This is a genomic window from Methylosarcina fibrata AML-C10 (assembly GCF_000372865.1).
Taxonomy (GTDB): domain Bacteria; phylum Pseudomonadota; class Gammaproteobacteria; order Methylococcales; family Methylomonadaceae; genus Methylosarcina; species Methylosarcina fibrata.
Window position 1 is genome coordinate 1125210 of sequence record NZ_KB889965.1, and the last position, 115343, is coordinate 1240552.

110 protein-coding genes and 2 tRNA genes (2 of these 112 cut by a window edge) are annotated in these 115343 nt (G+C 53.5%); 38 read left to right on the forward strand and 74 right to left on the reverse strand.

Features of this window, described 5'->3' with window-relative positions; genetic code table 11:
* The 4 genes from A3OW_RS0105440 to A3OW_RS27645 form a co-directional block, all read right to left on the reverse strand.
* Positions 1-2689, reverse strand: partial view of a DEAD/DEAH box helicase gene (locus tag A3OW_RS0105440; protein ID WP_020562416.1) — the 5' portion only. 2606 nt of this gene lie to the left of the window's left edge; 2689 of the gene's 5295 nt are visible here — the first part of the coding sequence; the start codon lies at positions 2687-2689; the stop codon falls past the left edge of the window.
* Positions 2690-3363: 674 nt separating this feature from the next.
* A tRNA-Arg gene (locus tag A3OW_RS0105450) sits at positions 3364-3440 on the reverse strand.
* Positions 3441-3475: 35 nt separating this feature from the next.
* A complete protein-coding gene (rep, locus tag A3OW_RS0105455; RefSeq protein ID WP_020562418.1) occupies positions 3476-5479 on the reverse strand; it encodes a DNA helicase Rep in 2004 nt (667 codons plus the stop codon).
* Complete coding sequence (locus A3OW_RS27645; RefSeq protein WP_232422335.1) at positions 5476-5862, reverse strand: hypothetical protein; 387 nt, start codon at positions 5860-5862, stop codon at positions 5476-5478. The genes rep and A3OW_RS27645 overlap by 4 nt, the downstream gene beginning before the upstream one ends.
* A gap of 132 nt (positions 5863-5994) precedes the next feature.
* On the opposite strand from A3OW_RS27645, the gene A3OW_RS0105460 reads away from it, so the two are divergent.
* Entirely contained in the window at positions 5995-6243 is a 249-nt protein-coding gene (locus A3OW_RS0105460; protein ID WP_020562419.1) for a ComEA family DNA-binding protein, read from the forward strand.
* Between the two features lie 222 nt (positions 6244-6465).
* Here A3OW_RS0105460 and A3OW_RS0105465 read toward each other — a convergent pair whose 3' ends face one another.
* Positions 6466-7275, reverse strand: a complete 810-nt coding sequence (locus tag A3OW_RS0105465; protein WP_020562420.1) for a thermonuclease family protein — start codon at positions 7273-7275, stop codon at positions 6466-6468.
* A 95-nt stretch (positions 7276-7370) separates the two neighbouring features.
* Here A3OW_RS0105465 and A3OW_RS0105470 point away from each other — a divergent pair, with 95 nt between their 5' ends.
* A complete protein-coding gene (locus tag A3OW_RS0105470; RefSeq protein ID WP_020562421.1) occupies positions 7371-7799 on the forward strand; it encodes a gamma-glutamylcyclotransferase family protein in 429 nt (142 codons plus the stop codon).
* 73 nt (positions 7800-7872) lie between these two features.
* Positions 7873-8322 (forward strand): D-aminoacyl-tRNA deacylase, encoded by a 450-nt coding sequence (dtd, locus tag A3OW_RS0105475; protein WP_020562422.1) that lies wholly within the window; start codon positions 7873-7875, stop codon positions 8320-8322.
* A 27-nt stretch (positions 8323-8349) separates the two neighbouring features.
* Here the strand turns inward: dtd and A3OW_RS28205 are convergent, their stop codons facing one another.
* A complete protein-coding gene (locus A3OW_RS28205; RefSeq protein ID WP_020562423.1) occupies positions 8350-8493 on the reverse strand; it encodes a hypothetical protein in 144 nt (47 codons plus the stop codon).
* A gap of 106 nt (positions 8494-8599) precedes the next feature.
* Here A3OW_RS28205 and rraA point away from each other — a divergent pair, with 106 nt between their 5' ends.
* From rraA to A3OW_RS0105495, 3 genes are read left to right on the forward strand one after another with little or no spacing between them, the layout of a single operon-like run.
* On the forward strand, positions 8600-9085 hold the full coding sequence (gene rraA, locus A3OW_RS0105485) for a ribonuclease E activity regulator RraA (protein ID WP_020562424.1): 486 nt from the start codon (positions 8600-8602) through the stop codon (positions 9083-9085).
* A gap of 36 nt (positions 9086-9121) precedes the next feature.
* A complete protein-coding gene (ispH, locus tag A3OW_RS0105490; RefSeq protein WP_020562425.1) occupies positions 9122-10072 on the forward strand; it encodes a 4-hydroxy-3-methylbut-2-enyl diphosphate reductase in 951 nt (316 codons plus the stop codon).
* Between the two features lie 3 nt (positions 10073-10075).
* Complete coding sequence (locus A3OW_RS0105495; protein WP_020562426.1) at positions 10076-10471, forward strand: RNA-binding S4 domain-containing protein; 396 nt, start codon at positions 10076-10078, stop codon at positions 10469-10471.
* 1 nt (position 10472) lies between these two features.
* Here A3OW_RS0105495 and A3OW_RS0105500 read toward each other — a convergent pair whose 3' ends face one another.
* The 7 genes from A3OW_RS0105500 to A3OW_RS0105530 all read right to left on the reverse strand — a co-directional run bounded on the left by A3OW_RS0105500 (position 10473) and on the right by A3OW_RS0105530 (position 14309).
* Positions 10473-10805, reverse strand: a complete 333-nt coding sequence (locus tag A3OW_RS0105500; RefSeq protein WP_020562427.1) for a TusE/DsrC/DsvC family sulfur relay protein — start codon at positions 10803-10805, stop codon at positions 10473-10475.
* The gene (gene tusB / locus A3OW_RS0105505; RefSeq protein WP_020562428.1) at positions 10796-11086 is read right to left on the reverse strand and encodes a sulfurtransferase complex subunit TusB; all 291 of its coding nucleotides are present in this window, start codon (positions 11084-11086) and stop codon (positions 10796-10798) included. The genes A3OW_RS0105500 and tusB overlap by 10 nt, the downstream gene beginning before the upstream one ends.
* Complete coding sequence (gene sugE, locus A3OW_RS0105510; RefSeq protein ID WP_020562429.1) at positions 11086-11406, reverse strand: quaternary ammonium compound efflux SMR transporter SugE; 321 nt, start codon at positions 11404-11406, stop codon at positions 11086-11088. The genes tusB and sugE overlap by 1 nt, the downstream gene beginning before the upstream one ends.
* Before the next feature lie 183 nt (positions 11407-11589).
* Positions 11590-12684 (reverse strand): YVTN family beta-propeller repeat protein, encoded by a 1095-nt coding sequence (locus A3OW_RS24175; protein WP_020562430.1) that lies wholly within the window; start codon positions 12682-12684, stop codon positions 11590-11592.
* Between the two features lie 300 nt (positions 12685-12984).
* Positions 12985-13359 carry a hypothetical protein gene (locus tag A3OW_RS0105520; RefSeq protein WP_020562431.1) on the reverse strand — a complete coding sequence of 125 codons (375 nt, stop codon included), beginning with the start codon at positions 13357-13359 and terminating at the stop codon, positions 12985-12987.
* Positions 13360-13445: 86 nt separating this feature from the next.
* Positions 13446-13721, reverse strand: coding sequence for a hypothetical protein (locus tag A3OW_RS0105525; RefSeq protein WP_020562432.1), 276 nt, complete (start codon positions 13719-13721; stop codon positions 13446-13448).
* A 207-nt stretch (positions 13722-13928) separates the two neighbouring features.
* Positions 13929-14309: a cupin domain-containing protein gene (locus tag A3OW_RS0105530; protein ID WP_020562433.1), complete on the reverse strand. Its 381-nt coding sequence runs from the start codon at positions 14307-14309 to the stop codon at positions 13929-13931.
* 75 nt (positions 14310-14384) lie between these two features.
* Here A3OW_RS0105530 and A3OW_RS25880 point away from each other — a divergent pair, with 75 nt between their 5' ends.
* Complete coding sequence (locus A3OW_RS25880) at positions 14385-14558, forward strand: type II toxin-antitoxin system VapB family antitoxin (protein ID WP_232422336.1); 174 nt, start codon at positions 14385-14387, stop codon at positions 14556-14558.
* Between the two features lie 51 nt (positions 14559-14609).
* On the opposite strand, the gene rsxB is transcribed toward A3OW_RS25880, so the two are convergent.
* The gene (gene rsxB / locus A3OW_RS0105540) at positions 14610-15176 is read right to left on the reverse strand and encodes an electron transport complex subunit RsxB (protein WP_269746793.1); all 567 of its coding nucleotides are present in this window, start codon (positions 15174-15176) and stop codon (positions 14610-14612) included.
* 205 nt (positions 15177-15381) lie between these two features.
* Here rsxB and A3OW_RS0105545 point away from each other — a divergent pair, with 205 nt between their 5' ends.
* Positions 15382-16737, forward strand: a complete 1356-nt coding sequence (locus A3OW_RS0105545; RefSeq protein ID WP_020562435.1) for a sigma-54 interaction domain-containing protein — start codon at positions 15382-15384, stop codon at positions 16735-16737.
* 171 nt (positions 16738-16908) lie between these two features.
* Here the strand turns inward: A3OW_RS0105545 and A3OW_RS0105550 are convergent, their stop codons facing one another.
* Genes A3OW_RS0105550 through miaB form a run of 4 tightly spaced genes read right to left on the reverse strand, consistent with a single transcriptional unit; the run spans position 16909 to position 20564 of the window.
* The gene (locus A3OW_RS0105550) at positions 16909-17751 is read right to left on the reverse strand and encodes an HlyC/CorC family transporter (protein ID WP_026223353.1); all 843 of its coding nucleotides are present in this window, start codon (positions 17749-17751) and stop codon (positions 16909-16911) included.
* Positions 17751-18251 carry an rRNA maturation RNase YbeY gene (gene ybeY / locus A3OW_RS0105555; RefSeq protein ID WP_020562437.1) on the reverse strand — a complete coding sequence of 167 codons (501 nt, stop codon included), beginning with the start codon at positions 18249-18251 and terminating at the stop codon, positions 17751-17753. The genes A3OW_RS0105550 and ybeY overlap by 1 nt, the downstream gene beginning before the upstream one ends.
* Positions 18220-19197 carry a PhoH family protein gene (locus A3OW_RS0105560; RefSeq protein ID WP_020562438.1) on the reverse strand — a complete coding sequence of 326 codons (978 nt, stop codon included), beginning with the start codon at positions 19195-19197 and terminating at the stop codon, positions 18220-18222. Before A3OW_RS0105560 ends, ybeY begins: the two co-directional genes overlap by 32 nt.
* Positions 19198-19208: 11 nt before the next feature.
* On the reverse strand, positions 19209-20564 hold the full coding sequence (gene miaB / locus A3OW_RS24185) for a tRNA (N6-isopentenyl adenosine(37)-C2)-methylthiotransferase MiaB (protein WP_033412168.1): 1356 nt from the start codon (positions 20562-20564) through the stop codon (positions 19209-19211).
* A gap of 411 nt (positions 20565-20975) precedes the next feature.
* On the opposite strand from miaB, the gene A3OW_RS0105570 reads away from it, so the two are divergent.
* From A3OW_RS0105570 to A3OW_RS0105595, 6 genes are all read left to right on the forward strand, one after another.
* Positions 20976-23756: an Hsp70 family protein gene (locus tag A3OW_RS0105570; RefSeq protein WP_026223354.1), complete on the forward strand. Its 2781-nt coding sequence runs from the start codon at positions 20976-20978 to the stop codon at positions 23754-23756.
* A gap of 13 nt (positions 23757-23769) precedes the next feature.
* Positions 23770-24123 carry a hypothetical protein gene (locus A3OW_RS0105575; RefSeq protein ID WP_020562441.1) on the forward strand — a complete coding sequence of 118 codons (354 nt, stop codon included), beginning with the start codon at positions 23770-23772 and terminating at the stop codon, positions 24121-24123.
* 9 nt (positions 24124-24132) lie between these two features.
* Positions 24133-25707 carry an MBOAT family O-acyltransferase gene (locus A3OW_RS0105580; RefSeq protein ID WP_020562442.1) on the forward strand — a complete coding sequence of 525 codons (1575 nt, stop codon included), beginning with the start codon at positions 24133-24135 and terminating at the stop codon, positions 25705-25707.
* A gap of 2 nt (positions 25708-25709) precedes the next feature.
* The gene (locus tag A3OW_RS0105585; protein ID WP_020562443.1) at positions 25710-26954 is read left to right on the forward strand and encodes a hypothetical protein; all 1245 of its coding nucleotides are present in this window, start codon (positions 25710-25712) and stop codon (positions 26952-26954) included.
* A gap of 166 nt (positions 26955-27120) precedes the next feature.
* The gene (locus A3OW_RS0105590; RefSeq protein WP_020562444.1) at positions 27121-27654 is read left to right on the forward strand and encodes a copper resistance protein NlpE; all 534 of its coding nucleotides are present in this window, start codon (positions 27121-27123) and stop codon (positions 27652-27654) included.
* 5 nt (positions 27655-27659) lie between these two features.
* Positions 27660-27935, forward strand: coding sequence for a YceK/YidQ family lipoprotein (locus A3OW_RS0105595; protein WP_020562445.1), 276 nt, complete (start codon positions 27660-27662; stop codon positions 27933-27935).
* Positions 27936-27978: 43 nt separating this feature from the next.
* On the opposite strand, the gene A3OW_RS0105600 is transcribed toward A3OW_RS0105595, so the two are convergent.
* From A3OW_RS0105600 to A3OW_RS0105660, 12 genes are all read right to left on the reverse strand, one after another.
* Positions 27979-28509, reverse strand: a complete 531-nt coding sequence (locus A3OW_RS0105600) for a YkgJ family cysteine cluster protein (protein ID WP_020562446.1) — start codon at positions 28507-28509, stop codon at positions 27979-27981.
* Positions 28510-28586: 77 nt separating this feature from the next.
* Positions 28587-29450 carry a choice-of-anchor tandem repeat GloVer-containing protein gene (locus tag A3OW_RS0105605; RefSeq protein WP_332309821.1) on the reverse strand — a complete coding sequence of 288 codons (864 nt, stop codon included), beginning with the start codon at positions 29448-29450 and terminating at the stop codon, positions 28587-28589.
* Positions 29451-30564, reverse strand: a protein-coding gene (locus A3OW_RS26925; protein WP_085984322.1) for an IS630 family transposase whose coding sequence is annotated in 2 segments (ribosomal slippage) — positions 29451-30138 and positions 30137-30564 — 1116 coding nt in all. Because the reading frame shifts where the segments join, the coding sequence is not laid out codon by codon here. It lies immediately after the preceding gene.
* Positions 30565-30634: 70 nt separating this feature from the next.
* Positions 30635-32314 (reverse strand): choice-of-anchor tandem repeat GloVer-containing protein, encoded by a 1680-nt coding sequence (locus tag A3OW_RS0105620; RefSeq protein ID WP_020562448.1) that lies wholly within the window; start codon positions 32312-32314, stop codon positions 30635-30637.
* A 149-nt stretch (positions 32315-32463) separates the two neighbouring features.
* Positions 32464-32709: a hypothetical protein gene (locus A3OW_RS0105625; protein WP_157385798.1), complete on the reverse strand. Its 246-nt coding sequence runs from the start codon at positions 32707-32709 to the stop codon at positions 32464-32466.
* Positions 32710-32855: 146 nt separating this feature from the next.
* Positions 32856-32999, reverse strand: coding sequence for a hypothetical protein (locus tag A3OW_RS27650; protein WP_020562450.1), 144 nt, complete (start codon positions 32997-32999; stop codon positions 32856-32858).
* A gap of 421 nt (positions 33000-33420) precedes the next feature.
* Entirely contained in the window at positions 33421-34050 is a 630-nt protein-coding gene (locus A3OW_RS0105635) for a hypothetical protein (protein WP_020562451.1), read from the reverse strand.
* A 78-nt stretch (positions 34051-34128) separates the two neighbouring features.
* Positions 34129-34770 carry a hypothetical protein gene (locus tag A3OW_RS0105640; RefSeq protein ID WP_020562452.1) on the reverse strand — a complete coding sequence of 214 codons (642 nt, stop codon included), beginning with the start codon at positions 34768-34770 and terminating at the stop codon, positions 34129-34131.
* 42 nt (positions 34771-34812) lie between these two features.
* On the reverse strand, positions 34813-35496 hold the full coding sequence (locus tag A3OW_RS26270; protein ID WP_020562453.1) for a hypothetical protein: 684 nt from the start codon (positions 35494-35496) through the stop codon (positions 34813-34815).
* A 301-nt stretch (positions 35497-35797) separates the two neighbouring features.
* Positions 35798-36796, reverse strand: coding sequence for an AfsR/SARP family transcriptional regulator (locus A3OW_RS0105650; RefSeq protein ID WP_020562454.1), 999 nt, complete (start codon positions 36794-36796; stop codon positions 35798-35800).
* A gap of 78 nt (positions 36797-36874) precedes the next feature.
* Positions 36875-38989 carry a P-loop domain-containing protein gene (locus A3OW_RS0105655; RefSeq protein WP_020562455.1) on the reverse strand — a complete coding sequence of 705 codons (2115 nt, stop codon included), beginning with the start codon at positions 38987-38989 and terminating at the stop codon, positions 36875-36877.
* Positions 38990-39026: 37 nt separating this feature from the next.
* On the reverse strand, positions 39027-40925 hold the full coding sequence (locus A3OW_RS0105660; RefSeq protein WP_020562456.1) for a TonB-dependent receptor plug domain-containing protein: 1899 nt from the start codon (positions 40923-40925) through the stop codon (positions 39027-39029).
* A gap of 436 nt (positions 40926-41361) precedes the next feature.
* Here A3OW_RS0105660 and A3OW_RS0105665 point away from each other — a divergent pair, with 436 nt between their 5' ends.
* Positions 41362-41976 (forward strand): DUF502 domain-containing protein, encoded by a 615-nt coding sequence (locus tag A3OW_RS0105665; RefSeq protein WP_020562457.1) that lies wholly within the window; start codon positions 41362-41364, stop codon positions 41974-41976.
* Positions 41977-42073: 97 nt separating this feature from the next.
* On the opposite strand, the gene A3OW_RS0105670 is transcribed toward A3OW_RS0105665, so the two are convergent.
* The 16 genes from A3OW_RS0105670 to A3OW_RS0105745 form a co-directional block, all read right to left on the reverse strand.
* Positions 42074-42553: a type IV pilin protein gene (locus A3OW_RS0105670; RefSeq protein WP_026223356.1), complete on the reverse strand. Its 480-nt coding sequence runs from the start codon at positions 42551-42553 to the stop codon at positions 42074-42076.
* Positions 42554-42569: 16 nt separating this feature from the next.
* Entirely contained in the window at positions 42570-46169 is a 3600-nt protein-coding gene (locus A3OW_RS26275; RefSeq protein WP_020562459.1) for a pilus assembly protein, read from the reverse strand.
* A gap of 137 nt (positions 46170-46306) precedes the next feature.
* Complete coding sequence (locus tag A3OW_RS0105680) at positions 46307-46843, reverse strand: pilus assembly PilX family protein (RefSeq protein ID WP_020562460.1); 537 nt, start codon at positions 46841-46843, stop codon at positions 46307-46309.
* Positions 46844-46857: 14 nt separating this feature from the next.
* Positions 46858-47949: a PilW family protein gene (locus tag A3OW_RS0105685; RefSeq protein WP_020562461.1), complete on the reverse strand. Its 1092-nt coding sequence runs from the start codon at positions 47947-47949 to the stop codon at positions 46858-46860.
* Positions 47946-48404 carry a type IV pilus modification protein PilV gene (pilV, locus tag A3OW_RS0105690; RefSeq protein ID WP_033412178.1) on the reverse strand — a complete coding sequence of 153 codons (459 nt, stop codon included), beginning with the start codon at positions 48402-48404 and terminating at the stop codon, positions 47946-47948. The genes A3OW_RS0105685 and pilV overlap by 4 nt, the downstream gene beginning before the upstream one ends.
* Before the next feature lie 23 nt (positions 48405-48427).
* Positions 48428-49003, reverse strand: coding sequence for a GspH/FimT family pseudopilin (locus A3OW_RS0105695; RefSeq protein WP_020562463.1), 576 nt, complete (start codon positions 49001-49003; stop codon positions 48428-48430).
* A gap of 591 nt (positions 49004-49594) precedes the next feature.
* The gene (locus tag A3OW_RS0105700) at positions 49595-50059 is read right to left on the reverse strand and encodes a DUF411 domain-containing protein (RefSeq protein WP_026223358.1); all 465 of its coding nucleotides are present in this window, start codon (positions 50057-50059) and stop codon (positions 49595-49597) included.
* A gap of 201 nt (positions 50060-50260) precedes the next feature.
* Positions 50261-51328 (reverse strand): uroporphyrinogen decarboxylase, encoded by a 1068-nt coding sequence (gene hemE, locus A3OW_RS0105705; RefSeq protein WP_020562465.1) that lies wholly within the window; start codon positions 51326-51328, stop codon positions 50261-50263.
* An 81-nt stretch (positions 51329-51409) separates the two neighbouring features.
* Positions 51410-52942 carry an SPOR domain-containing protein gene (locus A3OW_RS0105710; RefSeq protein WP_020562466.1) on the reverse strand — a complete coding sequence of 511 codons (1533 nt, stop codon included), beginning with the start codon at positions 52940-52942 and terminating at the stop codon, positions 51410-51412.
* Positions 52929-54011 (reverse strand): 3-dehydroquinate synthase, encoded by a 1083-nt coding sequence (aroB, locus tag A3OW_RS0105715; protein WP_020562467.1) that lies wholly within the window; start codon positions 54009-54011, stop codon positions 52929-52931. The genes A3OW_RS0105710 and aroB overlap by 14 nt, the downstream gene beginning before the upstream one ends.
* 4 nt (positions 54012-54015) lie before the next feature.
* The gene (gene aroK, locus A3OW_RS0105720) at positions 54016-54540 is read right to left on the reverse strand and encodes a shikimate kinase AroK (protein ID WP_020562468.1); all 525 of its coding nucleotides are present in this window, start codon (positions 54538-54540) and stop codon (positions 54016-54018) included.
* 73 nt (positions 54541-54613) lie between these two features.
* Positions 54614-56941 (reverse strand): type IV pilus secretin family protein, encoded by a 2328-nt coding sequence (gene pilQ, locus A3OW_RS0105725; RefSeq protein ID WP_020562469.1) that lies wholly within the window; start codon positions 56939-56941, stop codon positions 54614-54616.
* Positions 56942-56955: 14 nt separating this feature from the next.
* Positions 56956-57516 (reverse strand): pilus assembly protein PilP, encoded by a 561-nt coding sequence (locus A3OW_RS0105730; protein WP_020562470.1) that lies wholly within the window; start codon positions 57514-57516, stop codon positions 56956-56958.
* The gene (locus A3OW_RS0105735; RefSeq protein WP_020562471.1) at positions 57516-58160 is read right to left on the reverse strand and encodes a type IV pilus inner membrane component PilO; all 645 of its coding nucleotides are present in this window, start codon (positions 58158-58160) and stop codon (positions 57516-57518) included. The genes A3OW_RS0105730 and A3OW_RS0105735 overlap by 1 nt, the downstream gene beginning before the upstream one ends.
* Positions 58157-58720, reverse strand: a complete 564-nt coding sequence (locus A3OW_RS0105740) for a PilN domain-containing protein (RefSeq protein ID WP_020562472.1) — start codon at positions 58718-58720, stop codon at positions 58157-58159. Before A3OW_RS0105740 ends, A3OW_RS0105735 begins: the two co-directional genes overlap by 4 nt.
* Positions 58720-59781, reverse strand: coding sequence for a pilus assembly protein PilM (locus A3OW_RS0105745; protein WP_020562473.1), 1062 nt, complete (start codon positions 59779-59781; stop codon positions 58720-58722). The genes A3OW_RS0105740 and A3OW_RS0105745 overlap by 1 nt, the downstream gene beginning before the upstream one ends.
* Positions 59782-60045: 264 nt before the next feature.
* Between A3OW_RS0105745 and A3OW_RS0105755 the strand changes: the two genes are divergently transcribed.
* On the forward strand, positions 60046-62412 hold the full coding sequence (locus A3OW_RS0105755) for a penicillin-binding protein 1A (protein ID WP_020562475.1): 2367 nt from the start codon (positions 60046-60048) through the stop codon (positions 62410-62412).
* Between the two features lie 259 nt (positions 62413-62671).
* Here the strand turns inward: A3OW_RS0105755 and rpmE are convergent, their stop codons facing one another.
* The 3 genes from rpmE to nhaD all read right to left on the reverse strand — a co-directional run bounded on the left by rpmE (position 62672) and on the right by nhaD (position 65702).
* Positions 62672-62872 carry a 50S ribosomal protein L31 gene (rpmE, locus tag A3OW_RS26930; protein WP_083918150.1) on the reverse strand — a complete coding sequence of 67 codons (201 nt, stop codon included), beginning with the start codon at positions 62870-62872 and terminating at the stop codon, positions 62672-62674.
* 116 nt (positions 62873-62988) lie between these two features.
* Positions 62989-64341 carry an AmpG family muropeptide MFS transporter gene (locus tag A3OW_RS0105760; RefSeq protein ID WP_033411582.1) on the reverse strand — a complete coding sequence of 451 codons (1353 nt, stop codon included), beginning with the start codon at positions 64339-64341 and terminating at the stop codon, positions 62989-62991.
* Positions 64342-64394: 53 nt separating this feature from the next.
* Entirely contained in the window at positions 64395-65702 is a 1308-nt protein-coding gene (nhaD, locus tag A3OW_RS0105765; protein ID WP_020562477.1) for a sodium:proton antiporter NhaD, read from the reverse strand.
* Between the two features lie 208 nt (positions 65703-65910).
* On the opposite strand from nhaD, the gene A3OW_RS0105770 reads away from it, so the two are divergent.
* Positions 65911-67563: a nitrite/sulfite reductase gene (locus tag A3OW_RS0105770; RefSeq protein ID WP_020562478.1), complete on the forward strand. Its 1653-nt coding sequence runs from the start codon at positions 65911-65913 to the stop codon at positions 67561-67563.
* Entirely contained in the window at positions 67550-68002 is a 453-nt protein-coding gene (locus A3OW_RS0105775; protein ID WP_020562479.1) for a DUF934 domain-containing protein, read from the forward strand. The genes A3OW_RS0105770 and A3OW_RS0105775 overlap by 14 nt, the downstream gene beginning before the upstream one ends.
* A gap of 198 nt (positions 68003-68200) precedes the next feature.
* On the opposite strand, the gene A3OW_RS0105780 is transcribed toward A3OW_RS0105775, so the two are convergent.
* The 3 genes from A3OW_RS0105780 to A3OW_RS0105790 are packed head-to-tail and all read right to left on the reverse strand — an operon-like array spanning position 68201 to position 71151.
* The gene (locus A3OW_RS0105780) at positions 68201-69523 is read right to left on the reverse strand and encodes a S41 family peptidase (protein ID WP_026223360.1); all 1323 of its coding nucleotides are present in this window, start codon (positions 69521-69523) and stop codon (positions 68201-68203) included.
* Positions 69524-69575: 52 nt separating this feature from the next.
* Positions 69576-70811, reverse strand: a complete 1236-nt coding sequence (locus tag A3OW_RS0105785; protein ID WP_020562481.1) for a murein hydrolase activator EnvC family protein — start codon at positions 70809-70811, stop codon at positions 69576-69578.
* Between the two features lie 7 nt (positions 70812-70818).
* The gene (locus tag A3OW_RS0105790; RefSeq protein WP_020562482.1) at positions 70819-71151 is read right to left on the reverse strand and encodes a hypothetical protein; all 333 of its coding nucleotides are present in this window, start codon (positions 71149-71151) and stop codon (positions 70819-70821) included.
* A 271-nt stretch (positions 71152-71422) separates the two neighbouring features.
* Here A3OW_RS0105790 and A3OW_RS0105795 point away from each other — a divergent pair, with 271 nt between their 5' ends.
* From A3OW_RS0105795 to A3OW_RS0105810, 4 genes are all read left to right on the forward strand, one after another.
* The gene (locus A3OW_RS0105795) at positions 71423-71737 is read left to right on the forward strand and encodes an ArsR/SmtB family transcription factor (RefSeq protein WP_020562483.1); all 315 of its coding nucleotides are present in this window, start codon (positions 71423-71425) and stop codon (positions 71735-71737) included.
* Between the two features lie 39 nt (positions 71738-71776).
* On the forward strand, positions 71777-72226 hold the full coding sequence (locus A3OW_RS0105800) for a rhodanese-like domain-containing protein (RefSeq protein WP_020562484.1): 450 nt from the start codon (positions 71777-71779) through the stop codon (positions 72224-72226).
* Between the two features lie 257 nt (positions 72227-72483).
* Complete coding sequence (secB, locus tag A3OW_RS0105805) at positions 72484-72960, forward strand: protein-export chaperone SecB (RefSeq protein ID WP_020562485.1); 477 nt, start codon at positions 72484-72486, stop codon at positions 72958-72960.
* A 6-nt stretch (positions 72961-72966) separates the two neighbouring features.
* Positions 72967-73977: an NAD(P)H-dependent glycerol-3-phosphate dehydrogenase gene (locus tag A3OW_RS0105810; RefSeq protein ID WP_020562486.1), complete on the forward strand. Its 1011-nt coding sequence runs from the start codon at positions 72967-72969 to the stop codon at positions 73975-73977.
* Between the two features lie 166 nt (positions 73978-74143).
* Here A3OW_RS0105810 and A3OW_RS0105815 read toward each other — a convergent pair whose 3' ends face one another.
* The 3 genes from A3OW_RS0105815 to proC form a co-directional block, all read right to left on the reverse strand.
* Positions 74144-75157 (reverse strand): L,D-transpeptidase family protein, encoded by a 1014-nt coding sequence (locus A3OW_RS0105815; RefSeq protein ID WP_020562487.1) that lies wholly within the window; start codon positions 75155-75157, stop codon positions 74144-74146.
* Between the two features lie 487 nt (positions 75158-75644).
* On the reverse strand, positions 75645-76220 hold the full coding sequence (locus A3OW_RS0105820; protein WP_020562488.1) for a YggT family protein: 576 nt from the start codon (positions 76218-76220) through the stop codon (positions 75645-75647).
* A complete protein-coding gene (gene proC, locus A3OW_RS0105825; protein ID WP_020562489.1) occupies positions 76220-77047 on the reverse strand; it encodes a pyrroline-5-carboxylate reductase in 828 nt (275 codons plus the stop codon). Before proC ends, A3OW_RS0105820 begins: the two co-directional genes overlap by 1 nt.
* A gap of 115 nt (positions 77048-77162) precedes the next feature.
* On the opposite strand from proC, the gene A3OW_RS0105830 reads away from it, so the two are divergent.
* Both A3OW_RS0105830 and A3OW_RS0105835 read left to right on the forward strand, forming a co-directional pair.
* On the forward strand, positions 77163-78155 hold the full coding sequence (locus tag A3OW_RS0105830) for an SPL family radical SAM protein (protein WP_020562490.1): 993 nt from the start codon (positions 77163-77165) through the stop codon (positions 78153-78155).
* Entirely contained in the window at positions 78143-78865 is a 723-nt protein-coding gene (locus tag A3OW_RS0105835; protein ID WP_020562491.1) for an SDR family oxidoreductase, read from the forward strand. Before A3OW_RS0105830 ends, A3OW_RS0105835 begins: the two co-directional genes overlap by 13 nt.
* A gap of 91 nt (positions 78866-78956) precedes the next feature.
* On the opposite strand, the gene A3OW_RS0105840 is transcribed toward A3OW_RS0105835, so the two are convergent.
* From A3OW_RS0105840 to A3OW_RS0105920, 17 genes are all read right to left on the reverse strand, one after another.
* Entirely contained in the window at positions 78957-80393 is a 1437-nt protein-coding gene (locus A3OW_RS0105840; RefSeq protein ID WP_020562492.1) for an MFS transporter, read from the reverse strand.
* Positions 80394-80450: 57 nt separating this feature from the next.
* The gene (locus tag A3OW_RS0105845; RefSeq protein WP_020562493.1) at positions 80451-81203 is read right to left on the reverse strand and encodes an HAD family hydrolase; all 753 of its coding nucleotides are present in this window, start codon (positions 81201-81203) and stop codon (positions 80451-80453) included.
* Positions 81204-81280: 77 nt separating this feature from the next.
* Positions 81281-83176, reverse strand: coding sequence for a transketolase C-terminal domain-containing protein (locus A3OW_RS0105850; RefSeq protein ID WP_020562494.1), 1896 nt, complete (start codon positions 83174-83176; stop codon positions 81281-81283).
* 387 nt (positions 83177-83563) lie between these two features.
* A complete protein-coding gene (gene tpx, locus A3OW_RS0105855; RefSeq protein WP_020562495.1) occupies positions 83564-84061 on the reverse strand; it encodes a thiol peroxidase in 498 nt (165 codons plus the stop codon).
* Between the two features lie 143 nt (positions 84062-84204).
* Positions 84205-85593, reverse strand: a complete 1389-nt coding sequence (der, locus tag A3OW_RS0105860) for a ribosome biogenesis GTPase Der (RefSeq protein ID WP_020562496.1) — start codon at positions 85591-85593, stop codon at positions 84205-84207.
* A 147-nt stretch (positions 85594-85740) separates the two neighbouring features.
* On the reverse strand, positions 85741-86925 hold the full coding sequence (bamB, locus tag A3OW_RS0105865) for an outer membrane protein assembly factor BamB (RefSeq protein ID WP_020562497.1): 1185 nt from the start codon (positions 86923-86925) through the stop codon (positions 85741-85743).
* Complete coding sequence (locus A3OW_RS0105870; RefSeq protein WP_020562498.1) at positions 86925-87572, reverse strand: YfgM family protein; 648 nt, start codon at positions 87570-87572, stop codon at positions 86925-86927. The genes bamB and A3OW_RS0105870 overlap by 1 nt, the downstream gene beginning before the upstream one ends.
* Before the next feature lie 28 nt (positions 87573-87600).
* Complete coding sequence (gene hisS / locus A3OW_RS0105875; RefSeq protein ID WP_033411589.1) at positions 87601-88896, reverse strand: histidine--tRNA ligase; 1296 nt, start codon at positions 88894-88896, stop codon at positions 87601-87603.
* A gap of 15 nt (positions 88897-88911) precedes the next feature.
* Positions 88912-89670 carry a type IV pilus biogenesis/stability protein PilW gene (gene pilW / locus A3OW_RS0105880; RefSeq protein ID WP_232422337.1) on the reverse strand — a complete coding sequence of 253 codons (759 nt, stop codon included), beginning with the start codon at positions 89668-89670 and terminating at the stop codon, positions 88912-88914.
* A complete protein-coding gene (locus A3OW_RS0105885) occupies positions 89660-90772 on the reverse strand; it encodes a bifunctional tRNA (adenosine(37)-C2)-methyltransferase TrmG/ribosomal RNA large subunit methyltransferase RlmN (RefSeq protein WP_020562501.1) in 1113 nt (370 codons plus the stop codon). The genes pilW and A3OW_RS0105885 overlap by 11 nt, the downstream gene beginning before the upstream one ends.
* Entirely contained in the window at positions 90747-91178 is a 432-nt protein-coding gene (ndk, locus tag A3OW_RS0105890; RefSeq protein WP_020562502.1) for a nucleoside-diphosphate kinase, read from the reverse strand. The genes A3OW_RS0105885 and ndk overlap by 26 nt, the downstream gene beginning before the upstream one ends.
* Before the next feature lie 104 nt (positions 91179-91282).
* Positions 91283-92218: a protein translocase subunit SecF gene (gene secF / locus A3OW_RS0105895; protein ID WP_020562503.1), complete on the reverse strand. Its 936-nt coding sequence runs from the start codon at positions 92216-92218 to the stop codon at positions 91283-91285.
* 13 nt (positions 92219-92231) lie between these two features.
* Complete coding sequence (gene secD, locus A3OW_RS0105900; RefSeq protein ID WP_020562504.1) at positions 92232-94082, reverse strand: protein translocase subunit SecD; 1851 nt, start codon at positions 94080-94082, stop codon at positions 92232-92234.
* A gap of 83 nt (positions 94083-94165) precedes the next feature.
* Complete coding sequence (gene yajC, locus A3OW_RS0105905) at positions 94166-94516, reverse strand: preprotein translocase subunit YajC (protein ID WP_020562505.1); 351 nt, start codon at positions 94514-94516, stop codon at positions 94166-94168.
* A 38-nt stretch (positions 94517-94554) separates the two neighbouring features.
* Positions 94555-95670, reverse strand: a complete 1116-nt coding sequence (gene tgt, locus A3OW_RS0105910) for a tRNA guanosine(34) transglycosylase Tgt (protein WP_020562506.1) — start codon at positions 95668-95670, stop codon at positions 94555-94557.
* A 292-nt stretch (positions 95671-95962) separates the two neighbouring features.
* Complete coding sequence (locus tag A3OW_RS0105915; RefSeq protein ID WP_020562507.1) at positions 95963-96865, reverse strand: cation diffusion facilitator family transporter; 903 nt, start codon at positions 96863-96865, stop codon at positions 95963-95965.
* 190 nt (positions 96866-97055) lie between these two features.
* Positions 97056-99023: a SpoIIE family protein phosphatase gene (locus tag A3OW_RS0105920; protein ID WP_020562508.1), complete on the reverse strand. Its 1968-nt coding sequence runs from the start codon at positions 99021-99023 to the stop codon at positions 97056-97058.
* An 810-nt stretch (positions 99024-99833) separates the two neighbouring features.
* Here A3OW_RS0105920 and A3OW_RS0105930 point away from each other — a divergent pair.
* The 5 genes from A3OW_RS0105930 (at position 99834) to argB (ending at position 105076) form a co-directional block, all read left to right on the forward strand.
* Positions 99834-100265 carry a YeeE/YedE family protein gene (locus A3OW_RS0105930; protein WP_026223363.1) on the forward strand — a complete coding sequence of 144 codons (432 nt, stop codon included), beginning with the start codon at positions 99834-99836 and terminating at the stop codon, positions 100263-100265.
* Entirely contained in the window at positions 100265-100684 is a 420-nt protein-coding gene (locus tag A3OW_RS0105935) for a DUF6691 family protein (RefSeq protein ID WP_020562511.1), read from the forward strand. The genes A3OW_RS0105930 and A3OW_RS0105935 overlap by 1 nt, the downstream gene beginning before the upstream one ends.
* Positions 100685-100990: 306 nt before the next feature.
* The gene (gene dut / locus A3OW_RS0105945) at positions 100991-101449 is read left to right on the forward strand and encodes a dUTP diphosphatase (RefSeq protein WP_020562513.1); all 459 of its coding nucleotides are present in this window, start codon (positions 100991-100993) and stop codon (positions 101447-101449) included.
* A gap of 237 nt (positions 101450-101686) precedes the next feature.
* Positions 101687-104167 carry a phosphomannomutase/phosphoglucomutase gene (locus A3OW_RS28815; protein WP_026223365.1) on the forward strand — a complete coding sequence of 827 codons (2481 nt, stop codon included), beginning with the start codon at positions 101687-101689 and terminating at the stop codon, positions 104165-104167.
* 15 nt (positions 104168-104182) lie between these two features.
* Positions 104183-105076, forward strand: a complete 894-nt coding sequence (argB, locus tag A3OW_RS0105955; RefSeq protein WP_020562515.1) for an acetylglutamate kinase — start codon at positions 104183-104185, stop codon at positions 105074-105076.
* On the opposite strand, the gene A3OW_RS0105960 is transcribed toward argB, so the two are convergent.
* The gene (locus A3OW_RS0105960) at positions 105059-106090 is read right to left on the reverse strand and encodes a DUF4124 domain-containing protein (RefSeq protein ID WP_020562516.1); all 1032 of its coding nucleotides are present in this window, start codon (positions 106088-106090) and stop codon (positions 105059-105061) included. The genes argB and A3OW_RS0105960 overlap by 18 nt on opposite strands.
* Positions 106091-106587: 497 nt before the next feature.
* Positions 106588-108846 carry a ribonuclease R gene (gene rnr, locus A3OW_RS0105970; RefSeq protein ID WP_020562518.1) on the reverse strand — a complete coding sequence of 753 codons (2259 nt, stop codon included), beginning with the start codon at positions 108844-108846 and terminating at the stop codon, positions 106588-106590.
* A 339-nt stretch (positions 108847-109185) separates the two neighbouring features.
* Between rnr and A3OW_RS0105975 the strand changes: the two genes are divergently transcribed.
* From A3OW_RS0105975 to A3OW_RS0106015, 9 genes are all read left to right on the forward strand, one after another.
* A tRNA-Leu gene (locus tag A3OW_RS0105975) sits at positions 109186-109272 on the forward strand.
* 177 nt (positions 109273-109449) lie between these two features.
* On the forward strand, positions 109450-110703 hold the full coding sequence (locus tag A3OW_RS0105980; RefSeq protein ID WP_020562519.1) for a tyrosine-type recombinase/integrase: 1254 nt from the start codon (positions 109450-109452) through the stop codon (positions 110701-110703).
* 108 nt (positions 110704-110811) lie between these two features.
* Positions 110812-111318, forward strand: coding sequence for a hypothetical protein (locus A3OW_RS0105985; RefSeq protein WP_020562520.1), 507 nt, complete (start codon positions 110812-110814; stop codon positions 111316-111318).
* A 111-nt stretch (positions 111319-111429) separates the two neighbouring features.
* Complete coding sequence (locus A3OW_RS0105990; RefSeq protein ID WP_020562521.1) at positions 111430-111657, forward strand: helix-turn-helix transcriptional regulator; 228 nt, start codon at positions 111430-111432, stop codon at positions 111655-111657.
* Between the two features lie 4 nt (positions 111658-111661).
* Positions 111662-112630 carry a toprim domain-containing protein gene (locus A3OW_RS24200; protein WP_020562522.1) on the forward strand — a complete coding sequence of 323 codons (969 nt, stop codon included), beginning with the start codon at positions 111662-111664 and terminating at the stop codon, positions 112628-112630.
* Complete coding sequence (locus tag A3OW_RS26280; RefSeq protein WP_020562523.1) at positions 112627-114123, forward strand: hypothetical protein; 1497 nt, start codon at positions 112627-112629, stop codon at positions 114121-114123. Before A3OW_RS24200 ends, A3OW_RS26280 begins: the two co-directional genes overlap by 4 nt.
* Positions 114120-114599, forward strand: a complete 480-nt coding sequence (locus tag A3OW_RS24210) for a hypothetical protein (RefSeq protein ID WP_020562524.1) — start codon at positions 114120-114122, stop codon at positions 114597-114599. The genes A3OW_RS26280 and A3OW_RS24210 overlap by 4 nt, the downstream gene beginning before the upstream one ends.
* Complete coding sequence (locus A3OW_RS0106010; protein WP_020562525.1) at positions 114592-114987, forward strand: single-stranded DNA-binding protein; 396 nt, start codon at positions 114592-114594, stop codon at positions 114985-114987. Before A3OW_RS24210 ends, A3OW_RS0106010 begins: the two co-directional genes overlap by 8 nt.
* Before the next feature lie 60 nt (positions 114988-115047).
* Positions 115048-115343: the 5' portion of a DUF5681 domain-containing protein gene (locus tag A3OW_RS0106015; RefSeq protein WP_020562526.1), read on the forward strand. 115 nt of this gene lie beyond the right edge of the window; only the first 296 of its 411 coding nucleotides appear in the window; its start codon is at positions 115048-115050; the stop codon falls past the right edge of the window.

Below are 115343 nucleotides of genomic sequence, written 5' to 3' on the forward strand. Positions count from 1 at the left end.
CGTAGTTAGCAGCCGCGTGTAACAAGAGCTCAAGCACATTGACGAACTCCTGCTCTTTCCACGCGGATATAAGATTTGCGAATGGCGAGCTTTTCCAGAATTCGGCACGCTTGATCTGTTTGGCAATACGGGAGCGTGGACCGGCACTGATCAAATCGGTACGCGGTTTGCCTTTGTATTCGGGGCGTTTGCCGAGAATCAGGTATTTTGAGGTGGCCAGCGACTCCTCTGGCGCAAATGCCCAGCGTTCGTTAAGGTATTGATGGGCTGTCGTTTTGGCCTTGTCTTGCTCGACGGCATTCAAATAACGGCTTTCGAGGCAGAGTGCACGGCGCATTTCATCGAACACCAACTGGCAGAAATCCGCTCGCGTGGCTGGATCCAGATTTCGCAATACGGTTCCCGGTTCGCCGAAAACGGAATCGTCGGCGCAAAACTCTTCTAAGCCACGATATTGAATTGTCAGAAGATTGAGCTGATCGAGATTCGGATTGTTGAAACGCCATCCGCGCCGCAAATCTCTAAACAAGCGATAACCCAAGATGAAACGCAGCGTGCGTTGGGCTTCTTGCCGAGCCAGTCCCATTAATTTAGGGGTTCGGAGATATTCTGCCAGGGTCACGGCATTGATCCGATCGAAGCCGAGAGCCTTGAAAACTTCATCGGCTAAATGCTCTTCAGTGAGTAAGCCAGCATTGTTCTGTAAGGCGGCGATCAGGCCGGCCCTGAGCGTCAGTAGAAATACAAAGTCATTGAAGTGTCCGGACTGCAGAGCCGCATCCTGACGATTATCGGTAAACCCAAGTAGTTTCCGCGGGTCTGGCACGCCTTCCGGAATCTCTATTTCTGAGAACAACTGACGTAGAGCGCTGAGCGTCAACATCGTAGTGGCCGATGAGCGGCCTTCTCCTGATAGACTGGCCAGACGGTTAATGTCTTTACCATGCGCCTCATGGACAAAACCACAGCTCAGGCAAAAGCGAAATTTGCCCGGGATAAACCAATAATGTTTGCCCCGGCCTTCATACCCTTGTGGGTCGACCCGGGTCGCAATAGGCACAGTTTTTTTATAGGCACTTTTTATTTTGGGCTCTGCTTTCGTGAAATCGAGCCAGATTTCCGGCAGATCCTCCAGGCCGCCCTGATACTGCAGATCAGGGTGTGATGGGCACAAAAAACCGAATTTTACGTCCTCACCGTCATCGGCGCTGATGTCGTCGATCTCCCGAGGTCTATAGCAGACGCTGCCTTGCTCCTCCCGCCAGACAGGATGATATTCCTGGCCGCAATCTCGACAGAAATGGGTTGGGTACAAGAGCACTGATTCGGTTTGCCGGCCCGGTGCGAAACGTTGAGCATCGAGGGTGATTTGTCTTTGTCCTTGAGCTTCTAAAGTGGCGTGAACTTTTCCTGGTCCGCTGATGAATTGATGGAGTTTGAATGCAAAAGGTGAGCGACCTTGCGGGATCGTAACTTCATGTTGAACAGCGATCAGGAATTTCTGCAATCCGGCTTTGGCGACAGTTTCTGAACAGTCGGCATCTTGGGCTAATCGCGCTGATGCTTCCGTCAAACTGAGCGGCTTGGCTCGGTGGGGTTCGCCTTCAGCCGGCAATTCGATACCCAAATTCAACTCGACCCAGATAGCGAGCGGATCCTGACGAAACGCTTCAAAAGTTGGCCACTTGAAGCTCTCCTGGTGAAGACATGCGGAGAGTTGCGCGCGAATGGATGCAACGTCTTTGGACGGATCGGTGACGCGTTCCAGGGTTTCCCGAATGATGTCATTCGCGGAAATAGGGGTTCCAAATAATTTACTGGAGACTTCGGCTACCGTTTTCATTTGATCGTTAACGCTGCCCGTACTGGACATCGTTGCGGAGGTGCCGATGCAAATCATCTGCTCGGCATGTAATCGCTCGCGCAATCGACGGACCAGTAAAGCAACGTCGGCGCCCTGGCGACCTCGATAAGTGTGCAGTTCGTCGAGAATCAGAAAATTCAGTCCTTTGCAGTGTTCGACAACGCGACGGTCAGTATCCTCGTAGCGTGTCAGGATCAACTCCAACATCATGAAGTTGGTCAACAGAATATCCGGTGGGTTGTCGGCGATGGCTTCTCGTTCCGCAGTCGATTCCTGGCCGGTGTAGCGAGCAACGGTAAACGGCCGCTTATCCGCCTCAAATCCGTACAGAAACTTGTTGAGTTCTTCCAATTGACTGTTCGCCAGCGCGTTCATCGGGTAAATCACGATAGCTCGCGTTCTTGCGGTGCTTTCAATCTGTTTCGATTTAAGAATCCGGTCGATGATCGGTATAAAAAAAGTCAACGATTTACCCGATCCTGTCCCCGTGGTAACCACATAACTTTGATTGGATTGCGCCTTAGCTATGGCTTCAATTTGGTGGGTATAAAGATGCAGCGGCTGGGGATTATTTTCCAATTTGTTGACTTGGAAAATTTCAGCGCATTTTTTATAAAGGATACCCTGTTCGACCAGTTGTTGTACAGTCGCCTTACGTTGGTAATTAGCATTAATCTGAATGAGCGGCTCAGGCCAGTAGCGACCAGCATCGTACTGACGCCCTACCTCTTGGGCGATGTCAGGGGCTGAAATGCTGGTAAAGCTTCGAGAGAAAGCGCTGTAATCGGCGATAAGCTCATCGCGAAATTCGAAGACATTTTTCATTTAGTTATTCTTGTAGATTTAGTTTTCAGCCTAAGAAGTTGCATCAGGTATTATAAGCTATTAGCGTGCGGAGTTATGGGCATATTCACAAAAAAGGGATGGCGTCGATATAAAGGTCCGTAATGGACTATTGGTAGTCCATCTCAGAAGTGAAGTGTCCAGCAAGTTGAGAACTTTTGATTAATTTGCGTCGCGAAACGTTGAATTTTGACTGATCTATGCAGCAATCAAACCGGTATTTTATGTACCGACGGCGTCTCTTTTGATGGCGCCCGCAAGATTCAGGATTGCTCCGGGAGATTACCGGACGAAGAGCGAAGACGCGATCGTGGCACTGGTTATATGATCGGTTGTTTGGAAGCGGCTCTCTGGTGTTTCTACACTATGAATGATTTTAAAAACGTTTTTCTGAAAGCCGCGATTCCAGCGACGATGCCGTAACAACGGCCGTTCTATGTGGCCAAATGGCAGGCCCTTTTTTATAGGCTCTCTGCCATTTCTCACTGTTGGATCGAACTAATAATAGGTACAGTATGAGATGATTCAGGGGCTTGCGGACAGGGTCTATCAACAACAAATATGCGGTATTTGTTGAATAGGACCCGTGATCATTCTAATTTGCTAGGTAATCAAGTTTTGAGTAAAAAATAATCCGTTATTTTCATTAATTTGAATGGCGCGCCCGAGAGGATTCGAACCTCTGACCTCAGCCTCCGGAGGGCTGCGCTCTATCCAGCTGAGCTACGGGCGCTTTGAACAAAGCATTATAACCAAAACTTAAAACAATTACGACAACATTGTTTTTAAATGTGCGAGGCTGGCTCGTCCGCGCTCTTTGAGCGTTTCCGGATCGAGCTGTTTTTTGTTGGCCCATTCCAGGTCGCTCTCGGGCAGTTCGCTCAAAAACCGGCTGGGTTCGCATTCCTCGATTTCGCCGTAGCGCTTGCGATGGGTGCAATAGCTGAAGGTCAGGCTGCGCTGGGCGCGAGTGATGCCGACATAAGCCAGGCGGCGTTCCTCTTCGAGGTTGCCGGTTTCCAGACTGTTTTGATGCGGCAGGATGTTTTCTTCCATGCCGATCAGGAACACATGCGGAAATTCGAGCCCTTTGGCCGCGTGCAAGGTCATCAGACTGACCTGGTCGCCGGCCTGTTCTTCCTGGTTCCGTTCCAGGATGTCCATGAGCATGATTTTGGCGACGATGTCGGCGAGCGACAGTTGACTGCCCTCTTCCCGGTCTACGATGCGCTTCAGCCAGTCGATCAGCTCGAACACGTTTTTCATCTTCCGCTCGGCCGCTTCCCGGCTGTTGCTGTTTTCCTGGAGCCATTGCCTGTAGCCGATCTGATCGATCATTTGTTCGAGCACGGCAAAAGTGTCGCCGCGTTCCAGACGGTCGGCCGTGTCGACGACCCAATCGCGGAATTTTTCCAGGCGCAGCGCGGCTTTATCGGCGAGTTTCTGTTTTAGGCCCAGCTCCGAACAGGCGGCGAACAGGCTGATGTGCCTTTCGTTGGCGTAAGCGCCGAGTTTTTCCAGCGTGGTCGGGCCGATCTCGCGCCGGGGCGTATTGACGATGCGCAAGAATGCGGCGTCGTCGTCCGGATTCACCAGCAGGCGCAAATAGCCCAGAATGTCCTTGATTTCGGTGTAGGCGAAAAACGACGTGCTGCCGCTGATGAAATAAGGCACGTTGTTTTCCCTGAGGCAGCGCTCGAACAGCCGTGATTGATGGTTGCCCCGGTAAAGAATCGCGTAATCGCGGTAATCGGCGCCGGTTTTGAATTTGTGATGGATGATTTCCGAGACGATCTGCTGGGCTTCGATCATTTCATCCTTGTGGCTGAGCACCCGCAGCGGGTCACCGTAGCCGAGCGTGCTCCACAGCCGTTTTTCGAACACATGCGGATTGTTCGCGATGAGCTGATTGGCGACTTTCAGTATCCGGCCGGTCGAACGGTAATTCTGTTCCAGTTTGATGACTTGCAGCCGAGGGTAGTCTTTCTGCAATTGCGCCAGATTTTCCGGCTGGGCGCCCCGCCAGGCGTAGATCGACTGGTCGTCGTCGCCGACCACGGTAAAGCGGCCCAGCCGGCCCGCCAGCAGCCGCACCATCTGGTATTGGGTCAGGTTGGTATCCTGATATTCGTCCACCAGGAGATAGCGGATTTTATTCTGCCACTTTTCCAGGATGGGCGCGTGCTGTTGAAACATCAACACCGGAATCAGGATCAGGTCGTCGAAATCGACGGCATTGTAGGCTTTCAGGCTGCGCGTGTAATCGGCATAAAGCTGCGCGATCGGATGGTGCTCCTGAGCGGCGTGAGCAGCCGCCTGTTCCGGAGTGACAAAAGCATTTTTCCACTGACCGATTTGCCAGGCGTAATGGTCGGCCTGACCGACGTCGAGCTTTGCGGTGCTGTGGCTGATCAGGTTGCGCAATAGGGTGAGCTTGTCCTGCTCGTCGAACAGGGTGAGCCCCGTCTTATAGCCGAGCGTTTTGGCTTCGGCGCGAAGAATGTCCAGACCCAGGGCATGAAAAGTGGAGACGCGTAGGCCCCGGCTTTGTTGATCGTCCAGGAGCCTGGCCACCCGGCTTTTCATTTCCCGCGCGGCTTTGTTGGTAAAGGTGACGGCCGCGATATGGCGGGCCGGCAGGCCTTGTCTGACCAGGTACGCGATTTTTTCGGTTATCACCCGGGTTTTACCGCTGCCGGCGCCGGCCAGAACCAATAAAGGATGATCGATGGCTTTAACGGCCGCCTGTTGTTCGGGGTTCAGTTTGGTCATTTATCGGGTAATCGAGGAGGCAAATTTTTCCGTTCTGGATGAGTTTGCCGAAAAACGGAAAGCGTCGGACCGGATTGTTGCCGGAATGGCCGATAGTCCTTATCGGTTTCAGAGCTGTTTCTTTTATCTTCCCATGCCGTTTTAATATAGAGAGAGTCCAAGCCGGTGTCAAACGATAACGCCCATCCTTGTTCGCTAAAGATCGCCCGGAATCCAAATAAAATCAGACGGTTAATAGCAATAAACCAATGATTTCCACCCGCCGGTTCGTATCGTTTAACGCTTTTTGTCGACGCCTGACGCCCACTTCTGTTTGCCTTATCTGTCGGCATTGGATTCGGGCCGCTGCTTGTCATTGTCCTGTCTGGTGTGATCTGCGTCACATTTTCAAGTCAACTCATTGGCAATTCCAGAATAGACAACTAGAATCTTTTCCGAGTGGCAAAGGTTATTCTGGTTGGCGGTAACCAGGCTATTCTTACCTTAAATTAACTTGTGTTATAAGGAGACTATATATGAAAAAGTTAGGGATTCTGTTATCTCTGTGCGTATTCAATGCCGTTGCCGCGCCCGTCAACATCAATAACGCCGATGCCAAAACCATCTCGGACTCGCTCTCGGGGATCGGTTTGAAAAAGGCCGAAGCCATCGTTAAATACCGAACCGAAAAAGGCGCTTTCAACCGCGTCGAGGATTTGGCCAATGTGACCGGAATCGGTGAAAAAACCGTTGAAAAGAATAAAAAAGACATCCTGCTGAAATAAAACCCAAGCAGTTTATCGATCATAACAATCCCAATCGGATCCTATTCAAAAGAATCCCTTTAAAAACAAGCGTCACGACTCGGGATTAACTTCATGCCGACTCTCCGGGCGGAAGTTAATCCCTTTTTTTTGAAGATCCTCTTCGGCTTTTCACACGTTTTTCCATCGGCTTAAACAAGAACAATGGCCAGTTGTTTCGGGGAAAATCCTGTTTTGACTTTATTACAGCCGTTTGATGGCGCTCGGGTGTCTGATCAGCATGGAATAGCCTTTTTTGTATTTATTGAGCCAGCCGCGCACTTCAAGCATCTGGCCGGGATAACTTCCGAAGTCGGTAAACAAAGACAGCCATTTGCGCTCAATCCGGGCTTCAAACCGGTCGGTAAACTTCAGGTAAACAAATTTCCGGCTGCCGCGAACGTCGGTGACCCGGCCTTGCACCCGGGTCCATCCGGGATGGCCTCCCTCCGGCAACCGGTCGGCCGGAAAAGCGGCATATTGTTGCTCCCGCCAGATGCCGATCTTCGCTTTTTCGGCCTTTTGTTGGGCCTGGAGCAGACGGTCGGCATAGAGCAGATTGGGCGGATAAATGCTGACCGCCGCAAGGCCGGCTGCCACCAGGAGCTGATTGACATGCTCGTTCCGTTCGGTAAACACATGGGCGAGCATTCGGCCGTATTTGTCCTGTTGTTCAACATCGGTCTCGATGCGGATTCTGGCGCCCTGCAATTTGTTCGTCAACCACAGTTTGGCTTCCATGCCTCCGGCATCGGCCAGTTGGTTCCTATGCTGGACTTCCGGCGTGTTGATGCCCAGCAACCTGATTTTACGACCGTCTTCGAGCACCAGGGTATCTCCGTCGTAAACCGTCCTTACCCGGTAAAAGCTGTAGCCCGGCTTGATGTCGAGCCGTTCGGCGTCCGCATGACGGCGATCCGAATAATGCTTGCCGCCGTTGCCGTCGCGCCACTGATAAACATCTCCATTAACCAGGGCGGGCAAACACAGCAATAAAACCCATAAAAACTTCATAAATCTCCTGCAGGATTACAGCGTCAATCCGATCCCCCTTCTATTTCCATAGAATGTTCCGATATTCGGAAAAGAGCCGGATTATGTTAAGATAATTGTTCGGTGAACTGATCCTTGGCGAAAAACTCGCAGTGAGCGGCGATTATTTATTTGTTTACGGAACCCTCAGAAGCGACGCCGGTAACGACATGTCGCAGCTCCTGGCCGGAAATGCCGACTTTGTCGATTATGCGGTCTTTCAGGGCCGGCTGTATCGGGTCGATTATTACCCTGGCGCCGTCCCTTCCGACGATCCCGAAGACCGGATTCCCGGCGAAATCTATCGGCTTCAGGATACCGTGTGCCTTTGGCCCTGCCTGGACAGCTATGAAGGATGCGGGCCGGAATTCCCGGAGCCGAACGAATACCTCAGGCAACGCCGGAAAGTGCGGCTCGGCAACGGAAAGTCAATCAGCGCATGGATCTATCTTTACAATCGCCCGATCGACGGCCTCGAGCTGATCGAATGCGCGGATCGTTCTTGAGCAACGCGGAATTATATCGTCATCGTCCTTTATTTGAAATGCGCCATTCCAAGCTTAACGATAATTCATTGTCATGATCACCGTCATCCAGCGGGTCAACACGGCCAGCGTCACGGTGGACCGTCAAATCATAGGCCGCATAGATCGGGGCATCATGGCGCTGGTGGCTGTTGAAAAGGAAGATGCACCCAGGCAGGCCGACCGTTTGCTCGAACGCATCCTTACCTATCGAATTTTTCCCGACGGCGACGGCCGCATGAATTTGAGTTTGCAGAACATCGGCGGCGGTTTGTTGCTGGTGCCGCAATTCACCCTGGCAGCCGATACGGACAAGGGCTCCCGCCCCAGTTTTACCTCGGCCGCCCCCCCGGAACACGGACGGGAATTATTCGCTTATCTGCAGCAACGGGCAACAAGCATTTATCCCGATGTGCAATTCGGCCGATTCGGCGCCGACATGCAGGTCGCCCTGGTTAACGACGGACCGGTGACTTTTACTTTAAGAACGCATGCCTCTATTTAATTGGTTGCCGGTCCCTCTCGCCGGCCGTTACCAGTCGCTGCCGTCTTCCTTATCCTGATAAGGCTGGGCTTTGATATGCTCGGGAGGCTTCGGGATTTTCGCCGTTCTTAACAGGACGAGGGCCATCCCCAGAACAAACGTCAACGCTAAAATAAACAATACAAGCCACATTTCGGTTCTCCCCGCTGTCAGGAAAGTGAGTTCAATTTGCCAAAGCCGGACATTAGACTATACCTTATTCTCGCTTGTCTCTTTTATTCAATCGGAGCCTTTTGTAATGACTTTCACCACTTCCGGCTTATGTGATGCCCATTCCGATTCGAAAAACTTTCAGATTGCCGAGCCTCTTTTCAGGCAGTACGGCGCTCGTACGAGTTTTTTCGGACAAATCACGACGCTCAAAGTGTTCGAAGACAATTTCATGATCCGTTCGATTCTGGAAGAAAAAGTAAAAGACAGAGTGCTGGTGATCGACGGCGGCGGTTCTCACCGATGTGCCCTCGTCGATATCAAACTGGCAACGCTTGCGGTTGACAACGGCTGGAACGGCCTCATTTTATACGGCTGCATTCGGGATTCCGAGCGGCTGGCGCAACTGCCCATCGGCATCCGGGCGCTGCACGCACACCCCTTGCAATGCCACAGCAAGAACGTCGGCGACCGCGATCAATCCGTTACTTTTGCCGGAGTCAATTTCAAAAAAGATCATTTTTTATATGCCGATGCGGACGGAATCATCGTATCCGGGACGATGTTGAGTTAAACTATCCCTATATTTCCCAACTAAAGAAGTCAAGATATGCAAATCGTACTCGCTAACCCTCGCGGATTCTGTGCCGGCGTTGACCGGGCCATAGAAATTGTGGACCAGGCGCTCGAAACGTTCGGCGCGCCTATTTATGTTCGTCACGAAGTCGTGCACAACCGCACGGTCGTCGATAACCTGAAAAAAAAGGGTGCCATTTTCATTGAACAGTTGACCGACGTGCCGGTCGGGTCTTATCTGATCTTCAGCGCGCACGGCGTGTCCAAGCAGGTGCAAAAAGAAGCCGAAGAGCGCCAATTGACGGTTTTCGACGCAACTTGCCCTTTAGTGACCAAAGTGCATTTACAGGTGGCCAAGCACGCCAAATCGGACCGCGAAGTCATTCTGATCGGCCACGCCGGCCACCCCGAAGTGGAAGGCACCATGGGCCAGTATGAAAAATGCACCGAGAACGGCGGCATCTATCTGGTCGAAACTCCGGAAGACGTCGCCAATCTGAAAGTGAACAATCCGGACAATCTGGCCTATGTGACCCAGACCACCTTGTCCATGACCGACACCAAGATCATGGTGGACGCCTTGAAAGCCCGTTTTTCCGCCATTCAGGAGCAAAAAAAGGACGACATCTGCTATGCGACCCAAAACCGCCAGGACGCCGTCCAGGAACTGGCGAAACAGGCCGATGCCATCCTGGTGGTCGGATCGCCCAACAGCTCCAACTCCAACCGGCTCCGGGAAATTGCCGAACAACTGGGCAAGCCCGCGTATCTGATCGACACCGCCGCCGACATGCAGCGCAGTTGGTTTGACGGCATCGATGTGGTCGGCGTGACGGCCGGAGCGTCCGCACCCGAGGTCCTGGTTCAGGAAGTGATCGCCCAGTTAAAGGAGTGGGGCGGAGAATCGACGACTGAACTGAAAGGCATCGAGGAAAGAGTCGTGTTCTCTTTACCCAAAGGATTGAAAAAACATCTCGAACATTGATTCGTGGCCGACCCCGGTTCCATCCGTCTGGACAAATGGCTGTGGGCTGCACGTTTCTATAAAACGCGCAAGCTGGCCGGCGACGCCATTGCCGGAGGCAAGGTTCACGTCAACGAGCAACGGGTAAAACCCAGTAAGGAAATCAAACCGGGAACTCATCTCTCGATAACCAAGGACAGCCTAAGCTGGGAAATCACGGTGCTTGCGCTTACAGGTCAACGCCGGCCCGCCAGCGAGGCCGCCCTTCTTTACGAAGAGGAAGAAGAAAGCCGCGTCAAACGCCAGCAACAGATCATCGAGCAGCGCGAGTTGCGCGAATTGTTCCCCTATCATGGCCCCGACCACAAGCCCAACAAAAGGGAAAGACGGCTGATTCACCGCTTTAAAAAGCAGGAATAAGCTACAAACAGGTCGGCGGCTTGGGCAGGCCGGCGATCTTGCAGGCGTACTTCAAAGGGCCTTCCGGAAACAGTTTATGTAGATAACGGCTGTTTCCTTTCTCTTCCCCCAACGTTTTCGCGATCGCCTTGGCGAATACCCGGGCATTCGGCAAATGCCTGAATTGTCGGTAATAGTCGCGAATGAAGCGGATGATTTCCCAGTGTTCGGGCCCAAGCTCGACGTGATTTAATTCGGCAAGCCGCTCAGCCACCTTTTCGTTCCAGTCGGCTGCATTGACCAGAAATCCTTGATCGGTGGTGGCCAAAGTCACATCGTCTACAATCAGGACCATGTCTGAATCAAAGAATGTTCAACCGTCAAAGCCACTAACTTCGGGTAATCGATGACTTCGATGCCCTTGATCAATTCGTCCGCGGTGATGCCGCGAATCGCCAAGTCATCGGTCAGTGCATAAAAACGGTGATTCGACAACAAGAGCGTCAGCCTGTTCGTCAGGCTGCCGTTTTGCAGGATTCTCAGTACGGCATTGTCGAGAAAAACCACGCCGTCGCCCGTATCGATCCGCTCCAGAATGGGCGTATCCCCCGAAAACTGAAAAACCAGATGCAGCATCAATGGATCTCGGTCAGTTTGAGACCGATAATTCCGAGAATGATCAGCGAAATGGACATGAGCCGGCAGACGTCGGCCGATTCTTTAAACAGAAAAATACCCACCACGGCCACCCCGACCGCGCCCATGCCGGTCCAGACTGCGTAAGCGGTTCCCAGAGGCAACGTCTTGATTGCCAACGTCAGCAAATAGAAACTGCAAAGACCCGAAACGGCCGTCGCCACGCTCGGCCACAGCCTGGTAAAGCCTTCGTTGTATTTCAAGCTTACCGCGAACACGATTTCTGCAAGACCTGCGGAAAATAGTAAAAACCAGGCCAAAAGGCACCTCTCTATCTATTGTGAAAAATGGGGTCATTTTACAATAAAGAGATGATGAGAAAGGCGGAAAATATTAAAGTAATGGAAGCCCTCCCTGGCAAACTGTCGTATTCCTTAACCTTACTGAAGCCGGATCGAACGACGGTAACGCCGAGTCCAATCCGCTACCCGCCATCGTCAGAGCTATGGCACAACGGCGCTGATGTCGGCCGCCAATACGACCCATGGGTTTAAGTTGGTGACCACCGTATCGACTACTTTCAATGTAGCGGTATCGATCACCGACACGGTTCCGGCCGGCGGGTTGGTGACGTACAGATTCTTTCCGTCGGGACTCAGTTCCACCCAATAAGGGCCTTTGTTGGTGGCTATCTTGGCCTTGACTTTCCGGGTAGCGGTATCGATCGCTACCGCGGCGTTGGCGTTGGCGACGGCCGTATAAGCGGTCTTACCGTCGGCAGAAACCGTGATGGCCCAAGGCGTGGGGCCTACCGATATAACGGCCTCTTCCAGTTTCGACGTCGTATTGACCACCGATACGGTGCCTTCCGTGGTATTGGTCACATAGACATATTTATTATCCGGACTCGGTACCGCGTATGACGGATTCGTGCCGACGGTGGCCGTCCAGGCTACCGTCTTGCTGGCAGTATCGATCGCCGATAAGGTACCGGAGCCGTAATTCGCCACATACACACGGGTACCGTCCGGCGAGGCATTGATATTGCGAGGCGCTTGTCCGACGGTTATGGTTTTGACGACCCGATCGGTACTGATGTCGATGACCGATACCGAACCGGCTCCGGTATTGCCGACGTACAGATTGTTGCCGGTAATCACCATGAACCGCGGCTGGCTTTTCACGGTAATGGTCTTGGTAACTTTAAAACTGGAGGTGTCGATGACCGAAACGGTTCCGGAGTCCTTGTTATCCACGTAAAGCTTGTTCTGGCTGGGGTGATGGGCCATGAACTCCGGTTTCTTGCCTACCGTTACCGTCGCTTTGACGGTATTGGTAACCGAATCGATCACCGACACGGTTCCGGAATCCTGATTGGACACAAAGACATTTTTTTTATCCGGAGAAATCACGGCACGCACCGACGTATTTCCGGTAGACGGTTGTGCCAGTATGTCTCCCGTTGCGTCGTCGACGACGGTCAATTTACTGGGCGCCTTGTTGTTGACGATATAGGCCCGATAAGTGGCCGCGTTGACGGAACAGACGCCGCCCACGGTCAGAATAAAACACAGCATTTTGATGGCTGAACGATTCATCGAATTCTCCTAACAGAAGTTGAATAATAGACAGATTGCACTGCAAAATTCGGGATACTTCATACAATCCTTCCCGAGGCAAAGGACGGTATGAAGATCGAATTTCATGGTGCAGAGATTCCAGCAGGATACAACATCTTCTATTCGCCCATATCCGGACGAATCGGGTAGAAACGGCATTATATTTCAATTTAACTTAACTAACGATTAAAATTAGCTTTCTTGCCTTTCATTTTTTCCGGAACAGTTCGTCATTGCCGCCGTCGGTCAAAAAAATCCAGCTTGATCGACACCTTTGGCTCACTTTCCAGAGAGGATTTTTTGAGCCCGGGCGAAGCAATCCATGTTTCCCTCGCCGTCGCCACCCCGTCGATCAACTACGGATTTCATGATTTTGGCTTCTGCCGTTAAAGAGCGCTGCGAAACTAAAAAAAAGCCGGGCTGCTGCAAACTGTCATTCAACGTCAGATACCGATAACGAAACGTGTCTTCTGCCAGAGCGAGCAGGCCCATGACCCACAATCCGAGTATAAGAGGAAGAGCCCAAATGAATCGTTTGGGCTGCCGGTCAACGCAGGAACTCAATTGCCGGACGTTCCCGATTTCGTTTTTTGGTTCCATTTCCTTATTGTTTATTACCCGTGACAAATGGCTTTTCTTGAATTCGGTTTTCATGGCGTTGCCTATTTTTTAAAAATGTCGAGTGCACGGCTCTCCCCCGCATTGTGTTTTTGCCTGCCGAGAACATCCGCAAAGTCGATTCAAGCATTTGAGTTGCCGCCTCGGGCAGGATTCTGCCCGAGCTTTCCGGTCAAAGCTTTCAATAAATCCTCGTTGTTCCGAAAAGGCTCACAGTGGCCTTCGGTATCTTCAATTATTCCGACCAGCGTGGCCGGCTCGCCGTCTTTTCCGGGAGACCGCCGGTAAATTCGCACGATGTAATACTCGGTTGTCGTTTCACTGCCGCTTGGATCGATCAAGGGTTTACCCTCGTTGTATTGTTGACGATGAATCTCGGCCACGAAAGTAAAATACACGAAGTCGACTTACAGATAGGTTACAGATTGGAAGATTTTTTCCTGATGGCGGCCGAACAGACCGAAGCCAAGGTAGGGTACGAGACTGTGAAATTATTCCGGAAATTCTCTCAAAAACTTTCAAGTATTCTTCAAATATTGAGCCTTAAAGCATGTCATCGGCCGGCGGCAAACTCTTCGGGCCGACTTGAATCTATGGAAGGTAGGTTAGACGTCCTTGTCCTCAACGGTACGGTTGGGAAAAGACACTTCCAGAACGACGCATCCCTGATCAGTCCGGAACGGGCCATGCAGTTCTCCGGGAGGACGGCTCGCATAGTCGCCGGCCTTAAGCCACCGGCCAAACGCGTGATCGTACAAACGGCCGCTGACGATGAATACCTCCTCCGGGTAGGCATGAGCCTTGCCGCCGAAAGGCGACGTATCGGCGCCCGGCAGGAACCGGGTCAGTCTTGTGTATTCGCCGGTAACGGGGTCAATGCTCAAGGTCAATTCTTCGGCCAGGCCTTCCAAACCCTTTACGGGCGTCCAACGATCCCGGTTTTCCGGGGTCAGGGCGTTCCAGTAGGTTGTCGTCGATTTCGTCATGCTTTGTTCCGGAATGCAAAGGTGAGTATGCCTGACGTGAAATTTGAATTTATTATATACAGGAACTTGCTCTTCATGAGGACCAACATCGTTATTGACGACGAACTTATGGAAGACGCCCTCAAGGTTACCGGTCTCAAGACCAAGCGCGAAGCTGTCGAGCTTGCGCTTAAGACTTTGATCAATCTTAAAAAAACAGGAAAATATAAAAACATACAAAGGCAAGCTCAAATGGGAGGGTGGTCTTGAAGCCTGGGCAAGTCCGATTACGCTGCGCTAACCGGACCTACAACACCGGTTTTACATTCTTTTCACCTTCAACGCCAACGCCTCTTTCTGCCTTTTGGCGCGTTCGAGCTTTTCCAGCCTTGCTTGTTCCTTGCGCCGATTCCGCATTTCGTAACGTTGTCTGGCCAACTGCGATCGCGCCGATTTCAAGAGCGATCGAGGTTCTTCGGTCAGTTCCTGCATGACGATGCAGTCGACCGGGCACGGCGCGACGCACAGTTCGCAACCGGTGCATTCCGAGACGATGACGGTATGCATCAGCTTGGGCGCGCCGACGATGGCGTCGACCGGACAGGCGTTAAGACATTTGACGCAACCGATGCAGTCCTCTTCGATAATGAAGGCGACGCTTTTCGGCTGGTGGCGTCCGAATTTTTCGTTCAGCGGTTTCGACGGGACGCCCAGCAAATCGGCGAGCGCCCGAATTCCCTCCTCGCCTCCGGGCGGGCACTGATTGATGTCCGCCGCTCTCGAGGCGATGGCTTCGGCGTAAGGCAGGCAGCCTTTGAAGCCGCATTTTCCGCATTGAGTCTGCGGCAGTAAAGCGTTTATCTGGTCGATCATCTTCAAGTCTGGAATACGGGAATGACCGCCGCCTAAGCGGTAAATGGGTCGTTCGGAATCGCGATTTTACAAGAAACCCGTCAAGTTAACCATAGAAGTCATGGGCAGACGATGCCCGTCCGGTTTTGTCCGATCAATCGTTTATCGTTGAAAAGTTGTGCCGATCGACTGTTTCAGGTATTGTCTTAATGAAACAAAACCCAGTTTCAGCGAAATCATTATGAGACATTCCCCGCAGGCAGAATCCCATTCCGACCTTCTTTCCGTCTGGCTGGCGCGGCTCGATCACGCCGAGGTGATCGCCAAAATGATCGGCCTGTTCGATGAGGCTTTTTTTTATATCGTCGACAGAAACCAGCAGGTGCTTTCCTGGAGCCGGGGCATGGAAGCCGTAACAGGCCTCCGGCGCGACGAACTGCTCGGCAAGCCTTGTTCGCCCGAGTTGGCGATTGCCGACCGCGAAGACGAATCCAATCAGCCGCTTCAGTTTTCCCAGGCCGAAGGCAATCCGATGGAGTTTATTAAAACGGCTCGGCCGTTACATCATCGCTCGGGCAGTTTTGCGGGCGGTATGGGCTTGTTGCTGCCGCGTCTCGAAGCGAAGCCGGATTCCCCGCTTGCGTCCGCGGTAACGGAACCGGGCCAGTCCTTTCAAGGCATCATCAGCCGCTCGCCGGCGATGCAGGATGTGTTTCAAATCATAAGCAATGCGGCCGAAACCGAAGCGACCGTGCTGGTCAGGGGAGAAAGCGGCTCGGGCAAGGAACTGGTGGCGAGAGCTATCCACAACCTGAGCGCCCGGAGGCACGCTCCTTTTCTGGCGATCAACTGCGCCGCTCTGTCCAGCAATCTGCTGGAAAGCGAACTGTTCGGGCATGTGCGCGGTGCGTTTACCGGTGCCGTCAAGGATCATAAAGGTCTGTTCCAGCGCGCTCACGGCGGCACGCTGTTTCTGGACGAAGTGGCCGAACTTCCGCTCGAATTGCAGGCGAAGCTGCTCAGAGTGTTGCAGGAAAGAAACTACATTCCGGTCGGCGGCGACAAACTGATCGACGTCGACGTTCGCATCGTCGCCGCGACCCATCGTTCGTTGCGCGAAGAAGTAAAAAACAGCCATTTCCGCGAAGACCTGATGTACCGCCTGAGGGTCGTGCCCATTTTCATTCCTCCGCTTCGGGAGCGCCGGGAAGACATCGGCTTGTTGATCTGGCATTTCATCCGGCAGCATAACGCCCAGAATCTGAGGCAAATCGACAAGATCGAGCCCCAGGCCATGCGCGTTTTGTTCGATTACTCGTGGCCCGGCAACATCAGGGAACTGCACAATGTCGTCGAATACGCCTTTGCGGTGGGCCGCGGCACCACGCTGCGCCTAACCGAGCTCCCGCCCGAATTCAGGGAGCCCAAACCCGGCGCTCCCGTTTCCACGATTCGGCAGGCGCTGACGGCGGAACAGGAAAAAGAAGCCATCCGCGAAGCGCTCGAACGTTCGCACGGCTCGATCACGGCGGCGGCCAATCTGCTGGGCATGAGCCGGGCGACGTTCTGGCGAAAGCGGAAATTGTACGAAGTGTAGGAATCTTGTCCGCAAGATTCCTAAGGATCGATGCCTTGTGCACGATTTGCCGGGTCTCCGCAAAGTTTCAATCCGGCCGGGCTTTCAGCGAATGATCCCGCTCCTGCGCAAACGATGGCAGTCTGTGTGAACCGAAAAGGCTCCAGCCGGTTCCGGCAAGAGCCGGTGGGGCTAATCGAGCAGTTTGAGCTTGATCAGATGAACGCGCCGGTTATCGGCCCGGATCACTTCGAATCTCATGTTATCGACGGTGAGGCTTTCGCCTTTTTTCGGCATGTGCTCGAGCTGATTGACAATGAAACCGCCGACGGTGTCGTATTCGTCCGTTGCCAGATGGGTTGCGAAATACTCGTCGAACTCTTCGATCGGCGTCAGCGCCTTGATCACGTATTCGTTCTCATTGCGCTGATAGATATAGGATTCGTCTTCCTGATCGTCGTGCTCGTCCTCGATCTCGCCGACGATCTGTTCCAGAACGTCCTCGATCGTCACCAGTCCGGCCGCCTGACCGTATTCGTCGACGACGATGGCCATGTGGTTGCCTTTGGTCCTGAGTTCCTTGAGCAGCACGTTCAAACGCTTGCTTTCCGGAACGACGTTGGCGGGACGCATGATTTCATGCACTTTGATTTTTTTATTGGTGACGGCGTGAGCGAACAGATCCTTGAGCAACAGGATGCCGACGACCTTGCTGCGATCGTCTTCGATCACGGGGTAGCGCGAATGGCCGAATTCGGTAACCAGCGGAAACAGCGCTTCGATTTCGGCGTCTTTCGGCACCACGACCATTTGCACTCGGGGAATCATGATGTCCCTGACGCGCATCTGCGATACCTGCAATGCGCCTTCAATAATCGAAAGGGCATCGGTGTCCAATAAATAATTTTCTTTCGCTTCCCGGATAATTTCGAGAAGATCGTCCAGGTCTTGCGGCTCCCCGGTCAAAAGCTGGGAGATTCTATCCACCCATCTTTTCTGCGGGGAGCGCCTACTGGGGGGGTGCTCGTCGTTCATTAATTGATTACCTCAATATAAGGATTACTGATATGCAGTGTCTCCAGGATTGCAATTTCCTTACTTTCCATTCGCTCGGCTTCCGCTTCGTCGATGTGGTCGTAGCCCATTAAATGCAACACGCCGTGGATGACGATATGGGCCCAGTGATGCTCCAGCGCCTTGTTTTGTTCGAAAGCTTCCTTTTCAACAACCGGCGCGCAGACGACCAGGTCGCCCAGATAAATCCGCCCGTCATCGTTTAAATCGTTCATACCCTCCGGCCAGTCGAACGGAAAGCTCAAAATATTGGTCGGTCCCTGCTTATGGCGATATTGCTGGTTGAGTTCCGCGCTTTCGGGCAGATCGACGATGCGGACAACGCAATGATGGCCTTGTCCGCATCCTGCCAGCGCCGCATCGACCCAGGCCTTGATTTGCTTGCGGTCGGGCTGCCCTGCCGATTTATAAACCCGCTGGAGGTCTATTTTATTCCTGGGTCGGCTTGTTTTTTTGCTCATAGTCCTCGTAAGCGGAAACGATGCGTTGCACCAGAGGGTGCCTGACCACATCGCGCACGCCGAAAAAGGTGAAACTGATGCCCTCGACATTCTTCAACACATCGAGCACGTGCTTCAAACCGGACATTTTTTCCGACGGCAAGTCGATTTGAGTCAAATCGCCGGTGACTACGGCGGTCGAACCGAAGCCGACCCGGGTCAGAAACATTTTGATTTGCTCGGTCGTCGTATTCTGGGCTTCATCGAGAATGATGAAGGCGTCGTTCAGGGTTCTGCCGCGCATGAAAGCCAGCGGGGCGACTTCGATAACGCCCCGGTCGATCATTTTTTCAACCCGCTCGAACCCCAGCATTTCGTACAGGGCATCGTACAAGGGCCGCAAATAAGGGTCGACTTTTTGCGCGAGATCGCCGGGCAAAAAGCCCAGTTTTTCTCCGGCTTCGACCGCGGGACGCACCAGAATGATCTTGCTGACTTTTTCATTCTGCAAGGCTTCGATCGCGCAGGCGACGGCCAGATAAGTCTTGCCGGTGCCGGCAGGCCCTATGCCGAAATTGACGTCGTGCGTGACGATTTTTTTCATGTAGTCCTGCTGATTGCGTCCCCTGCCCCGAATCAGGCCGCGCTTGGTTTTGACCGCCACGCTCGGCTGATCGGCCGCATCGGACGCGGACAGGATCGCGTCGATGGAAGAATCCTGCATCGCCAGATGAATAGCTTCCGAAGTCAACTGTTCCCTTTCGGTGCTTTCGAATAATTTTTTCATAAGCGCGCAGGCCGCTTTGACGGAGCTGTCGACGCCCGTTACTTTGAACTGGTTGCCGCGATTTGAAATCTCGACCTGGAGGCGCGCTTCTATTTGCCGCAAGTGCGTGTCGAGTTGTCCGCAAAAATTGGAGAGTCTGCCGTTATCGGCGGGGAGTAAAGAAATTTCCTGGGAAATCATGATGAAACAAATCAGACGGTGGCAACGATTTTATTGATACTGGAATCCATAATGCGACCTCTCAAGGAATTAGGTAAAGCTTCTGTAATCAGGACATCGACAAACTGGCCGGCCAAACGAGGATGAGCGATGAAATTCACGACGCGATTGTTTTCCGTTCTTCCCTGCATCTGCAAAGGATTCTTTTTGGAAGGCCCTTCCACGAGGACGGTTTGAACGGTGTCGATCATGCTTTTGGAAATGTTGGCCGCCATTTCATTGATACGGTTTTGAAAGCGTTCCAGCCGGTGCTTTTTAATTTCGACAGGCACGTCATCGGATAATTCAGCGGCCGGAGTGCCGGGGCGCGGGCTGTAAATGAAACTGAACGACAAATCGAAACCGATCTCCTCGACCAGAGCCAGAGTGTCTTCGAAATCCTGTTCCGTTTCGCCCGGAAAACCGATGATGAAATCGGAGGAAAGGCAGATGCCGGGCCGCACTTCGCGCAGCTTGCGTATCGTTTCGATGTAGTCGGCGCGAGTATGGCCGCGCTTCATCAACTTTAAAATCCGGTCGCTGCCGCTTTGCACCGGCAGATGCAGATGGTTGACCAACTGCGGTAAGACGGCGAAGGCTTCGATCAGATCGTCGGTAAATTCGACCGGATGGGAAGTGGTGAAACGGATGCGGTCGATGCCCTCTACGGCCGCCGCGTGATGCAGCAGCATGGCAAAATCGGTGAGCTCGCCATCTTCCGTTTCGCCCCGGTAAGCGTTGACGTTTTGTCCCAACAGATTGACTTCCCTGACGCCTTGTCCGGCCAAGGCTTCGATTTCGGCAATGACGTCGTTGAGCGGGCGGCTGATCTCTTCGCCGCGGGTATAGGGAACGACGCAGAAGGAGCAATATTTACTGCAGCCTTCCATCACCGAGACGAAAGCCTTCGGACCTTCGGCCCTGGGCTCCGGCAGCGAGTCGAATTTTTCTATTTCGGGAAAGGAGATATCGACGACCGGCTGCTGTTTGCTGCGGGCCTGATCCAGCAACTGCGGCAACCGGTGCAATGTTTGCGGACCGAAAACGATATCCACAAAGGGAGCCCGCTTCTGCAGGGCGGCGCCTTCCTGGCTGGCCACGCAGCCGCCGACCCCGATGATCACGTGCGGCCTCTTCTCCTTGATGGAGCGCCATTTGCCCAACGCGGAAAATACTTTTTCCTGCGCTTTTTCGCGAATCGAACAGGTATTCAGTAACAAAACATCGGCTTGTTTCGGGTCGTCGATCAACTCAAAACCGTGCGATGCGTTCAGTACGTCCCGCATTTTATCGGAATCGTATTCGTTCATCTGGCAGCCGTTGGTCTGTATGTAAAGTTTTGGTGTCATATTATTTAAAATCGCCTTGAAATCATTTATATAAAATCGATGACTCATACTCGATAAAAACGAGTGAGCGATTTTTGCCGGTCTCCTTTGTGGTAAAACAAATGCTTGGGATAAATAAACAGTAATGTTTATAGGCTATTATAACCTGAATCGCAGCTTAACAAAAAATTAAGTCGCCAATTTTCCTTCGCTGCTATCCACGACAGAAAATCCTCCCGCCGCTGGCCGGAACGAATCGGCCGTTCCATTCAACGCCTGTACGAGGCATGCCGGATGGTCGCTATTGCCTTAATGCCGGCCAGATAATAAGATTGTCCATTCCATCTGCGCTATCCGTAGCGGCGTTCAAACTTGTGAAAGCAGCTCCTCGCAGATCCCGTATTTATTCCTAATTTATTGAAGAAAATCATCGTGCACTCTTCCTCACCTCGCTATGTGGTCGGCATCGACCTGGGTACGACGCATACCGCCGTCGCTTATGCCCGTATCGACCCGCCTCAGGCCGAAATACATCTGTTTCAGATCGAGCAACTGGTGGCTCCGGGTCAGGTAGCCGCCAGGGCGCTGTTGCCGTCGGTGCGTTATCATGCGGCCGAGGGAGAGTTGTCGGATGCGGATGTCGCGTTTGCTGCGGCCGGCGGCGCCGTCATCGGCGAAGCCGCCCGTGTGTTGGGGGCCAAAAGCAAAGGGCGGCTGGTCGCCAGCGCCAAAAGCTGGCTTTCGCATCCTTCGGTCGATCATGCGGCCGACATTTTACCGTGGGGCGGCGGAGACGACGTGAGCAAGATTTCGCCCGTCGACGCCAGCGCCAGCTATCTGGCGCACGTCCGGACCGTATGGAGCTACCGCTTTCCGGAAGCGCCGCTGCCGGATCAGGACATCGTGATCACCGTTCCGGCCTCATTCGATGAAGCGGCCCGGTCGCTGACCCTGGAAGCCGCCCGGCTTGCGGGATTACCTCGGGTCCGCCTGCTGGAAGAACCGCAGGCCGTCTGTTACGACTGGCTCAGACGGAACGCCGGCCACATCAGGGAACGTCTGGCCGACGTTCATCTGTTGCTGGTGTGCGACGTGGGCGGCGGCACCACCGATTTGACCCTGATTAAAGTCGAGCACAGCGAAGCCGAACCCAAACTGACCCGTATCGGCGTCGGCGATCATTTGATGCTGGGCGGCGACAACCTCGATCTGGCCTTGGCCCACCTGGCCGAAAGCCGCTTGTGCCCGGAAGGGCAGCGCTTGTCCGCCGCCGAATTGTCGCAACTGATCGAGCAATGCCGGATGGCCAAGGAAAAACTTCTGGCCGAGGACGCGCCGGAACAAGTCACCGTCACCCTGCTCGGCGGCGGTTCCCGGCTGATCGGCGGCTCGAGGTCGGTTCCTCTCGGACGCGAGGAAGTCAAAAAAATCGCGCTGGACGGTTTTTTTCCTCTCTCGGGACTCGATGAGCTGCCCGACAAAAAACGCAGCGGCGTCGTCGAATTCGGCTTGCCGTATGCCGCAGAACCTGCGGTCAGCAAGCACGTCGCTGCGTTCCTGAAACAGCACCGGGCGGCGGCCCAGGACGCCTTGTCAGGGAACGGAACCGTACCCGACGGGCTGTTGTTGAACGGCGGCGTTTTTCGAAGCCGGCCGATCAGCCGGCGCGTGCAGGATCTTTTCACTCATTGGCGAACCCAGCCGCCGGTACTGCTGGAAAACGATCATCCGGAACTGGCCGTGGCTTTCGGCGCGGTCGGCTATGCGTTGGCCCGACGCGAGAAAAAACTCAAGATCGGCGGCGGCTCCGCGCGCTCTTTTTTTCTGCTGATCGATACCGGAACCGTCAAGACGCCAGCATCCGCCGCCCTGCCCGAAAAACAAGGCGTCTGCATTTTGCCGAAAGGCAGCGAGGAAGGAGAAGAAGTCATTCTCAAAGACCGCCGCTTCGCCTTGCGCCTCGGCATGCCGGTGCGGTTCCATCTGGTTTCCTTGTCGGGAGACGCCCCGTTCAAAGCCGGCGACGTCGCAGAAATTACCGATGAGTTCCACTCCCTGCCGCCTCTGGCCGTGGCCTTGGGAGGCGGCGATGACCGGGCACAAGCCGAAGTCGTCGTGCAATTATCGGTCACCCTGACTGAAATCGGCACGCTGAAAATACAATGCGTTGCCGTCGAAGACAGCCGCCAACGCTGGGACGTGGAATTCCAGGTCAGGAAAAAAGGCCTGCCCGGGCTGGAATCCGGCGCCGCTTTGCCCGCGCAGTTTCATAAAGCCGTGGAATTGATCCATTCGGTTTTCGGTTCCAAATCCAGGCAAATCGACCCGAAAGCGGTCAAGAGCCTGCGTGCCGATCTCGAAAAGGCACTGGGCAGCCCGCGGCAGGAATGGCCTACGCCGCTGCTGCGGGAGCTGTTTGCGGCCGTGCTGGAAGGCGCCAAATATCAAAGACGTTCCGAGCACCATGAAAGAGTCTGGTTAAGCCTGGCAGGATTCTGTCTGCGTCCGGGTTTCGGCTATCCTCTGGACGACTGGCGCGTGGAACAATTGTGGAAAAACTATCCCCAAGGCATCCAGTACGTCAATGAAATCCAGAACTGGAGCGAATGGTGGACGTTTTGGCGGCGTGTCGCCGGAGGGCTTGATGCAGCGGCGCAGGAACGGATTTTCGACGACGTCGCCAAATACCTGAACCCGTCGGCCGCGCGGCAGCCCGCAGTCGCCAAACAGCTTAAAAACCGGAGCTACGACGACATCGTCCGGCTCGCCGCGGTGCTGGAGCGTCTGCCGGCGGCGAAGAAAATCCAATTGGGCGAATGGCTGTTAAGCCGCCTCCAGAAAGCCGGCGAATCCGGCCAGACCTGGTGGGCGGTCGGCCGCATCGGTGCCCGCGTCCCCTTCCACGGCAGCAGCCATAACGTCGTCCCGCCCGACACCGCCTGCCTGTGGCTGGAACAGATCCAGACCGCGGACTGGAAGAAATTTCCGCAAGCCGGATTTGCCGCCACCGTCATAGCGCGCATGAGCGGCGACCGAGCGCGCGACATCGACGAGCAAGCGCGCACGCAAATTATCGAAAAGCTCAAACTGAACAAATCGCCCGTTTCCTGGATCGACATGGTGGAACATTATAAAGAGCTGGACGAAAATGAAGAAAAACAAATCTTCGGCGAAGCTTTACCGCCCGGATTGAAATTAATCAATGAACACTAACCCGAGGTAAATAATGAAATTAGTGGGGCTTATTCTGTTATTGGGATTGATTCCGGTCTATTTTCTGGAAGCGGCTTTAAAAGTGTCGATGTGGAGCATGGAAATGATGATTCACAATTCGATACGGTTTTTTGCGGGTTTTCTGGTGCTGGGCATCGGCGTGTTTTACGAGCATGTAATCCGGCTGAAGACGGCACTCCTTATCGTTTTGATGCTGGTAGGAGCCGACTACATTTCCGACTATCTTAGAGGAATCAATACCCACAAACTGGAATTCGCCATACTCGGAGTTTATATGCTGTCCTGGGGATCCGTCACCGGCTATGTATTTATCAAACAGATCAAAAAATACAGTCAGATGCCGTAGCCCTGCTTCATGCTGTTCAATTCCCATATTTTTATCTTTGCCTTCCTGCCCATGGTTTTCATCGGCTTTTACGGTCTGGGAAGGCTGAGTCCACGCCTGGCTTCCTTGTGGCTGGCCCTGGCCTCCCTCTTTTTTTACGGCTGGTGGGATGCCCGTTACGTGCTTCTGCTGCTGGGTTCGATCGGCTTTAATTACGCCGCCGGCCAGGCCATCACCGGTCCAGGCCGAGGCCGGACCAAGGCGATATGTATCCTGGCGGTCACAGCCAACTTGCTGCTGCTGGGCTATTTCAAATATTTCAATTTTTTTATCGAAAACCTGAACGGCTGGACCAACCTGGACCTGGCGGCGCCGGAAGTCATCCTGCCGTTGGGCATTTCCTTTTTTACTTTCACCCAGATCGCTTTTCTGGTCGATGCGTACCAGGGCAAAGTCAGGGAAACCGATTTCGTCCATTACACGCTGTTCGTCACCTATTTTCCTCATCTGATCGCAGGTCCCGTACTGCATCACAAGGAGATGATGCCGCAGTTCGCCCTGCCCGGTCATGGCCGGATTGACCGGGAAAACGTGGCGGTCGGCCTGACGATATTCATCCTGGGATTGGCCAAGAAAGTGCTGATCGCCGATTCGTTGGCCGAGTTCGCCACGCCCATTTTCAACGCCGCCGCTTCGGGCGGGCAACCCTTGCTGATCGAAGCTTGGCTCGGCGCGTTGGCTTACACCTTCCAGCTTTATTTCGATTTTTCCGGCTATTCCGACATGGCGATCGGCCTTTCGCTGCTGTTCAATGTCCGCCTGCCGGTCAATTTCGCTTCGCCCTACCGGGCGACCAGCATCATCGAGTTTTGGCGGCGCTGGCACATGACGCTTTCCCGTTTCCTGCGCGATTATCTGTACATTCCTCTGGGCGGCAACCGCAAGGGCGAAGGCCGACGGTATCTGAACCTGATGATCACGATGCTGCTGGGCGGCCTCTGGCACGGCGCCGGCTGGACTTTTGTGATCTGGGGCGGCTTGCACGGCTTTTATCTGACGGTGAATCATCTGTGGCTTGAGCTCAAACGGCGCCTGAACTGGAACAGAGACAGCAGAAGCTTTGACGTTGCTTCCGCCGTTCTGACTTTCCTGCTGGTCGTCCTCGGCTGGGTGTTTTTCCGGGCGGAAAACGTCGACGCCGCGATGAGGATGATTCGGGGCATGCTGGGCCTCAATGGAGTTTCCGTGTCGGCGAAAATGGCAATGTCTCCGCTCGGACAAATGCTGAAGCACGCAGGGGCAAGGTTCGACGGCACCTTGAGTTTGACCGGACTGGATTCCGGCCAGGCCATCCTGACGGTGATGCTCGCGTCGATCATCGCGTTCCGTTTACCGAACGTGCAGAGCTGTTTCCGGCAGTACCGCCCCGTTCTGGACGAAAGTGCAATGGTTAACGAGGAGCACGAACCACAGCGCGGCAGCCGGGCACCGAAATGGTGGCATTGGCAGCCCAAACCGGTTCACGCCTGGGCGGCGGGGCTTCTGTTCGCCCTGACCCTGCTTCATTTCACCCAGGTCAGCGAATTTCTGTATTTCAGGTTTTAAACATGGACCGTTATCTTTTTCACCTGCTGCTGTCTTGCTGTCTGCTGCTGGGAACAGCCGTGGCCGTCAACGGACTGGCCGACCCCTACGGCATCTTCGGTACGCCGCTGCTCAAGGGCATCAACGAAACTAAACCCGCCGTGGCCACGAACCGCCGGATATTCAAGATGGTCGGCTACGCGCGTCAAAAAATGGATGCGCTGATTCTGGGCACGTCCCGGGCCGACGCCGGCTTGAGTCCAAAGCATGAAGGCTTTCTCGGGCAAAGGGCCGTCAATCTGGCGACTCCGGCGCAGACCAACGCCGAGACCGAGCTGATTTTCAAATTCGTTGCGGAGCGTTCCGATCTTAAGACCGCGGTCGTCGGCCTGGATTTTTTTGCCTCCAACGCCTGGTTAACCGCCCCGGACGATTTCACGCCGGATAATTTCGCTGCCGACCGAAAGTGGCAATTGCTGCTTTCGTTCGATACGTTGCTGGCCAGCGGGAAGTCCCTTTTTCGACCCGGCAAGCCTCCGATCAGGCCGGATCAGACACGAGAAAACAAACCGAAAAAATACTCCAGACAGGCTTTTCTGGCTTCGGAAAAAAGTTACATGTGGGGCGGCACCTATCTGCCGAGCCCGGAGTGCCGGTATGCTTTCGAAGCCGACCGCATGGAACGGGGAAAGCGTTACCGGAGCGATCCTCTCTCGGCTCTGCGCGCGATCATCGCGCTGGCCCATCGGCGGCACGTCAAGCTCTATCTGTTCATTTCCCCGTCGCACGCCCGGCAATGGGAAGTCCTGGGCGCGGTCGGCTTGTGGAGCCGATGGGAGGAATGGAAACGAAGACTGGTCCGGATCAATCGGGAAGAAGCCGAGCGGTTCGAACAGGCGCCGTTTCCGTTATGGGATTTCAGCGGCTACCACAGCGTATCGACCGAAGACTTGCCTGAAGCCGGCAGCCGGGCGGGGATGTTGGGCTATATTGATTCATCTCATTACCAACCCGCCGTCGGCGATCTGGTATTGGACCGATTGTTTAATCTGAAAGCGACCGGGAGGGCTCTGCCCGGCGATTTCGGAGTGAACCTGACTCCGACGACTGTCGAGCCTCATCTTGCCGCCCTTCGGCAGGCTCGGGAGCACTATCGGCAAAGCCATCCGGCCGACATTGCCGAAATCGAGGCCATGGCCTTGCAGGCGAAACGGGAAAGCTCCTGCAAGGAAGACGGAGCCGATCTTGTCGCGCTGAAAAAACAATAATCGTTCAAGCGCCGGTACCGTTGCCGTTGCCGTTGCCGCAAGACAATCATGATTGATCAATTCCATCTCTTGTCCAGAAAATTTAGAAGCTCCTTTTCGCCAAATCTGGTAAATTTTCCTTTCCGTAGTCTATTAGTAAAACCCTCGTTATTTTCCGGAAATCAACATGCGAGCATTCAATAATCCATTAAAATACCCTCTGGCTTTGCTTCTTTTCGGCAGTCTGCTTTCCGCAGCGCCCGCCATGGCGGCCACGGACATCGAAGCACAGGAAGGTTTCGCCAAAGCGCGATCCAGCCGGCAGCCAACCGCAACCGACCACTCGGCGCATCAAAACCATGCCGATAGCAGCCAGGAATTTCACGGCATTTTTTACGGCTATCTGCCCTGCGACGATTGCGCCGGGGTTAAGACGACCTTGTCTCTGAAACAAAAGAACAGTTATCTCCTGGTGACCCAGCCGGCACGAGAATCTTCTCGCGAATTTTACGAAAGAGGCAAATACGATTGGGACGACGAAAAACGCACCGTCGTATTAACGCCAACCAAAGGAGGAACGAAACCGCGGCGTTTTCATATCGAAGACGAAGGAACGCTCATCCAGTTGAATGAAGACGGCAGCCGGATCAGCCGGGATGCGGGCCGCTATATTTTGCGCAGCAGCGATACCTACAAGTCGCGCGAAGTGCACATTCACTAACATCTTTGCTGCTCAAACAATTGATTTACGGCGGTATCTGCCTGATGGGCTTGTCCGGCTGCGCTACGTTTAAAACGCTGGATACGGATCTTCCGTTAAACGAGCGCCTATTTGTTTATAGCGGAACCCGCCTGGACTGGGCGGCCGTGACCGGCGACGAGATCGCGCTCAAAAAATACAAGATCGAACCGCCGGAATACCCGTTGGTCGATCTGCCGTTGAGCTTCGCTTTGGATTCGATGTTCTTGCCGCTGGCGGTTTGCGCGGAGATTTTTCACTGACGTTCAGCGAAGAAAACGCGGGTCCTCGGCGGGGCTGTGGATTTTAAGTCTCGTTGCCGTCCTTTTGCCATCGGCAAAACCACTCCGTTAATTCGTGCGTCTCGCCCAGACCTTGCAGACGGCGGTCGACGGCGTCCTGGTTGCCCCACACCACGTCGGACCAGGCGCCTTCGGCCACGCGGGACTCGATATCCTTGCAGTAAAGCCCCAGCCCGCGCTGAACGTAGAACCCATAGGTGCGGCAAGCAACCGGGCGATGGGCATAAACCCGGCAGCTTCCCGCCGAGCGGTCCAACAGCGGGCAGACGATGGGACGCACCGACTGCCCGGCGAGAGCGGCGATGTCCCGGCCGATCTCCCGAAGCAGCTCCGAAGGCAACGCGGCCAGCCCTTCCTTCAGCCATTCCCATTCCGCCGAAGTCAGCCGAGGCACTTCGGCAAGCCGCCGGCAACAGCCGTCGCAGCCCATGCGGCATAGCCAATCGCGGTGGTTATCCCGAATGGCCCGCACGCGCGTTTCAATATCGGCGTGGAGCTGGACGAGCGGGCTTATCTGGAGATCGGATGAAGTCATGTCAAAGTATTATAAAGCAAGCGAAAGTTTCTGTCGTTTAGCCTTTAACTTTGCTCAATGTGCTCCGGCCTGTCGGCTTATCGATTCCCTTGTCCCCAATTTCCCCTGGGCCGGGCTCTTGGTTCTTTCTTTGTTGCCGCTCTGATCACTTGCACGAGCGGCGCACTGGTGACCGAGGCATTATTGGCGTCGCCGCTGTACACGGCGGTGATGCTGTGGCTGCCGATTTTCAGGCGCGACGTCGAAAGCCTTGCCACTCCGCCGATCAGCGGGACGGAACCGAGGCTTTTCGTGCCTTTCAGAAACCGGACCGATCCTGTGGGACTGTTGCCGGTCACCGTTGCGGTAAAGGTCACCCGTTGCCCGCGCAGCGAGGGATTGGCGCTGGATTCAAGCGCGATGGGGCTGTCGATTAATCGAAAGAAGGTACCTCCTCCGTATTGGCCGCCGCTGGACGTAATACCATAAATGTTGCCGTCATTGCCCTTAAACAGACCAGCGCCCGGGTTGCCTCCGTTAGCTTGGCCGTCAAAATCGTAGACAATACTAAAATTATCGGAAGTGTCGAGCTTGAATATCGTCCCTGCGTCATTGCTGCCGCCACCCAAGGTGGTGCCGTAAAAATTGCCGTCGTCGGTCTGGATTAAGCCGTAAGAAGGGTTCGCACCGCCGCTGTCTCCATCAAAGTTGTGCAGTACGCTAAAATTCCCGGACAGGTCAAGTTTGAATACTTTTCCGAAACCCAGACTGCCTCCATGATATGTAGTACCGTACAGATTACTATCGCCGCCTTGGATCAGCCCGGCGGCATAACCATAACTGCCATCATCACCAAACGAGTAGAGGACGCTCATAATCCCGGACGAATCGAGCTTGATTACGGTCCCGTACCAGACGTAATTTCCTCCGAAAGTATTAATGCCATAGAAGCTACTAGTCAGTCACGAAGAAACACAAGGATACAGGCGAGCCAGTTTACGTCGTGCCTGTTGCGTCGTAAATCGCCAATTGACGGGCGTCGCCTTGGTGTTGCGCGGTAGGATATTGGCTTCGACCTCACGCCGGAGGCTCTCTGTGTCCGGTATCCGCTGTGATAAACACATGTTCGACAAGACGGCCAGTTCGATCTCAGCGATGTTTAGCCAACTGCCATGCTTGGGCGTGTAGTGGAACTCCAGCCGTCGCGCCAATTCACGGGCTTGCTCTGCTGGAAAGGCTTCATACAAAGACGCCATTTTATGGGTATTCAGATTGTCCAGCACCACCCGGATCACCGCCGCGTCCGGATAAAGTTCAGCGATATGCTTCATGCTGTGCGCGAATTCGATTTTGGTCCGCCGCGCGGTGATGTCCACCTGCCGAAAACCGCGTTTAGGTTCGCAGATCATCATCAAATCGCAGACGCCTTTCCGTTCATAGCCGGTGTCATAGCGGGCCGGTTGACCGGGCTCAGGCGGGAGAGGTTGGCGGACTTCCGCAATGAGTTGCTTCGGACTTTCGTCGAAACACACAACCGGGCGCAACGGATCGTAGGGTTCTTCATAAAGGTCCAGCACGTCTTCCATCGCCGCGACAAATTCAGCACTCACCTCGGGAATGCACCACTCTTGCTTCTGCCAGGGTTTGAGAGTGTTTTTTTAAAAGCTGACGGATGGTTTCATAGCTGCAACGGTCGGCATACGCTAATTCCACCACTTTGTCCGCCAACAACCGCAAGGTCCAGTGATCATGCCCTGTCGGCGCCTCACTACAAGCCAAGGCGATAATATGGGCGGCCTGCTTCTCCGTCAGTTTTGGGGCACGTCCTGGACGGGGGCGTTCTTTCAGGGCGGCTTCCGGGCCTTCTTCCACACACCGTTGGCGCGTCGTCAACACCATTGATTCCGAGACACCCAAAGCTTGGATAATGTCTTTATCCTGAATACCCGCTGCCGCTTTTAATAAAATTCGCGCGCGTGTCAGATGGCGTGCCGCGGCTTTTCCTTTGTTGATCATGGCTTCCAAGCCACGCTTTTCGTCTTCAGTCAGATTGACTTTGTATTTAAGAGCTGGCATTGCTTGACCTCAATCAGTAACCATCAATGCCACTATAGAGTGACTTACAAGCCCAATATATCCTTTTGATTTAAATTGACTGACTACTACCATCACTTCCCTGAAACATTCCTGATTTGATATATCCTCCCAAATTCGGCCAAAACTCTTGTAGAACGTTAAAATTCCCGGACGGATCGATTTTGAAAAATGTTCCGCCACCGTTACCGCCACCACCCGCAGTAGTCCCGTAAAAAAGGCCATCATGTCCCTGAATTAGATTGGTGGGACCTGAGCCGTCTGTAGAATCGAACGAATGCAGAATGCTGAAACTCCCCGACGGATCCAGTTTAAAAATCGTTCCGAAGCCGTTACTGCCGCCTCGTTCTGTAGTTCCGTAAAAACTAGCGTCCGTCCCCTGGATTAAATTAGACGGATTGGCGGAGGACAAATCTTCGGTTGCCTCAAATTCGTACAAGATATCGGTATTTCCGGCCGCGTCCAGTTTGAACAGCGTTCCGAAACCGATGCCTCCATCCCAAGTAGTTCCATAAAAATTGCCGTCACTGCCCTGGATCAGCTTGACCCCACTTCCCATGGCTTTATCGAAGGTATGCAGAAGGGTAAAATTTCCCGACCCATCGAGCTTGAACACCGTTCCTGTACTGTTGCTGCCTCCGTCATTCGTAGTCCCGTAGAAGCTGCCGTCATTCGCCTGAATTACGCCATAAGGCCATGCGCCGCGCTCATAGTCGAACTCATGCAGTACGCTGAAGTTCCCTGCCGAGTCAAGCTCAAAGACCGTTCCGAAACCACTAATGCCACCTGTCATAGTGGTGCCGTAAAAATGACCGTCCGGTCCTTGAGTTAGACTGGAAGGTGCTGAGTTGATCCCATAATCAAAAGAATGGAGGATGCTAAAATCCCCGGAGGCATCGAGCTTGTAAATCGTGCCGCCGTATCCGCCGTTGGTCGCACCATAGAAACTGCCGTCGCTGCCCTGGATTAACCCTGTATTAGGGTTGGCGACTCCGGTGGCCCCATCGAATTCGTAGCGGATGCTAAAGTCTCCTGACGGATCAAGCTTGAAGATCGTCCCATCGTCTTGAATACCTCCGGAACCGGTGGTGCCATAGAAACTGCCGTCACTTGCCTGAACCAATTCTGCATAAGGAAATGCGCCATCAGTTCCGTTGAACTCGTGTAGTACGCTGAAGTTCCCTGCCGAGTCAAGCCCAAAGACTGTTCCGAAACCGCTTATGCCACCGGTCATAGTGGTGCCATAGAAATAGCCGTCGCTGCCCTGAATCAGCGATGCATAGGGATTGGCGCCGCCGCCGTCTCCGTCGAACTCATGTATAACGATGAAATTTTTGGACGAGTTGATCTTAAACACGATTCCGGCATTGCTGCCGCCACCGGCATAAGTCGTGCCGTAGAAATAACCATCCCTAGCCAGTAGTAAGCCTGCATAGGGATTAGCCCCGCCGCCGGCTCCGTCGAATTCGTGCAGGACGCTAAAATTGCCGGATGAATCAATTTTGAAGACCGTTCCGGCACCATTGCTTCCTCCGTAATACGTAGTGCCATAATAATTACCTTCCGGATCCTCAATCAGCTTTCCGTAAGGGGTGCCTTCCCGTTTCCCCATGGACTGGATTAATTGAAATTCAACCGATGCCGCCGCAGTGTGTGATACAGACCAACCCAACAAGGTCAGCCAGGCCAGCAGCACAACAATAGAATTGCGGATAAAAAAATAAGTTTTCATGTTGACCTCGATTCACTGGTGGGTTTGTACCGTAATCGGATTGAGCTTTTATTGTTGTAACCCGACCTTCCCCATTGTTCTATCCATTCCATTCCGCCGCGCCTCGATGACGCGGCGGAACAGTCCGTAGCAGGAAACGCCGGCCCGGATCAACGGCCGACGCGAATCAATATTCTGCCGACGCTTTTACTGCCTCCAAAATAAGTCATGCCGTACAAATTGCCGGAGGCATCCTGAAGCAGCTTGCCGTAGGGCGATCCATCCAGCTTGCCCACCGACTGGATTAACTGAAATTCGGTGGCCGCCACGGCGCCGACCAGCAATAGCATGCCGAGCAGAACCAGCATGCTCAGCAGCCAGGTGACCATCACATGAATGAATTCAAATGATCTCATGCTCTCCCCCATGATTGATTATTTTTGGGTTCTTTTATCAGAATGTCCGTTCCTTAATCATTTAGTCGAAGGCATGCCTTCGAACCGGAAAGCCAAACCCGGCAAGTCCTCTCCCCGCATCGGACTTTTGTATGGTCCCTTCGCCTCTACCTGCTGAAGAGCCCCTCGCTTTTATCGATCGCGAACCGGGCCAATTCCAAAGTAATGGCCGGAAGAACCACCACGACGATAAACAGCAGAAACATGCCCAAGATGGCCATTCGCCAAATCGCTATTTGAATCGAGATCATGCGGCCTCCTCGACTAGGAACGAGGTTTGCCGACAACTCGCCGGTCAATACCTCAATGTAATAAATGTAATATTTGCTGGTTGTTCCATAGCCATTCGAATGGCTTGATGGATCATCCTGTCACATGGTTGACAATGAATTTCAACCACGGCAGCAGACTACCTGTCATAACCTTACAGATAGGTTACAGATTGGGATATTTTTATCGGAATGAGGACGAAGGATAAAAAGAAACCCAGCGCATCAAGGAGATGCGATGGGTATCCGTTAATGTTTAATTCAGCTATAAGCCAGGAACGCTTGAGACTGATTGTCAATTCCCCACGATCTTTGTCACAAAGGCCTCATAGCTCCCTCCGCCATCCACCTGCAACAGTTATCAGACAAATTCCCATCCAACTTCAGACCAGAAACGTAAACCTCATTTTATAATCTCCACAGTATGGCCTTTGCTCTGACTTATAGTGTTGTCTGAGGGAATTTTAGAGAAAAATGATCCCGTGATAAAAGACTCGCTCAAAGACGCAGGCGCATTTTTTTCATCCCATGAAACATTTTGTTTGAATGAACCATAGTCATAGTGATCCTTTCCGGAAGAAGAATAAGCCTGATCGATTAATGCTTCCGCATTAATATTAAATGTAACAGTATCGGAAAAGTCAGTGGTAGGAGACATTTCCCCCCAATAGAATCCCGTTATCGGGATCGATCCTGAAGCGGTAACCTTTTCTGGGAAGCTGCCCGCTTTCGATGCGTTAAATTCAATGGCTGTTGTCTCACCCCAAAAGTAATAAAAATAGCCTCCGTCAGAAATGTAACCGTTTATATAAGCGCCGCTTGAGCCGCCCTTAACCGACTTGCTCTTGGAAGCGTTTTCAAAAACTGATAAATGTAGCCAATAAGGAACCTCGTTTATTACTCCCGAAGATGAAGCATAGACAGCCGCGCCTTGGCCGGAAAAGACAGAGGTCTCCGCCACTGTGATGAAAGGAGAAAAAACAGCGATGGTCAGGCCCAAAGCGGCGAAAATGAATTTCATGGTTGTTTTCATAATGGTCACCCCTAAATCTTGTTTTTCAACTGATTACCAAAACATATCGATATCCACAATCAAAGCTCTAAGCCAACATTATTTGGTAATTTCCACACTATGAGATTTGCTCTTACCTACCTCACCAAAGGTATAACTGGCGGTGTCAGTATTGAGGGTGTCGAATCGGCTGGTGACGGATAAATCGTTAAAAACGGCAGGAGCGAAAGTTTGATTGTAATGAGCATTTTGCTTGAGTGTCCCATAGTCGGACTTGCGCGTTCCTGACCAATTAACCACCTGATCCGTCACTGCTTCCGCATCTACGCTAAACTGTACTGTATCCTCATAGGAATCGTAATCGCAAATAACATCATAACAGAAGGGATACCATGTTCCCGGAATTGATCCAGAAGCGGTAACCTTTTCTGGGAAGCCGCCTGTTTTTGTTGCGTTAAATTCAATAGTCGTTGTCTCCCCCCAAAAGTAATAAAAATAATCTTCATCAAAAATGTAACCCTCTATATAAGCGCCGCTTGAGCTGCCTTTGGCCGATTTGCTCTTAGAAGCATTTTCGAAAGCTCTAATTCTTATACTGTAATTGACACCGTCGGATACAGAAGCAGCTACATACGCTTCTTTACCTGAAAAAACGGAATTAGCTGCCCCTGCGATTAACGGCATAGAGATAGAGGCGATCATGCTGCAAGTGGCGCAAATAGATTTCATGGTTGTGTTCATGATTATCACTCCTCAACTTTATTTTCAACGGATAATAAGCAATTACGGCCGGCTACCAATTGTTAAGTGATAAGTAATATCCTGAGTCTCTCCCGCCCGGAAATGCAGCACGTGCTCGCCGGGATTGAGAGGCGGCAGCATTACCCAGAAGCCGTCGGAAACGATCGGGTAGCCGGTCAGGCCGTTCGGATCCAGGCCGAAGACGTTATCAACCGGGAAATTGGCCGTGAACACCGGCGATTGACTTCTTACGATCGGTGTGTCGGGATTGAAAATAATCGGTTGTCCATCCAAAGTCGCTTCGAGATCGCCTCCAATTGACGGCGGGAGAGTATCGTTTGCAAACTGTCGGTACTCGGTTTCGGTGTGCGGATCGTCCCAGGCAGAATTGATCCAGAAGGAGTTGACGATCGGAAACAAAATGTACTTCCCTTTGGGAACAATGCAGTTACGGTCGGCGGTGCCGCCGGTAAAAACGCCCGCCAGGAACCAGGCCGGACCTGTTTGATTCACATCACAAAAAGCCCCGGTAGTATCCAGCATGGGGTTAACCGAGGCCGGAATGGCAAGAGCCCACTGCCACCATTTGGCCGACCATTCTCCTACCGTCTTACCCAGAACGGTGGGCGTCGAGTACGCAAACGCTATCGAAGGTGCCATTAGGGCGCCGACAAGCAATCCTGCAAAGAGTTTGTGTGTGTTGGTGAAAAGATGTTTTTTGAACATGGTAGCCCCCTGTTTAGTCAATAGTTATCAACGCCTGACACCAAGTCTGGTCTGCCTGGCGCCGGTCGATTCTCTACGGCTTTTTCGCCAACCCTACGGGTCGAGGTTGATTGCTTTCAGCCGCAGAGGTAGGCTACCGGGTATAACCTTACAGATAGGTTACAGATTGGAAGATTTTTTTCAGTCAATGCTGGACGAACACCCACCGAAGGCGTTCATGGAAATCAGCAAGGTAGGGTACGCACCGCGTACCAGGAATTCGATCCCTCTGCCCGTTTTGAGAAGGTACGCGGTGCGTACCCTACTCGCTGTCGATCAGTTTTTGATAAAGATTTTGCGTTTCGGCGGTCGGGCTGATGCCCAGGTGGGTCAGCAGCACCCGGCGGCAGCGCTGATAGACGGCCAGCGCTTCGGCGCGCCGGCCCAGTTGAGCCTGGCAGATCATCAGCCGGCGGTAAAAGCTTTCCGCCGCCGGTTCGATTTCGACGACCCGATGGTAGCAATCGAGGGCGGCCGGCCAGTCTTCTTCCTGTTCCAGCAGCGAGCCGAGGCGCTCCGACAGTTTCAGAAAATGGCTGCGCAGGCGTTCCCGAAAGGCCAAGGCCCAGGCGGCGGTTTCGCCTTCCAGAAAATGCCCGCGGTAGCGGTTCAGGGCGGCTTGCAGCGTCTTCCTGTCGCCCTGTTCCGGAGCGTGGGCGATGCGGTCGAACGCCAAGGCGTCGACCCAGACCCAATGAGGATCGAGCGACAAGCGGCGGTCTTCCAGCCGAACCGAGTGGTCGTGTTTTAACAGCGTACGGAGGCGGTGCAGCGTGGTGTTCAGCGCCTGGTCGGCGGCATCGCCCAGCGCGTCCGGCCAGAGCAGGTCGGTCACCCGGCTCTGATGCACCGAGGAGCCGCCGAAAGCGCAGAGCAGCTTGATCAGCTCCAGCGGTTTGTTTTGCGCTTTCCGGGTCGAGCGGAGCGGCTGGCCGTCGCACTGGATTTCGAAGCGCCCCAGCGTATAAATGCGCACCGGCCACGGCCAGCGGTCCGACGCCGTGGCCGGATCGGGGGGCGGAAACCGGTAGCGGCGAATCATGAACTGCACCAGCTCTACCTCGATGCCGGCTTCGAGCGCGCGATGGTATAAGGGAGCCAAATAGGCCGGTCCGCCTAAATCGTAGAAAGGTCCGCCCATGGCGCGGCTCAACGCCAGGGCCTCGGCAAGACGGGCCAATCCGAGCGGTTCCTGCCCCGTTTGAAAAGCCTCGCTCGCTTCCGTTACCAGACAGAAATTTTCGAGCAGGCTGCTGTTCATGGCCCGGGCAATTGTTCTGGCCTGGTTCAGATGTTTCCACGCCGCCTCCGGCTGGCCCAGACGAAACAGTGCCCGCGCCTAAACGATGCGGCACCAGGCTTCGGGAAACGGCGTGCCGGATTTTTCCGTCATGGCAACGGCGGTGCGCCCTTGTTCGGCCGCCTCGGGCCAGTTGCCCCGCTGTCCGGCGATATTCGAACGCAGAAGATACAAGAATGAGCTATAGACATTGCTATGCTTCGGCCAACTGCCCCGGCTGGCATCCAAGACCGCTTCGGCTTGGGCGACGTCGCCACTGACCAGAAAAAATTGCACCAGGGAGGAATAAAACTGAAAATCCCATAAATGCAGACCGGTACGCTCCGCCATGGCCGTCGCCTTACCGACACACCCCCGTAAAGCTTCCGGATCGCCAAGACTTAGATGAAAAAATCCTTGCCCAAAAATCTGCCAAACGATGTAACAAAGAGGTGAAAGCGCAGGCGAATCCGAATAAGCATTCAGCCGATCGCTGATCAAGCGGATTTTATGAAAATCGCCTTGCCAGCCTGCATGGACGATAAGATAAGTACCCAACCCCATCGACTGGTCGAGACGATTAACCGGATCGAGCAAATCGGGAGCCCCTTCCTTCCAGTCCTGTACTAAGGAATCCTGAGGTCTGCGCATACAGACGGTACCAAAGGCGCCGGCGGTGCGCCGTTCGATGTCGGGGGAAGGATAGTCCGGAAACCGCCGCCGCAGCCGTTTGAACTCCTCGATCCAGGGATCTACTGGATAGAAGTCGTCGAATTCGTTGAAATAGCTTTCCATGAGGCCGGACCAGGAGGAATACAGCCCGGCCGCATCGTCCTGCTTGTCAAACGTGAAATAAGCCCGTTCGAACAGTTTTCGCGCCTCGACCGGGTTGAGCGGCGACCTCGCCATGCCTTGCCAGAACCGCAGCCAGGGATTCTCGTCAAACGCAGCCGGAAGGGTACCGATCCACTGATCCAGCGTCCGGTTCCGCCCCGCCGCGAGCAGCGAAGGGGCTTCCCGGAGGATCAGTCCGGCCAGGGCTTCCCAGGCTTCCGCTTCACCGTAGAGCATCGCGGCCCGGTCGGCCTGTCCCGCTTCGGCCAGCACGTCCCCTGCCCGCTGCTTCAACCGCCGCCATGCGTCCGGTTCGAACAGATCCCGTGCCCGGTCGAGTAAAAAGGCGCGGAATAGTCCGTGAAATTCATAGACCGGCTCGCCCTCCCCGCGCTGAACCACGAAACAGTTGCGCCGGTGCAGATCGGCCAGCACCGCCGCAACTTCCGATTCATCGGTCAATTGCTGTAGCTGAGGCAGCGCCATCACCGGCAACAAGGCGGCGCACGCCAAGCCGCTCCGCACTGCCAAAGAAAAATGCCCGAACAGCTCGTTGCTGAAGTAGTCGAACAGCAACTGCCGATTTTCGCTCTCTGCCTGCGCATCAGGGAAGTGTTCTTGCTGCTGGGCAAGCAAAAACATGAAGCCGGCGATCCAGCCCTGGGATTGCTTCAGCGCCTCAGCCACTCGTTCGTCCTCGAACGGGACGGCATGGTGCGATTGCCTTGCCTTCGCGAAGGCCCAGGCTTCTTCGGCGGTCAGATTGAGCTCGTCGCCGCGCAGGACCGCCAGATCGCCGTGCAAGCGGAGCCTCGCAAAGACCGGCGGCGGCTGCGTCCGGCTCAAAATCATCAGTCCGACGTCGGCAGGAAGCGACATGGCCAGGTCCCGGACCACCTCGTGCAGCAACCCCTCGGCGGGAACCTGCTCGTAATTGTCCAGGACGATCAGGGCCGGCCTTTTCAGCCGTTCGGCGATGGCTTCGGCGTACAGGCGGACGAAGGCGGTCAATCCCGGCAGATACTCCGGAGTCAACAGCGGCAGGGTTTGACGGCTGCGGGGCGCTATTTGTTCGAGGGCCTGCCGCCAATGGAGAAAGAAACCGGCAAGATCGGCATCGCCGGCGTCGAGCTGATACCAGAGATGATCGAGCGCATTCTCCGCCAGATAATGGCTGGCCAGCGTCGTCTTGCCGGAGCCTGGAGGTCCGACCAGCCAAAGGATGCGGCTATGCCGAAGCCGGTCAAGCCGTTGAAACAGGCGCGGACGCAAAACCGGATGGTTGGCCCCAGGCGAAACGAATTTGGTCGAGAGAAAAGTTCTGTTCGAAGTATGCTTCATGACTTTGGCTCAATAAGGTCGGTCCGGCTAGGACTGTTTAAAAATCCAGTTGAAAACCGCCGTAAACCGCAATACCGGGCATGTCGGTGCTGTAGATCTGCGCGATGCGGGTGTTCGTAAGATTCTCCCCGCGCAGATAGATCTCGGCTCGGCGCGTGACCGCATAACGGATCGAGGCGTTAATCTGAACCGAATCAGCCACTGGAAGCGTGTTGCCGGTATCGTTCCAGGTCGAACTGCGCACGACGGCCTCGGTCCACAAAGTCACCGGAAGTTGCGCCAGTTTCTGCTTTCCCCAAATCCGCGTGGTGTGGGGCGGCCGGAACGGCAGGCGTTTGTCGGTGGTTAAATCGCGGCTGTCGCTGTACGTGTAGCTGAGCCCCGTCTCCAGACGATCGGTCCAGGCGTATTGCGCATTCCATTCCATGCCTGCGACGTCGGCGTCGGCCACATTGATGGAGATGGGACCCCGGTATGGTTCATAAGCCAGTGTAATGAGGTCGTCGAAACGCTGGTAGAAACCGTTAACGGCAACCTGCATGCCGGTTACCGGACGCCATTCGATACCCAGGCTGCCGCTGGCCGAACGTTCGGGCGTCAAATGGGGGTTGCTGAAGAACAAAAACAGCAGTTCTGTGTAACTGGGCAGGCGGTAGCCGGTTCCGCCCGAAGCGCGCAACGTCAAACCGGGCTTCATGCGCCATGCCGCTGCGGCTTTGAATAAAGGGCGGTCGCCGTAGCGATCGAAATGCTCCATGCGCATGCCGACTTCTCCGCTGAGATTGCCGTACTGGCCTTGAGTATCGATAAAACCTGCGGCCAGCGTCCTTTCTTGATTAAAGCTTGCGGGTATCATCTGATTGAAGCCTAAAGATGACGAGGTTCCCTGTTCCTGCCGGGCCTCCCCTCCCCAGACGACATGCCATCGAATTTTCTTCCGGGTCTCTTCGACGAGGGTGTGTTGATTACGCCAGTTGGCTAAAAAAAGCCGGGTCAACATGGTGTTCTGCAAAGGGCCTGTATTCACATCCGTCGCCAATTGAGTAAAGCCCAGTTGCAAGCGGCTATTCCAATCGGACGATACCCGATAATTCAGGCTGCTCTGGGTCAGCCAGGTTTCTTCCTTGGCATGACTATGGCTGTCGTCCTGTAAAGCGATCCGGCCCTGATCGTCGATGCCGAATTTGTCGGTACCGATGCCGGAGTTCCGGTACAACATCGACCCCTGCCAGTTCAGACGCGCCGTGAGATCGGACGAAAAGCGCAGGATGCCCTGGGTAAAATGCGAAGGCTCGCGCTCCGGATTGCCGGCGGCATTGGCCAGATGGGCGCCGTCGAAGGCATCGCCCCGACTCAGCGTTGCGGTCAGCCGGCCTGCGTTTCCGGCAAGGCCGCCTTGCAGAGTTTCCCGAAGAATGCCGAAGCTGCCGCCTTCCACGGAAAGCCTGCCGCCAGTTTCCAGGCGTTCTTGAGTGTAAAGGCGAAGCGCTCCACCCAGGGACTGGAACGGATAATAGGCGGCTCCGGGTCCCCGTTCGATTTCCGCCCGCCCGATGGCCTCGACGGGCAAGGTATCCAGATTGAAAAATCCGGGAATCGACAGCAGCAATGGAACATCGTCCAGAGTGATTAGCCCCTGCCCTCCGGCGCCGCGTATGTATAACGATCCGACTTGTCCGAAACCTCCGATTTTGTTCGAAGTCAATCCGGAAAAGCCTTGCAGAACGTCGGTCATACTGCGTTCATGAGCGACGGCAAGTTCTTCTTCCTCCAGGATTTCGGGATCATTGACGAGCTGTTCCAGCGGTGCCGGAGCTGGAGTTACCGTCAAGGCAGGCAGATATTCCAGAGCGCTAGCCGTTCGAATGGGAACGTAAAAAATAATGCCGATCAGGAAAAATAGCCATGAATTTCTTGAAAACCAAGGCGTCCTCATAAATTACCCCAGCGAAAATTTATAATTATTGTAGTGCTGGCCGTTGTGATTCGGCACGGATACATCCGATTACCGCCTTTGCCTCCGGGCCTTTTCGCCTCAAGAAAAAGTATAGTAGCCAAACTGTAGCACCGGCAGTATATCAAGCGCTGAAGATATTGCCTATTCTTGGCCGAGAGTTGTACGGCTGAGAGAAAAGCTATCGGGAATATTGAGCAAATATGCAACTATTTTTTGAGGTGATCGTCAATCTTTATACATGGGTCCGTTTTTAAACGATCGGAAGCTCCGGTTGACCATCAGAAAAAACCGGGGAAATCATGCCGCTTCAATAAAGGGATGGATTGGGCAGATTCCTCCTCTCGGCATGACACGTTTCGGATAAAGTAACAGGTCTTTTTCAGATATTTTGGAGTATCAGAGTCCGGGGTTCATCATGCTCAATCAAATCAAATTGATTCTGAAATATTTTCTTGTCGGTATACTGGCGATCATTCCGGCAGTGATCGTTATTCAGGTTCTACTATTATTAGCAGTTCTTCTCAGGGGTTTTTATCGCTATATTTACGACTATTTCGACAGCACTTTTCTTACTCTTATGGCATTGACGAGTTTTTTTGCTGCCATTACTTATATCGGCTATCGCATCTCCAGGTTCGAACGGGTAAAAATGCTGCATCAGATAGAGCGATTGTTCAACAGCATTCCGATGATCCGGACGATTTACCGGATTAGCAAGAAACTGGCCAATCTGCTGGGCGGCAAGGAAAAGAGCATGGTCAAGGAAATCGTCATGATCGAGTATCCGAAAGAAGGCATATGGACGCCGGCCTATGTCACCAACAAGGCGGGCGACATGCTGATCGTCTACGTGCCTACCTCTCCCAATCCCACTTCGGGATTTACCGTCGCCGTGCATCGTTCGAAGGTCCGACCTTCGGTGATGGACCTGGAAGCGGTGACCAGTTTCATCGTCAGCGTCGGCGTTGATCTGAGTCAGAAAGAGGAATTCGAAAGGCTCGCCGATTTGAATCCGGCCGGCAATAAATAAAAAAGCCCGGCTTGGGGCCGGGCTTTTTTTGTCGAACAGATACGGCGTTTTCATTATCCGAAGATAAATTTCATGAGGTCCAGTGAAGTCAGGAAGGCTATTCCCAACTGTCCTCGCCGCTGTCCGAAACATCACCGTCATTATTTTTATCCCAATTGCGCACTCCGGTGTGGGTTAATTGAAGAAACCCGTCGCCGGCTTGGGCATTGATCGGCGTGGCTATCAACGTATAGGAACTGCCGTCCGCATCGTCAATGGTCAAATCGTAATACTTGGTCGCACCGTCGATCGGACTTTGCGCAGGATAGATCGAAGGAGAACCGGAGTCGCTGTTGCCCCCATCGCCGCAGGTATCGGAGCCTCCGGCTCCGGCGGCATTGCAATAGCTGTTGGTTTCGGTGTAGCGCCGTTCCATGGCGTTGGCCAATCCCAATAAAGCCACGGTGGCATCGGCTCTTCTGGATTTTTTCACATGATTGACATAGCTGGGATAGGCGATACCGGCAAGAATGCCCACGATGGCAACGGCTATCATCAGCTCGATCAAAGTAAAGCCTTTCATCTTTTGTAATGTCATTTTTTGTTTTCCTTTATCAGCGTAGCTGTCTCCAGGAGATGCGCTTGCCCGAGAGCACGCCTCCGCCACCACCGCCGCCGCTGTCGTCGGTAGGCGCCGATTCTTTCACCGTCATCATACCGCTGTTACTGCCGCTGGCGTATTTGCAATCCAGGCCTTTTTCGCAGGATATGATCGCCGGCGTTTTAATGATGCCCACGGTGGATTTCAAACCGGAAGCGGCTACCGGCGAACCATCCAATGAAACAAGATCGGCATCATTGACTCGGCCGTCTCCGTTCAGATCGAACGGCGTTCCGCCCAAGCGAGACCCGGTGTGCTGATCCAGTTCCATCAGCCAGCTCGTTCCTCCCGGAGAGCAGGTGGTGGTGATTGGAATCAGGGTGGTAAAGATCACCCGGTCGTTGCGCAGCACCGGCGTGCTGACGGCACGTTCGCCTTGGCCTACGCCTCCCGGCGGGACTAGATCCAGAAACCATCCTTTCCTATGAGTATTGGCGGTGCACGGCGCGGTTGTAGTGCTGGGAACCGTGCCGTCATAGCTCACTTCGCATTGAGAAGTCACACGGATATCGCCGGAAGTCGTACTTCCGTCGGAAAGGGTAATGGTACCCGTGCTGCCTTCGAATTCAATGGCTTGCTCCTGGAGCTGACTGCGCCCTGAAACCACACCGTTGCAGCCGTCGGAGCTGGTTTTATCGCAAACGTCCCAGATCGCGTAAAAAGACTGGATCTGGGGATTCGCCGGGACGACATTGTCGTTTGTTTGAAAATATGCGCCGGTTCCGAAATAGATCATGACGCCCGAGGTCTGCCCGGTCCCCTTCGCCTTGCTGACCGCCGGTTTGGCGGTAATCGGCTGCCTTTCGGGAGGCGTTGCATTATCTTCGGCGATGAACAAAGGCTGTCCGCCGTATGCGACGCCCCAATCGGACACCAGATTGCTGCTCACATCGAATTTCCATAGATTGCCGTTGAGATCGCCCGCATAGATATAGTCAACGATATAGTCCTCGTCAGTATCGATGGCTACCGGGCTGGAAAGACCGTTGCTGCCGCCGGTTGCCGCCGTGATCTTCTTGATCAGGGTGCCGGTTTTGATGTCGAAAATATACAGGACGGCATTGCCTGTCGTGCTGTGATAACCGTTGGCGACAATGGCCGCCCATTGGCCGTTGGCCATGCGCACGACGCTGGCTTGGGTCATGGTATAACCCAAATCGGCATCTTCCCGGCTGGAATATTCCCATAGCACCTTATTCGCATCAAACTGATCCGGGTCGGTGATATCCAGGGCAAAGACACTTCGGCCTCCTGTGCCCGAAGCCATCCCCGTCGGCCCCGAGACCGCGGTTGTGCTGCCTGCGCCCATGCTGCCGACCAACACGGTATGCCAGGCTCCGTCATAATACACATCGCCTGCTTGCGGAGAGCCGTCGACAAGGTATTTATGCGTATAATTGGGATTCGTTAGCGTAGTCATCTCGGCAGAGATCGCGGCATTGGGAACAAAAGCGAAAATCTCCTTGCCGCCTTCGGCAGTCAGCCCCGCATCGAAGCCGTGCAGCATGCCGTCGTTTGCCCCGATATAAATCATAGACCTGCGGGAAACGCCGATAAAGGCCGAGTAACTCGAACCTTCCGCGCCGGGAAGAGCCCGGTAGCCTTTATCTTCCTGGGATATGTACAGAGGATCGGAGTTGACTATGTCTCCCAAGGAATTCGTGCGATTGCGGTATTCGCCGCCATTCGCCACGGTATCGTCGTTGGAGCCGCGCAGATAATCGAGAACCGGACTGCTTGACGATGCGGCATGCGCGGAATCCAGGACCGTCTTTTGGGTATTGTTCAAATGACTCCAGAGAAACTCGATTCCTTTGCCGGAAGTCGCGGCTTGAGGATTATAAGTATAAATATCGCGAGCTATCGCCGGAGGAATACCGGTCGCGGAATCCCATTGCTCGCTGCCGATATCGCCGGCGTCGATTTTGCCGTTGCCGTTGACGTCCTCTCCCGAATCCAGTTCGCCATTGCCGTTGGTGTCTTCGGTCGTCAACCTGAACGCAAGAATATGGCCGCCCCAGTCGGTACTGTTGAAAGTCGCCTGATAAATCAGCGTGTCGGTTTGAAACTGCGTGGAATTGGTGGCCACCGACGAGGACGAAGCCGACTGTTCGGTAATGGTGTTGAACGCGCTGACAAGGCTGGCGCTGAGCTCCGAGGCGCTGCCGGCAAAATAGAATTTGCCGCCGCCCTGAACGGCAGCGTCCTTGAGCAGCGGATTGACGCCGGGAAGCGTGGGATTGATCGCATCGTCGGCCATACCGATCGTGTAGGTCGTGACGTTGTTTTTCAACCCGTTCGTTTTGGTCAGGTCCGGCCTCAGATCCATCTCGTAGAGGGCTTGCGTGACATCGTCGAAATAGTCGGTGCCGTTGCTCGACTCGTAGGTGTAACCCGGCTTTTTGTCGTACGACCCGCACGCCGGCGAAGCGCTAATACAATCCCCGTCGTAATCCTGAAGATAAGTGCTGATGGTTTTATCCTGAGTCGGCTGACCGTCGGTGATCATTACGGAAAAGCTTTTCTGGCAACTGTATTCAATGGGCGGCGTGGAATAGGTAGGTTCGCCTGCAATGGTGGTCCGGCCGGTCCAGTTAGTGCCGTCATCGAGATTTTTCGGAAAAACGGAACTGACCGATTGCGAGGATTCATTGCTTTGATCCGGATGCAAGGTCAGGCTGCCCGTATAGCCGGTCGCGAAATAACGGCCGATGTCTGCCGCAGTTTCCGCCAGTGGGGTCCAACTGGTGGCGGTCAAGGCACTGATTCGGTTTTTGATATTGCTTTTTTTAGTATCGGTCAGGTCGTCTATGACTTCTAACAGCTTGCCGCCTTTGGTGTCGTCAGGGCTGGAAGTAGTCACGCCGAATGTAGCCAAACCAAGGCGAACGTCATCGTTGAGCGAATCAACCAGCGAAGCCGCTGCGTCTTTGGCGATTTGAAGCCGGGTTTGAGTGGTTCCTTTTTTGACCAGCTCGTTATTGTAGTACCAGTTGAGATAATTGGCCCGCTCGGCATCGGTATCGGCGTCGGCAGGCACGGAAACGCCGGAAACCGTATAGGCTAAATTATCGGCAAAACACAGAGTCCCTGTTGTTTTGTCACTTCCGCTGCCGGTTACGTTACCGAAAAAATCGGTCGGAATCGTGGCATTGTAGGTTTTCGGCGTTGCTACGGTTACTGTGCACTGGCTTTTCTTCTTACTCCAGTTACCTCCGGCCGCTTCGCACTTTGTTTTGGTATTGAGGGAAGAATCGACTTTTGAAGTGGGAGTAGTGGCCGCCAGAGCATTCGTATTGCAATTGACGGTTGATAAATAATGTATTGCCGGATCGTAAGCCGTTCCCTCGGCAGTGATCGTCACGTTTTCCTTCATCGACCCGGAATTGTCCACCATCAGCAGGACGTTGGGTTTTACCGTCGTGGTCAGAAACAGCGGCGTTTGCGCCACCGTGCCCGCTTCCGCGAGGGTATTGGAGAACAGCAAACACAGCGTAAGAGTAAGGATCGGAGAACCGGAATCGGATTGGCAGTTTCTATGGGTATGTTTCATACGGTCTCCACGATGTGATCAGTTTTTACGGCTTTAGGCTTCGCAGTATAAAAGACGAAATATGTCAAAGTTAAAATAACGTCTTCATGGGTTATGAGCCGGTTGGTTAGTCGATTAACGATGACTGAAGCGTGTGTTCACGGCGTTTCAATGATCGACTGAACCATGACGATCGAATTGATCGAACCGCCCGTGGCTCGTGCGGTAATTCGGTAACGCTTGCCGCACGAGGCGGCGCAAGGCCCCATATACTCGATGATGTAACGGGGATGGTCGCTCAAAGCCGTCAGATCGATCGTGCCGGCATTATCATCATTATCGAATTTGACGAATTTGCCGTTGGTGGTCCAGGTTGCCGAGTTATCCCAAACCGGAGTGGTTTCCTTGGTGCCGTCGCAATTCTGGTCTAACGGCAAATAATAACCGTCGGGATTCGTGCCGGGACAGGTGATTATGGGCGTGGCTGTGGCGGCAGCTATCTCGCCGGCAACCAGGGCCGATTCCGCAGCCTGAAAAGCCAGGTTGCGGTCGCGCATGTTGCCGGCCATTTTTTCTTCCAAAGACGTTACCGACATGCCTGTGGTGCCGATCAAGGTCAGCAGCAACAGCATGATCAGGCTGATGGCCAGAACCGCGCCGGATTGTTTTTTCGCGAAAACACAGCCGAATTTCATAAGCCGCGGCTCCCTTACAAAAGACGGTTGCGCACGGCAATCGTCGTGGTGAATACCCGCCGGAGCCTGCGGTCGTCCGGGGTTGTCCATGCATTGTTATAGAAATAAGCCTGGGGCTCCGACGCCAGATTATCGTCGATGGTGCGCACTAAAAGACTCAAGCGGATACTGACCACTTTGGCCATATCGGTCACCTGATCGGCCGTCGTATAATAATTCGGCGTCCCGTCCGGAGTCGCATCGGTATCCTCTCCATATAAAATCTGCATCTGTTCGATGCCTTCGACAAGTTCATCAGCATTTTCAGAGTTGATACGACGATAAAGAGAAGGCTGACCATCTCTCAATCGAACGTAATAGCTGACGGTCGCAATCGGATAGACCTGTCCGTCCGCATAACTGCGGCTTAACGGCTGGGTCGCATTGCCGGGCGTGCCGGGGCTCGCGTTATGTGCCAGGGCGGTTCCGGTGATGGCGGTAATTTGAAAGGCATCGCTGCCTTCGCAGGTGGAAGCCACCACCAGATCGTTCGTGCTCAAACCCGTGGTGCTGGCCAGCGTCAGATCGTCGCTGCCGCTGGCATGCGCCGTGACCAGATAGCTATCGTCGGTGGCTCTGCGAATCGTAATCACATCCGATCCGCCCACCAGCGGCCCGGTGATTTCCGTTACCATGGACGGAGACCAGACCGCCGGGCTATCGCCGGGATCCGAAGTGGCTTCGAAGCCCTGCAGCGAGGTATTGAAGTTGTTATTAAATTCTGTAGGCGAATTCAGATTATTGGTAATGGCCGTCTGGCTGTTGCAGCCTCTGAATCCCGCCATGCGAATATCCTGCCCGATCAGATCCATCGCAAACCGGGCATTTTCCTGCATCCGGGAGAGCCCTTCGGCCATCCGGTAAGACTGCTTGGTGCCGAGAAATATCTGCAGGACGCCGCCCAATAAAAACGCGCCGATCAGCAAGGCGATCAGCAATTCGATCAGAGTCATTCCCGCTTGACGGTTTGGGTTCTTGATGCGTTCGATTGAACGCCTGCAAGTCGGAAAGCTTCCGAGTCGGCTTCCTGTTCCGGCAACGGTCTCCCTGAATTTTGCAGCGCTCATATTTGAAAACTCATCTGGAAATTGGGATCGTCGCCGTCCCGGTTATCGTCCCAAGTGATCGTCACCGTAAACGTCCGGGTAGCGGCAACGACCGTTACCGATCCTTCTCCGGAAGGCAATGCGGCAAGCGCCTGGTTCCACTCGTAAAGGTCGTTTTCCGCCATGTCGGCCGTGGTGCAGGTGGACGATACCGAAAGGCAATCGGACTGATCGCCGGCGTCTTCCAGATGCATTGTGGTATAAGTGCTGGCCGCCAACTTGTTGGCGTCGTCGAGGTTGGCCCGGATCCGGTCCGCGATATCGTAGGCAAGCTGGGTCGCCAGGCTCCGGTGATAAGCGCTTTGGTTGTTTTTGAGGACAGTCGTCTGCATTCCGGCCAGACCCAACAGGCCGACCGATAAAATGACCATCGCGATCAGTATTTCGATTAAGGTGAATCCCGAGGCTCTGTTCATGGCGAATCTGTAGCTGATCGAAGTTATGGGCACGACGGAGCCGTTCCTACGGAAACTCGGGCCCGGCCGGTCGAGCTTATCTTGATTTCGCGGGATAGACTGGTGTCCGTGCCTTGGCATAACGTGAAGATATCCACTTGGGAGCTGTTTATACTCAATCCGCTCGCCGCATAGGCGGCATAATTTTTATACGTACTGTTTCCTGTACGGAGCGTGGAGCCGGCTAATGCCGGATAGGTTTTTAGCAGGCAATCTTCGCTCGGAGAGCCGTCGGCATTGGTTTCGCACGGATTGGCGTCGAAGTCGTCGCTGAAGGTCTCGTTGGCATCGCTATCGACGAACACATCCCATCCATCTTCCCAAGCTCCGCTGGTCGATCCTTTCCGCTGGACGGTCACCTGAACGCCCCGCTTGATCGCCTCGCTACGGGCCAGATTGAGTGCGGCCATGAATTCATTGGCCTGCGTGGTCAACCGGTTGCTTTTGATGGCTTCGATAAAGCTGGGGATTGCCACGGCCATCAGTATGCCGGCAAGACTGACGGTAACGATCAGTTCGATCAGAGTAAATCCGGAATTTTTAGCCGACTGATTTTGCATGGAATAAATTTAACGACAAAGAGAATGCCCCTTTTCAGGGATCGGTTTACCACCTCGTGATTGAGATATTAGTATAGTTAGTTAATGCGGTTTGTGAAGAAACCCACAAAATCGTGATAATTTGCTAAAGAACCGTGTTAATTGGTTTTTTTCGATTCAGGAGTATGAAAAAACCGGTGAGCTGTTTGCCGAAATTCCGGGTTTTCGTTTTTAACGAAATGAATTGCCTTGGCTAAAAACTTGCGCTTGTCAGGTTTCTCCGGACGGTTTGGGATGAGGCTCTTAAGTCTTATAGGTCAAACAACCAAGATAAGCCGCCTTTTTCTTTAGCCCTATCCTGTTTCCTGGCTCGAATCCGCTTGTTGTCTGGGGAATGAGGTCTTGGCCTTGCTTAACGACATTGCCCCATGCTCTGCACGGGAACGCATTCATCCAGCCGGGCATGCGCCATGAGTGAATGAATGCCTTTAGATACGCCCTAGCCGCAACAGGCGCCACGCATACGAGAGTGATGCGAGGCGGCGAATTAAATACTGGTAAAACCATTGGCACAACCGAAAAGAATGATTTTCGGTCGGGCCGTATTTCATATCATTTGCCGGGATAACTGTTAAAAACCCGGAAGTGGTTTTCTTTGTCGAAACTCATGACGTCGTAAGGATCCTGTCTGCCGCCCATTTCCATGCCGGGGCTGCCGGTAACCATGCTCGGAACGGCCAGTCCCGTGACTTTGGGTTTGGATTTCAATAGCGTGTCAATGTCATCGGCGGGGACGTGCCCTTCGATCACATAGCCGTCCACGATGGCCGTGTGGCAGGAAGCCATTTCTTTCGGTACGCCGTATTTATTTTTTATCGACTCCATGTCGTCGGTAACAATATCTTTTACATTGAAATGATGTTGTTTGAGATGATCGATCCACTTTCCGCAGCAACCGCAAGTCGGGCTTCTATACACGGTGACGTCCACGGCTTTTTCCGAGGCGGCGCTTTCCGCTTTCAGTCCGAAACTCAGCATCAGCAATCCAGTAAGAATCAATAGTTTTAAGCTATTCATAAAGCGGTCTCATTTTTGAATGAATCGAAATTAGTTGTTTTTTCAAGGTATGCGAAGAGCAAGCCCGGAAAGGCGGTTGAGCCGATCTAAAACCGCCCTCAATCGGTGCGTTTCCTCTTCCAACATAACATGGAACAGACACGCCTACAGCGATAGGGTTCCGTCCCGATTACCGATGATCGACTGCCGTTTGCCGGCCGATCAGGAAGGATGATAGACGGGGCTGTAGTCGTGAACGGCATCCACCATTGCCTTGACATGATCGGGATTCACGTCGGGCAGGATACCGTGACCTAAATTAAACACGTGGCCGGATCCTGAACCGTATCTTTCCAGAATGGCTTTTACTTTTTCAACAATGATGTCCGGGCGTGCATACAGCGCCACGGGATCCATATTTCCCTGGAAGGCGACGCGATGCCCTACTCGGGCGCGGGCTTGCCGCAGGTCGGTCTGCCAGTCCAGACCCAGGGCATCATAGCCTGTTTCGGCCATGGCTTCCAGCCACTGCCCGCCCCCTTTGGTGAACAGGACGGTCGGAATCCTGTGCCCGTCGGCTTCCGTAATCAACTGCGAGCGGACCTGAGCGGCGTAACGGAGAGAAAATTCGAGATAATCCTCGGTCGTCAACATCCCGCCCCAGGTATCGAACAGCATCACCGCCTGGGCGCCGGCGGCGATCTGGGCGTTCAAATAAGCCGAAACAGAGGCCGCCAATTTCTCGAGCATGGCGTGCATGAGTTTCGGTTGCTCGTACATGAGCGCTTTTATCTTTTGGAAATTCTTGCTGCTGCCGCCTTCGACCATGTACGTCGCGAGAGTCCACGGGCTTCCGGAGAAACCGATCAGCGGCACGCTGCCGTGCAATTCCTGCCTGATCAGCCGAACGGCATCGATGACGTAGCGCAATTCGGTTTCAGGGTCGGGAATCGGCAAGCGTTCGATATCGGACGCGGTTCTTACCGGACGGCTGAATTTGGGCCCTTCCCCTTCGGTAAAATGCAGCCCGAGGCCCATGGCATCGGGAATGGTCAAAATATCGGAAAACAGGATGGCGGCATCGAAATCGAAGCGCCTCAGAGGCTGCAAAGTCACTTCGCAAGCCAGTTCCGGAGTGGTGCACAAATTTAGGAAACTGCCGGCTTCTTCCCGGACTTTACGGTATTCGGGCAAATATCTGCCGGCCTGCCGCATCATCCACACCGGCGTTCGATCCACCGGCTGTTTTAACAAGGCTTTGAGAAGGCGGTCATTTTTTAATGGTGTCATGAGCGATACGATTTCTGCATTGATAAGGTTTCGAGACCCGGTTTTGAACAGGCGCGTGTGTTGCGGAATTTTCCATTTCGGCTATCGAGACTTGGGTAGGCTATCTGTGCCGGACAGGAGGCCGAATTCTTTCCGAATCGCGCCCATTTTTCTTGTCATGGCTTTTTGAAATTCGGCCGGTAATGTTTTCCTGGCTTTATTCGCCGATTCGGCATCTGTAAACGAGCCGTACAGCAATACGAATTTCTCCTTGTTCTGAATCATTCTCCTGACGTATCTGAAATTCCGCTGTAGAGAAGGATATTTTTTCATTACGTCCAGAATCGATTGCCGCCTGGACAGGACCATCAACTGCAACGTGTAGCGATCCTGCGGTTGGGATGAAAGCCAATCGGAAGCATCCTTATCGGCTGACGAATCGTCCTCGCCGGCTTCGGCAGGAACGGCTTCCTGGACAGGTTGTGATTCAGCGGGTTTTAATTCCTGGGCCGGCGGCATCGATGCTTCAGTCATCTCGGAATTTTCAGGAGCGGGTTGACTCGCCGCCTCCGGTTTTAAATGCGTATTTGAGTCCGGTGCAACCTCATCTTTGGGCGTGGCGGCGGGTTTGGGAGGCACATCCGGCAAAGCCGCACCGTTTGCCTGATTCGCTTTGCTGCTACCGAATTGTAAAGCACTGTTCGGCTGCGTACCCGCAGGCTCCAGCTTCGGAAAGGTCAGATAAGGAAGTTTGAAATCAACGGCGGGAGAGGTTGCCTTGGAATTCTTCGGCAAAGCGGCTTCCGGACTCGGCTGTGCCGCATCCGGAACAGCCTGTCTGGATGAAAACCATTGGACCGCCAGGGCGACTACGACAAGGACGGCGACCGACGTTATCAGTATGGCGGAAGAATGATCGGTTCGCTTACGCGGAGGCGGAGCCGAATATCCGGCGATAATCCGGGCGGGTATGCCGTGCGTCTGCCGAAAGATAAGCGAAATCCGGCTATCGGTTAAGGTTTCCGCGGCTATTCCGAACGCCCTTTTGGCCGACAGATGCAGCAAAAATTCGCCGCATTGCTTTTCAGTCAATGGCGGCAGTTCGACGATGTGGCACTCTTCAATCCGTTGATCCGATCGATATTTCAGATGCAGTTGATCGTGAGTCAAGGCCAGGATCACTCTTATTTGAGGGTTTTTTTCGGCGTAATGAAGAACTACCGTGATCAACCCGGGGGCCAGAGCTCCGGCCTCGTCGATGATTAAAACTTTTTTTTGACGCGGAACGCTCCTTTCGGCAGCGCTTGGTATGTTTCCTGTGAGTTTTCCGCGCGGTTCCGGAATGAACGATTTGTCCAGATGTTGTCGTATCTCGTCCAGGCTCAGTTCCGGAGCGCCCTCGACCAGACAAAACGAACAACCAGCAATTTCATGCTCTTGGAGTATCTGCAAAAGCTTACTTTTGCCGACGCCTTCCGGACCGCAAAGCAAAATGGAATCGGCCGAGTTGGAGATCAGGTGAATCAATAGATCCAGTACCTGCGCGCGCTCCGGAGTCAGCAAAAATTGAGCCGGCGCCCCGACCTGGTTATTCCATGACGACTGAACCCGAGCGGAGGTATCAATTTCTGCCATAGATGCCGAGAGTCATTTCCAACAGGTTTGGATCGACATAGATCGGCAACGTCGCTAGACCGATCTTCTCCAGCAGAATCAGCCGGATGTTGCCGTCCAGATTCTTTTTGTCCACGGCCATCAATTCAAGGAATTGCCCGGGGCTTAACGATTCCGGCGGTTTGACCGGCAATCGCGCAGCCAGGATCAATCGAACGATTCGTTCTACATTCTCGTCATTCAGCCAGCCTTTTCTTCTGGACAGATCGGCGGCCTGACACATTCCGATGGCCACGGCCTCGCCGTGCAGATAGGCGCCGTAACCGGTGCCGGTTTCTATCGCGTGGCCGAAAGTATGGCCTAAATTCAGGGTTGCCCGGACGCCCGACTCGGTCTCGTCCTCAGCGACAATTTCGGCTTTGTTCCGGCAGGAGCGTTCGATGGCGAAAGCCAAAGCTTCCTTGTCTCTTGCCAGCAAGGCGCCGACGTTCTGCTCCAGCCAGTCGAAAAAGGCCTCGTCCCGGATCAATCCGTATTTTATGACTTCCGCCAGTCCGGCCGATAGTTGACGGTCGTCAAGCGAATCCAGTACGTCGGCATCGGCAATGACGCATTGGGGCTGATAAAACGCGCCGATCATGTTTTTCCCTAAAGGATGATTCACTCCGGTTTTACCGCCGACCGAGGAATCCACCTGCGCCAGCAAGGTCGTCGGAATTTGAATGAAAGGAATGCCTCGTTGATAACAGGCAGCGGCAAACCCGCCCATGTCGCCGATCACGCCTCCGCCCAAGGCGATCAAAGTGGCGTTTCGGCTAAATTTACAGGACAGCAATTTATCAAAAATGCGGCTGATAAACTCCAGCGTTTTAAACTGTTCTCCATCCGGCAGGATCACGGTTTCGACCGTATAATCCTGTAAATTCGCCAGAACGGCATTTAGATACAAGGGGGCGACCGTCTCGTTGGTCACCACCAGAACTTGTCTGGATCTGATATGGCGCCGGTACAGATCGGGTTGCGCCAATAATTTGGAACCGATATAAATCGGGTAGCTCCGATCACCTAACTCTACTTGCAGTATTTTCATTTTATCAGTGATTTCTTGCTTTAAATTGTTCCAGAATGCGATTGACGACCGCCTTGCTCGGCATGACGCCGGTATCTATTTTAAAGTCCGCGCAGGATAAATAAAGAGGTTCGCGCTCTTTGAACAAACTTTCCAGGCGTTCTTTCGGATTATCGGTTTTCAGCAGCGGCCGCTGTGTGTCCCGGCGCGTCCTTTCCAGAATTCTTGCTATCGAACATTGCAGATAAACGACAAATCCGTTTTCATGTAATAATCTGCGATTTTCCTCGAGCAAAATGGCGCCGCCGCCGGTAGCCAGGACGATGCCGCGCATTTGGGTCAACTGGCGAATCATTTTTTGTTCTCTTTCTCTGAAGCCGGCTTCGCCTTCAAATTCGAAAATGGTGGGAATGTCGACGCCGGTGCTCTCTTCAATGGCTTTATCGCTATCGTAAAAAGGCCATTTGAGCGATTTGGCCAATTGTTTTCCTATCGTCGTTTTCCCGGCTCCCATCAGGCCGATAAGATAAATGTTCTCCGAGTGCTTCATGCATTGTTCAATGTCAAATTGTAGGCATTAAAAAGGGGGCATTATGCCCCCTTTTCGTTCCAAGTTGAAGCGATCAATTGGTAGTTAAATTTTCCTTGACGATTTTCGGGGTAACGAATACCAGCAATTCCTGTTTATCGTCCTGTTTAATCGTTCTTTTAAAGAGAAACCCGATCCCCGGAAGATCGGCAAAGAAAGGAACTTTATTGACGGTATCGAACACGGTGCCTTTGTATATTCCGCCCAGCACCACAGTTTCTCCGTCGTTGACCAGCACGTTGGTTTTAACGTTGTTCGTGTCGATTCCAGGCTGCCCATTGACTACCAATTGCCCCACGTCATCCCTGGTAAGTTCCAGGTCCATGTTGATGCTGCCGCTGGGCGTGATCTGCGGAGTCACGTCCAACGTCAGCAGGGCATCGATAAACTGGGTATTGGTACCCGTATTGTTGCTGCTGGACTGGTAAGGGATTGAAGTACCCTGACTGATGGTCGCCTGACAACGGTCCGTAGTCATCACTCTCGGGTTGGAAAGCAGTTGGGCCTTGTCTTCATCCTGTAAAGCGGACAGTTCGAGATTCAGGACATAATCGGCGCCTCTCGCCAGCGTCATGCCCAGAGCGCCGTAGGGATTGGACGCGGCCAGATCCACCAGGGTATCGGTTACCGAAAGATCGCCGTTGCCGGGGTCGGAAGCCGGATCGGGTCCGCCCACGCCAAATTGTTTGCCCGAACTCATGGTGGCCACTTTCGCCACGCCGAATCTGACGCCCAAGGTCCTGGCATAATTGGTGGAAGCGATGACGATTCTCGACTCGATCATGACCTGCTTGACCGGCACGTCCAACTTGCGAATCAACTTTTTGATTTCTTCAAGGCGCTTGGGCGTTTCGCGGACGATGAGCGTATTGGTCCTTGCATCGACCACGGCGGTACCGCGCGGCGACAGCAGCATAAAGGAATCTTCGGCCATTTGTTTCGCCGCAGCGGCGCCGCCGACACCGCCAGCTCCGCCCATGCCCATGGCGCTGCCATAAGCCCCGCCTTGAGCACCTCCCATACCGGGCTGTATCGTTCTCTGGTTGAGGCTTTGCGTGCTGGCCTGGGACGATGCCGACGATCCGCGGTTTTTATTGTACAACCCGCACTGGCCGATGGCGCCGGAATCGAATCCTCTGAGCATGTTTCTGAAGTTTTCCGCTCTGGCATAATTGATCTTGAGATATTCGGTATGCAGAGGATCCAGGCGCTCGACCACATTTTGGGTTTCCCTTTGTTTTTCCTTGTATTCCTTGATTTTTCCGACAGGCGCCACCAAAGTGACGTTGCCGGTCTCGTATTTTTCCAGTCCCTTGGTCATCATGATAAAGTCCAGCGCCTCATCCCAGGGAACATCGTCCAGCTTTATCGTTACTTTTCCGGTCACATCATCCCCGGCCACGACGTTTTGTCCGGTGAATTCGGCCAGCACCGCGATAACGCTGCGGATATCGATGTCCTGAAAATTCAACGACAAACGGTCACCCGTGTATTTTTCACGTTGGGCCTGAATCGCTTCCTTCTCGGCAGGAGTTAAAGGCCGGAACTCGACCGTCAATAATCCTTCCGATTGAAACAACGAGTAATCATAAAGATTGTTTTGCAAAGCCACGTTGATGGTCGTTTCTTTTGACGTGGAGCTGGCGTCGATGTATTTAACCGGCGTGGCAAACTCGGAAACGTCCAGCCGTTTAGTCAAATTTTCAGGCAGACGAGTGTTCAAGAAACTGATCACGACCATGCCGCCTTCTTCCCTGGAATTCACGACGGTATTAGGATTGGCCAAAGAAACCAGAATCCGCCCTTCACCGTTTTCGCCGCGCTTGAAGTCCAATCCTTTAATGGATTGCCGAAATAATGATTCGGAAGCAGGAAAAGCCGGGGCGGGCACCCTTCTGTCCACGACCGGAGCCGAATCGACCGGAGGAGTTGCCGCTTTGCTGCTCAGAGTCAGCAGGATTTTATTGCCGGATGCTTTCGTTTCAAACGGCACGGATTCGAGTAGATTGACCACAACCCGCACTCTGTCCGCCGCTTCTGCGACATAAAGGCTGCTGGCGCTGCCCTGATTGATAGTGAAAGTTTTTTTATCCAGGGCACTTTTTACCCCCGGAAAATCCATGGCGATTCTTGCCGGATTATCGGTATGGAACACTTTGGGTTCTATGGCAGGACCTGTCATTTCCAATTGTATTTGCAATTTGTCTCCGGCAACGGAGGCGATTTCGACCGAAGAAATCGCCAGATCGGCCGCTTTAACAGAGGCAAGAGGAAATAAAGACAGATAGACGCTGCCCATCAGGTACAACCAGAAAAACGGAACTTTGTTATTCATCATGATGCCGACTCGTTTATTACACATTTTCTTTCCTCAAATCATTCTGTCAAAGCCAATGATTGCTGCTGTTCGCGCCATTTTCCGGGTTTGTCCGAAATCATTTCCATAATTTCAATTTTGTCGCCGACGATCCGTATTATTTTGCCGTAGTTCTTGCCCAGATAATTGCCGACCTGGACGCGGTAAATGGTGCCGTCACTCGCTTTTACCAATCCCCATAAAGTGCCCTGCATGTTAACCGTTCCGACCATTCTCAAACTGTCCAGAGGATAAGCTTCCAACTCCTCTTTGGGCCTGGAAGTATCCGGCCTGAGACCCGTGCCTTCCACGTTCTCACCGTTTTCGGCCTGTTCGGCTTGCTCCAGAGGCGCAAACGGATCGCGCAATCCTTCCGGTTTGAAAACGAAAGGCTCCACGATTTTGATTTCAGGCAACGGTTCAATCGGACCTTTCGGCTTTGCTTGTTCGGTTTTGATGAAGGTTTCCAGATCCGAAAAATCATCGTTTCCGCATCCCGTCAACATCAAAGCAATGAACACGTTCGTAAATCCTGCAATTGTCCAGTGCGGAAGAGATTTAATTAAACGAAGCCGGCTCATTATTTATTTCCTCTTTTCTTTTTGACGGGGGCTGCTTCCGGAGCCAGACTTTCGTTATAGGTTTTCACCACGGCGTCCATCACCATAGCTCCCGTCTTCACTTTGGCTTGCGCCTGTTTTCCTTTAGTGGTTTCAGGAGCGATATTGACGTCGTGAATGGTTACAATTCTCGGCAGAGAAGCCAGACCGCTGACGAACAAGCCTAATTCTTCGTAGCGGCCGATCACCTTAATATTGATAGGCAGCTCGGAATAGAAATCCTTGCGCACCGGGGCGCCGGGTTTGAACAATCTGAACTCCAGGCCGCTCGCCAGTCCGGTCTGAGAAATATCGACCAGAAGGCTGGCCACTTCTTCTTCGGTCGGCATTTGCTTGATCATCTCCGCCAGCGACGCTTCGATCTGCTCCAGTTGTTTTTTATAGTCGGGAAGATTGACCGCTTTCTTCTGTTTAATGACAAACGAGTTTCTTAGCTCCAGTTCTTTCTTTTCGATTTTTTCAAGTTCCGCCAGTTGATCAAGAGTAAAATAGTAAACTCCCGCCCCCGCTACAATGACGCACAGAATCACTATTACCGCCAGTTTTACCGGCCGCGGCCACGTCCCCGAGGCTTCGATGTCCCAGTTGATTTCGGAAAGATTCATGGTTTACCTCCCGCAGTATGCTTGCCTTGCTGCGCAATCAGGGTAAAATCGCTTAACTGTTCGGAATTGGTTTTTTCTTGTGACTGGATGACGTTGATCTTGGGAAATTTCAGCCATGAAGACGCATCGATGGCTCGCATGAAAGCCGAAACCCGCGCATTGGATTCGGTTTTGCCTTCGAAGGTGAGATTGGCCCCTTGCTGAATGAATTTGGTCAGAAAAATGCCTTCCGGCGCGGTTTTGGGGATTTCATCAAATAAATGCACAACCTCTGGCCGGCTTTCCTGCAATTTTTGAATGACGTTGATTTTTGCCAGCAGTTTGTTTTTCTTTTCTTCTATGGTTTTAATCTCTGTAATTTTTTTATCCAGCAAAGCGATTTCATCCTCCAGCCGCTTGTTTCTTTTTTCCTGATATTCCTTCAGACCTTCGATGTACATGTGAACGGCCAACAGAATGCCGATTGTCCCTAATACCGACAAGGCAATCGACATGAGAAAATCCTGTTTCTTCTGTTTGCGCAGCTCTTCTCGCCAGGGAAGTAAGTTGATTCTCGCCATTATTCAAAACTCCTCAAAGCAAGGCCGCATGCAATCATCATGGCCGGCGCATCGTTACTCAGAGCTTGAGGCTTTACTTTGCTGGACAGGGCCATGTTGATAAAAGGATTGGCAATATAAGCCGGTACGCCCAAGCTTTGCTCGGCAAGCTTATCGATTCCGGGAATGGAAGCGCAGCCGCCGGCCAGTATCAGGCTGTCGATCCCTCTATTGGCGCTCGACGAAACGAAAAATTGCAACGATCGGGCAATCTGCTGAACCATGGCCCGCTTAAAGGGTTCGAGGACATCGACGGCATAATTGTCGGGCAGTCCTCCCTGCCTTTTAGCCAGGCCTGCCTCTTCGTAGGACAAACCGTAGCGGCGCTGGATTTCTTCGGTTAATTGTTTTCCGCCGAATCCTTGCTCTCTCGTATAAACGGTTTTCGAGCCGTGCAATACGTTTAAAGTGGCCATGGATGCCCCGATATCGGCTATCGCCACTGTTTGGCCTTCGCTGGCATCGGTAAACTGATCGGCCAGCAACGAAAAGGCATTTTCCATGGCGAATGCTTCCACATCGACAATCTTTGCTTTTAGTCCGGCCTTGAGCAAGGTCTCGACGCGGTCGTCGACATTTTCCTTTCTGGAAGCGGCCAGCAACACGTCGACCATGTCGGGATTGTTTTCATTGGGCCTTTGCACCTCAAAATCGAAATTGACTTCATCCAGCGAATACGGTACATACTGGTCCGCTTCCACCATGATCTGTTCTTCCATTTCGTCTTCACTTAACGATGCCGGCATGGTGATGATTTTGGTCATCACGGCGGATCCCGAAACCGCCACGGCCGCCTGTTTCAGTTTGGTCCCGGATTGTTTAACGGCTGATTTGATTGCATCGGCTATGACGTTGACGTTGGCGATATGTTTATCGATGACGGCGTCTTTCGGTAAAGGAGCTACGGCATAGCTTTCCACCCGGTAGCGTGCCCCTACTCGACTTAATTCCAGTAACTTTACAGCCGCTGTACTGATGTCGACGCCCAGAACAGCATTCTGTTTTTGATTAAACCAGCTCATGAAATTTTCCTTGAAAAAACTGATCATTTCCGATCACATGTTGAAATGGCTGTTTTTCTTGACCTTAGCCATCATTCCTTACATGAATTGCAAAAAGTATAGTTGTGTTTTTTATTTTGATTCGAAAAATTCAGCAATTAACTTGGGGTAAAAAAGTGCTCTATACTGCCTCAAGTTTAATTTGATCCGGCGCTGTCGAATTAAAGTACTTGCAAAATTGTTAATATTTTCACGTTTTATATTTCACTGCTTTAGATTAGGCCTGTGCCCAAGCGATCGTTATTCAAAATTCTGCTGAAATGGTTTTTCTTTACCGCCCTATCGGGTCTGCTCTGCCTGACCGCGTTCGGTTATTTTTTTTACAACCGACTTCTGGAAACTCTTCCCGATATCAAAACGCTTCAGCACGTTCACTATGAAACGCCGCTAAAGATTTATTCGAGCGACAAACGCTTGATCGGCCAGTTCGGAGAACAAAACCGTGCGCCGATAGGCGTCGACCAAATTCCCAAGTTACTGATCAAGGCGTTCGTCGCCGCCGAGGACGAGCATTTTTTCGAACATCGGGGGGTGGACTATAAAGGATTGCTTCGAGCCGGATTGCAATTGGCGCTTACCGGGGAAAAAAAGCAGGGCGGCAGCACGATCACCATGCAGTTGACGCGTAATTTTCTGATCGGCAAGGAAAAAACGTATCTTCGCAAATTAAAGGAAATCATTCTGGCGTTGCGGGTTGAGCGGGAATATTCAAAAGACAAAATTCTGGAGCTTTATTTGAACCAAATCTATCTGGGTCAACGCTCCTATGGCGTCAGTGCCGCTGCCGAAACTTATTACGGCAGGCCGTTGCAGTCGCTGTCGTTGGCCGAATTTGCGATGATCGCCGGCCTGCCGAAAGCGCCGTCGGCTTATAATCCTATCGCCAACGAAGCGCGGGCCATGCAAAGGCGCAACTATGTGCTGCGCCGGATGCGGGAGCTCGGTTTCATTAGCGACCAAGACTTTGAGAACGCGCTAAAGCAGCCTTCGACCGCCAAATTGCATTACCGGCCGGTTGAACTCGACGCCCCGTATGTAGCGGAAATGACGAGACAGGAAATGGTCAGCCGCTATGGCGAAAAGGCTTATACTTCCGGATTCAATGTCTATACGACGATAACCTCACCTCTGCAAACGGCCGCCAATCAGGCCCTGGCTGATGCCCTGCACCGCTATGACGAACGGCACGGCTACCGCGCGGCGCCTTCCACTCTCATGCAGACTTCCAGCTTCGACGATCTTCCCGTCATCGGAGATACTTTTCCTGCCGTCATAATCCGGACTACAAAGAAAGCGATCACCGCCAGGCTGCAAAATAATGCCTTGATCGACATTCCGGAGGAAAATGCTCAATGGGCGCGCAACACTCGCCTCACGGGTAAGGATGAAGTAGTTTCCGTCAACAACATCATCCGCGTTCGGCAATTGCCCGACAAAACCTGGGCTATAACCCAGGTTCCCAGAGTAGAAGGCGCTTTCGTGGCTCTAAAAGCGGACACTGGAGCGATTCTGGCTTTGACCGGCGGATTTGATTTTTTCCGGAACAAATTTAATCGGGCGGTCCAGTCAAAAAGGCAGCCGGGGTCGGGATTTAAGCCGATCATCTACACGGCGGCACTGGAAGAAGGCTTTACACCGGCAACCATAATCAATGACGAACCCATCGTCATCGATGATCCGCATCAGGAAATCGAATGGCGTCCGGAAAATTACAGCAGAAATTTCGTAGGGCCCACCAGCCTCAGAAAGGCTTTGATACATTCAAGCAATGTGATTTCCGTCCGCTTGCTGGAAACGATCGGTCTTGAAAAAGCAATCTCTACAGCGAAGCGTTTCGGCTTTTCTCCGCGGCAACTCCCTCGCAGCCTGTCTCTTGCCCTGGGCAGCGGCTACGCCTCTCCTCTGCAAATGGCGCAAATGTATGCGGTTTTTGCCAACGGCGGCTTTCTGGTTAATCCCTATCTTATTGAACGGGTCGAGACCAAAGAAGGGGAGATTGTCTTTCAGGCCGCTCCTCCCGCTGCCTGCTCTCATTGCGATAGCCGTGCCGACGGGGACGGGCTCGCGCCCAGAATCCTGGCGCCTCCCATTCATTTCCTGATGAACAGTTTGTTAAGGGATGTCGTGCAGCACGGTACGGCAACCGATGCCAAAATTTTGAGCCGAACGGATCTTGCCGGCAAGACCGGCACCACCAACGACTTCAGGGATGCCTGGTTTAACGGTTATACGCCGGACATTGCCGCGACGGCCTGGGTGGGATTCGACAATTTTGATTCGCTCGGCGAGCGGGAAACCGGGGGAAAAACGGCCTTGCCGATGTGGGTGGAGTTCATGAAGACCGCCTTGCAAAATCTTCCGGAAACGCCAATGGTCGTGCCGGAAGGCATCGTGCAGGCCTTTATCAATCCGGCCACCGGTTTTCTGGAACCTGCGGGGAGCAAATACGGAATGCTGGAATATTTTCAGAGCGGGCGGGCGCCTACGAATTTGGGACCTTCGGGCGGCGAGTCAGGCGAAGATTATGACGGGAATAAGTCGAGCCCTAATGGCAAGGGCGTCATCGACAAACCGGTGGAAGCCCTATTTTAAAAAGAGCCCTGAAGAATCGGGAAACATCCCGGCAGGAAACTCCTTATTTACAGGATGGACTGCCTCATGGATCGTCCGCTTGAACCGCACAGCCGGACGATTGCCGTTTACCGGATGCCCTTGCCGAACGGAACGCATCCTTGCATTCATAGACGAGTTTTATGGGAGCGGCAGTTATTAAAAAACCGGTCAATCATCTGCCGCCGTCTTCCCGCTTGACGAGATTTCCTTGCTAAAGGAAAACGGAGGCAAGGGAGCCTTATTTACCGTATTTTCTACGGAATTTATCGACCCGTCCGGCGGTATCCACTACACGCTGCTTGCCGGTGTAAAACGGATGACAGGAAGAACATACTTCGACAAGCAGGTCCTTCGACAGTACGGAACCGGTTACAAAAGTATTGCCACAGCCACAAGTGACTGTTATTTGTTTATATGCTGGATGAATTTCTGGTTTCATATCGCTTCCACGTGACCCGAATGGGTTAATTCTAAAAAACTTCGTATGATACGTCTTATATTAACACTTGGCAACAGGTATTTATCGACGTGCCGTATCCGTCAAAGACTTTCAGGCTAAGGGCCGGACGGCACCGTTCTCATCATTTTTTCCCGGTACATCAACAACAGGACCAATAAAATCGCCGGCAGCCCGACGGCCGAGGCATAAAGAAAAAAAGCGTAATAGCCGAACCTGTCGACGATCACTCCGGAAAAGCCTCCCAAAAACTGCGCCGGCAACGTCATCAGGGAACTGAACAGAGCGTACTGAGTTGCCGTATAGGCAGTACTGGTCAGACTTGAGAGGTAGGCGATGAAAACCGAGGTTGCCAACCCTCCGCTTAAATTGTCGGCACTGATGACGCCGGCCAGCAACAATTTGCTGGGCTCGGTCAGCGCCAGCGTGGCAAACAGCAGATTGGTGACAACCACCATGACCGAACCCAACAACAAAGACTTCATGATGCCGTAGCGGACCACCAACAGTCCGCCCAGCGAGGCTCCGGCAATGGTCATGAAAAAACCGAAAATCTTGCTGATGTCGGCAATGTCTTTCTTGTTGAATCCCAAATCCAAATAAAACGGATTGGACATGACGCCGAGAGTGATATCGCTCATTTTGTAAACCGCGATCAGCATGAGTATCAAAAGTCCGGTCCGGCCGTTTCGTCTGAAAAACTCGACAAAAGGGCTTAAAACCGCATCGGAAAAACCCGCCAGCAGGCGCTGACGGAAATTTTTCGCCTCGGCAACACCGAGCGCATTTTCAAGCTCCTTTTCAATTCGAATAGCTCCGTTGACCGGCTTGTGCTCGGGTTCCCGGATGCACAATGTCGCCAGCACGCCGATCGACATGGCGGCCGCCATCACCCAATAAGCCGATCTCCAGTTAAAAAAATCGGCTATATAAAAAGCTCCCGCGCCGGCCAGCAGCAACGCTATCCGATACCCTAACACATAGGTTGCGGCCATGGCCCCCTGGTATTCGGCATCGGCCCTTTCGATCCGGTAGGCATCGATAACGATATCCTGAGTCGCCGAACAAAACGCCACCCAAACGGCAAAAAGAGCGCAGAGCCGTAACTGGGAATGGACGTCGACACCCGCCATTCCGATCAGACCGGCCATGATCCCGATTTGCGCCAGCAGCATCCAGCTTCGTCTTTTGCCCAATATTCTGCAAAAAAAAGGAAGAGACAGACGATCGATCACCGGTGCCCAGAACACCTTGATCGAATAAGTGACTCCGACCCAACTAAAAAAACCGATCAGAGAGCGGTCGATTCCTTCGTCCCTCAACCAGGCCGACAGCGTTGAAAAAACCAGTAAAAACGGCAGGCCGGCGGAAAAGCCTAGAAAGATCATGCTCAGCACGTGCGGCTGAGTATAAACGGAGAAGGCGGAACGCCAACTTTTTTCAGATGTCATCGGCTCGGCCTGAACGAATGCGCCGCCTCGAAGGCGGCGCAAAAGAGTGGGTATCAACCGTTAAGCATGTAATGGACGACAATGCTGCCGGCATAACCGGCGGCAATGGCAGGCGACCATTTCAAATGGCTGAAAAACGTGTATTTGTGATTGGATTGTCCCATTAATGCCACGCCGGCAGCCGATCCGACGGACAACAGCGAACCGCCGACGCCCGCAGTCAAGGTCACCAATAGCCATTGATAGAGACTCATGTCCAGTTTCATGTTCAGGACGGCAAACATAACCGGGATATTGTCGACAACGGCCGAGATCAGACCGACCAGAATATTCGCCGTCGTTTGGCCCAGACCTTCGTACATGCCTTCCGACAAAAGTTCGAGATAACCGATGTAACCCAAGCCGCCAACCCCGAATACCACACCGAAGAAAAACAGCAGAGTATCCCACTCGGCATGGCGAACTTTATCGAAGATATCAAAGGCATCATCCCCTTCAATCGTATACTTGGTTTTCAGGCGATATCCGTACAGCATCAGAGCGGACAAACCCACCATCATTCCCATGAAAGGAGGCAAATGCAACATCTGTTTAAAGCTGACGGCAGTAGCGATTGTCAGCAGGAACATCCCGCAAACCTGGATGGCGCCCGGCTTCAGCCTGACCGCCTCTTCAGTTGAAGCTTGGGGCTGCTCATCCGGCACGGCAAAGTACATGATGGCGGCCGGCACACCGTAGTTCACGGCGGACGGAATGAATAATTTGAAGAAATCGAAGAATTCGGCATAACCTGCCTGCCAAACCATTAACGTGGTGATATCGCCGAAAGGGCAAAAGGCACCGCCGGCATTCGCCGCAATCACCAGATTGACAAAGCCGATACTGACGAATTTAGCATTGTCCGTGCCGACCGCCATGACTACCGCGCCGACCAGAAGCGCCGCCGTCAGGTTATCGGCAACTGCGGAAAGAAAAAAAGTGATGATGCCGGTAATCAAGAATAATTTACGATAACCGAACTGTCTTCTGACCAGCCAGGATCTGAGCGCCTCGAACACGTTCCGCTCCGCCATGGCATTGATATAGGTCATGGCGACCAGCAAAAACAGCATCAGTTCGGCGTATTCTTTCAGATTGTATTCGAAAGCCTCGTGCAGTTGTTCGGTGGAAACACCGGCTTCCGTGGCCAGGATGGCGGCATGGGCCCAAATAATGCCTGCCGCCAGTATGACCGGTTTGGATTTTCGCAGATGAGTAAATTCCTCAGCCATGACAAATCCATAGGCAATAATGAAAATCAATACGGTATAAATGCCGCGTTCCGTACCGGTCAAACCCAGATTTTCAAAACCGCCCGCCATCGCCATAGCCGGCGCCAGCAATGTACCTAATAAAAGGATTAAAAACCTCACCTAAATTCCTCCCCGTGTGTCCTAGATTAATGAAATAGATACGTCAAACTCAAACTGATTATCTTAACACCATATAATAAATTTTGTCATTTTATGACTCACAGTATATGATTAGAAGTCTTGTTTAATCCCCTGAAATGCACCTTAGGGCTCATTTATGTACCAGTATAACGATCAAGACCAAACGCTTGTTGACGAGCGAGCCGCGCAATATCGAAGGCAAACGGAACAGTTTTTAAAAGGCGAGCTCTCCGAGGATCAGTTCCGCGCGCTGCGCCTCAGAAACGGTCTATATATCCAGACTCACGCGCCGATGCTGAGAATAGCCGTGCCCTACGGACTGCTCAATTCCAGGCAACTGCGCAAACTGGCCCACATTGCCCGCCGATACGACAAAAGTTATTGTCATTTCACCACGCGCCAAAACGTTCAGTTCAACTGGCCGAAACTGGAAGAAGTCCCGGACATTCTGGCCGAACTGGCCAGCGTGCAGATGCACTCCATTCAAACCAGCGGCAACTGCATGAGAAACACCACGTCGGATCATCTCGCCGGCGTCTGCGTCGACGAGGTAGAGGACCCGCGGCCTTATTGCGAGATTATTCGCCAATGGACCACTCTGCATCCTGAATTCGATTATTTACCGCGAAAATTCAAAATTGCCGTCAGCGGCGCCGTTCACGACCGGGCGGCGACCCAGTTGCACGACATCGGCTTGAATCTGGTCAGGAACGAGAGCGGAGAGATCGGCTTTAAAGTCTTCGTGGGCGGGGGCCTTGGACGAACCCCGATGATCGGACAGGCCATTCGGCCCTTTCTCGAAAAGAAGCATCTTTTATCCTATCTGGAAGCGATACTGCGAATATACAATCTGTTCGGACGCAGGGACAACAAGTATAAGGCGCGCATCAAAATTCTAGTCAAGGAAACCGGAGTTGAAAAGTTTACCGACATGGTCGAGCAGGAATGGCTGCTCATCAGGGATCAACTGGAGCTTGGAGAAGAAAGAATTGCCGCGATGAAAGCGCATTTTTTGCCCCCCGCCTACCACCCGGAAGCGGCCCATGACGGCAGTTTTGCATCTCGTCGGGCGAATGATCCGACGTTTGCCACCTGGGTCAGGTACAACACCGCCGACCACAGGGTGCCGGGCTACCGCGCAGTTTTTATTTCCTTGAAAGCTCCGGATTCTCCACCCGGCGACATGACCGATACGCAACTGGATGCTGTCGCCGATCTGGCGGACCAATACAGTTTCGGTCAGGTTCGCAGCACTCATCGGCAGAATCTGATATTGGCCGATGTGAAAATCGCCGATCTTTTTCCGCTCTGGCAGCAACTCGTCCAATTGAAACTGGCCACGCCGAATATCGGCACCGTGACGGACATCATCTGCTGCCCCGGACTGGATTTTTGCTCTCTGGCCAACGCCGGCTCGATCGGCATCGCTCAGGAAATCAATGAAGCTCTCGACAACATCGACTATGTCCATGACATCGGCGACGTAAAAATCAATATGTCGGGCTGCATGAACGGCTGCGCTCATCAGAGTGTCGGCCACATCGGCATACTGGGCGTCGATAAAAAAGGCAGCGAGTGGTATCAGATTACTCTGGGCGGCTCATCGGAAAACGAAGCCGCGATCGGCGAGCGTCTCGGTCCTGCGGTTGCCAAAGATCAAGTGACCAAGGCCATCACCACGATCCTGGACGTGTACGTCAAGCAGCGCCTTGAAGATGAATCGTTTCTGGAGATGGTGCAACGAGTCGGTATTACCCCTTTTAAAGACCAAGTCTATGCAGATAGTTAAAGATAAAAAAATGATCGAAGACAACTGGCGTTATATTGCCGACGGCGACGAGCCGAGCCCCGGCAATATCACGGTCTCTTTAGCGCGATGGCAACAGGAGAAGCGGCAGCTTTTAAATCGTGACGGCAAGATCGGCGTCAGAATAAGTCCGGGCGACCCGCTGTCCGACCTGGCGGGCGATCTAGGCAACCTTCAGTTGATCGAGTTGTATTTTCCGGAGTTTGCCGACGGACGCCTTTTTTCTCAGGCCTGGCTGCTCAGAAGCCGCTACCGTTATTCAGGTGAAATCAGGGCAGTCGGTCATTACCTGCCGGATCAGGCTTTCTATTTGTCCCGAGTCGGAGTCAATGCGTTTGCCCCGGAGAAATCCGAACAGTTGAAAAAAGTGCTTTCTTATTTAAACGATTTTACCGTCAAATATCAAAGCTCGGTCAATTGACCGAAACTTTTATTCCTCATCGCCCGCCCGCTTCAGCTTCCCGATGAGTGGCCGGGGCCTGCCAGCGGCCTTTGAGTCGGCCTTATTTTAGCAACCGGCCGGACTGCGACGCCTTCGGCATGGCCAGGGAAGCGGACTTCCCTGGTTTCCCGGCCGTAGTTGACGACAGTTCGAATCCAGAAGGAGAAACCCGTCTCCTTATTTACGCATGATGCTGATGCCTTTGAGCAGGGTCAGCGCCTCGTAGACGGGATAATCTTTCAGCTCCAGAATTTCCTCGCTTTCCTGCGTATCCATTTTCTTGGTGGCGCCATCCTTTTTCTCTTTGCCGTTTCCTAAATGGTGCGACAAATCGGCTTCCTTGACCGGAGCAAATTCGGATTTTTCCAGCGATTCCAGTTTGATCGGCGCGAGAGCGATGTCCGGCTCGATGCCTTCTGCCTGGATCGAGCGTCCGGAAGGCGTGTAATAACGTGCAGTCGTCAGCTTGACGGCGGCGCCGTTGCTGGTAGGCAATATCGTCTGCACAGACCCTTTACCGAACGATTTCTCGCCCATGATCACGGCCCGCTTCTGGTCCTGCAAGGCGCCGGCGACAATTTCGGAAGCCGAGGCGGAACCGGCATTGATCAATACCACCATGGCGGCGCCTTCAATGACATCGTCCGGCGAGGCATTGAACCGCATTTCCGAGTTTTCTATACGTCCTTCGGTATAGACAATCAGACCGCTTTTCAAAAAGGCGTCGCTGACTTCCACGGCGGCGTTCAGGACCCCCCCCGGATTATTTCTCAAATCGAGCACCAGACCTTTCAGATTGCCGCCATTTTCTTTCTTCAGGCTGGAAATGGCTTCCAAAAGGCTCTCCCCTGTCCCCGATTGAAAACTGCTGATGCGGACATAACCGTAGTTTTTCTCCAGAACCCGGCTTTTGACGCTTTTGATTTTAATAACGGCACGGGTCAACGTGAATTTCAAAGGCGTTTCCTCCCCTTCCCGCACGACGGTCAACAGGATCGCGCTGCCGGGCTCGCCGCGCATCTTTTTGACGGCGTCCACCAGACTCATGCCTTTGACGGGTTGGTCGTCCAGCCTGATGATGAGATCGCCCGCCTTGATTCCGGCGCGCTGCGCAGGCGTATCGTCAATCGGCGATACGACTTTAATGAAGCCGTTTTCCATCGTGACTTCGATCCCAAGGCCGCCGAACTGGCCGGTAGTGCCTTCTTTCAATTCCTGATATTCTTCCGGCACCAGATAGGCTGAATGAGGATCAAGACCGCTCAGCATTCCGCGCACGGCATCTTCCAGCAATTTTTTATCGGATACGGGTTCGACATAATCGCGCTTGATTCGGCCGAAAATTTCCGTAAAGGTCCTCAATTCTTCAAACGGAATGACTTCCGTTTCATTAGCGGGTTCTCCCTTATCGAGATCGGCAAAGACACTGCTACAGGTGCCGATAAATACACCCAGCATTATCCCTAGGGACAAAATAAAAATATTCTTCTTTCTCAGCATGTGTCTTAACACCCCAAAATATTCGATTTCCTAAAACATTATTATCAAACGTTCAGCCCGTCTGATCACGGCTTAATTTCGAACACCATTGCACAGGATCCACGGGTTTGCCGTTTTGCCGAATGCCGAAATACAATCCGGAACGGCTGCGCCCTCCGCTCTGCCCGACCGAAGCGATGACATCCCCCGTCCGAACCCGATCACCGACTTTCTTGTAGAGGCTTTGATTAAAAGCATACAGCGTCATATAACCATTGCCGTGATCGATAATCATCAACAGACCGTAACCCCGTAACCATTCGGAATACACCACTTTGCCGGCGGTTACGGCACGAATTTCGGCGCCCTCTCCGGCATCGATCAAAACCCCGTCCCGCATCGACTCCAACTGGCCGCTACCGGTGCTCGTCGTGATCCTGCCTTTGACCGGCCAGGGCAGTTTGCCTTTCAGACTGGAAAACGCCACCTCCGCCACGGGTAATTCCTCTTCAGTCGACAATTCTCCGCCGTCGGAAGAAGCTTCCCGGTTATCGAAAGGATCCGTCAGCACTTCGGTCCAGCTCGTTTCAGGCACCTTGTCTTCCTCGGCCTGCAAATTGCCGATCAGATCCTCGAGTTTATTCTCGCTTTCAATCAACTGGTTTAATTGCTGTTCCTGCGAGGAGAAATCATCGGCTAACCGATCCAGCAAGCGGCTTCTTTGCACTCTGAATTCATCCAGAGCGTTCTGTTCCTGCTTTTTTTGCTCCAGATCGCTCTCCAGCAACTCCGTCTCCTTTTCCTGTTCCTCGGTTAATTGATTCAGCCGCTTGACCGATTCTTTTATTTCGGCCAACCTTTGCAGCCGAATCTTGTTCCAATATCCGTGGTAGGCCATCATGCGGCCGGACAAGGCCGGATTCTCCTGATTCAGGATCAACTTCAGTTTTTCCTGCTGTCCTATCGCGTAAGCCGCTTTGACGTGTCCGGACAATTCCTTGCTCAATCTGGTTATTTGATTGCGATAGCTTTCCTTGTCCTGTTGAATCGAGTTCAATTTTTTATGTTTCTGTTCCACCTTTTTTTTGATATCTCTTAATAAGGCGGCCGTTTCTCCATAGTGATATTCAATATCGGCCAATTGATCATTCAATTTATTTTCCTGCAGCGTAATTTGCTGCATTTTTTTCTTGACCGCATCGATATCCGATCTTACCTGGTTTAATTCCTCATTCTGAGAGGAAAATTCCGCGTTGCCATCGGTGATCCACAACAACAGGCAGACAGAAATAACGATCTTTTTTCTCATTCACGGATTAAACAGGTGCGTGCAGCGATGTTCCCGTCATTTCGACGGATTGGTCGACGCCTGAAATCTCCGGCATCGTGGAAGCGAAGCCGGACAAACTTGCTCCCGAAACCAACGGTCTGTCGCCGCAGACATGGACCGGAGAAACCTGGTGGGTGGCGCGAGCCGTATACGGTCGACCGGTTTCTTTGTCGGGCATCTGCCCGATACGATCATGATCGGACGTCCGTAATGCATCGAAGATGCGCCGCTGCACGGTCATGGCGTGACATTCTCTCTCAACCGGGTAACCGAATCCATCCAGAATCGGCAACACAAACGGCTTTGGCCGCTTCAACATGTTTAATTTTTCTCCAGACATGCAAAAAGTGATTCGCGTCGCTTTTAAGACACGAAATTTATCAATTTATTCTTTCCAATTACCTATAATAGCGAAACTAATGTATCATTTGGTCAGTTTCTCTGTTTCAGGCAGAGGGAGCAAGCAGCCAAATATTCTATTCAGACGAATATTATATCAATACAAGTTCGTGAGTTGTGTATAAATAATTCTTTTTGGATACCTTATTTTTGAAGTTAGTCTTAAAAAACCAGCCCTATTGACTAGACCTATGAATTCCATTGATAAGCCCATTTTATATGATGATACCGACATAGCCAGGGCAGCGCGCTGCTTGAAGGCCATGTCCCATCCTTTGCGATTAAAGATTCTCTGTGTCCTAGGCAACGAATCTTTCAGCGTGCAGGACATCGTCGAACAGGTGGGCACCAGTCAAAGCAATATTTCCCAGCATCTGGCCATTTTAAGAGAAAAAAACATTCTCGGATCGAAAAAGGAAGCCAACCGCGTTTTCTACTTTATAGACGACAATCGAATGCTGCAATTGATTCAAATGATGCGCGATGTCTTCTGCACCAAACATTAAGGCCCGCTCTCTTTACCACTTCAACTCTCTTGATTTTCCATGGAACGCTTTTTTGAATTCGTTTTAAATCACTATATCTATTCTCTTGCCCTGGCCGTCGTAACGTATCTTTTGATACAGGAGCTGTTCGATTCGGCTTTCAAAAAATTCAGCACCATTTCACCGATGCTGGCAGTGGCAAAAATGAACGACAGCGACACCCTGATCATCGACGTCCGGGAAGCCCCCGATTTCGTCCAGAGCCACATCGAGAACGCGATCAATGCGCCTCTCAGCAAATTGAGCGAAAGCCTTAAAAAATTAACCGAATACAAACACAAACCGGTCCTTGTCGCCTGTCAGAACGGCACCCGCTCGCTGTCTGCCGCCAAATTGCTGACCAAAGAAGGCTTCGAGCAGGTTTTCGTCATTAACGGCGGCATGCAGTCCTGGGAAGAAGACTATAAATTGCCGGTAAAATTAGGCAGCAAAAACAAATCCAACGCATAAATGACCTTTATCGAAATTTATCTCCGCTCATCGCCGGGCTAGCCTTGTTCGGAGACCCGGGACCTGCCGTTATTCGGCCGCCCATCCTCTTCATTCCGACCGCAAAGAACGGATAAAATTAAATAAAATCTTCGCTGGACCAATTCGAAACGTTAGAATGCGGAGGATCAGGGACTGGAACCACGTCCGGCAATGGAACCTTTATTCCGTACCATCGGGTCGGTATTTTCTCCTCAATCACTTAATTAACACTTAATATGGCTGATAATTCCAATACTACAGAAAAACAGTTTGCTATCCAGAAAATTTATACGAAGGACGTTTCTTTCGAAACACCTAACTCGCCCAAAATCTTTATCGAAAAATGGGAGCCTTCGGTCGAATTCAATCTTAGCACGCAAGTCGACAATTTGGAGAATTCCTTATACGAGGTCGCTCTCACCGTTACCATCACGGTAAAAATCGGCGATGCCACCGCTTATTTGGTGGAAGTAAACCAGGCAGGAATTTTTACATTGAGCAATTTCACCGAACAGGAATTGGGCCCCATGGTGGGCAGCTTCTGCCCCAACATTCTCTTTCCTTATGCAAGAGAGGCTGTTTCGGATCTGGTCAGTAAAGGGGGATTTCCTCAACTGCTGCTGGCTCCGGTCAACTTCGATGCCTTATATGCTTCGCATTTGCAACAAGCGCAAGCTCAGACGCAAGTTCCCGGTTCCGAAACCATCAATTAATCGCCGATGAACAATAAAATCGGAATCTTGGGTGCTGGATCCTGGGGGACCGCTCTTGCAATATTGGCTGCCAACAACGGCAGCCAAGTGCTGTTGTGGGGGCATCAGCCGGAACACATTTCGATGCTGGCTGCCGACCGGCAAAATAAACAGTATCTGGCCGGCATACCGTTTCCGGAGAATTTGTCCGTAACTTCCAGTCTGAAAGAAATTGCGGCCTTCAGCGATACCCTCCTCGTTGCCGTACCCAGTCACGCCTTTAAAGACACATTGCGCCAATTTAAAGTATTTGCTCCGGACGGCATCAAGATAGCCTGGGCAACCAAGGGTTTTTATCCCGGCAGCGGCGTCCTGCTTCATGAACTGGTGGCCGAATTGTACTCTCCGGCTACGCCGGTGGCCGTTCTGTCGGGACCGACCTTTGCCAGGGAGGTGGCGCAAGGGCTACCCACCGCCGTTACGCTCGCCTCCTCCGATCCGTCGTTGCTGGCTCAATTGACCCATATTTTCCATGGCGAACGCTTTCGAATTTATACCGGCTCGGACATGATCGGCGTTGAAGTCGGCGGCGCGGTAAAAAACGTCCTGGCCATTGCCGCGGGCATCGCCGACGGCCTGGGCTTCGGAGCCAATACCCGAGCCGCGCTGATCACCCGGGGGCTGACCGAAATGATCCGGATCGGCGTAAGACTCGGCGGACATGAAGAAACTTTTATGGGACTGGCCGGGCTCGGCGATCTGGTGCTGACCTGTACGGACAATCAATCCAGAAACCGGCGGCTTGGTCTGGCGCTGGGGCAAGGCCAAGGCATCGATTCCGCAACTCGGGCAATCGGCCAGGAGATCGAAGGAATACTGGCCGCGAAAGAAACCTGTCTATTGGCCAAAAAATACGCCATCGACATGCCCATTACCGAACAAACCTACAAGGTTCTCTATGAAGGCCTTGCACCGCTGGCGGCGGTACATAATCTCCTGAGCCGCGAACTCAAACCGGAACGCCCGACGTCCTGCTAAATTCGCACGGCGTCATCCGCTTTTAAAACGTCCGGCAATCAACGTCTTCGACATACCCTTGGGAGACCGCAGTCCTGCTTCTCGACGACGATGAGAAGCAGGCATTTTGCTCCGGGAAGCCCCGGCCGGGAAACGGTCGCCCGAACGAAAAAATTCCAGCCGGCGCTCAACTGCCGCGATGATAACCGGCCGGCGAAGCCTGATTCATCACTTCTTGCGGCGCCTGCTCGAGAGGCGGCAGCCGTTCGTAAATGGCGACTGGATCGCCATCCAGTCTGGTTAAGGCTTCGTTGAGCGCTTTCTGGTCGAAATCGGGCATTTCCTCTCCGGTCGCTTTTTGAATCAGCCCCAGAGCCACGGCGTAGCGCTGCTCCTGACCCATCTCTTCGCCTTCCAGATCGGGATGGGCTTCGATATAAAGCGTATTATCCAGCCAGCCCACCTTGATCGGCTGTTTGACGATATAGACCGGCGTCCCCAGCGGTACGGAATTGTACAAGGCTTCGATATCCTGTGGATACATCCGCACGCAGCCGTGCGTGATCTGCATGCCGATACCGTAGATTTTATCGATGTCGGTACCATGTATCCGGTATTCGCCAGGAAGGTTTAAATAGAGGGCATAAGCACCCAGCGGATTGTGGGGGCCAGGCGGAACAATCTCCGGGAGAGGGTCTCCATTGGCGGCATGCTCGCGCCGGATCGACTCGGGGGGATGCCATACCGGATCCTTGACTTTTTTCACGACCGTGGTTTTACCCAGCGGCGTTTTCCAGTCCTGCCGGCCGATACCGTGAGCGAACGACATGACCACCGGCGTCTCGCCTCGTTTGGCCGGAGGATAATAATACATCCGGTATTCGGACAAATTCAGCGTGATTCCGTTGTGCGGAGTGTCGGGAAGCACCCGCCGGTTGGGCAAACGCACGATTTCGCCCTTCTTGATTTGCCAACGGTCGAGTTTTTTATTCAGACGGACGATTTCCATCTGCCCCAAAGAGAACCGCAAGGCCACGTCCAGCAAAGTCTCATCCTGATCGGCTTTTGTCAGCGGAACATTGTCCGGATACTGAGTGATTACGCTATCGCCGTTTCCCGGCAATTCGTAAGTAGTAGCCTTCGCCTCTCCCCATAAAAGCGATGACGCCATGCAAAAAGCAAACAGAATACGAATTTTCATTACAAAATTTTCTCAAGAGAGCAATATATAAAAAATCTGTCTTTCAAAATTCCTTACCGCAAAATTTCTATCGGATGGCGCCGAACCCTATGGTGCGACGCCTCCGGACGAATCGGCACCTCCCGTGCCTTTTGCTTCCATGGCGATGAAAACTTCTTTATGACGGTTAAGTAGAATTCCAAAAAAGCTAAGAGTTCATTGTCAAGCAGAGACGGAACCCAAGTTCGTCAAATACCGGGGGATTTTATATTCCAACGGTTCCCATCTGAAACCCGATAAAGTATAAAATCAGGCTAAAAATACCGGATTGTCTCATAGTTTGCCAATTTGATCATTTAACAAGTCCCATAGTTTAGATTAAAAAACGGCAGGGAATGAACTTTTAGCTGAAATTAAGTAAAAATGACAGAGCGTGCTAAAGGTTTATGAAAATAAGGGGATGGCCCGGCGCCCGACCGGAAGAGCCCTTTCTTCGGACGCTCGTAAATCATGCGATCAAGCTGGCCAATTGACTCAGCGGCGGCAAAATGATCATTTTGGCCAGTTGCAAAAACAACAGCACCGCCAAAGGCGATAAGTCGATCCCACCCAAATCGGGAATAAACTTTCGCGCTACTCGGAGCACCGGTTCGGTCAGGCTGTACAAGATCGAAGAAGCCGCATCGAATGCGCCCGGATTCAACCAGCTCAGCAACGCCCGCGCGAAAATGGAGAAAATCAGGACGTTGAACAATAAATTGATCAGCTCCATGATACCCAGGAGAGTCAGCGCACCGATGCTGATCGAGATGCCTCTGAGCATCCAGATGGCAAAATCGGCCAGCATCTGCAGGGAAAGCATCAGCACCAGGGAAGACGTGTCGATTTTCCCGACCGGTGGAATGTAACGCCGTAACAGCCGCAACGGCGGCTGCGTCAATTTGACCAGAAATTGAGAAATCGGATTGTAAAAGTCCGCTCCGCACCATTGCAGCAAAAACCTCAGCATCACTGCGAGAATGTACAGCGAGGACAAGGACTCTATAATCAAAATAATGGGATTGGTTAAATAGGTGGCATCCATCAGTTGGGCTCCGCTTGTTTGGACATTTCTATGGACCGGTCTCTGGCGGCATGCAGGGCCTTATTAACCAGTTCGCTAAACCCTCCTTGCTGGAATGTTTCGATAGCCCGCTGAGTGGTACCTCCCGGAGACGTGACCCTCTTGCGCAGTTGTTCCGGCGATTCGGCCGACTCCAGCGCAATCTTGGCCGCGCCGAGGGCCGTTTGCTGGACCAGCAGGCGCGCCGTTTCCTCGTTCAGACCCAATTCCACGGCCGTTTTTTCCATGACTTCCATCAGCAAGAAGAAATAAGCCGGACCGCTGCCGGAGACCGCGGTCACCGCATCCAGTTGGCTTTCATCCTGCACCCAGAGAGCGATGCCTACCGAACGCAGGATCGTCTCCGCCAGGTTGCGCTGCTCGGCCGATACTTGACTATTGGCGTGCAGCGCCGTTGCGCCCGTTAACACCAGCGCCGGCGTATTGGGCATGCAGCGAACGACCGCCGTTTCCGCGCCCAGCCAGCGGCTCAGGCTGCGCTGAGTGATGCCGGCCGCGATCGAGACCACCAGCGTTTTTTTCTGCCGGATCAAGTCCGCTATCTGCTGCGCAACGTCGCCCATGATCTGCGGCTTGACCGCCAGCACGATCACTTCCGCCTCGTTGACAACGGCTTCGTTGCTGGCCGAAACGTTGACTTTCAGCTTATCCTCCAGAGATTTCAAGGTGTCCGGATTGATGTCGGACACCCATATGTTCCGGGAAGCGTGACCGCTGGCGATCAGCCCGCTGATCAGACTGGATGCCATGTTGCCCCCGCCGATAAAACCAATTTTATGCGTCTTCATTGTTACCTTGTCTTGTTCGATTGAAAGTATTTTACCCTATATAAGGTTCAGGTGATAAATCACAAGACTTTTCGGATAAAATGACTCGAATATCGCAAGTACCGTTCTCTCCCAGATGATTGAAACCCTTTACATAGAAGAAAATGTCCGGCAGCATCCGAGAGTGGCCGGGCTGCTCCGGCGTTTTCCGAAAGCCAGACAAATCATCTGCAGGCGCTACGGCGAAGTATTTAATCCGAAAGCCCAGAACTTCAGGCTGCAAAAACGCCGGCCCGCGCTCATCCTGGCTGAAAAGCATAAAAACTTCATACTGGAAGCCCCTTCGGGCTACGGCATCGGTGCGCGCAGAAATTATTATTTTTCGCACATGCTCAACTGTTTATACGACTGCCGGTACTGCTTTTTGCAGGGCATGTACCAATCCGCCCACTATGTGCTATTCGTCAACTACGAAGATTTCCAGCAGTCCATCCGTGAGTTATGCGCCGATTTCCAGGATGAGGACATCCATTTTTTTTCCGGCTACGATTGCGACAGCCTGGCCCTGGAGCCTGTCACCGGCTTTGCCGGACACTTTCTGCCGTTTTTCGACCGGCTTCCCAATGCTTGGCTGGAACTGCGCACCAAAAGCACCCAAATCCGTAATTTACTGAACCGCCCGCCCCTGCCCCGCTGCATCGTCGCCTTCAGCCTCAACCCCGAGGACGTCGCCGCCAAAGTCGAAGAGAAGGCGCCGCCGCTGCATCGGCGGCTGCAGGCGATGGCCCGGCTGCAGGAACAAGGCTGGCTTTTGGGGCTCCGCTTCGACCCTTTGATCTATCAGTCGGATTATCAAGACCAATACCGGCAATTATTCGAGCAGGTTTTTTCCATCGTCGACCCGAAAAAACTGCATTCGGTCAGTCTGGGTACGTTCCGCCTACCTGAGTCCTACTTTAAAAAGATGCACAAACTGTATCCGGACGCGAAATTATTCGCCGGGCCCTTAAATGCCGCAGGCGGCATGATGACTTACCGGCAGGAACTGGAGCAGGAGATGATCGAATTCTGCTCCAGTCGGCTGCTCAACCATATTCCTTCGGCTATTTTTTTTCCATGCAGAGTCTGAAACGTACGGTGCTGGTCACCGGAGCCAGCTCCGGCATCGGCCGGGCCATTGCCCGAAACTTGTTGTTGCAGGGGCACCGGGTCATCGGCGTCTCCCGCGACCCAGGCAAATTTGCCGGAGAACGGGACGGCTTCACGCCGGTACGGATGGATTTAAGCCGTTTACCCGAACTGCCTGCCGAGATGCAACAGATCTTGAAGCGGTTTCCCGAGCTCGATTCGGTGGTGTTTTCGGCAGGACTGGGTCAATTCGGCTCGCTGGAAGAATTTTCGTACGCACAGATCGACTATCTGATGACGGTCAATTTCACCAGCCAGGTTTTTTTGACCCGCGCGGTCCTGCCGATGCTGAAGCAAAAGAATTCGAGCGATTTGATTTATATCGGCTCGGAAGCGGCCCTGAAAGGCGCCCGCAAAGGCTCGATCTATTGCGCCGGCAAATTTGCCCTGCGCGGCTTTACCCAGGCGCTCAGGGAGGAATCGGCCAAAAGCGGCGTGCGCGTCTGCCTGATCAATCCCGGCATGGTCAAAACCGAGTTTTTCGAACAGCTCTCGTTCGAACCGGGCGACGACGAAACCAATTTCATCTTGCCGGGCGACGTCGCCGAAGCGGTATCGTACGTGCTCAATTCACGCAACCGGATCAGCATCGACGAAATCAACCTCAGTCCATTGAACAAGGTCGTCAAATTCAAGAAACCGATCCTTTAGGAAGGACAGGCCTGCAGGTTGAAGCGAAACTCTAAGACCGGAGCTTTTTCGAAAGGCCGAAAAAGCCGTACCCGATATCGATCGTTTTCGGTTATCTCCCGGCGGCTTCCAAAGAATGTTTGCCCAACAAGGCCGCCGCGGCGATGAACGCGGGCACGGCCAGCAACGTGAAGGTTTGCGCCAGGGCCAGTTGATATGGAGCCAGAAAAGCGCCGGCAAAGGCGCCGCAAATACCGCCGACGCGGCCGACGCCGAGCATCCAGGCCACCCCCGTCGCCCGGGCCGTGGTCGGATAAAATCCGGCAGCCAGGGACGCCATCGAGGTCTGCGCTCCGGTCATCGTGGTGCCGGCCAAAAACAGCAGGACGCTGAACAGTGCAAGATCGGCCGTGCCCTGTCCTACCGCATAAAAAAACACCGCGGTCAGCGTATAGCCGACGGCGATAATCTTGTGCGGATTCCATCGGTCCATCAACCAGCCCGAGACGATCGTGCCCGCCCCGCCTCCGAGCGGAAACAAGGCCGTCAGCAAAGCGGCCTGAGACAACGGCATGCGGATGTCTTTCAATAATGTCGGCAGCCAGCTCATCAAGAAATAAAAAATCAGAAGGCCCATGAAATAAGTCAGCCACAGCATCAGCGTTCCAACCCAATACGATCTCGACAGCACCAGGGTAAAGGGCGATTTTACGGAATCCGTGCGCTCTTCGCTCATCGTGAAACGAGTCACCTGATCGAGATTTTGCCGGGTGATCCTGGAGAGCACCCGACGGATTTTCGCCGTTGGTTTATTCATCGCGACCAGATAACGGGCCGATTCCGGCAGTGCGGCCGCAAGAAACAGGCTTAAAATCAACGGCGTCAACCCGCCAGCCAGCAAAACGCTGCGCCAACCGAACTGAGGAATCAGCCAGGAAGAGACAAATCCGCCCAAGGATGCGCCCAACGGAAAACCGCAGAACATCGTATTGACGATGAAGGAGCGCCGCCGCTCGGGCGCGAACTCGGACATCAGGGTGATGGCGTTGGGCATGGCGGCGCCGAGGCCGAGGCCTGTCAGAAAACGCAGAATCACCATCGTTTGAAGATCGTACGCAAACGCCGTGACCAGGCTCCAGCCGCCGAAAAACAATACCGACAGGAGCAGGACGGTCTTTCGACCGAAACGGTCGGCCAGAGGTCCTGCAAAGAGCGCTCCGGCCGCGAGGCCGAACAAGGCCGCGCTTAAAATCGGCCCCAGGTCGGACCTTTTAACCGACCATTCCTGAATAAGGGCGGGGACGAGATACCCCATCACCGCGGTATCGAAGCCATCGACTACGACGATTAAAAAGCACAAAACCAGAATCAGCCATTGATACCAGGAAAACGGCTGTTCGTTAATCACGGCGACTACGTCTTTTTGCATGGAAAGCCCGGGCAGGAAATTGTAATGGCGGCCGGATCCCGAGCCGATGCCTGCCCTGATGCCGTGGCCGGACGGGAAAAACGAATAACCGGTGCAGTTTAGCGTGTATGGTAAATTCATTTGCGTCCGGGCCCCATCCGGGCGAATGACTTCGCCCCTTGCGCAAACGGAAACGCTCTATAACATCAAAAAATCGGCCAGTTGTTGCCCAAGAACCGCTTCTTGAGCGGCCTGCGCTTTATCTTCTTGAGTATTATAACCCCACAACGCAAACACGAGCGCCACATCGCTCAGCGCATCGTCTTTCCGCACGGCCAGCAACGCCGGCAGACGGTCTTCGACGAAGCAAAGCCGCTGGCCGGGATGGTCTTTCATCAAAGACTTCAGAATTTCCGGCTTGCTCATGTTGCGATCCAGGCCGTAGATTTTTTCTTTCGCCAGCTCGATCCGGTTTGCCCTTAAAATGTGGCTGACGAAGCGTTCCTGTTTGGTCGTCACGATGTACCAGTTTGCTTGCTTATCCAGAGCTCGCAATTTCTCGGGAATGCCTTCGAACAGCGGATTCATGCGGATCCAGTCGCTCAGATCGGCTTCAATCCAGAGGTCCCGGGTTTCTCCGAACAATTTTTTCAGATCGCCGGACGTGACTCCGGCCTGTTCCATCAGATTCCGGCTTTTTTCGGCAAAATCGGTGTAAACGTCTTCGACAGAGTCGCCAAGGTAAAGCAGACGCATCGCCAGGATGGCTTCATAGCCGGTTTCGATGATCGGCCTGACTCGGCGAAAAGCATCGATCATCTCGGGCGGTACGGCTTCGGGCACGTCGCGCCAGATCCGGCCGGCGCATTTCCAGCCGGTGACGGCGGTTTCCACGGCGCTGTCGCAGAGGACTCCGTCGAAATCGAGCGCATAGACAATAGAATGGTTCATCAAGTTAAAATGGCCCTGTATCGGTTAATAAAAAAGGGCACGTGACGTGCCCTTTTTGTTGGTTTTTTAGCGCGACCTTACATCATGGATTTGACTTTGGCCATGATGCCGACCGGGTCGAGGCCTTGATGCGGGAATTGCTCCCACAAACCGCCGCAGCCTTCCTTGTGGGTGCCGATGTGCGCGAACTTCGGCGTGAAGCCGCGCTCCAGCAGCCAGGTGCCGTAGCGGCTGCCCAGACCGGTCTTGCGGTTGAACGATTCGACGACCAGTACCAGCGGCGACTTGCCGACCTTGGCCAGCATGTCTTCGTCGATCGCGTTCAGGGTCGGCTTGTTGATCAGGCCGACGTCGATGCCTTCTTCCTTCAGGCGCTCGACCGCATCCAGCGCGCGGTACAAGGCTTCGCCGAAAGCGACGACGTAGCCCTGGGTGCCTTCGCGGATCACTTCGTCCTTGCCGGAAACGAATTTGTAATCGCCGCCGAAACGCTCGTTGCCTTTCTCGTCCAGAATCAAGGGCACTTTCGAACGGGTCGAGAAGATGAAACGCAGGCCCGGGTTGTGAAACACGGTCTCGACGCAGGCGCGCATCTGGTTCGGGTCGGCCGGGAAGTACAGGTTGGTCGGATACGCATCGTCCAGACCGTTGTCGGCAAACATGTTGTTCAGACCGAAATGGCAGGTGTTGTCGGCCATGTCGTCGATGCCGGAATGCGAGTAATGGCTGAGCACGTTCGAGTGGTTCAGGCGCGCCATCGTGATTTCGGAAATGTTCATTTCCAAAAATGCGCTGAACGTGCCGAAAATGCCCTGCTTGCCCTTTTCCATGCCAAAGCCGGCCGCCGCGGAGAAGTTACCGCGCTCCATGATGCCGGAGGCGATGAACACCTCGGGATGCGCGTCGTGGATTTTTTTCAGGCCGCAGGAGCCTTCGAGGTCGCTGTCGATGACGCGGACTTTTTCGATGCGCTCTTCCTTGCTCATCTTGTTCAGCACCGCCACCGCCGCGTCGCCGAACACGTTGCGGTTCGCGTCCCATTTGTCGCTGGAGCCCTTGAAGGTATAGTTCTGCTTGGCCGGCGTGGCGCTTTTCAACAGTTCGATCGCTTCCGTATAGCCGCGCGCCTCGAGATATTCGATCGCGTGTTTGACCGAAATCACGTCGTGGCCGTGGTTCGAGCCTTCGATGCCCGGAATGCCGGGACACATTTTCCGGTGATTGATCACCGCGACCGGGCCGTCGGTGTTGATTGCCTGGATGATTCGCGCATACAGGCCGTCGAGGTCTTCGCCGTCGCCTTCCAATACCGTCACGCCGTGGCCGCGCAGGGTTTGTGCAGTCGAGCAGCCCTTCAGGTAATGCGACGGATGGCCGGCGATCGTGACGTCGTTGTCGTCGATCAGCAATTTGACGTTCAATCCTTGCGCCACGGACAGGCGCGCCGCTTCGGCGTCGTCGCCTTCCTGCTGCGAGCCGTCGGAGCCCAGGCAGAAAACGGTTTTTCCGGGATTCGCCATCGCCACGCCGTTCACGTACGGCCACATGTGGCCGAGACGGCCAGAGCTGAATTTGACGCCGGGCGTAAAGCCCAGCTCGGGATGGCCCGGCAGGTGCGAATGCGCTTCGCGGTACAGCATCAGTTTTTCGGCCGGCATGTCGCCGTTCAACACCGACATCAGATATTGCGTGGCGACGCGGTGGCCGGCTTCGTCGAAGAAGACCGGCACGAATTTATCGGAGCTGTGAAACAACGCATCCATGATCATCACTTCCGGTACGGTGTCGTACGGGCCGCCGGTATGACCGCCCACGCCTCTGGCCGCTCCGGTCGCAGTAAAGAAAACGATGGCGTCCCGGCAAAGCTGAATGTTGGCTTTAAGAGCGGCTTTTTGCTCTGCGGTCAGGGTGGTGCTGCCGGGATTGAGGGATACGCGCTGATAAGCGCCAAGATCTATCGGGAATTTAGACATAGTTCTTCTCTTGATTGGAAATGTAGGTTCTTGGTTGTACGTTTAATCAGTTTCCAATAGATAAATCAGATATCAAGGCCGGAACCGTCACCGATACGACGGCAGCGCCCGTTTCCGGATAGGCTGCCTTCAATGGGCTCGCACCTTTTCAGCGGATTTTCATCCGCCGCTTCATTCTCATTTATTGGTGTTTTTTATTTTATGCGCGGTCCATCGACAAACATTCAGCCTGCTTCGGAACGGCGAGAGGACGGCTGAACCTTGCCTACTCGAAAACAAGTGACTCATTTTAACTTAAAAAACCGGATGGGTATAATTCCTGAAATAATTTCCGTCTACCGGGCCGGTACGCGCGCGCATCCTTTACCCATACGTCAAAGAAACGGGTCAGGACAATGCCGCCAGGACGCTGTCGTAGTCGGGCTCGTGAGTCAGCTCGTTGACCAATTGGGTATAGGAAATCTTGTCATTCTCGTCGACGACGATCACCGCCCGGGCCGTCAAACCGGCCAGAATCGAATCGGTCAGCCTGACGCCGTAATCGTCGGCAAAACCGGACCGGAACGTGGACAAGGGAATCACGTTGCTTAAGCCTTCCGTCTCGCAAAACCGGCTTTGCGCGAAGGGTAAATCGGCGGAAATCACCAAAACGACGGTATTCTCCAGTTTATTCGCCTTTTCGTTGAATTTGCGGGCGGAAGCGGCGCAGACCGGAGTATCCAGGCTGGGCACGATATTCAGGATTTTTCGCTTGCCGGCATAAGTGGCTAAAGTCACGTCGGCCAGCTTGCCGTTCACCAGTTTGAAATCGGGAGCCCGGCTGTCTACTGCTGGCAATTCGCCGGAAGTATGAAGGGGCTTTCCTTGAAATGCGATGGTGGCCATGGCGGTGTCTCCTCTGTCGGATCGTTATGGATGGGGAAGCAGCGATTCTATACCCATTGGCGACGTCATCTCAATAGTCTCCGGCAAGCCGGGCGATTTTTTCCGGGACGGTCGGCCCGGCTCGCTGCGCCCGCAAAAACCGGCTATTTTTTCTTGGAATGCCGGATCAATCGTTGGCGTTTTTGTTGCTGACGCTCCGTCAGCGGGTTTTTTCTGCCGTGGAATGGATTTTCCGGCGACTTGAATTCGAGCCGGACCGGAGTGCCTTTCAAATCCAGTTGAGCACGAAAATAATTCATCAAATAGCGCTTGTAGGAATTCGGCAAGGCATCGGTCTGCACGCCGTGAATCACCACCGTCGGCGGATTGCGCCCGCCCTGATGGGCATACTTCAGCTTGATGCGACGGTTGTCCACCATGGGCGGCTGATGAGCCTCGGTCGCCTCTTTCAGAATCCGGGTCAGCATCGGCGTGGACATGTCGAGCATGGCCGAAGCGTACAAGGCATGGATCACGTCGAACAGCTTGCCGACGCCGCTGCCGTGCAGCGCGGAAATAGGATGTTTTTCGGCAAAATCCAGAAACGACAACTTGAGATCAAGCTGCCGCCGGACGGTTTCTTTTTGTTCCGGACTCAGGCCGTCCCATTTGTTCAGCCCGATAATCAGCGCCCTGCCCGCCTCCAGCACCAGACCCAACAGATGGGCGTCCTGATCGGTGACGCCTTCGCTGGCGTCGATCAAGTAAATGACCACGTTCGATTTTTCAATCGCCTGCAAGCTCTTGACCACGCTGAATTTCTCGATCGATTCCGAAATCTTGCTCCGCCGGCGCATGCCGGCCGTATCGATCAGGGTAAACAGTTTGCCCTGGCGCTCGAAAGGAATGTAAATGCTGTCGCGGGTCGTGCCCGGCTGATCGTAGACCACCACCCGTTCCTCGCCCAGCAGGCGATTGACCAGGGTCGATTTGCCGACGTTGGGCCGGCCGACCACCGCGATGCCGATGCCTTTCGCAGTCTCTTCGACGATTTCCTCCTCGTTCGGCAGCAACCGGTCGATACTGGCCAATAATTGAGGGACGCCCCGGCCGTGGGTCGCGGAAATAAGTACCGGCTCGCCTAACGCCAGGGAGTAAAAATCGGCGGCCGCCACGTTCGAATCGATGCCGTCAGTCTTGTTGACGACAAGAATGACCGGCTTGTTCAATTTCCTTAAATTGTCGGCGATGATCTTGTCGGAAGCGCTCAAGCCGGCGCGCGCATCGACCAGAAAGAACACGACGTCGGCTTCTTCCAAGGCGATCCGGACCTGTTTTCCGGCAATGCTGTCGATGCCCTCGGCATCGTCGGCGATGCCGCCGGTATCGACCACGAGACAAGCCCGCTTGCCGTGCTTGATGCGGCCGTACTGCCGGTCTCTGGTCAGGCCCGGATAATCCGCCACCAAGGCTTCCCGGCTTTTGGTCAAGTAATTGAATAAAGTCGACTTGCCGACGTTGGGCCGGCCGACCAGGGCTATAACGGGTAACATAGTATCGGACTTTAATCCATGAGGTGAGAGGGGGCAACGCCATGCAAAGACCGCAGCACGGGCTGCGGCAATCGGTCTTTACTGTAACGGCAGCGCCTCGCGTAAAGATTTTCTTGAGGATTCGGAATCGCCTCTCCGAATCAGGTCTTATCGAGCTTTTACAGCAGCCAGAGCGCCGTCCTTCGCATAGACGACCACGGTATCGTCCGCCACCACCGGTCTCGCGTCGATGGGGCCGTCGGTAATCTTGACGCGGGCCAGTTGCCTGCCGTCGGTGGTCGACAACCAATGCACGTAACCTTCAAGGTCTCCGGTCACGACATAGCTGTGATAGGCGGCGGGCGCCGTCAGTCTTCGATTCTGCAGATCCTTCTGTTTCCACAGCGGCGAGCCGGTCCGGTGATCCAATTGCATGACGTGACTTTCGGTATCGACCAAGTAGAGATAATCGCCGTCGCTGCTGATGCCGGAGCTGGAGGATATGTCTTCCTTGCGCCACAAGACGTCGCCGTCCAGTTCCGAAACGGCGCCGATGCCGCCGTGATAGCTGGCGACATAAATCACGCCGCCGCTCTCGATGGGATCGGCGTCCAGGTCGACCAGACGTTCGATTTCGGACCTTCCTTTCGGCAGAGCAATGCTGGTTTCCCACGAAAATTTGCCGTCGTCCAAGCGTAACGCCATCAGCTTGCCGCTGTCTTCGCCGCTGATTACATTGTCTTCCACGACGATAGGCGAACCGGTACCGCGAATACTCAGCGCGGGCACGCTGCGGACGTAATTCCAGAGCCTCTTTCCGGTTTTCTCGTTCAAGGCGACGATCGAACCGTCGGTCGTACGCACGATCACGGTCCCGGAAGAGACGACCGGAACCGAAAGCACTTCGCTGGTCACGAGCGCTTTCCAGAGAATGTCGCCGTTTTCGCTATTGAGAGCGACCACTTCCGCATCGGTCGTTCCCAAAATAACCGTACCGGCGCCAAGCCCCGGCCCACCGGAAAAATGAAATTCGGTCTCGGCTTCCCAGAGCAAGTCTCCGTCCGATAAATTCCTGGCTTCCACCAAACCTTCCCGGTCCGCAGCAAACACCTTGCCGCCGCCCACGGCCGGCACCAATTTTAAAGACTGCTCTTCGGATCCGACTCCGACCGTTTCCTTCCAGAGCACTTCCAACTGGATTTCCGGGGTGTATTCGGCAAGCGGTTTGGGCGGTTCCGAATTATCGGCGCCGCCCAGAAAAAAATCGGTTATGCCCGAGAGTCCTTCGCCGATCGACTCAGCCGCGGAACATCCGGCCAGACTCAAGGCCGCCAATAAAATGATCCAATGCATTATTTTTGAGTCTGCACTCTTTCCGGAGCGGTCAGATCCTCGATTTTAAGTTTTAACAGCGGAGACTGATGACCGCTTCTTAAAGCCTTTTCGTAGGAGGTGCGCGCTTCGTCGGTCCGGTCGAGGGCCACCAGCAAATCGCCGGTCAGTTCGTCGTAACTGCCGGCAAAACCGGCTTCGGTCGCCGGATCGATTTCGCTGATCAACTGCAGGCCCTGTTCGAACTCGCCGCTCGCCATCATGACCCGAACCAGCCTCAATTTCGCTACATTGCTCAGTTCCTTGTCCGAATGGGCGGCTACCGTCTTCAGGATTTCCTTGGCTCCCGCCAGATCGCCCTGCTCGGCTTTCAGTTTGGCCTGCATCAGCCCGCCGAAATGGGCGTATTCGCTATTCTTGAACTCTTGCTGCAGACGCTGGCCGAGCTTTTCGGCCGACTCTTTTTTGTTTTCCGCAACGGCTTTCAGGTACTGGGTGTAAAGATTCGAGGCCTGTTCGGCTTTTTCCTGCCGGTGAGTCTGCCAAAAGTTCCAGCCCACGATCAGAGCGATGCCCAACGCCACTCCGATAATCGATGCCGGACCGTTCTCTTTCCACCATCTTTTCAATGCTTCAAGCTGTTCTTCTTCTGTATCGTAAATAGCCACTGTTGTCCTCGATTGAATGTGTGAACGGTTAACTGGATTTTCCGAAACGGCCGGTTAAAAAGGCAATCGCTTCATCTCGGGATAACGTTTGCTGGAGACCGGTCGAGTCGTTTTCCCCGCGTAAGGATTTAAGCCCGACCTTGCCTTCCGCAACCTCATCCTCTCCCAGAATGACGGCGAATTCGGCGCCCGACTTGTCGGCTTTTTTAAACTGGCTTTTGAAATTGCCGCCGCCGCAATGAAGCTGAAGTTTTAACGAAGGAATTTCATTCCTGAACGTTTCGGCCAACCGCAATCCTTCCCGCTCGGCTTTTTCGCCGACCCGAATCAGGTAAACGTCCACGTCCCCGGCTACCGAAATCTGATCGAGCGTTTCCATCAGCGCCAGCAAACGTTCCATGCCCATCGCAAACCCCACCGCATGACTGGCTCTTCCGCCCAATTGTTCGATCAGGCCGTCGTAGCGGCCGCCGGCGCATACGGTGCCCTGGGAACCCAGTTCGTCGGTCACCCATTCGAAAACGGTCTTGCCGTAATAATCCAGTCCGCGGACCAGGCGGTAATTGATTTCGTACTCGATGCCCAGATCGTCGAGAATCGACCGCAAGGCGTCAAAATGACCCAGGCTGTCCTCTCCCAGATAATCCATCAAGACCGGAGCGGCCTCCACCACGGCCTTCATTGCCGGGTTTTTGGTGTCGAGGATCCGCAACGGATTGGCGTCCAGACGGCGCAGGCTGTCGACGTCCAGTTGTTCCAGGTGCCGGCGGAAATAATCCACCAGGCTGTCCCGGTACACGGCCCTTTCCTGCAAAGTGCCCAGCGAATTCAGTTGCAATTTGACTTTGCTCCGCACGCCGAGCCGGTTCCACAGCCGATGCATGATTAAAATCAGTTCCGCATCGATATCGGGGCCGGCCAGACCGTAAGTTTCAACGCCCAGTTGATAGAACTGCCGGTAGCGCCCTTTTTGCGGACGTTCGTGGCGATACATCGGGCCGTAATACCATAATCTTTGCACTTGATTATGGATCAGTCCGTGTTCGAGACAGGCCCTAAGGCAGCCTGCGGTGCCTTCGGGGCGCAGGGTCAACGAATCGCCGTTGCGGTCGTCGAAGGTATACATTTCCTTTTCAACGATGTCGGTGACTTCACCGATCGAACGTTTGAAAAGTTCGGTTTTTTCCACGATCGGCAGACGAATCTCGCGATACCCATAGCCTGCGAGCACTTCCCGGATGATTTGCTCGGCATGCTGCCAAAGCGGCGTCTGGTCTGGAAGCACGTCGTGCATTCCTCGGATTGCTTGTATATTGTTTGCCATGCGTTGGACGGGCGGTTACTCGGAAATGGACCGGATCTTGTTTGCTTCGTTCGAAAGGGGAAATTTTTCCAGTAACAGGTTTCGATATTCTTTCGCCCGGTCGGTATTGCCCAGGGCGCGCTCCGTTTGAAAAGCGACGAACAAGGTTTCCGGCGTATGGGAGGCAACGCTCAAATAGCGTTCCAGGAAGCCTTTGGCGGCCCACAGATCGCCTTTTTGATAACTGATCTTTTGCATGCCCGCCAGAGCCGGCGCATAGGCTTTGCTCGACTCCAGGGCCTGCCGCAAATACGGTTCGGCCTTTGCTCTGTCGCCTTTGTTCAAGAGGCAGCGGCCGGCATTGGTCAGGGCAATCCACGGCCGTTCGTTTAACGGATCGGAACCCGCCTGGGCCAACAGGGCCAAGCCTTTGTCGGTCTCGCCGCGGTCGCATAAAAAGCGGCCGAAGTTATTCTGCACTCTGACGTCGTCCGGATTCAAGTTCAGCGCAGTTTCGTATTCGTTTTCGGCGTCGTCGTACTGCTTCATTTTTTCATACAAGAACGCCAGGGAATTGTGCGCCTCGGCATTGCCCGAATCGTAGTCGACCGCCTTTTCCAGATTCTCTTTCGCAATATCCAGCTTGTTCAGATTCATGTAGCGTACGCCCAACTGCAAGTAGGTATCCGCCTTTTCCTTTTTTTTGGCGCCGGTTTCGCCCAATGAAGCGCAAGCGGTCAGCACGGCAATCATCAGCGCCGGAAGTATGAATCGAGGAAATAGATCAGGCCGCACTGTCGAACCCCATTGCTTTCAGTTTAAGATGCCGACGGCTTTTATCGTCGACCTTGCCGACCAGTTGCCCGCAGGCCGCATCGATGTCGTCGCCCCTGGTCTTTCTGACCGTGGTGACGATCCCCGCCTCGTTCAATAAGGTTTTGAAGCGGTGAATCGTATGATTGCTCGAACACCGGTAGGGCGAGCCCGGAAACGGATTGAACGGTATCAGATTCAGCTTGGACGGCACCGTTTTCAATAATTTGATCAGGCCGCGGGCGTCTTCCATCGAATCGTTGACGCCGTCGAGCATGACGTATTCGAAAGTGATCGTGCGCCTCGGAGCCAGTTTGGCGTTGTCCCGGCAGGCCTCCATTAATTCCTTCAACGGATATTTTTTATTGATCGGCACCAGTTGATCCCGAAGTTCGTCGGTCACCGCATGCAGCGACACCGCCAGACTGACGTCGCAAACCTGAGTCAACCGGTACATGGCCGGCACCACGCCCGAGGTGCTGATGGTCACCCGGCGCTTGGACAGGCCGAACGCGAAATCGTCCATCATCAGATGCATCGCCGCGACGACGTTGTCGAAATTGAGCAGCGGCTCGCCCATGCCCATCATGACCACATTGGTGATCTTTTTATCCGGGCCGAGGCGTCTTTGCGCCACCAGCAACTGGCCGATGATTTCCGAGGTGCCGAGATTGCGGTTGAAGCCCTGTTGTGCGGTCGAGCAAAACGAGCAGGCCAGCGCGCAGCCGATCTGCGAGGACACGCACAGCGTGCCCCGCCCTTCTTCGGGAATGAACACCGTTTCGACGCGGTTGCCGCAGTGGGTCTGCATCGCCCATTTCCGGGTGCCGTCGGAAGCGATTTGCTCGACGACGACTTCCGGGGTGGCGATGTGGCCATGCTCGGCCAGATAGGAGCGCAGCGGTTTGCTCAGGTTGGTCATCCGGTCGAAATCGTCGACGCCTTCCTGATAGATCCACTTCATCAACTGAGTCGCCCGAAACGGCTTTTCCCCCAGAACGGCAAAAAAAGCCTCCAGGCCCTTTCTGTCGAAGTCGAGCAGGTTGACGGATTGAGTTTTATCGGGTGCGGGGGCAGAGTTCATTATCCGAGAAAAAGAAAGCGATTTCTTCTTTGGCCGTTTCCGCCGCATCCGAGCCGTGCACGGCGTTTTCGTCGATGCTGTTGGCGAAATCGGCGCGGATGGTGCCGGGCGCTGCATCCTTCGGGTTGGTGGCGCCCATGATGTCGCGATTTTTCAGAATCGCATTTTCGCCTTCCAAAACCTGCATCATCACCGGACCCGAAATCATGAAGGAAACCAGATCCCTGAAGAAAGGACGCTCTTTGTGCACCGCATAAAATCCTTCAGCCTGAGCCTGGGTCAGATGAACCATTTTCGCGGCGACGATTTTCAGGCCGTTCTTCTCGAAACGGCTGTAAATTTCGCCGATCACGTTCCTGGCTACGGCATCCGGTTTAATGATTGAGAAAGTGCGTTCTATCGCCATTGCTTTTGAAACTCCAGATTATAAATTAAGTTAATCGGCCATTATATCCGATCTGTCCCCTATTTCGAAGACAGCAAACGATATTGTCTCGAAGAAGCGGTTGATTAAGGACGATTGTCGATCTCCGCACCCTCTTTGACCGGTGCCATCAGATCTTTCCTCGACACACCCAGCCACAGCAAGATAGGACTTGCAACGAGAACGGACGAGTAAATGCCGAATATGATGCCTATGGTCAGTGCCAACGCAAAATTATGCAGCGCTTCGCCACCGAAAAAAAACATCGCCAACACCATCAGTTGCGTCATCAAGTGCGTAATCACCGTGCGCGACATCGTTGTCGTGATGGCGTTATCGATCATGTCGGGAACGCTCGCATTGCGCATCTTATGGAAATTTTCCCGTACCCGGTCGAATACCACGACCGATTCGTTGACCGAATAACCCAATATCGCCAATACCCCCGCCAACACCGGCAACGTGAATTCCCATTGAAAAAACGCAAACATGCCGAGAATAATCACGATGTCGTGCATGTTGGCGATGATAGCGGCCAACGCGAAACGCCACTCGAAGCGGACGGCTAAATAAGCCATAATGCCCGCTACGACTAACATTAGCGCCAATCCACCACTTTCGAACAATTCCTGGCCGACTTGAGGTCCGACAAAATCGACGCTGCGTAACACGATGCCAGGGTCTTGCTCTTTCAATTTTGCCAATACCATCTCACTCAACTTGACGTTGTTGGTTTCGGGCTTCATTGGCAAACGGATCAGCACCTCTTTCACGCTGCCGATATTTTGCACCGAAAATTCGGTCAGCTTCTGATCTTCCAGAATTTTTCGAATCGTTTCGAGGTTGGCCGGCTGATTGTAACCGACTTCAATTTGGATGCCGCCGGTAAAGTCCAATCCCAAATTAAGCCCTTTAAAGCTTAGTGCCAGTATCGCCAAGATAAAAGTCACCAGCGAAATGGTCGTAGTGACCCGACCATAACGCATAAACGGGATATCGCGTTTAATTTTAAAAAATTCCATTGAATCGCACCTATTAGATAGCCAATTTATCCAACTTACGCCGCCAACCGTAGATACCGTTGACCAACGCTCTCGATACCAGAACCGCACTGAACATGGAGGTTAAAATGCCGATGCACAGCACCAGCGCAAACCCGCGGATGGGGCCCGAGCCCAGCATGAACAACGCGATGCCGGCAATCAAGGTGGTAATATTGGAATCTAAAATGGTCGCAAACGCTCGCTCATAACCGGCATAAATGGCGGCATGGGGAGTCATGCCGATTCTAAGCTCCTCGCGAATTCGCTCGTTGATCAGCACGTTGGCGTCGATCGCCATGCCCACGGTCAGTGCAATGCCCGCCATGCCCGGCAACGTTAGCGTGGCTTGCAGCAAAGACAGCACCGAAACCAGCAGCAACACGTTCACGCCCAACGCGACGACTGAAAAAATTCCGAACAACCGGTAATAGGCAATCATGAACAGAGCGATCGCTATGAAACCGTAGACATTGGAATTGATGCCCTTGCTGATATTTTCCTGACCCAGACTGGGACCGACAGTGCGCTCTTCAACGATATCGACCGGCGCCGCCAGCGATCCCGCTCTGAGCAGCAGCGACAGATTGCGCGCTTCCTGCGGGCTGTCCAGGCCGGTGGTCTGAAAGCGCTTGCTGAAAACGCCCTGAATGGTGGCGACGCTGATGACTTTTTCCACCTTCTTTTTGGTCCGGATTTTCTCGCCGTTGACCGTTTTACTTTCGACCTTGTATTCGATAAAGACTACCGCCATCGGCTTGCCGACGTTGGCCTGGGTGACCTTGCCCATTTTGCTGGCGCCGGCGCCGTTCAGGGTAATGAACACCGCCGGGCGCCCGTCCTGATCCATGCCCGACGAAGCGTCGACGATCTGATCTCCGGTCACGATGATCCGGCGGTCGAGCAGGATCGGAGCGCCGTTCTTTTCATAGTAAAGACGGCTGGTCGCAGGCACGTGGCCGGCAACCGCCTGCTGCACGTCGTGCTCGACGTCGACCAGCCGGTATTCCAGCGTGGCGGTCGTGCCCAGGATTTCCTTGGCGCGGGCCGTATCCTGAACGCCGGGCAACTGGACGACGATGCGGTTGTTGCCCTGCTGCTGAATCACAGGCTCGGCAACGCCCAATTCGTTGACCCGGTTCCGCAGGGTCGTAATGTTTTGCGAAACCGCAAATTTCTTGATTTCCCGAATTTCCTTTTCGGACATTTTCAGCCAGATCTGATCCTGCTGTTCGGCTTCGGTTATATCAAGGCCGCCAAAATCTTTTTTCAAAAGATTCAACGCGGAGGCCTTGTCGTCGGCGGACTTGAGCTTGACTTTTATAAAGTTGTCCTCCTTGGCCACCGATTGATAACGAATTTTGCCGTTTCTCAAGGCCTGGCGCACGTCGTCGTTATAGCGTTCCTCCGCCTGCTTCACGGCCGCGTCCATGTCGACCTCCATCAGAAAGTGAACGCCGCCGCGCAAGTCGAGGCCGAGATACATTGCCTTCGCGCCCAACGCATCGAGCCAGGCCGGGGTCGCCGGCGCAAGATTAAGCGCAACCGTGTAGTCATCGCCCATCTGCTCCCGGAGCAAATCCGCGACCTTGATCTGATCATCGGTACTATTGAAGCGCGCCAGCACCCGGTCGTTCTTGTATTCGAACGCCTTGATCGCAACGCCGGTCGCCTTGATGGCCGACTCGATCTTGTCGGCCCGGGACAGGTCCAACGCCGCCGAATGCGCAGAAGAGACCTGCACGGAAGGGTCATCGCCGTACAAATTCGGCAACGCATAAATCATCGAAATAATGAAGACAGTGATGACTAGAATATTTTTCCAAAGAGGATATTGATTTTGCATTTCTAATATTCCATCGATTTAATCGAGTCTGGGATTGAACCGCCGTCGCCGGCCGGCCACGAATCTTGACGCCGGGTGCGATTTCAGACTTTGGCCTTTTTGGCGATCGCTTTATAGGTCCCTTTCGGCATGATGTTTTCGATGCTGTGGCGTTGCACCTGAATGAAGAGATTGTCGCCGACTTCCAGTTTGACGAAATTGTCGTCCAGATCGGCCACCTTGCCGAGAATACCGCCGGAGGTCACCACTTCGGTGCCCTTGGTCATCGTCGCGAGCATCTGTTTTTTCTCTTTGGCGCGCTTGGATTGCGGGCGCAGGAACAGAAAATAGAAGAACAGCAAGACGCCTACCGGAAACAGCATGCCTTCGATGCCGGGGGCTTGTTGTGCGGCCGGCGCTGCGGCTGCCATCGCGTCGGAAATGAAAAAACTCATGATCATCCTCGTACTTATAATAATGATAAATCGAACTATTATGCCACAGTCGGAACAACTTTACCTCGTTGTTGGTAAAATCTCCTGACAAATTCATCCAGTTCCTGTTGTTCGATGGCATCGCGCAGTCCCTGCATCAGGTGCAAATAATAATACAGGTTGTGGATCGTGTTGAGCCTTGAACCCAGCATTTCTCCGCATTTATCCAGATGCCGGAGATAGGCTCTGGAATAATTCCGGCAGGTGTAGCAGCCGCAGGTTTCATCGAGCGGTCCGGTATCGAACTGATATTGGCTGTTTCTTATCTTGACCACGCCGAAACGGGTGAAAAGATGGCCATTGCGAGCGTTGCGCGTCGGCATCACGCAATCGAACAGGTCGATGCCGCGGCGCACCGACTCGACCAGATCCTCGGGCGTGCCGACGCCCATCAGATAGCGCGGCTTGTCGGCCGGCATTTTCGGGTGCAGCGCATCCAGCGTCGCCATCATTTCCTCCTTGGGCTCGCCGACGGAAAGACCGCCGATTGCGTAGCCGTCGAAGCCGATCGCGGTCAGCCCGTCGATCGATTCCCGCCGCAAATGTTCGTACATGCCGCCCTGAACGATGCCGAACAGCGCCGAAGGATTGTCGCCGTGCGCCTTCTTGCTGCGCTCGGCCCAGCGCAGCGACAGCCGCATCGACTCCGCCGCCTGTTTTTCGGTCGCAGGATAAGGCGTGCATTCGTCGAAAATCATCACGATGTCGGAACCCAGATCCTGCTGCACCTGCATCGATTCTTCCGGCCCCATGAAGATCCTGCGGCCGTCCACCGGCGATTGGAAAGTAACGCCCTCTTCTCTGATTTTTCTCAGCGCACCGAGGCTGAATACCTGAAAGCCGCCCGAATCGGTCAGGATCGGCCTGTCCCAGCGCATGAATTCGTGCAGGCTGCCGTGAGCCCTGATCACCTCCATGCCCGGCCTCAGCATCAGATGAAACGTGTTGCCGAGAATGATCTGTGCGCCCAGGCCGGTTAAATCCTCCGGCGTCAGCGATTTGACCGCCCCATAAGTGCCGACCGGCATGAAAATCGGCGTTTCCACGACGCCGCGGGCAAAAGCCAGTCGGCCGCGGCGGGCATGGCCGTCGGTTTTGATCAGTTTGAATTCCATGTTGTGCAGTGTGACGTAGGCCGCTTGAGCGGCGAATTGCAGAGTTCAATCGGTCCGAATCAGCCCGATCGCCTCGATTCGGAAGAATGATGTGGGATGAGTGCCAATTTCTGTTTTTCAACCCGAAGGAAGTTACCGGCTTTTTCCGGGCACCATCAATACGGCAACGAGGAAGAGCTGTTTCAGGCTGCGTTATATTATAAAGAGAGTCGGACAGAGTTCAAAAGCGACATGAAAATATCTTGTGCCTGATCGAAACCGAAGCGGTCTGCTTCAAACGGTACAAAACCCATTAATCGGTTTCATCGATCTCGAAAAATATCCATCGAATCCGGGGATGAGCCTGTTTGATTTCCCTTTCCATGCGGTTGATTTGCCGGACCGCGTCACCGACGGGCATTTCGGGAGGAAGTTCGGCCTTGACGGTCAGCATCACCGCGTTGCCGTGATTGATCACCCACAGATTGAGCACACGCCGCACGCAGGGCTGGCTTTGCAGATACTGCTCGACGTGAGTGCGAACGTCTTCGACCGATTCTCCGATCAGCAACGAATGAACTTCCCTGCCGACGGCGGCGGCAACCGCAACCAAAAGCAGGCCGATCAGCATGGAACCCGCGGCATCGTAGGCGGTATTGCCGGTGATCATGGTCAGGCCCAGCATCACCAGCGCGATGGCCAGCCCGGCAAGTGCCGCAATGTCCTCGCCGGTGACCACCATCAGTTCGGACGATTGCGTTTCCCGAAACCATTGCCATAACGAGCGCTCGCCTTTTTCGGCCGCCAGTGCTCCCAAAGCCCCTTTCAGAGAAAAGGACTCGAGCCCGATCGCAATCAGCAGGATGAGCAAGGCAATGCCTTCGTTCTCGACTTCATGCGGATTGTTGTAGCGGAGCCAGCCTTCGTAGATCGAAAACAGCCCGCCGACCGAGAACAGAACGATCGCGACCATCATCGACCAGATGTAAGATTCGCGCCCGAAGCCCATCGGATGCTTGCGCGTCGGTTCTTTTTTCGAGCGCTTCATGCCGATCAGCAACAACACTTGATTGCCGCAATCGGCAAAGGAATGGATCGCTTCGGCCAGCAGCGAGCCCGACCCTGTCCAGATGGCCGCGCCCGTTTTCGCCGCGGCAATGCCCAGGTTGGCGCCGAAGGCGTAAAGCACGGCTTTGGTGGAATGATGCTCTGTCATGATCGATGGTCGGCAGTCGAAGATTGTCCTTAAGTTTATCAGGTAGGATCGGCGCCGCCTATGATAATTAAGTCATCGGAAGTTTCCGACGGCCGGAAGATTGCTCGGCTCCCGTCCTCCTTTCCTTGGAGTCTGTCGGCAACATTTTCTTTCTTTCGGAAAATCGCCGGATCGCCAGTGCGCCTCAACCTTATTTACATTTGAACACCATCAGAGTGATGTCGTCCTTGAAGGTCTGGGTCAGGCAAAATTGCTTGAGTTGCTCCAGTAAGGTATCGATCAGTTGCTTCGGCGTCTGTCCCGAGTGGGTTCTGAAAATTTCGCAAACGCGGTCGATGCCGAAAAAGTCGCCCTGGTCGTTCTCCGCTTCGATCAAGCCGTCCGTATAGAGCAAAACGATGTCCCCCTGCTCAAGAGCGAGGGTATTCTCTTCGAATGTGACGTTTTTGTTGACTCCGAGGATCAGGCCTCCCGCATCCAATGCGGTGCAGGTATTGTGAGCGGGCTGAAACAGCAGCGGCGGCGGATGCCCTGCGCTGGCAAAACATAGCCGGCGCGTGCCGATATCGTATTGCATGTAAAAAAGAGTGATGAAAAAATCCGACTTGTCCAGATCTTCGAATAGAAATTGATTGAGCATGGTCATTTTTTCCGACGGCGTCCCCTTCCCGTTGGCCAGCGCCCGGATGGCGCTTCGCGTCTCCACCATGAACAAGGCCGGCCCCAGGGAATGCCCCGACACATCGGCCACGATCATTTCCAGCCGGTTTTCGTTGACGAAAAAATAATCAAAATAATCCCCGCCGACCTGGTCGGCCGGCAAACAGAAGCCGTGCACTTCGAACTGTTCGGTAGCGATCGGCACCGAGGGAGACAACGAAGTTTGAATGGTCCGGGCGATGTTGATTTCATTCCGGGCTACCGCCAATTTGACCTGGGCGTCGCGAATCTGGTGTTCCGCCGCTTTGCGGGAGCTGATGTCGTGGATGAATGCGCTAAAGCTGTAAGCGTTGCCCTCTTTCATCGGTGAAATGCTGACTTCCACGGGAAACTCGGTCTGATCCCGGCGCAAGGCGGTCAGTTCGATCAACCGGTTCAGCATCGGGCCGGCGCCCGTGCGCAGAAAGCGCTGCAAACCCTCTCGATGGGCACGGCGCAGCCGCTGAGGAATGATCAGTTGATCGAGAGGCTGACCCACCGCTTCCAGCCGGGTCCAGCCGAATATTTTCTCCGCCTGCGGGTTCCAGTCGGTAATGATGCCGTAGGAATCCATGATGACGATCGCGCTCAGGGAGCTTTCAATGATCAGCCGTATGCGTTTTTCACTTTCAATCAAAGCATCCTGAAACTGCTTCCGGGCCGTGATGTCCCGGTCGACGCCCCGCCATTTAAGCAATTTTCCGGCCGCGTTGATGATCGGCAGCCCGGTCGACTCGGTAATGACCAGATGTCCGTCCCTGTGCCGGTAATGATTGGTCAGGCCGTAAAAAGGATGATGGATGGAGGCGTAGGACCGTTGATTTTCCTTGTCCTGATCGGTCAGAAATTCCGTATAGTGGCGGCCGATGACCTGATTCACCGTAAAGCCCAGAATCTGGTTGACTGCGGTGCTGCTGTAGATGTAGTAACCGTCGGGATCTTGCTCCCAAAGCCATTCCCCGGCCATGTCCGCCATTTGCCGGAACCGTTCCTCGCTTTCGACCAAAGCGTGTTCAACTTCAAGGCACTGATAGGGGTCGAGTTCGCTGCCTTTCCCGGAAGGGGAGGCTGCCGCCGGCATTTTTTTAACGGATCGGCTTAAATCCTGAAGCAGGACCAGAACCGCATCCGGCGCCTTATTCTGTTTGGACAAAATCCTCAACGACACGAAAACCGGAATTCTGGCTCGCTCACGGGTTTCAATCTCCCCTTTAAAACTTTTACCGGCCGCCGCGTCGTTTAACTGAGACAGGGCGCTTTGCCACGCCTCCCGCTGTTTTCCTTCCGGAAAAATAAAATTAAGATTTTTCTGCAACAGCTCCTGAACGCTGTATCCCAAAAAATCGGCGGCCGAACTATTGACATATCTGACTCTCGGAATAAAAGCATGGCCTTCCTCCGCAGGCTGTAATTTGACAATAATAATCTTGGCGGCGGGAATTTCTTTGATCTGATCCATGGCGATCGCTATAGCGGCTTGAAAAAATTTTTATCTGTCGAACTCCGGCATATCATAAGCATCTTTCTGAAAATTTCAGCTTAAGGCAGACAGGATCGGCAAATTGCATTTTCGTCCGGCCGGCCGTCGGAATGGCGGTCTGTATCGCACCGTGCCGCGGCGAGGCGAGGAATCTTCTTGAAAATCCGCATTCCTTTCGACAAACCCTTTGACCGCTGACAAAGACGGTATGTTTCCCGATGACGGGAGTGCTTTTCAGGAAACAGAGCCGCAACAGCGCTCCAACCCAAAGCGGCCTCGTTCCGGCAAGCCGGCCTATTTTGGCCGAACTCCTCCGCCTGCCGGACGCCGTCACGCTCAAACCAGCGTGCCACGGGCGTTCCAGCCACTGCTTTATTTCCATCGACAATCAGAGTCCTGAGCACGCTCCTGCTTTCAAGTGTAGATTAAGCCCTGAGGTTACGCAGTGACCTATGCAAACCGGTAGGCTATCCGGAGAAAAACGGCATTGAGAGTACCGCTCCGTGAAAAGGGCTCGGTCAGAATAAATATTCTCCTTCTCCTACAAAAATAAGTATTGAAAAACGCAGGCTACCCGGAAAAAATAATATTTCATAATCTCATGCCCTGCCACTCCTGAAGACCCGTCAGTTTTTTGCTTGGCTCCGGCCATGTTCCGGATTCGATTTACGAAACTCTTTGAGTTATTTTCCGTCTTTGTAGTAGAATTTTATAATATACTACTTTCAAGTTCAACCCGTCTTCATTGAGGGGTTGATCTTGTCCTTTTTTCATTCGGGAGATCATCTTTTGGAAAACTTTACTCCGATTTCGGCGATGGCGGGCGGAGCGCTCATCGGTCTCAGCGCTTCGCTGCTGTTCCTGCTCAACGGCCGAATTGCCGGCATCAGCGGCATTTTGAACGGCGTTCTCTATGCACCTAAAAAAGACAGGGCCTGGCGGCTCTTTTTTCTGGCGGGACTGGCGCTCGGCGCCGTACTGTTCCATTGGCTCGTACCGGGCTTTAACAGCCCCAGACTCGGTTATCCTTTGGGGTTGCTGGCCGCCGGCGGTTTTCTGGTCGGCTTCGGCGCGCGCATGGCCAACGGCTGCATCAGCGGTCACGGCATTTGCGGCCTGGCCAGACTGTCGGTTCGCTCGATGGCCGCCACGTTGACCTTTATCGGCTCCGGCATGGTAACCGTCTACGTCATCCGCCACTTATTGCATCTGACCTCATGATGAAAACGAATATAACTGCATTTTTCTGCGGCCTCCTGTTCGGGGTCGGCTTGTCGTTGTCCCATATGATCAATCCGGAAAAAGTGTTGAATTTTCTGGACGTCGCCGGTCGCTGGGATCCCAGTCTTCTATTCGTCATGCTGGGCGCCCTGCCCGTCGCCATGCTTTCGTTCCGGGCCATTCTCAAACGGCCGGGGCCGATGCTTGCCGAAAGCTTTCAACTGTCTTCGAAAATATCGATCGACGCCATGCTTGTTCTGGGCGCGGCTCTGTTCGGCATCGGCTGGGGCATGAGCGGCTACTGCCCGGGCCCGGCGGTGACCGGACTGGGCCTGTATTCTTTCGAATCGGTCGTCATGGTGGGATTCATCCTTCTCGGCTTTGTCGTCTTCGATAAATTATTCGGCCGTAGCCGCTAAACCATTCGGTAACTTCCGTTTCCGCTGCCATACGGCGTATTTTGCGTTTGTCCCGGCGAGGGTATGATTGGAGCGCTTCGGAATGTTAAAATATCTCGGCGGGACTGAACCGCAGCCGTCCGTCCCTTCGCGCATTTTTGAGAAGCATCAACAACGGCAATATCCGATCCTGCGCAGACTGAATCAACAACTTGCCGGGACAAATGCTCTCTGAAAGAACAGACACAATGCCCAACGGACGGGATTTAAATCCACTTTTTACAGCGCACGCTCCGCCTCCGCCGAGCCCATTGGATAAGCCATCGAATGAAAAGATTAATCGAAGCCAGAATCGTCAATCCGTTACTGGAAAAATACGGTGTTCCCGCCTATAAAACCGAAGGCTCCGCAGGCCTTGATCTAATCGCCTGCCTCGATGCCCCGCAGGTCATCGGGGCCGGAAAAAATAAACTGATCGGTACCGGATTGTCGATCAACATCCAGGACCCCGGCTTGGTCGCCGTTGTGGCCAGCAGAAGCGGCCTGTGCCTGAATCATCAAATCCGGGTCGGGCAAGGCCTGGGTATCATCGATGCCGATTACCACGGCGAGATCGGCGTCATTTTGCATAACGACGGCAGCGAGGATTACACCGTTCAGCCGGGGGAGCGGATAGCTCAATTATTATTCATGCCGGTGGTGCAAGTGGCGTTCAAACTCGTTGCCGATTTCACGACAATCACCGAAAGAGGTGACGGCGGTTTCGGTTCTACCGGCAAGCATTAATCTCTTTGTCCGTTCTTGAACGATTTTTCATTCCTACTAAACTTTATTCGAGCGAGCGGCCCCACTATTACTATATATAGAGCTATTCATAAAGGCCCCTTTTCATTTTAGCCCGCTCCGAACCCTGCCTTGTTTCGGCCCCAGGCTTTTCCATGTAACTTGATCGACGCGGCACGCCGGCGACCTCGGCCGACTGCCCATGAATCCGTCTCCCTGACTATGATAAGGTGTTAATCGATGAGTCGTATGTTTTCTCTATTGTCGGCAATCGCCATCGCGATGATTCTGCTTGCAGGCGCCGGAATATACTGGATTACCGATTCCGAATTGGCCGAATCGCGACAAACAAAGGCCGATGCCTTGGTCGGCGGCGCCGGCTTGAGTATCGGAGCCAAAATAGACACCTTAAATGCCATTGTCGATAAAATGGCACAGGATCCGGAGGTTGTGGCCGCGATTTCCGGCAACAATCCCGTCTCGATTGCGGCAGTCAGCGCCAAACTGGAACGCCATTATCCCGATGTGCAAAAAATAAGGCTGTTATTGCCCGGAGTAACCGAACTCGATCAGACCGGTGAACCCAGAATGAGCCTGGCCGATCTCGATATGGTTAGGGACGCGGTAATCGCCGAACCGCCGGCGGCCATCCATGGAACTTCGGCTGCGGACCGGCATTTGGCCATTGCCCGTAAAATCAATAAGGACAACGAGGTGATTGGCGTCATTCTGGTCAGCATGAATTACGATTTCATCGGCAAATTTCTGAAACGGATACCCGGCAACGGCGGCGCATTTGAATTAAGACAAGATAAACTGCTGCTCGCAACGGCCGGCGCCAAAAAAAACTGGGATGAAGGAACAGAGACTAGCTATAAAATCGCCGGAACCGCCTGGGAACTCAATTACAGCGCAGCCAAGGGCAGCTTCGCCGATTCGACTTTTATCGCCGGCTTCATCGTGATACCCGCCATCGTCTTTGCCGGTCTTTCATTTTTTATCTACCGGAAACTGTCCGAAATGCTCATGAACGATTTGAGCATCGTCATGACGGCCTTTACGGACATGATGAAAAACAAACCGCTCGGCAGCTATCCGGTCAAGCTGAAAGAGTTCAACGTCGTCGTTTCCAGCCTGGCCCGATACAAACGCCTTCATAACAATGAGGATTCGTCCCGGATTAACTCTGTCGAAGAGGATAATTTGATGAATGATGAGTTCTGGGAAGATTTCAGCCTGGAACTCGACACGCTTGCCGTATCCGAAGAGAAACCTAAAGAAAAAGCAACCGCCGCCGGCAACCGGCAGAACCCGCTTGCGCCACCGGCGCATCTTCCCGAAACGGACGAGACGGCCGCCATCTTCCGGGCCTACGATATCCGGGGCATTGTCGGCAGTTCGCTGACGCACGGAGTCGTGTACGATATCGGCCGTGCATTGGGCACCGAAGCTACGGCTCAAGGCTGTAAAACCCTGGTCGTCGGCCGGGACGGACGGACGTCGAGCCGGGAACTCTCCCAATCGTTGATGCAAGGCATTGTTTCGACCGGCTGCAATGTACTGGACGTCGGCATGGTGCCGACGCCCGTACTTTATTTTGTCGCGCATCACATCGAAGGGCGTTCCGGCGCGATGGTCACGGGCAGCCATAATCCGGCCCAATACAACGGCTTGAAAATGGTCATCAAGGGCGAAACCCTGGCGGGCGACAGAATTCAACGACTGAAGGCGTGCATCGACAATCAGGCCTATACCGTCGATATCCCGGGCACGATTGAACGGAATGAGAAGTTTGCCAATGAATACATAGGCTCGATATCCGAGGACGTGCATTTGGGACGGCCCATGCGGGTAGTCCTCGATTGCGGCAACGGCGTGGCCGGAGAATTGGGACCGCTGCTGCTCCGAACCCTCGGCTGCGAAGTCATCGAATTATTTTGCGACGTGGACGGCTCCTTCCCCAATCATCATCCCGACCCCAGCAAGCCTGAAAACCTGAAGGAATTAATAGCCTCGGTCCGCCATTATCAGGCGGATCTGGGCCTCGCCTTCGACGGGGACGGCGACCGCTTGGGAGTCGTCGATTCGAATGGTAAAATTATCTGGCCGGACCGGCAAATGATGCTGTTCGCAAAGGACGTGCTGGCGCGCAAACCTGGCGCGGAGATCATCTACGACGTGAAATGCAGTCGTCATCTCGACAGTGAAATTACCAAATACGGCGGCCGTCCGCTGATGTGGAAAACCGGCCATTCCTTCATGAAAGCCAAGCTTAAAGCCACCGGAGCGAAGCTGGCAGGAGAAATGAGCGGCCATATTTTCTTTAACGACCGTTGGTTCGGTTTTGACGACGCCCTATACGCCGCCGCCCGGCTGATTGAAATTCTTTCCGCCGACACGCGCACCAGTGCCGAAGTCTTCGGCCAGTTGCCCGACAGCGTCAATACTCCGGAACTTAACGTGAACATGAACGAAGGCGAACAATTTAAATTTATCGAGGATCTCGTTTCGAAGGCGAATTTTGCCGGCGGCAAAATCACGACGATCGACGGCCTGCGCGTGGATTTTCCGAACGGTTGGGGACTGGTGCGGGCTTCCAATACCACTCCTTCGCTGGTTTTCCGTTTCGAAGCCGACACCCAGGACGCCTTAAAAACCATTCAAGACCAGGTAAGGCAGCAAATAGCCGCCGTAAAACCGAATCTAATCCTACCTTTTTAATACGGAAAACCCCATATGATGCAACAACGCAAAGCTCACGAAATTGCCGATGTATTGATTGAAGCGTTGCCCTATATCCAGCGTTTCAAAGGCAAAACGGTCGTCGTGAAATTCGGCGGCAACGCCATGGTCGACGAGCAGTTGAAACACAGCTTCGCCCGGGACGTCGTCCTGATGAAACTTGTCGGCATCAATCCGATCGTCGTCCACGGCGGCGGCCCGCAAATCGGCCGGCTTCTGGAACGCCTGGGCAAATCGACCGGTTTTGTCGACGGCATGCGCATTACCGACAGCGAAACGATGGACGTGGTGGAAATGGTGCTGGGCGGCCTGGTCAACAAGGAAATCGTCAATTTGATCAATATGCACGGCGGCAAGGCGGTGGGATTGACCGGAAAAGACGGCGACTTCATCCGTGCCAAGAAAATTCATTTGCAAAAAACCTCGCCCGAGGCGAATGTTCCGGAAATCATCGACCTTGGCCATGTCGGCGAAGTCAGCAGCATCGATCCTGCGGTGGTCGACATGCTCGGGCGCAGCGATTTCATTCCGGTGATTGCGCCCATCGGCGTCGGCGAGGACGGCCATTCCTATAACATCAATGCCGATCTGGTGGCCGGCAAGGTGGCCGAAGTGTTGAAAGCCGAGAAATTGATTTTGCTGACCAACATCGCCGGCATTCTCGACAAGGAAGGCCGGCTTTTGACGGGCCTGACGCTGAAAAAGATCGACGACCTGATCGCCGACGGCACCATTTACGGCGGCATGATTCCGAAAACCCGGTGTGCCACCGATGCTCTGAAAGGCGGAGTCAATAAGGTGCACATCATCGATGGTCGGGTGGAACACGCCGTCCTGCTGGAATTGTTCACCGATCAGGGCGTCGGCACTTTATTGCTCAGCCGTTAACTGGCGGGGATTCAATTTCGGATCCTCTTTCAGTCTGGATGCAATAAAAGGCCGGAAAGCGGATCTTATGTTGGCCACTTTCTGACTGCCGCACAATTCCGCTCCGAGAGTCGATTGCCGGCAACGAATGTCGAGAAAGATCTGCTGGCTTTTTGCGGAAACGATTCGGGATATCGACAAGCTTAAATCATCGTCTTTTTCCGGTTCCCGGGTCATGATCAAGTTCTCGTTATCGATTTCGGTTTTGGTCGTCGAATATTCCCGGACAAACTGACGGCTCATTTGCCAGGCCTCGGCACAGTCGGCTTCATTCTGACACTGGTACAAGCCCAGGGCGTCGGCCGCCAATTTTTCAGTCGACTGGTCACTCAGCTTTTGGGCTTCCTCGGGACCGGATCGGGTCAGGTATTGATAGCGTTCAATGTCGGATTCGAACTCGGCTTTTTCAGTTTTCTTTTTGTTGATCTGTTTATCGATATCTTCCTGAATAGTCAGAATTTGCGCCTTGGCGGCTTTAACCTCATCCAACAGCAATTGCGGAGTTTTTTCGCCGTTTCGTTCGTGGATCGCAGCGCGTTTCAGCAATCTTTCCAGTTGGCTTTGATGTTGATTTAAATTGGCCTGCAATACCTTAAACTCCGAATCCAGCGCCAGCATTTTGTTCTTGAGTGCCGATTGCATGTCCGCAACGCTGCGGTACGTGCTGAGTAATGCCTTATCGTGGGATTTTTGCCTGGCGATGATTTTTTCCTGAGCTTTCTTCAATTTCTCCAGGCGAGCTTCCATTTCAAGCTCTTCGACGGTTTTAGCTTTTTCGGTGACTTCAATCACCCTGCCCTTTTTGCTGAGCGATTCGCGCCGATATTGAGCATGATCGGGCGGGACTTGATCGGATAAGTGAGTTTTGCCGTTTTCATCCACCCAACGATACATTTTGGCGTTTGCCGGCTGGATCGGGAGCAAACCCATAAAACAAAACAAAATGAAAAACGTGGAAAAAAAGCGCATCAACATAATTCAGTTAAACAAGCTGTTACCGGATGTCGAAACTAGCGGATAAAAAAATCAATGGGATCATGGCTTTCAATTATAGTGGCTATGCGGCGAATCATCCGGAATTTGGCGGATTTTTTTCCCAGCCCCATCGCCCGAAAGCGGCGTCCGCTTCTGTCCAGACTTTCCGTCCCGGCTGCGGAAAAGCGGAAAAAAGCCGTTAGAGCGTTTTTCCATCTCGTGCAGGAGCAAATTGATCCGTCCTATCCGATCACCGCATCTGCAATTCGAAAATGCTTCAGCTTGCGGACGTATCTGCCGGGTTTCCCTGAGGGGATGTGCAATGCCATTTGATCAAGAGGGAATCAACTTGTGGATAAGGAGATCGCACCTCCACTGCCTTCGGATACGTTACGTCCTCCCGCAGGGCTCTCCTGAACATGGGCGAAGGCTTGGGACAAGCTTATCCGGCCTACGAATTCCTTAACTTGACGGCAATCGAAGAGACGTGGACTGTTTTATCCCTGTTTGCGCCGCCTTTTTCTGAACTTGCCGCGGCCGGCCGTTTTTTTCACGGGGCTGCGTTTTTTGATCAATTCGAAATCGATTTTTCGTTCATCGAGATCGACGCGGACAACCTGGACGTTGACACTGTCGCCCAGGCGGAATTTGGCATTGGTTCGTTCGCCTCTCAACTGGTGGCTGATCGGGTCGAAATGGAAATAATCCTGACCCAGAGAGCTGATGTGCACCAGTCCTTCCACATAGATCTCGTCGAGTTCGACAAAAAAGCCGAACGACGTCACCGCCGAGATCAGGCCGGCAAACTCTTCGCCTATCTTGTCCATCATGTATTCGCATTTGAGCCAGCTCACTACGTCCCGCGTGGCGTCATCGGCCCGGCGCTCGTTGGCCGAACAATGCTCGCCCAACAGAACCATGTCGGGGATGCCATAGATGAAGCTTTCCGCCTTTTTACCCTGTAAGGCATGGCGGATTCCGCGATGCACCAGCAAATCGGGATAGCGGCGGATCGGCGAGGTAAAATGGGCATATTCGTTCAGCGCCAGCCCGAAGTGGCCTTTCAGTTCCGGACTGTAGACGGCCTGCGACATCGAGCGCAACAATACGGTTTGAATCAGATGGACGTCCGGCCGGTCCTTGACGGCGTTGGACAGATGCATGTAATCCATCGGCGTGGGATTGGCTCCGCCGCCCAGTTTCAAGCCGAGCTCGCCCAGAAAGCTTCTCAAACTGAGCAGCTTATCCGGACTGGGTCCTTCATGGATCCGCAGCAGCTTGGGTATCTTTTTGCCGTTCAGATACCGGGCAGCCGCCATGTTGGCGGTAATCATGAATTCTTCGATCAATTTATGAGCATCGTTGCGAATTACCGGCACGATTTTTTCGATCTTGCGGTCCTTGCCGAAAATGATGCGCGTTTCCAGCGTATCGAAATCCATGGCGCCGCGCTGCTCCCGGGAGGCGCGCATCACCTTGTACAGCGCATAGAGTTCCTGCAGGTGCGGCAACAGGGCTTTGTATTTTTTGGCCAAAGCCTTGTCCCCTTCGACGAGCATTTTGGCCACTTCGGTATACGTCAGACGGGCATGCGAGCGCATCACCGCTTCAAAAAAACGCGACCGAAGCACTTTGCCGCTCGCATCAATGGTCAATTCGCAGACCATGCATAAACGGTCCACCTGGGGATTCAACGAACACAAGCCGTTCGACAGGATTTCCGGCAGCATCGGAATGACGTGCTCGGGGAAATATACCGACGTGCTGCGGTTTTTCGCTTCGCGGTCGAGCGCGGTATCGGCTTGCACGTAATGAGATACATCGGCAATGGCGACCAGCAACTTCCAGCCTTTGGGCGTTCTTTTACAGTAAACGGCGTCATCGAAATCGCGTGCATCCTCGCCGTCGATCGTAACCAGCGGAATATCGCGCAAATCGACCCGGTCGGCCTTGGCCGCTTCGGGCACTTCTTCGGAAAAGCTTTTGATTTCTTCCAGCAGATCGTCGGGCCATTGATGCGGCAACTCATAAGAGCGAATCGCCATTTCGATCTCCATGCCGGGCGCCAAATGATCGCCCAGCACTTCAATGATGCGGCCGATCGGCTGCCTCAGCTTGGTCGGCTGCTCGACAATTTCGGCAACGACGATCTGCCCGTGTTTCGCCTCACCTACTCCGTCCCTTTGAATCAGGATGGTTTGAGCGATGTATTTATTGTCGGGCACCACGTAGGTAAAGCTGTCTTCCGTATACAACCGGCCCACCACCTGGTGCGTGTTTCTTTCCAGGACTTCAACCAGCGCGCCTTCCCTGCGGCCTTTTTTATCGATTCCCGCCACCCGGACGATGGCCCTGTCGTTATGCAGCAAGGAATTCATCTCGCGCGGCGATAAAAACAGATCGTCCGAGCCGTCGTCGGGCTTGATGAAGCCGAAACCGTCGGGATGACCGAGAATGCGGCCGACAATCAGGTCTTTGTTATTCACCAGACAGTAAGTCTGGCCGCGGTTGAACAGCAATTGGCCGTCCCGCTCCATCGCTCTTAACCGGCGCCGCAAGGCCTCCAACTGGTCTTCATCCTTGAGCGCAAACGCCTCCGCAATTTCCGAACGATTTAAAGGTTTCCCCACGTGTTCGATCAACTGGAGTATGAGCTCACGGCTGGGTATGGGATTTTCATACTTGGCAGCCTCACGCTGCGCATAAGGATCCACGGTGGTATTGAAGTCAATGCTTTTTTTCGACTTGGCAGCCATATCAATATTGCGATACTCAAGATAACGGATGTAAAAGGAAAGGATGAAAATGACTGAAGAACCAACTCGATCCGAAGAAGGATGCACCCGGCCATCCTCTTCACGTTCTTATGTTGCAGGCTCTTAAATTTCCATGGATTGTTAACATATGATACAGGCTTTGTCCATCGAATAGAATTAAAACAAGAAACTCATTCATTTTGCCATTCGGATTTTGGACCGACTGTTTCAGGATCCCGCACAAAAATAAAATTTTTTAAGAAATAATCGAGACAGCGTTGACAAACCATAAACAACTGCATAAAATGCGCGCTCACTTTGCTGATACAGCAAACCTCTGCCGAGGTGGTGAAATTGGTAGACACGCTAGCTTCAGGTGTTAGTGGGCGAAAGCTCGTGAAGGTTCAAGTCCTTTCCTCGGCACCAAATAATGGTTTCAAGACGTTCCACAAGATTCAAAAACCCGCAAGTTTCCAAGCTTCGCGGGTTTTTTTATGTCCAATGAAGTACCACAAAATACAGTAACATTCGACAATATGAGCAGTAAGATTTACAGTAATTTCCAGGTTCCCTTAAAAGTTACTGCACTCGAGGTTACTGCAAATGGCGAAAGAATTACTGAAACCCGCAACCGTGAGCAACGCCAAACCGGGCGACAAGGATAAACGGCTGAATGACGGCAACGGTCTTTATTTGCTCATTAAGCCCAATGGCGCTAAATGGTGGCGGCTTGATTATTCAATCGACGGCAAAAGGAAAACGCTATCACTTGGCGTTTACCCTGCTACCGGCTTAGCCGATGCCCGGCGCAAAGCCGAAGAAGCCCACGCCAAAGTCGCTAATGGAACAGACCCGAGCGACATCCGCAAGGAAGCCAAAGCCGCAAAACAAGCCGAAGCCGAAAACCAAAAGCGCCTTGATTCCGGCCTCCCGATCCTGAACAGTTTTGAATATATCACCCGTGATTGGCTGGCATCCGTCGAACATACGGTTATAGGCAACACCCATCAAAAGAAAATCGGCCATTTTGAGAAATACGTATTTCCGGCAATAGGCCGCATGGGAATCAATGAGGTGAAATCGCCGCACGTTTTCGAGATCGTCAAACCTCTGATCGAGGCCGGCAAACTGGAAACCGCTCACCGCATCCGAAGCGAGATAAGCGCGGCCTATGCCTATGCGATTGCTCACGGCTTTATCGATTACGACCCGGCGCAAGCGGTCACCAAACAGATACCGGCAAAAAAGGTGGAGCACCGGGCCGCCTTGACCGACCCAAAGGAAGTTGGGCAATTGATGCGTTGCATTGACGGCTATCTGGGGACTCTTGTTGTTCAATGCGCTTTGAAAATATCGCCGTTGCTGTTTCAACGTCCCGGCGAGATTCGACAAATGGAATGGAAAGACGTTGACCTAGCAGCGCGTGAATGGCGGCCCTTTGTGACTAAAACCAGCGCCTTGCATCTTGTCCCGTTATCGACTCAGGCAGTCGCCATTTTGGAAGCCGTCAAGCCGCTGACCGGATCGGGCCGTTACGTTTTCCCATCAAGCCGAGGGGATCATCGGCCCATGTCCGAAAACACGATCAGAACGGCCTTGCTGACGATGGGATATAACAGCGACACCATGACAGCGCACGGATTCCGGGGCATGGCGTCAACGCTCCTTAATGAGCAAGGCTGGAGCCCGGACGCAATCGAACGGCAATTGTGCCACATGCCAAAGGATCAGGTGCGAGCAGCGTACAATCGGGCGCAATACCTGGATGAGAGGCGGCGCATGATGCAAGCCTGGGCCGACTACCTGGACGGATTGAAGAATGGGGCGGATGTGCTTCAGTTTAAGCGGACTGGCTAACTACAGAAAACTTCAGTTTTGCCGCGCATAGCTCGACGGAGCGAAAACCGGATAACCCTTGTCCGGCTGGCGCGGCAACCCATTCAAGGGCAGCGCAAAAGGGGCGCTATGGAAACAACAGTATGGAAACGAGACCTTATTGATTTGGTCACGCTGTCTCGTTTATTCGCTAAAAAAAATGATTTAGAACTCTCTGAAGCTTCAAGTTTTGTAACCAACAGAATCAGCGACTCAACACTTATCGGCGCCGAAAAGCCGATTAAAGTCTATGCCTGGACAGAGACGAGCCATCCTTGGCTGAATAAAAGCAATGGGGCATGGATGGTCGAAAGCGTCCATAAATCGAACTGGTGGGAATCTGACATAATGCCGATGGCTTGGGGAGGAAACTACAGAGCCGACCAAATAGGCATTCTACGCACGGATGCTGAAAGTGTTTTCGGGATTGTCCCGCCTTCAGGAAAAACACCAATAAACGAACTCAGAAACGCCGATTTTCTTGAGTGGAAAAAGAAGAATCCCCCGACCTGGACAATATGGAGAGAGCTGATATATGGGCTGCGCTTCGCGAAAGAGATAAAACGAGACCATCACAGGAGCGGTTATTCTCCCTAATCCCCCGAATGATCGAGACGCAAAAATTAAGGAGATTCGGGATATTTACCCCAAAGAAAACAGTAGCTTAAAGTACCATGCAATTCAATAACAACCTTCTGAGGTTTTTGCATGGGCTCAATAGTAAACCTTCCTTCTACCGGCTTCGTTCGCCTTCCCCAAATCATCGGCGACCGTAAGCGCGGCATTCCCGGAGTTCTGCCCATCGGGCGGACGACTTTTCTTAATGGCGTCAAAACCGGCAAATACCCAAAGCCCGTAAAGCTGGGCGAGAGAACAACGGCATGGAAAGTTGAAGACATCCGCACTTTGCTTGAGTCGTTCGGCACGGAGGCCTGATCGAATGACCGCACACAAAAAAGCCGCCGGAGTCGGGCAACTCCCAGCGGCTTACAAAAATTCAGAGCAACACCATTTTACCACATCCGCCATCGAACAACAGTTCAGAGAAGCCGCGCATTCGTCCGGCATCCACCTGACGGGCCCCATCATTGCCGACGGCGCCTTACATCGCTGCCGTTTGGACGGCCACAAGGCCGGAACGAAGAACGGCGCTTATATTCTCCACCTGAACGGCCACCCGGCCGGCTGGGCGCTGGACTTCACCACCGGTGCTTCGATGACCTGGAGTGCCGACGGCAAACGGGCACGATTATCCGATGCCGACCGGGCCGCCATTGCCGCCGAACGGCAGAAGCGCGAACAGGAACGTCAGCAAGCGCACCGCACCGCCGCCGACAAAGCCCGCTACATCTGGAGACGGTCGAAGCCGATTCACCAATCCGAAGACCATCCTTACCTGGTGAACAAGCGCATCCAGCCACACGGCATAAGGTTGAGCGAATACAAAGGCCGGTCGTCTCTGGTCATTCCGATTCTTGGCGAATCCGGTTTAACATCTCTGCAATTCATCGACGCCGACGGCGGCAAGCGGTTCCTTCCTGGCGGCGAGATCAAAGGCTGTTTCATGGGCATCGGCATGGCGGAAGTGACCGTGAACGAACCGGGCCGCATCCTGATAGCCGAAGGCTTCGCCACCGGGGCCAGTCTGCACGAGTGGTTCCGGCAGCCGGTTATCGTGGCCTTCAATGCCGGCAACCTGGAGCCAGTCGCCAGACGGATTAGGGCGCTCTATCCCAATCATGAATTGATCGTATGCGGTGACAATGACGAATCCGGCACCGGACAAAAAGCGGCACGGGCGGCGGCGCTGGCTTGTGGTGGGAAGTATCTCATCCCGCCAATAATTGGGCAGGACTTTAACGACGCCGTCAACACCTGGAAGGCGGCGCCATCGGAGGGAAGCCAATGAGCACTCACGAAACCGATAAAAATGTTTTTCCCGACGAAAATCAACCAAACCACGTTGCCAATGTTGCCACACAGGAAACCGACGACTTTTTAGGGCCTGACCTGGAAAACGCCATTTCAGCCGCCGATGAAGCCATGCAAGACGCGTTAGCGATTATTAATAAAGCCCTCACTGAAAGCGGGGAAGACCCCGGTGCATTGGCGACACCAGCTTTTAATGAGGCGGTGCGCTATGTCCGGGAAAATTCCGCAGAGGAATGGGCGCGTGTCCGGTGCCGGATCAAAAAAGAGAAGCCCCACGGCATCAGGCTCGACGGCATCGATACCGCTACCCGGCCACCGAATGATTTTGATGGGCCTGATTCCGTCGCATCCATGCAGGCTTTGCCGATTCCGCATCCTGGCGGCGACATTGAAGAGCTATGGGAGTATTGCAATATTCAAGAGCACGACAGACCACTCGTGCTCGCTTGGATATTGGAAGCGTTCCGGCCGGAGACGCCGTTCCCCGTCCTGGCGCCGAACGGTCCGCAAGGTTCTGCGAAGTCGTCAACGCATAATCGAATCCGGCAATTGATCGACCCGAACAAGGTCAACCTACGGGCGGCACCCAAGACCACCGAAGACATCTACATCAGCGCGGGCGTCAATTGGATCGTGTCGTTTGAGAACATTTCACGGCTCACCCCGCAGCAGCAAGACGCGCTCTGTACCCTGGCGACCGGCGGCGGTTTTGCGTCAAGGACGCTGTACACCAACGCCGAGGAAACGATTATCGAGGTCAAGCGTCCGGTCATTATCAACTCGATTCCCGTCGTCGTCACGGCGCAAGACCTGACCGACCGCGTTATCAATGTCGAGCTGAAACCCATCGATTACCGCGAGGAATCCGAAATCAACGCAGCGTTTGAGGGAGCGATGCCGCGCATTTTCGGCGCGTTATTGGATTTGCTGGTGAAGACGCTGGCGCAACTGCCGAAGGTGAAACTGACCAAGCCGCCCCGGATGGCCGACTTTACCCGGCTTGGTGAGGCCATGATGCAAGCACAAGGGCATCCATCGGGATCGTTCGAAGCGTTGTTCCGGGCCAATCGGCAGGAATCGGTAGCGCGTGCGATGGAATCCAGCCCGGTGGCTGTGGCGGTCCGGGAATTGGTGGACGTACATCAAGGTCAGTCTGAGATTGTTTTTCATGGAACCATGAAGAAATTGTTGGAGACGCTGGCGGTCCATCGCCATGATACCGATGGCTGGCCACGGTCCCCGCGCGGCCTGGGGGATGTGCTTAAACGACAGTCCCCGGCGCTGGCGTCGATTGGGATAGAAATAGAATCAGGGAATCAGGTGCAGCGGATCGGCGATGAACGGGGGTTGCCTGTAAAGATCCTGAAAGCTGGCAACGTTGGCAACGTTGGCAATGTCGTTTCTAAGATTTTACTCCCGGAAAAACATTATCCCCCTAGGCTCAGTGGCTTTAATGAGGGGGAAATATGAACGCCTTGGCAAAAATCAGAAGCGCGGGGTTTGAACTCTGGCTGAAAGATAACGGCAATATCGGCATTCGACCATTCGACGCACTGACCCCGCAGCAATTGGAGTTCTTGAAGGTTCATAAGGCCGAAATCATTGAGGCGCTGGCGGCCAATGACGACCGGCGCCCACGGCTAAACTCCAAGGACAAAACCGCCATCCTGGCCTGGCTGCACTTCATCGGCGAGACGGACCAAGCCCTCATCGACGACGTGCTCGACTATTGCGCCGGCAACCCGGACGCCCTGGCCTATTACCTGAAGCGGGCTGAAGAAGTGCCGCCGCCGGATGACCGCCACCATTGCCGGGAGTGCCGGAACCTGAACAGCCGAGGCTACTGCATCCGGCACCGGTTCCGGCCGGTCGACGACATCCCGAGGCGCTGTGAAGACTTTCGAGCCGACGCCCCCTCAACAATTCAAGGAATAACCCATGATTGACGCACTCATTACCGGTAAGCTGTTACGCGATCCTGCATTGAAAACCGGCTCATCCGGCAAGCCTTACTGCAATTTCCTGTTATCGGTTCCCACGAACGACGGTGAATACACTCTGGTTTCAGGTATTGCTTTCGGCGAAGTGGCCGAGCGCCTGGCCAAACTGCAAAAAGGCGACGCCTTGAGCGTGGCCGGCAGTCTGAAGCCGTCCGAATGGGCCGATAAATCGACCGGAGAAATTAAGCGCGGTCTGAGCGTTACAGTATCGGCGGCACTGTCGGCGTACGACGTGAAGAAACGGCGGGGCAGCGGCGAGAGCAGGCAGAGCAACCCGGAGCCACCAAGCCGCGGTTATCCTGATTATGACGACGCGCTTCCATTCAGGGATTGAATGTCGGTTAATTTATAAACTCAGGATTTATAATTATCTGAAACAAACAGATTGTAAACAGTGAGCAAAGACCACTTATTCAAGCCCGGCCAGACGGGGAACCCGAACGGCCGACCCAAAGACAAAACGCCGGCGACGAAACTTCGAAAGGCCATTGCCGACGCCATGCCGGAGATTCTGGCGCAATTGGTCGAGCAGGCCAAGGCCGGAGACGTGGCCGCGGCCAAGGTCTTACTCGACCGGGTATGTCCGCCATTGAAGCCCCAAGCGATGCACATCAGTCTGCCGGTCAACAGCTCGCTGACCGAACAGGGAGGTGAGATTATCCGGGCGACTCTGGTCGGCCAGATTCCGCC

Coding starts and splice junctions, on each gene's coding strand:
- A3OW_RS0105935 (WP_020562511.1), top strand. CDS start 100,265: ATGAAAACGAATATAACTGCATTTTTCTGCGGCCTCCTGTTCGGGGTC.
- A3OW_RS0105960 (WP_020562516.1), bottom strand. CDS start 106,090: ATGTTGATGCGCTTTTTTTCCACGTTTTTCATTTTGTTTTGTTTTATG.
- A3OW_RS0105815 (WP_020562487.1), bottom strand. CDS start 75,157: ATGAAAATTCGTATTCTGTTTGCTTTTTGCATGGCGTCATCGCTTTTA.
- A3OW_RS0105665 (WP_020562457.1), top strand. CDS start 41,362: ATGCTCAATCAAATCAAATTGATTCTGAAATATTTTCTTGTCGGTATA.
- secD (WP_020562504.1), bottom strand. CDS start 94,082: ATGCAAAATCAATATCCTCTTTGGAAAAATATTCTAGTCATCACTGTC.
- A3OW_RS0105915 (WP_020562507.1), bottom strand. CDS start 96,865: ATGACAGAGCATCATTCCACCAAAGCCGTGCTTTACGCCTTCGGCGCC.
- A3OW_RS0105770 (WP_020562478.1), top strand. CDS start 65,911: ATGTACCAGTATAACGATCAAGACCAAACGCTTGTTGACGAGCGAGCC.
- aroK (WP_020562468.1), bottom strand. CDS start 54,540: ATGAAGCACTCGGAGAACATTTATCTTATCGGCCTGATGGGAGCCGGG.
- A3OW_RS0105745 (WP_020562473.1), bottom strand. CDS start 59,781: ATGAGCTGGTTTAATCAAAAACAGAATGCTGTTCTGGGCGTCGACATC.
- A3OW_RS0105980 (WP_020562519.1), top strand. CDS start 109,450: ATGGCGAAAGAATTACTGAAACCCGCAACCGTGAGCAACGCCAAACCG.
- A3OW_RS0105835 (WP_020562491.1), top strand. CDS start 78,143: ATGCAGAGTCTGAAACGTACGGTGCTGGTCACCGGAGCCAGCTCCGGC.
- bamB (WP_020562497.1), bottom strand. CDS start 86,925: ATGCATTGGATCATTTTATTGGCGGCCTTGAGTCTGGCCGGATGTTCC.
- A3OW_RS0105820 (WP_020562488.1), bottom strand. CDS start 76,220: ATGGATGCCACCTATTTAACCAATCCCATTATTTTGATTATAGAGTCC.
- A3OW_RS0105775 (WP_020562479.1), top strand. CDS start 67,550: ATGCAGATAGTTAAAGATAAAAAAATGATCGAAGACAACTGGCGTTAT.
- A3OW_RS0105585 (WP_020562443.1), top strand. CDS start 25,710: ATGGACCGTTATCTTTTTCACCTGCTGCTGTCTTGCTGTCTGCTGCTG.
- dtd (WP_020562422.1), top strand. CDS start 7,873: ATGATCACCGTCATCCAGCGGGTCAACACGGCCAGCGTCACGGTGGAC.
- A3OW_RS0105760 (WP_033411582.1), bottom strand. CDS start 64,341: ATGACATCTGAAAAAAGTTGGCGTTCCGCCTTCTCCGTTTATACTCAG.
- A3OW_RS0105550 (WP_026223353.1), bottom strand. CDS start 17,751: ATGAACGACGAGCACCCCCCCAGTAGGCGCTCCCCGCAGAAAAGATGG.
- A3OW_RS26275 (WP_020562459.1), bottom strand. CDS start 46,169: ATGAAACATACCCATAGAAACTGCCAATCCGATTCCGGTTCTCCGATC.
- pilQ (WP_020562469.1), bottom strand. CDS start 56,941: ATGTGTAATAAACGAGTCGGCATCATGATGAATAACAAAGTTCCGTTT.
- hemE (WP_020562465.1), bottom strand. CDS start 51,328: ATGACACCATTAAAAAATGACCGCCTTCTCAAAGCCTTGTTAAAACAG.
- A3OW_RS0105545 (WP_020562435.1), top strand. CDS start 15,382: ATGAGACATTCCCCGCAGGCAGAATCCCATTCCGACCTTCTTTCCGTC.
- yajC (WP_020562505.1), bottom strand. CDS start 94,516: ATGAGTTTTTTCATTTCCGACGCGATGGCAGCCGCAGCGCCGGCCGCA.
- A3OW_RS26270 (WP_020562453.1), bottom strand. CDS start 35,496: ATGTTCAAAAAACATCTTTTCACCAACACACACAAACTCTTTGCAGGA.
- A3OW_RS0105660 (WP_020562456.1), bottom strand. CDS start 40,925: ATGAGGACGCCTTGGTTTTCAAGAAATTCATGGCTATTTTTCCTGATC.
- A3OW_RS0105500 (WP_020562427.1), bottom strand. CDS start 10,805: ATGGTCCTGATTGTAGACGATGTGACTTTGGCCACCACCGATCAAGGA.
- A3OW_RS0105655 (WP_020562455.1), bottom strand. CDS start 38,989: ATGAAGCATACTTCGAACAGAACTTTTCTCTCGACCAAATTCGTTTCG.
- tgt (WP_020562506.1), bottom strand. CDS start 95,670: ATGGAATTCAAACTGATCAAAACCGACGGCCATGCCCGCCGCGGCCGA.
- A3OW_RS24175 (WP_020562430.1), bottom strand. CDS start 12,684: ATGAATCGTTCAGCCATCAAAATGCTGTGTTTTATTCTGACCGTGGGC.
- A3OW_RS0106010 (WP_020562525.1), top strand. CDS start 114,592: ATGATTGACGCACTCATTACCGGTAAGCTGTTACGCGATCCTGCATTG.
- A3OW_RS0105600 (WP_020562446.1), bottom strand. CDS start 28,509: ATGACTTCATCCGATCTCCAGATAAGCCCGCTCGTCCAGCTCCACGCC.
- A3OW_RS0105640 (WP_020562452.1), bottom strand. CDS start 34,770: ATGAACACAACCATGAAATCTATTTGCGCCACTTGCAGCATGATCGCC.
- A3OW_RS26280 (WP_020562523.1), top strand. CDS start 112,627: ATGAGCACTCACGAAACCGATAAAAATGTTTTTCCCGACGAAAATCAA.
- secB (WP_020562485.1), top strand. CDS start 72,484: ATGGCTGATAATTCCAATACTACAGAAAAACAGTTTGCTATCCAGAAA.
- A3OW_RS0105795 (WP_020562483.1), top strand. CDS start 71,423: ATGAATTCCATTGATAAGCCCATTTTATATGATGATACCGACATAGCC.
- A3OW_RS0105620 (WP_020562448.1), bottom strand. CDS start 32,314: ATGAAAACTTATTTTTTTATCCGCAATTCTATTGTTGTGCTGCTGGCC.
- A3OW_RS24200 (WP_020562522.1), top strand. CDS start 111,662: ATGACCGCACACAAAAAAGCCGCCGGAGTCGGGCAACTCCCAGCGGCT.
- A3OW_RS0105635 (WP_020562451.1), bottom strand. CDS start 34,050: ATGAAAACAACCATGAAATTCATTTTCGCCGCTTTGGGCCTGACCATC.
- A3OW_RS0105920 (WP_020562508.1), bottom strand. CDS start 99,023: ATGGATCAGATCAAAGAAATTCCCGCCGCCAAGATTATTATTGTCAAA.
- argB (WP_020562515.1), top strand. CDS start 104,183: ATGATGCAACAACGCAAAGCTCACGAAATTGCCGATGTATTGATTGAA.
- rraA (WP_020562424.1), top strand. CDS start 8,600: ATGACTTTCACCACTTCCGGCTTATGTGATGCCCATTCCGATTCGAAA.
- A3OW_RS0105625 (WP_157385798.1), bottom strand. CDS start 32,709: ATGAGATCATTTGAATTCATTCATGTGATGGTCACCTGGCTGCTGAGC.
- A3OW_RS0105650 (WP_020562454.1), bottom strand. CDS start 36,796: ATGAACAGCAGCCTGCTCGAAAATTTCTGTCTGGTAACGGAAGCGAGC.
- hisS (WP_033411589.1), bottom strand. CDS start 88,896: ATGGCAAACAATATACAAGCAATCCGAGGAATGCACGACGTGCTTCCA.
- ispH (WP_020562425.1), top strand. CDS start 9,122: ATGCAAATCGTACTCGCTAACCCTCGCGGATTCTGTGCCGGCGTTGAC.
- A3OW_RS0105790 (WP_020562482.1), bottom strand. CDS start 71,151: ATGTTGAAGCGGCCAAAGCCGTTTGTGTTGCCGATTCTGGATGGATTC.
- dut (WP_020562513.1), top strand. CDS start 100,991: ATGAAAAGATTAATCGAAGCCAGAATCGTCAATCCGTTACTGGAAAAA.
- A3OW_RS0105740 (WP_020562472.1), bottom strand. CDS start 58,720: ATGGCGAGAATCAACTTACTTCCCTGGCGAGAAGAGCTGCGCAAACAG.
- A3OW_RS0105885 (WP_020562501.1), bottom strand. CDS start 90,772: ATGAACTCTGCCCCCGCACCCGATAAAACTCAATCCGTCAACCTGCTC.
- A3OW_RS28815 (WP_026223365.1), top strand. CDS start 101,687: ATGAGTCGTATGTTTTCTCTATTGTCGGCAATCGCCATCGCGATGATT.
- ndk (WP_020562502.1), bottom strand. CDS start 91,178: ATGGCGATAGAACGCACTTTCTCAATCATTAAACCGGATGCCGTAGCC.
- A3OW_RS0105465 (WP_020562420.1), bottom strand. CDS start 7,275: ATGAAGTTTTTATGGGTTTTATTGCTGTGTTTGCCCGCCCTGGTTAAT.
- A3OW_RS0105845 (WP_020562493.1), bottom strand. CDS start 81,203: ATGAACCATTCTATTGTCTATGCGCTCGATTTCGACGGAGTCCTCTGC.
- A3OW_RS0105670 (WP_026223356.1), bottom strand. CDS start 42,553: ATGACATTACAAAAGATGAAAGGCTTTACTTTGATCGAGCTGATGATA.
- A3OW_RS0105520 (WP_020562431.1), bottom strand. CDS start 13,359: ATGAAAACCGAATTCAAGAAAAGCCATTTGTCACGGGTAATAAACAAT.
- A3OW_RS0105460 (WP_020562419.1), top strand. CDS start 5,995: ATGAAAAAGTTAGGGATTCTGTTATCTCTGTGCGTATTCAATGCCGTT.
- rnr (WP_020562518.1), bottom strand. CDS start 108,846: ATGGCTGCCAAGTCGAAAAAAAGCATTGACTTCAATACCACCGTGGAT.
- A3OW_RS0105730 (WP_020562470.1), bottom strand. CDS start 57,516: ATGAGCCGGCTTCGTTTAATTAAATCTCTTCCGCACTGGACAATTGCA.
- A3OW_RS0105685 (WP_020562461.1), bottom strand. CDS start 47,949: ATGAGCGCTGCAAAATTCAGGGAGACCGTTGCCGGAACAGGAAGCCGA.
- A3OW_RS0105590 (WP_020562444.1), top strand. CDS start 27,121: ATGCGAGCATTCAATAATCCATTAAAATACCCTCTGGCTTTGCTTCTT.
- miaB (WP_033412168.1), bottom strand. CDS start 20,564: ATGACACCAAAACTTTACATACAGACCAACGGCTGCCAGATGAACGAA.
- A3OW_RS0105850 (WP_020562494.1), bottom strand. CDS start 83,176: ATGTCTAAATTCCCGATAGATCTTGGCGCTTATCAGCGCGTATCCCTC.
- der (WP_020562496.1), bottom strand. CDS start 85,593: ATGTTACCCGTTATAGCCCTGGTCGGCCGGCCCAACGTCGGCAAGTCG.
- A3OW_RS27650 (WP_020562450.1), bottom strand. CDS start 32,999: ATGATCTCGATTCAAATAGCGATTTGGCGAATGGCCATCTTGGGCATG.
- A3OW_RS0105560 (WP_020562438.1), bottom strand. CDS start 19,197: ATGATTTCCCAGGAAATTTCTTTACTCCCCGCCGATAACGGCAGACTC.
- aroB (WP_020562467.1), bottom strand. CDS start 54,011: ATGAAAATACTGCAAGTAGAGTTAGGTGATCGGAGCTACCCGATTTAT.
- A3OW_RS0105990 (WP_020562521.1), top strand. CDS start 111,430: ATGGGCTCAATAGTAAACCTTCCTTCTACCGGCTTCGTTCGCCTTCCC.
- A3OW_RS0105695 (WP_020562463.1), bottom strand. CDS start 49,003: ATGCAAAATCAGTCGGCTAAAAATTCCGGATTTACTCTGATCGAACTG.
- A3OW_RS0105800 (WP_020562484.1), top strand. CDS start 71,777: ATGGAACGCTTTTTTGAATTCGTTTTAAATCACTATATCTATTCTCTT.
- A3OW_RS24210 (WP_020562524.1), top strand. CDS start 114,120: ATGAACGCCTTGGCAAAAATCAGAAGCGCGGGGTTTGAACTCTGGCTG.
- A3OW_RS0105700 (WP_026223358.1), bottom strand. CDS start 50,059: ATGAATAGCTTAAAACTATTGATTCTTACTGGATTGCTGATGCTGAGT.
- A3OW_RS0105810 (WP_020562486.1), top strand. CDS start 72,967: ATGAACAATAAAATCGGAATCTTGGGTGCTGGATCCTGGGGGACCGCT.
- A3OW_RS28205 (WP_020562423.1), bottom strand. CDS start 8,493: ATGTGGCTTGTATTGTTTATTTTAGCGTTGACGTTTGTTCTGGGGATG.
- A3OW_RS25880 (WP_232422336.1), top strand. CDS start 14,385: ATGAGGACCAACATCGTTATTGACGACGAACTTATGGAAGACGCCCTC.
- tusB (WP_020562428.1), bottom strand. CDS start 11,086: ATGCTGCATCTGGTTTTTCAGTTTTCGGGGGATACGCCCATTCTGGAG.
- tpx (WP_020562495.1), bottom strand. CDS start 84,061: ATGGCCACCATCGCATTTCAAGGAAAGCCCCTTCATACTTCCGGCGAA.
- secF (WP_020562503.1), bottom strand. CDS start 92,218: ATGGAATTTTTTAAAATTAAACGCGATATCCCGTTTATGCGTTATGGT.
- A3OW_RS0105830 (WP_020562490.1), top strand. CDS start 77,163: ATGATTGAAACCCTTTACATAGAAGAAAATGTCCGGCAGCATCCGAGA.
- A3OW_RS0105580 (WP_020562442.1), top strand. CDS start 24,133: ATGCTGTTCAATTCCCATATTTTTATCTTTGCCTTCCTGCCCATGGTT.
- proC (WP_020562489.1), bottom strand. CDS start 77,047: ATGAAGACGCATAAAATTGGTTTTATCGGCGGGGGCAACATGGCATCC.
- A3OW_RS0105710 (WP_020562466.1), bottom strand. CDS start 52,942: ATGGCAGAAATTGATACCTCCGCTCGGGTTCAGTCGTCATGGAATAAC.
- ybeY (WP_020562437.1), bottom strand. CDS start 18,251: ATGAGCAAAAAAACAAGCCGACCCAGGAATAAAATAGACCTCCAGCGG.
- nhaD (WP_020562477.1), bottom strand. CDS start 65,702: ATGGCGGGCGGTTTTGAAAATCTGGGTTTGACCGGTACGGAACGCGGC.
- A3OW_RS0105680 (WP_020562460.1), bottom strand. CDS start 46,843: ATGAAATTCGGCTGTGTTTTCGCGAAAAAACAATCCGGCGCGGTTCTG.
- rep (WP_020562418.1), bottom strand. CDS start 5,479: ATGACCAAACTGAACCCCGAACAACAGGCGGCCGTTAAAGCCATCGAT.
- A3OW_RS0105985 (WP_020562520.1), top strand. CDS start 110,812: ATGGAAACAACAGTATGGAAACGAGACCTTATTGATTTGGTCACGCTG.
- A3OW_RS0105735 (WP_020562471.1), bottom strand. CDS start 58,160: ATGAATCTTTCCGAAATCAACTGGGACATCGAAGCCTCGGGGACGTGG.
- A3OW_RS0105785 (WP_020562481.1), bottom strand. CDS start 70,811: ATGAGAAAAAAGATCGTTATTTCTGTCTGCCTGTTGTTGTGGATCACC.
- pilV (WP_033412178.1), bottom strand. CDS start 48,404: ATGAACAGAGCCTCGGGATTCACCTTAATCGAAATACTGATCGCGATG.
- rpmE (WP_083918150.1), bottom strand. CDS start 62,872: ATGAAACCAGAAATTCATCCAGCATATAAACAAATAACAGTCACTTGT.
- A3OW_RS0105840 (WP_020562492.1), bottom strand. CDS start 80,393: ATGAATTTACCATACACGCTAAACTGCACCGGTTATTCGTTTTTCCCG.
- A3OW_RS0105575 (WP_020562441.1), top strand. CDS start 23,770: ATGAAATTAGTGGGGCTTATTCTGTTATTGGGATTGATTCCGGTCTAT.
- A3OW_RS0105780 (WP_026223360.1), bottom strand. CDS start 69,523: ATGCTGAGAAAGAAGAATATTTTTATTTTGTCCCTAGGGATAATGCTG.
- A3OW_RS0105530 (WP_020562433.1), bottom strand. CDS start 14,309: ATGACGAAATCGACGACAACCTACTGGAACGCCCTGACCCCGGAAAAC.